Here is a 115343-nt window from a genome sequence, read left to right as displayed (position 1 = left end):
GTGCATGTTGCTGTTGGCGCCGCGATAGGCCTCTTCTTCGCGCCAGTCGCGATTGAAGAATTCGCGCATGGCGCCCTCTTCTTCGCTCCAGAAATACGTGTCGATGATGTCGATCGCATCATCCAGCAGCGCCTGGGCGCCGGGACGCTGCGCGACCACCGCCGAGCTGACCGCGAGTGCGACAAAGGCATGCAGATAGGCGTTCTTGCCGGTGTTGCCATCGCGATGTTCGGCGACCGCAAACCAGCCGCCGTGCAGCGCATCACGCAATGGTCCGCGCAAGGCTGCGATACCGTGATCGACCAGTTCGGCAAACCCCGGCAGGCCCTGAATATGGGCCATGGCGAAACTGTGGGTCATGCGCGCGGTGTTCATGGTTTCGGCTTGCGCGTGCGCCGGCAAACGGCCGCGCTCGTCGAGATTGCCGAAACCCTCGGGCAGTCTGGAAGCCTTGGCGAATGCCAGCAGGCGCAGACCTTCGTCGGCGAGCCATTGCTGGTGGGCAGGGGCATTCAGCCAACTGCTGAAGTCTGGGTGAAAGGTGTCCATGAGTGGCCCTTTTTTGTTGTTATGACTGCGGGCAGTCTAAACAACGGGCCGGGGTGGGCTTGTAACGAAGGGGGCGGGTTTTGTCACCAGCTCGTGACATTCACATATTACTTGTGGCGAGGGAGCTTGCTCCCGCTGTGGCGCGAAGCGGCACCAAAAGAGGCCTGCTGCGCAGTCCAGCGGGAGCAAGCTCCCTCGCCACAGGGGCGGTATCAGTCAGCACTGCGCGGCAACTGCAACGTCACCCGCAACCCGCCCTCACGCAAGTTCTGCAACGTCACCTCACCGCCATGGCTGTGAGCAATGTTGCGCGCAATGCCCAATCCGAGACCATAACCCTGCTGCTGCCCGGCCAAGCGAAAGTGCGGCTCGAACACCTGCTCCAGCCGCTGCTCCGGAACCCCCGGGCCTTCATCGTCGACGTGCAGGACAAACGCGCGCTCATCGTCGTCGATGTGCAGATGCGCGTTCTGCCCATACTTCAACGCGTTGTCGATCAGGTTGCCGATGCAGCGCTTCAACGCCAGAGGCTTACCCGGATACGCCGCCAGTGCCTTGCCTTGCTGGGTCACGCGGCCATTGCCGTTGGGCGCCAGGTACGGCTCCACCAGACAATCGAGCACATGATTGAGATCCACCGGCTCGATGTTCTCGTGGATGTCGGTGTCTTTCACGCATTGCAGCGCGCCCTTTACCAGCAACTCCAGCTCATCCAGATCGCGGCCGAACTTGGCTTGCAGCGTCTCGTCTTCGAGCAGTTCGACGCGCAAGCGCAGACGGGTGATCGGTGTGCGCAGGTCATGGGAAATCGCGCTGAACAACTGGCTGCGCTCGGTCAGGTAACGGCTGATGCGCTCGCGCATGGTGTTGAAAGCACGGCCCACTTCCACCACTTCACTGCCGCCGCCCTCGGCCACCGGCTCGACGTCGGCGCCCAGCGACAGATCCCGCGCCGCCCGCGCCAGACGCTTGAGCGGCCGGCTCTGCCAGTGCACCAACAGGCCGATGAACAGCAGCAAAAAGCCGCTGGTGAGGACGATGAACCACACCTGCTGTGCCGGCAGGCCTTGCTCTTCGAGACTGGTGTAGGGTTCGGGCAGCAACGAGGCGATGTACAGCCATTCGCCCGGCGCCATTTGAATCTGCGTGACCAGCACCGGCGGATTCACCGGTTCCAGCGTCAGTGCGTAATGCGCCCACGAGCGCGGCAGCTCATCGAGTTTCAGCCCGGCATTGAAGATCCGCAGATCCTCGGGGCTGACGAAGGTCACCGAGATATCGGTATCGTGGCCCAGCGACTGGCGCAACACTTCGTCCACCGCCTGAATCACCGCAGCCTTGCGCGGGGTGATCGGCAACACGTCCATACCCAGCGGTTTGTCGTTGAGCGTCACCACGAACCGGGTGCCGCCCATGCTGCGCAACTGGTCGAGCACCAGCGGTCGATACGCCACCGGCAGCGAACGGAAATAGCTGACGCTGGCGGTCATCGAATGGGCCAGGCTGCGGGCGCTGGTGACCAGGCCTTCGAGCTGGGTGGCGCGCAGTTGCGAGACCCAGATCACGCTCGACAACGTCTGCGCAAACAACACCGCCAACAAGGTCAGCAGCAGCATCCGCCCAAGCAGCGAACGCGGCACCGGGACTTTGCTGGCGAGCCGGCGCAGCGACTCAGTGAGCATTGCCGGCAACCACATTGGCTGCCAGTTGGTAGCCACTGCCGCGCACGGTGCGGATCAGTCGTGGCGGTTTTTCCGTGTCGCGCAGACGTTGGCGCAAGCGGCTGACGGCCATGTCGACAATCCGGTCGAGCGGCATCAGGTCGCGGCCACGGGTGGCGTTGCCGATGGTGTCGCGGTCGAGGATTTCCTGCGGATGATCGAGAAACAACTTCAGCAGCGCAAAGTCGGCACCGGAGAGAATCACTTCCTCACCGTCGGTGTGAAACAGCCGATGACTGACCATGTCCAGCCGCCACTCGTCGAAGGCCAGTACGTCGCTGCCGCTGCGCTCTTGACCGAACTGCGCGCGACGCAGCAGCGCCTTGATTCGGGCTTGCAGCTCGCGGGGGCTGAAAGGTTTGCCGAGGTAGTCGTCAGCGCCGAGCTCCAGCCCGATTACCCGGTCGGCTTCGTCGGAACTGGCGGTGAGCATGATGATCGGCACCTGCGCCTGACGCGGATGCTGGCGCACCCAGCGGCACAGGCTGAAACCGTCTTCATCGGGCAGCATCACATCGAGGATCACCAGATCGCTGGGCGCCTCGTTGAGGGCCTGGCGGAAACTGGCGCCATCGGCCGTGGCCCGCACCTGAAACCCGGCGCGGGTCAGGTAGGTTTCCAGCAACTCGCGTATTTCCTGGTCGTCATCGACCAACAATATCGACTTGTTGACTGAGCTCACTTCGAAGGCATCCTTGTTGTTGGAATTGGGGCGGATTATGCCTTAAGCATCGAACTTGCAAACACCACAGAACCACTGTGGGAGCGGGCTTGCTCGCGAAAGCGGTGTATCAGAGACATCTACGGTGACTGACACCCTGCTTTCGCGAGCAAGCCCGCTCCCACAATTGGATCGTGTTTCAGGCAGGGATTGCTTGCTCCAGTGCCACACCGGCACCCACCAACCCGGAATACGGCGCCGTCACCAGCCACACCGGAATGNCCCCCCCCCCCCCCCCCCCCCCCCCCCCCCCGCTCCCACAATTGGATCGTGTTTCAGGCAGGGATTGCTTGCTCCAGTGCCACACCGGCACCCACCAACCCGGAATACGGCGCCGTCACCAGCCACACCGGAATGCCCTTGAAATAATCGCTCATGCAGCCCTTGTCGGCAAAGCTGCGGGCGAAGCCGCTTTCGACGAAGAAATCGGCAAAGCGCGGAATCACCCCGCCAACGATGTACACGCCGCCACGCCCACCGGTGGTTAGCACGTTGTTGCCGGCCACGCGGCCGAGCCAGCAGCAGAACTGCTCCAGCACTTCCAGCGCGATCGGATCGCCAGCCAGGCCGGCTGCGGTGATCGCTTCTGGCGTATCAAGCGTTGGTTCATGTCCGTCCACCGCACAGATCGCCCGGTACACACGAGGCAAGCCGCCGCCGCTCAACGCAGTCTCGGCGCTGACGTGCCCAATCTCGTTGTGGATGTGCTGCCAGAGCTGGGTTTCACGCGGGCTGCTCAGCGGCAGATCAACGTGACCGCCCTCCCCCGGCAAGGCGGCAAACCGCCCTTCGCCGAGATCGAGCAAGGTGCCGACGCCCAGGCCAGTGCCCGGGCCGATCACCACCGCCGGGCGCAACGGCTCCGGCGTGCCTTCGCAGACCACGCGGAATTCGCCGGGTTGCAAGCGGGTCATGCCCAGCGCCATCGCCGAGAAGTCGTTGATCAGCAGCAGTTGCTCGACCTGCAAGGTTTTGCAGAACGCAGTGCGGCTCAGGCGCCAGTGGTTGTTGGTGAATTTGAATTCATCACCACTCACCGGCCCCGCCACCGACAGGCACACCGAACCGATCGAACCCGGCGCCAGACCGAGGCCGCTCAGGTACAGGCTGATCGCCTGTTCCGGGCTGGCGTGGTCGGCTGTCGCCAGCACCTGAACCGATTCCAGTTGCTGGTTTTTCCACAACGCGAACCGCGCGTTGGTGCCTCCGATATCACCGACCAAAGCCAGTTTCAATTAAGCGTCTCCAGGGCAGAAGTGAAGGCGCTGGCGCCCTGCTCCGCCGAGCTGAAGGCCAAACGCATGAAGCCAAACAGTTCGCGACCGCTGCCGATGTTGTTGCCCAACAGGCCTTTGGCAGGTTCACGCGCTGCAAATTCGGCGGCGTCGACCTTGAGTTCCAAAGTGCCTTTGACGCCATCGACGCGGATGATATCGCCCTCTTGCACCCGCGCCAAAGCACCACCGACATAAGCTTCGGGGCTGACGTGAATCGCCGCCGGGATTTTCCCCGACGCGCCGGACATGCGCCCGTCGGTCACCAGCGCGACTTTGAAGCCGCGATCCTGCAGCACGCCGAGGAACGGCGTCATCTTGTGCAGCTCGGGCATGCCATTGGAGCGCGGGCCCTGGAAGCGCATCACCGCGACAAAATCCTTCTCCAGCAAACCGGCCTTGAACGCATCGGCCAGATCCTGCTGATCCTGGAACACCATGGCCGGTGCTTCGACGATCTGGTTTTCCAGCGCCACGGCGGAGACTTTCATCACCCCGCGACCGAGGTTGCCTTCCATCACCCGCAGACCGCCCTCGGCGGAGAATGCACGGGCGACCGGGCGCAGGATGTTTTCGTCGAGGCTTTCGATCGGGCCTTCGCGCCACACCAGCTCACCGTTATCGAGGAACGGCTCTTTGGTGTAGCGGCTCAAGCCATGGCCGAGCACGGTGTTGACGTCTTCGTGCAGCAGGCCGGCTTCGAGCAGCTCACGGATCAGGAACGACATACCGCCAGCGGCCTGGAAGTGGTTGATGTCGGCCTTGCCGTTCGGGTAGACGTGGCTCAGGGTCGGCACGACTTCGGAGAGGTCGGCCATGTCCTGCCAGGTCAATTGAATACCCGCAGCCATGGCGATGGCCGGCATGTGCAGGGTGTGGTTGGTCGAGCCGCCGGTGGCGTGCAGCGCGACGATCGAGTTGACCAGCGCCTTCTCGTCGACGATTTCGCCGATCGGCATGAAGTTGCCGTTCTGCTTGGTCAGGCGCGTCACCTGATGCGCGGCTTCGCGGGTCAGGGCATCACGCAGCGGAGTGTTCGGGTTGACGAAAGACGCGCCCGGCAAGTGCAGGCCCATGACTTCCATCAGCAACTGGTTGGTGTTGGCGGTGCCGTAGAAGGTGCAGGTACCCGGGCTGTGGTAGGACTTCATCTCCGATTCCAGCAGCTCTTCGCGGGTCGCCTTGCCTTCGGCGTACTTCTGCCGCACGTCGGCTTTTTCCTTGTTGGAAATCCCCGAGACCATCGGCCCGCCCGGGACGAAAATCGTCGGCAGATGGCCGAAGCGCAGCGAACCCATCATCAGCCCCGGCACGATCTTGTCGCAGATGCCGAGCATCAGCGCGCCGTCGAACATGTTGTGCGAAAGCGCCACCGCCGTGGACATCGCGATCACTTCGCGGCTCGGCAGGCTCAGCTCCATGCCCGGCTCGCCCTGGGTCACGCCATCGCACATCGCCGGCGTACCACCGGCGAACTGGCCGACCGAGCCGATTTCGCGCAAGGCGTTTTTGATCTGCTGGGGAAAGACTTCGTACGGCTGGTGCGCCGAGAGCATGTCGTTATACGAAGAAACAATGGCGATGTTCGCCGAGTTCATCATCCGCAAGCTGTGCTTGTCTTCGCTGCCGCACCCGGCCACGCCATGGGCGAAGTTGGCGCATTGCAGCTTGCCGCGCATCGGCCCGTCGGTAGCGGCACCGCGAATCAGTGCAAGGTAAGCCTGACGCGTGGCGCGGCTGCGGGCGATAAGCCGTTCGGTGACCTCAAGAACGCGGGGATGCATGTGTAGAACTCCAGGCTAACGGATGTGGCGACCTGATTGTCTATGCTGATCAAACGCCGTTGTTGTTGGAATGACAGACGGCTTTTTTGACCATTCGGACCAGTTGATTCAGGTCACTCGTTGTAGATAAAACAAAATATTGCCACTAAAAAGGCTTGTTTTCTATTTTTATGCGAATAATCTTGTAATTCCAACAACAAAACGACGGCGGCGCTGTTCAATGACTCTTCGAATCGCAATCAATGGTTTTGGCCGCATCGGCCGTAATGTCCTGCGCGCACTGTATACCCAAGGCTATCGACAGGATTTGCAGATCGTAGCCATCAACGATCTGGGCGACAGCGCCATCAATGCCCATCTGCTCAAATACGACACCGTTCATGGCACATTCGACGCCGAAGTGGCTCACGACAACGAAAGCCTGACGGTCAATGGCGACCGTATTGCGGTCAGCGCCATTCGCAACCCGGCCGAGCTGCCATGGGCGGCGGAAAAGATCGACGTGGTGTTCGAATGCACCGGTCTGTTCACCGACCGTGCCAAAGCCGCCGCGCATCTTACTGCCGGCGCGCGCAAAGTCATCATCTCGGCCCCGGCCAAAGGCGCCGATGCCACCGTGGTGTACGGCGTGAACCACGACATTCTGCGCCAGTCGCACCAGATCATCTCCAACGCGTCGTGCACCACCAACTGCCTGGCGCCAGTGGCGCAGGTGTTGCACCGCGAGCTGGGGATCGAAAGCGGCCTGATGACCACGATTCATGCCTACACCAACGACCAGAACCTGACCGACGTCTACCACACCGACCCGTACCGCGCGCGTTCGGCCACGCAGAACATGATCCCGAGCAAGACCGGCGCCGCCGAAGCGGTAGGCCTGGTGCTGCCGGAACTGGCGGGCAAACTGACCGGCATGGCCGTGCGGGTGCCGGTGATCAATGTGTCGCTGGTGGACCTGACGGTGCAGCTGAAGAAGGAAGCCACGGCCGACGAGGTCAACGCGCTGATGAAGGCGGCCAGCCAGCACTCGAAAATTTTGGGTTACAACACGTTGCCGCTGGTTTCCAGCGACTTCAACCACAACCCGCTGTCGTCGATCTTCGATGCCAACCACACCAAAGTCAGCGGCAAACTGCTGAAGGTGCTGGCCTGGTACGACAACGAATGGGGCTTCTCCAACCGCATGCTGGATAACTGCCTGGCGCTCTGCAACGCGGAGTAATTCCTTCCTCCCATGTGGGAGCGGGCTTGCTCGCGAAGGCGTCGTGTCAGGCAATTGATGTATCGACTGACTCACCGCATTCGCGAGCAAGCCCGCTCCCACAGGTTTCTGATTTCAATCTGAAATCAACACTTGACCACTCGACTAGATGATAAGCATTATCATTCGCTCGAAATGGATCAGGTTCCCCCGTGAGTCAATCGCGCTTCAATCATGTCTTCCTCTCTCAGCGCACGTCCCTGCTGCGCACGATCGAGCGGATGGTCAACAACCACAGCACCGCCGAAGACCTGTTGCAGGAGACCTACCTGCGCGTCACGCGGGCGCTGAGCGAGCGCGCCATCGATCACCTTGAACCCTTCGTGTTCCAGACCGCGCGCAATCTGGCGCTGGATCATCTGCGTGCGCGCAAGATCCATTCGCGGACCATGGTCGATGACGTGCCACAGGACGTGGTGCACAGCGTCGCCGCCCCCGCCAGCAGCGCCGAAGACGCCGCCCACGCCGAACAATTGCTGGAGCGCCTGAACGTGAGCCTCAGTCAACTCAGCCCGCGTCAGCAGCAGATTTTCATCCTCAGTCGCCTGCACGGGCACAGCTATCAGGAAATCGCCGACGAACTGAATGTTTCCCTCAGCACCGTGCAGAAAGAACTCAAGCTGATCATGACCATTTGTATTGGCGTCGCCGAACGTCTGAATGGCGACTGAAGTCGTAGGGCTTTTCTGTAAGTGTCGGGATCGCCTGCACTGATCATTGGGCTTTGCTACCCTTGGCCGACTTTTACGCTTCATTTAAAAAACAGCCGTGCACAGACACTGCCGAGGAAACACCGTGACGGACACCCACCGCTCGCCTTCGCCCGCAACGGCGCAGGACGCCGCCCGTGCAATGGATCAGGCACTCGACTGGCTCATTGTGCTCGGCAGCCCGGACGAGGAACAGACCCGGCAGTTCCATGCCTGGCTGGCGGCCGCTCCGTTGAATGCCGAGGCGTTCGCCAAGGCGCAGGCAGTCTGGGACGGGCCGCAAGTCGCCCAGTGCGCGCAAAGCCTCGCGACCAAACCGGCGAAAGTCACCGTCCTCAAGCGGTTGCGTCCGCACTGGAAACCGTTGGCCACCGCTGCGGTGCTGATTCTGGGCCTGTTCAGTTTCAGCAATCTGCCGATGCGCATTCAGGCCGATCACCTGACCGTGGTCGGCGAACGTCAGCGCCTGCAACTGGAGGATGGCTCCAAGGTGCTGCTCAACACGAACTCGGCATTCTCCAGCACCATCAATGAGCGCCAGCGCGTGGCGCGGCTGTATCAGGGCGAAGCGTTTTTCGAGGTGGCCAGCAACCGTGGTCAACCGCTGGAAATCGATGCCGGCCCGGTGCAGGCCAGCGTGCGCGACACCGCGTTCGCCGTGCGCTATCTGGACGGCGTTGCGCAGGTCAATGTGCAGCGCGGCGATGTCGATCTGCGCGCCACGCACAACGACGCGCGGGTGCGCTTGTCCGCCGGGGAAAGCATCCGTATCGGGCCCAACGGTTTCGATCGCCCGGCCAAGCTCGATGCTGCGACTGATCTGGCCTGGGTCCAGGGCCGCCTGGTGTTCGAGAACTGCCCGTTGAATCAGGTGCTGGCCGAACTGCGCCGCTACTACCCGGGCTGGATCATCAACACCAACGAGCAGTTGGCCGACGTCAACGTCACCGGCAATTACCGCCTCGACCAGCCGCTGGACGTGGTGCGTTCCCTCGCCCACATCACCTCGGCGCGCCTGCAGGAATTCCCCGCGCTGGTGATCCTGAACTAAATGAGAATTATTTTTACTCGATAGCCAAAGCCCGTTCGTCTCGTTATAGCCAATGCAATTGATTCGCATCTTCGGAGGCGGATCAGCACCTATAAAGATTCGTGCGACACGGAGCGCTATCGATGTCCTCTCGCCTTACCCGCCAGACTGCTTCCCCTTCCCGCGTATTGTCGCTGCTGACGGCCGCCATCCTCATGGCCGGCACCGCACCGCTGATGGCTGCCACCGAACAACCGGCGCGCAACATGGGTGATTATTCGTTCTCCATCGGCCAGCAACCGCTGGTGTCGGCGCTCAATGCCTTCACCAGTGTGACCGGCTGGCAGGTCGGCTTGCCGGCAGAACTGGGTCAAGGCGTGTCGTCGCCGGGTGTGCGCGGTTCGCTGCCGCCGGAAAAAGCCCTGGAGCGCCTGTTGGTGGGGACCAACCTGAGCTTCCGCAAGCTGAGCAACAACAACGTGGTGCTGGAGAAGCGCAGCTCCAGCGGCGCACTCAATCTGGATCAGGTGACCATCAGCGCCACCCGCCAGGAACAGTCGGTCAATAGCGTTCCGGCCACCGTCACTGTGCAGACCCGCCAGGATCTGGATCGCAACAACGTCAACACCATCAAGGATCTCGTGCGTTACGAGCCGGGCGTGTCCGTCGGCGGCGCCGGCCAGCGTGGCGGTATCAGCGGCTACAACATTCGCGGCATCGACGGCGACCGCATCCTGACGCAGGTCGACGGCGTCGAAGTGCCGGACGGTTTCTTCAACGGCCCGTACGCCAAGACCCAGCGCAATTACGTCGACCCGGAAATCGTCAAACGCGTGGAAATCCTCCGTGGCCCGGCCTCGGTGCTGTACGGCAGCAACGCCATCGGCGGCGCCGTCAGCTACTACACCCTCGACCCGGACGACATCATCAAGCCCGGCAAAGATGTCGGCGCTCGCTTCAAAACCGGTTACAGCTCCGCCGATGAGAGCTGGCTGAAATCCGCCACGGTTGCCGGGCGTGCCGAGCAGTTCGACGGCTTGCTGCACTTCAGCCAGCGCGACGGTCACGAAACCGACTCCTACGGCAGCAACAACGGCACTGGCCTGGCGCGCACCGCTGCCAACCCGGAAGACGTCAAGGCCACCAACGTCCTGGCGAAGATCGGCTGGAACTACAACGACGATTCGCGTCTGGGCCTGACCTACGAGAAGTACAAGGACGATCGCGACACTGATCAGAAAAGTGCCTACGGCGGCCCGTACTTCAACGGTGCCCCGACCATCCCCAACAGCGTGCTGCCCGGCGGCATGTACCAGTGGCGCACCGGCAACGACACCATCACCCGCGAGCGTTTCGGCCTCGAGCACAGCTTCGCCCTCGACAGCCTGCTGGCCGACAACGTGAAGTGGAGCCTCAATCACCAGATCGCCAAAACCGATCAGAGCACCGAAGAGTTCTACTATCCGATGACCCGTAAAGTGCTGCGCACCCGCGACACGGTCTACGAGGAAAAACAGTGGGTATTCGATGCGCAACTGGACAAGGCCTTCGCCATCGGTGACACCGATCACGTGCTGACCTACGGCACCACAATCAAGCAGCAGAAAGTCACCGGCTCACGCAGCGGCGACGGCAAGTGCCTGGCAGTCGGCCGTGGCTGCACCGCCATCGGCGCCACCAGCGCGGCGGATGTGCTGAAAAAATCCAGCGACTTCCCGGATCCGACCATCAACACCTACAGCCTGTTCGCCCAGGATCAGATCAGTTGGAACAAGTGGACCTTCCTGCCGGGCCTGCGCTACGACCACACCCAGCTCAAGCCGCACATCACTCAGGAATTCCTCAACACCGTGGCCGCCGATGGCAACGGCACGGTCAGCGACGCGAACAAGAGCTGGCACAAAGTCTCGCCCAAATTCGGCCTGACCTATGCCCTGACCGATAACTACACCTGGTACGGCCAGTACGCCGAAGGTTTCCGCACACCGACCGCGAAAGCGTTGTACGGGCGCTTCGAAAACAGCACCACCGGCTACAACGTGGCGCCCAACCCGAACCTGGAACCGGAAAAAAGCAAAAGCTATGAAACCGGTCTGCGCGGCAACTTCGAACAAGGCTCGTTCGACGTGGCGGTGTTCTACAACAAGTACCGCGATTTCATCAACGAAGACGCGGTCACTCCCGGTTACGACGAGCTGACCTTCCAGTCGAGCAACATCAAGCACGCGACCATCAAGGGCGCCGAAGTCAAAGGTCGCCTGAACCTCGATGCGTTCGGCGCGCCGCAGGGCCTCTACACCCAAGGCTCGATCGCTTACGCCTACGGTCGCAACAACGACAACGGCGAGCCGCTCAACAGCGTCAATCCGCTGACCGGCGTATTCGGTCTGGGTTACGACCAGGACAACTACGGCGGCCTGCTGAGCTGGACCGTGGTGAAGAAAAAGGATCGCGTCGACGACAGCAACTTCAAGTCGCCGGATGGCGTCAGCAGCCAGTTCAAGACCCCGGGCTTCGGCATTCTCGATCTGGCCGGCTATTACAAAGTCACCGACGACGTCACCGTCAGCGGCGGCATCTACAACCTGACCGACAAGAAGTACTGGCTGTGGGATGACGTGCGCGGTTACGACAGCGTCGGCGAAGCTTCGGTGACACAACCGGCCAACCTCGATCGCCTGACCCAGCCGGGCCGCAACTTCGCGATCAATCTGGTCTGGGACATCTGAACCGCACGGCCCTGCGACGCGCATTGATCAGCGCGTCGCGGGGCTTTTTTTACGGTTTGGCAGCTGCCCGTTCGTCTCGTTATCAAGCGCCTCTTTTATCAAGGACACCCCCATGACCACTTCGGAAAAAGCCCTGCGTTCACAACGCCTGAACCAGATCACCCACGAGCCGCACAGCAAGCTCGACGCCTTGGTCAAGGCCCACGCGCCGTTCGAGACCCGCGCCAACTTCGCGCGTTTCGTAGTCGCGCAGTACCTGTTCCAGTCGGAACTGGTCGATCTCTATAACAATGCCGAACTGACTGCCATCGTCCCGGATCTGCCGGCCCGTTGCCGCGCCGAAGCCGCGAAGGCAGATTTGGCGGATCTGGAAACTGAAGTGCCGGCGCCTGTGGCTGGCGCGGTGAAAAACCCAAGCAAGGCCCGTGCACTGGGCTGGATCTTTGTCTCCGAAGGTTCGAAGCTCGGCGCAGCGTTCCTGATCAAACGCGCGGTGGCGCTGGAGCTGAGCGAAACTTTCGGCGCCCGCCACCTGGGTGAGCCGGAAGGCGGCCGTGCCGAAGGCTGGAAAAGCTTCGTGCGCACCCTCGATTCCCTGCCGTTCACCGCCGAAGAGGAAGCCGAAGTCGAGCAAGGCGCAATCGACGCGTTCAACCGCTTCACCGTGCTGCTGGAACAGGCTTACGCCACCGAAGCCGAACCGGCCTGATACACAGCAAATTCCCCTTGTAGGAGTGAGCCTGCTCGCGATGGCGGTGTATCAGTCGACATTAATGTTGAATGACCGGATGCCATCGCGAGCAGGCTCACTCCTACAGGGGAACGGTGTAAGCCTGTAAGATTCCCGTCCCGCTTCAAAAGCAACCGCTGAGCCCATGCCGCAACCCGCCACCTCAAAACTCGCCCGTCTGTTGTTCGGCCTGCTGGCCTATGTCAGCCTCGGCATTGGCCTGATCGCCATCGTCGTGCCCGGCCTGCCGACCACCGAGTTCATCCTGCTCGCCGCCTGGGCCGCGACTCGCAGCTCGCCGCGCCTGAGCGCCTGGCTGGAAAACCATCGGCTGTTCGGGCCGATCCTGAGCAACTGGCGCAACGGCAAGATCATCGCGCGCAAAGCCAAGGTCAGCGCCACGATCAGCATGCTGCTGTGCGCGACGTTGATGCTGGTAATGCTCGATCACGGCTGGCCGGTGTATCTGGCGATTGCCGGGATGAGTCTGGGCAATCTGTGGATCTGGTCGCGCCCGGAAACCATGCCCTCCTCCTGACTCACAGATCCCCCTGTGGCGAGGGAGCTTGCTCCCGCTGGAGTGCGAAGCGCTCCCCTGCATTTCTTCTGATTCACCGTGTTTACCGGGTTTGCGACGGCTTCGCCGCCGAGCGGGAGCAAGCTCCCTCGCCACAACAGCCTCATCACCTCTCCGTCATTCATCAGGCTGAAACTTCCCTGTAATTAATCGCCTTTTCAGCACATTCCCCTGCGCAAACGTTTAGCGCTGACCGTTCGTCGGCAAGCGGCTCATGCCCTCTCGCTGCGCGCCGATGAGCAATGCATGGCGCTGAATGGATTTGGCGAACCGGGTAGTTCATCCCGTGGCCACCTGCTCATTCATTCACGAGATCGCCCCATGTTCGACTCTCTCTCCATTCGCCTGAAAATCGTCCTGCTCTCCGGCCTGTGCCTGCTGGGGGTGGTTGCGCTGATCGTCGGCATGAACATTTACCAGACCAACCAGAACGACGAACTGGTCAGTAACTCCAGCAACCAGTTGCTCACTGCCAGTGTGCAGAACCTGTTGCAAGCCAAGGCGGCCGAACAAGCAGTGCGGGTGCAGAAGACCTTTGGCGAAAGCCTCACGGTGATCACCGCGCTGGCCGATCAGATCAAGGACATGCGCGCACTGGCCGCCAAGCGTTCGCTGGACGCCGGTGCCCTGCGTGAAGAGTTGAACCAGAGCCTGAAAACCGCATTCCAGCGTAACGACAAGGTGCTCGGCATCTGGCTCGCCTTCGAACCCAACGGCCTCGACGGCAAGGACAGCGAATTCGTCAACGATGCCGCGCGTCAGTCCAACGAAGCCGGGCGTTTTGCGAGCTACTGGAGCCGCGCTGCCGGCTCGGCGCTGAACACGATCATGGTCGAAGAAGACATGACCAAGACCACCCTCAGCGTCAGCGGCACGCCGTACAACAGCTGGTACACCTGCCCTCGTGACAACAAGCGTACTTGCCTGCTCGACCCGTATGCCGACACCGTGGGCGGCAAGGAAATGTTGATGACCACCATTTCCGTGCCGTTGATCGTCGACGGCAAGGCCATCGGCGTGGTCGGTGTCGACATCGCCCTCGATGCCCTGCAAGCGGCGGCGGTGGAGTCCCAACGCAACCTGTTCAACAACGCCGGGCACATGCTGATCGTCTCCGGCAGCGGCGTGCTCGCTGCCGACAGTTCCGATGCGACCAAGGTCGGTAAAAAGATCAGCGATACCCTCGGCGCCGACGGCAAGGACCTGCTGCAACTGGTCAGCAGCGGCACGCCGAAGATTCTTGAACAGGGCGAGCTGATTCGCGCGGTGTACCCGGTGGATCCGATTGGCAACTCGCGGGCCTGGGGCGTGGTCATCGACCTGCCGAAACAGGTGCTGCTGGCCGACTCGGTCAAGCTGCAAGCGGTACTCGACGATGCGCAGGAAACCGGCGTGATCACGGCGCTGGCGGTGGCTGTCGTCGCCGGGCTGATTGGCTTGTTGCTGATCTGGCTGACGGCTTCCGGCGTCACACGCCCGATCAACAGCGTCGCCGAGATGCTGAAAAACATCGCCAGCGGTGAAGGCGATCTGACCCAGCGCCTGAACTACAGCAAGAAGGATGAACTGGGCGAACTGGTGAACTGGTTCAACCGCTTCCTCGACAAGCTGCAACCGACCATCGCCCAGATCAAACAGAGCATCACTGAAGCGCGTGGCACTGCTGATCAGTCATCGGAAATCGCCCGCCAGACCAGCGAAGGCATGCAGGTGCAGTTCCGCGAGATCGATCAGGTCGCCACCGCCTCCAACGAAATGAGCGCCACCGCCCACGACGTCGCCAACAGCGCGTCGAACGCGGCCAACGCCGCCAAGGGTGCCGATCAGTCGGCCAGGGACGGCATGTCGATCATCGAGCGCAGCACCCGCGACATCAATCAACTGGCCGATGAAGTCAGCAAAGCGGTGACCGAAGTCGAAGCGCTGGCGGTCAACAGCGAGCAGATCGGTTCGGTGCTGGAAGTGATCCGCAGCATCGCAGAACAGACCAACCTGCTGGCGCTTAACGCCGCCATCGAAGCCGCCCGCGCCGGGGAAAGCGGTCGTGGTTTTGCGGTGGTGGCCGACGAGGTGCGCAACCTCGCCAAGCGCACTCAGGATTCGGTGGAAGAAATCCGCATCGTCATCGAGCGCATCCAGACCGGCACCCGTGGCGTGGTCGCGACCATGCATTCGAGCCAGACCCAGGCGCACAACAACGCCGGGCAGATCCGTCAGGCCGTGGACGCACTGGGCAAGATCAGCGATGCGGTGACGGTGATCAGCGACATGAACCTGCAGATCGCCAGCGCCGCCGAACAGCAGAGCGCTGTGGCCGAAGAGGTCAACCGCAACGTCTCGGCGATTCGCACCGTGACTGAAACCCTGACCGAGCAGGCCACCGAGTCGGCGGCGATCAGCAGCCAGCTCAATGCCCTGGCGAGCCAGCAGATGAAGCTGATGGATCAGTTCCGCGTCTGAAAATCACCACAGTCCCTTTGTGGGAGCGGGCTTGCTCGCGAAGGCGGTATGTCAGCGACATTTGAAGTGACTGACACTCCGCATTCGCGAGCAAGCCCGCTCCCACAGGGTTGAGTGTTCGGCGTTCGGTTTTTTCATCTGGCCCGAGATTTTTTTGCACTATCATCGCCCTCTCTCCCGGAGGGCCTTCGATGACTGATTTACTCACGTNCCCCCCCCCCCCCCCCCCCCGCTCCCACAGGGTTGAGTGTTCGGCGTTCGGTTTTTTCATCTGGCCCGAGATTTTTTTGCACTATCATCGCCCTCTCTCCCGGAGGGCCTTCGATGACTGATTTACTCACGTCCATTCAAGCCGCACTCGGCTTGCCCCACACGCCGATTCCGTTCACCGCCAGTGGCGCCCTGCCCTCGGCGTTCGCCGTCAGCGACCTGGCCTGCGCCAGCATCGGCGCTGCCGGTCAGGCCGTCAGCGAACTGCTCCGGCAACAGACCGGGCACTTGCCCGCCGTGGAAGTCGATCGACGTCTGGCCTCGTTCTGGTTCGCCACCTCGTTACGCCCGATCGGCTGGGAAGTCCCGCCGCTGTGGGATCCGGTCGCCGGCGACTACGCAACCAAGGACGGCTGGATCCGCCTGCACACCAACGCCCCACATCACCGTGCTGCGGCTGAAAGCGTGCTCGGTACCTGCGCCGACCGCGCTGCAATGGCGGCGAAAGTCGCGCAATGGCGCAGCGCCGATCTGGAGCAAGCGGTGGTCGAGGCCAAGGGCTGCGCCGCCGAAATGCGCAGTTGGGCGCAGTGGCAACAGCATCCGCAGGGCCAGGCGGTGAACGCCGAACCGCTGGTGCACTTCATCGATTCGCAGGATGAAAAGGCCAACGCGTGGCAAGGCTCCGTGGAGCAACCGCTGGCCGGGCTCAAGGTGCTCGACCTGACCCGCGTGCTCGCCGGCCCCACCGCCAGCCGTTTTCTCGCGGGTCTCGGCGCCAACGTGCTGCGCATCGATCCGTCGAGCTGGAACGAGCCGGGCGTGGTGCCGGAAGTCACCCTGGGCAAACGCTGCGCACGGCTGAATCTGCAGCAACCGGGCGATCGTGCAGTGTTCGAAAACCTGTTGAAGGACGCCGATATCCTCATACATGGCTACCGTGCCGATGCCCTGGAACACCTCGGTTTCGGCGCCGAACGCCGCCGACAACTGGCGCCGGGGCTGATCGACGTCAGTCTCAATGCCTACGGCTGGAGCGGCCCGTGGCGCAACCGGCGGGGTTTCGACAGCCTGGTGCAGATGAGCAGCGGCATCGCCGAGGCCGGACAGCGCTGGAAACAGGCTGACAAACCGACGCCGCTGCCGGTGCAGGGGCTGGATCACGCGACCGGGTATCTGATGGCGGCGAGTGCGATCACATTGCTCACTGAACGTTTGCGCAGCGGTCGCGGCGGTTCTGCACGCTTGTCACTGGCGCGCACCGCCAAACTGTTGATCGAACATGGGCCTGGGACGAGCGAAGCGTTGCGCGTCGAGGCTAAACAGGATCAGAACTCACGGGTGGAGCAGACACCGTGGGGGCCGGCGCACCGGTTGCTGGCACCGGTGACGATCAGCGGGACGCCGCTGCAGTGGGCGTTGCCGGCTTCTGAATTGGGTTCGCATCGCGCGCAGTGGTGATGATCATTCGGGCCCCTTCGCGAGCAAGCCCGCTCCCACAGGGGGAATGCATTTCAAATGTGGGAGCGGGCTTGCTCGCGAAGAGGCCCGCACTGACACCACCGATGCACAATCAATCCACCTACAGCGACAACACCCCACTGTACAAACCATACGCCGCCAGCCCCGCGCCGATCAGCACACAGGCAAAAATACCTTTCTCGACAGGGGTGAACAGCGGCTCGCCCTGCTCATGCTTGGCCTTGGCGAACAGGACCACCCCCGGCGCATACAGCAGCGCCGACAGCAGCAGGTATTTCACCCCGCCGGCATACAACAACCACACCGCATAACACAGAGCAATCCCGCCAATCAGCAGATCCTTGGTACGTTCGGCCGAGGCATGTTCGTAGGTTTCGCCACGTCCGCTGAGCAGCACCGCGTACGCCGCCGACCACAGGTACGGCACCAGAATCATCGACGAGGCGAGGTAGATCAGGCTGGTGTAGGTGCCGGCGGAAAACAGCGTGATCAGCAGAAAAATCTGGATCATCACGTTGGTCAGCCACAGCGCATTGACCGGCACATGGTTGGCGTTTTCCTTTTTCAGAAACGCCGGCATGGTTTTGTCCCGGGCCGTGGCGAAGAGGATTTCCGCGCACAGCAGCGCCCATGACAGCAATGCGCCAAGCAGCGACACCGCCAGACCGAGGCTGATCAACAATGCGCCCCACGGCCCGACGATGTGTTCCAGCACCGCCGCCAGCGACGGGTTCTGCAAAGTCGCGAGTTCGGGCTGGCTCATGATCCCCAGCGACAGCACGTTGACCAGCACCAGCAGCGCCAGCACACCGAGGAAGCCGATCACCGTGGCGCGCCCGACGTCGCTGCGTTTCTCCGCCCGCGCCGAATACACGCTGGCGCCCTCGATGCCGATGAACACGAACACCGTGACCAGCATCATGTTGCGCACCTGATCCATCACCCCGCCGAAGCTCGGGTTGCTGCGGCCCCAGATGTCGCGGGTGAAAATGTCGGCCTTGAACGCCACGGCGGCAATCACGATGAACATGATCAGCGGCACGATCTTGGCGACCGTGGTCACCTGATTGATGAACGCCGCCTCCTTGATCCCGCGCATCACCAGAAAATGCACGGCCCACAACAGCACCGACGCGCAGCCGATGGCGATTGGCGTGTTGCCCTGGCCGAACACCGGGAAGAAGTAACCGAGGGTGCTGAACAGCAACACGAAATAACCGACGTTGCCCAGCCACGCGCTGATCCAGTAGCCCCAGGCGGACGAGAAACCCATGTAGTCGCCAAACCCGGCCTTGGCGTAGGCATAGACCCCCGAGTCCAGCTCGGGCTTGCGGTTGGCCAGGGTCTGGAACACGAACGCCAGGGTTAGCATGCCGATGGCGGTGATCCCCCAGCCGATCAGGATTGCCCCGGCATCGGCGCGGGCCGCCATGTTCTGCGGCAGGGAAAAAATCCCCCCGCCAATCATCGAACCCACCACCAGGGCGATCAACGCACCCAGTCGCAGCTTTTGCGTCGGTTGCGACATTCCTGTCTCCCTTCATTCATTTGTAACAACTATTAACTAAACGCCTAATACCAGACGACGTTTATCAGGTAATACCGAGAAACACTCGTTTATATAGCGACTGACGCTAACGCCTAGCACGCTAAGACAGTTTTGTGCGCGAATCCTAATAAATCAATTCTGTACTGAAAACAGATGCTGAAAATTTGCCAAAAGCTGAAAAACAACTAGCGTGATAACTCTAAAGTAATAAGACCAATTCCCAACCACATCAGGCAAAAGCCTCTAGGACGGGCTTTTCAGGCGATAGCGTTATGCCTCCAGTTGTTTCATAAGTCATTCATTAACAATGGAATGTGGCCATGCACTGATCTATGTCAGCTGATTGAACAGACAACAGATCTACGCTGTGAACTCTTCTCTCCTGCAATGGAGTCATGCAATGTCTGAAGCTCCCGGAAAACTACGACTCGGTGCACTGGTTGCCTTGGTCGTCGGCTCAATGATCGGTGGCGGGATATTCTCTTTGCCACAAAACATGGCCGCCAGCGCCGACGTCGGCGCGGTATTGATTGGTTGGGCCATCACCGCTGTCGGCATGCTCACCCTCGCTTTTGTCTTTCAAACCCTCGCCAATCGCAAGCCTGACCTGGACGGCGGTGTCTACGCCTACGCCAAGGCCGGATTTGGCGACTACATGGGTTTCTCGTCCGCCTGGGGTTACTGGATCAGTGCCTGGCTGGGCAACGTTGGCTACTTTGTTCTGTTGTTCAGCACCCTCGGGTATTTCTTTCCGATTTTCGGCGAAGGCAACACGGTGGCCGCCGTCATCGGCGCCTCGGTGCTGCTATGGGCCGTGCACTTTCTGGTGCTGCGCGGGATCAAGGAAGCGGCGTTCATCAACCTCGTGACCACCGTTGCCAAGGTCGTGCCGCTGCTGCTGTTCGTGCTGATCGCGATCTTCGCCTTCAAACTGGACATCTTCACCGCTGACATCTGGGGCGTGAAAAACCCGGATCTGGGCAGCGTGATGAACCAGGTGCGCAACATGATGCTGGTTACCGTGTGGGTGTTCATCGGCATCGAGGGCGCGAGCATCTTCTCGGCGCGGGCGGAAAAACGCTCCGACGTCGGCAAGGCTACCGTCATCGGTTTCATCACCGTGCTGCTGTTCCTGGTGCTGGTCAACGTGCTGTCGCTGGGCATCATGACCCAGCCGGAACTGGCCAAACTGCAGAACCCGTCGATGGCCGCCGTGCTTGAGCACGTGGTCGGTCATTGGGGCGCGGTGCTGATCAGCGTCGGCCTGATCATCTCGCTGCTGGGCGCGCTGCTGTCGTGGGTGCTGCTGTGTGCGGAGATCATGTTCGCCGCCGCCAAAGACCACACCATGCCCGAGTTTCTGCGCAAGGAAAACGCCAACCACGTACCGGTCAACGCCCTGTGGCTGACCAACGCGATGGTCCAGCTGTTCCTGATCATCACCCTGTTCTCGGCCAGCACTTATCTGTCGCTGATCTACCTCGCCACCTCAATGATTCTGGTGCCGTACCTGTGGTCGGCGGCCTATGCCCTGCTGCTGGCGGTACGCGGCGAAAGCTACGAAGGCTTCGCGGCCGAACGACGCAAGGATCTGATTATCGGCGGCATCGCGCTGATCTACGCGGTGTGGCTGCTATATGCCGGCGGGGTCAAGTATCTGCTGCTCTCGGCCCTGCTCTACGCACCCGGCGCGATCCTGTTCGCCAAGGCCAAGCTGGAACTCAAACAACCGATTTTCACTAACGTCGAGAAGCTGATTTTCGCCGCAGTGGTCGTGGGTGCCCTGGTGGCTGCCTACGGTCTCTACGACGGCTTCCTGACCTTGTAACCCTTGATTTGTAATCTGGAGGATCACTGCAATGACCACGGAAAAAGTTAAGTACGGCGTCCACTCCGAAGCCGGCAAACTGCGCAAAGTCATGGTTTGCTCCCCAGGTCTGGCCCACCAGCGCCTGACCCCGAACAACTGCGATGAACTGCTGTTCGACGACGTGCTCTGGGTCGCCCAGGCCAAGCGCGACCACTTCGACTTCGTGACCAAGATGCGTGAACGCGGGATCGACGTGCTGGAAATGCACAACCTGCTGACCGACATCGTCGCCATCCCGGAAGCGCTGGACTGGATTCTCGAGCGCAAGGTCACCGCCGACTCGGTGGGCCTGGGCCTGATCAGCGAAGTGAAATCCTGGCTGAAGAGCCTTGAGCCGCGACACATCGCCGAATACCTGATTGGTGGCGTATCCGCCGACGATCTGCCGGACAGCTTCGGTGGCAAGACCATCCAGATGTTCCGCGACTTCCTCGGCCACTCCAGCTTCATCCTGCCGCCGCTGCCGAACACCCAGTTCACCCGCGACACCACCTGCTGGATCTATGGCGGCGTGACGCTGAACCCGATGTACTGGCCGGCGCGACGTCAGGAAACCCTGCTGACCACTGCCATCTACAAATTCCACCCGCAGTTCACGAACGCCGATTTCGAAATCTGGTACGGCGACCCGGACAAGGATCACGGCAGCTCGACCCTCGAGGGCGGCGACGTGATGCCGATCGGCAACGGCGTGGTGTTGATCGGCATGGGCGAACGCTCGTCGCGTCAGGCCATCGGCCAACTGGCGCTGAACCTGTTCAAGAACAAAGCGGTGGAAAAAGTCATCGTCGCCGGCCTGCCGAAGTCCCGCGCCGCGATGCACCTGGACACCGTGTTCAGTTTCTGCGATCGCGACCTGGTGACGATTTTTCCGGAAGTGGTCAACCAGATCGTCGCCTTCACCCTGCGCCCTGACGAAAGCAAACAGGGCGGCATCGACATTCGCCGCGAAGAAGGCAGCTTCCTCGACACCGTGGCCAAAGCCCTCAACCTGCCGAAGCTGCGCGTGGTGGAAACCGGCGGCAACAGCTTCGCCGCCGAACGCGAGCAATGGGACGACGGCAATAACGTGGTGGCCGTGGAACCGGGCGTGGTCATCGGCTACGACCGCAACACCTACACCAACACCCTGCTGCGCAAGGCCGGCGTGGAGGTCATCACCATCAGCGCCGGCGAACTCGGTCGCGGGCGTGGCGGCGGCCACTGTATGACCTGCCCGATCATCCGCGACCCGATCGATTACTAAACCTCTGAGCCTTGGCCGCGACTTACAAAGCGCGGCCAGGGGGATAACCGACACCGAAGGAGATCCATCATGGCTTTTAACATTCACAACCGTAACTTGCTCAGCCTGGAACACCACACCCCACGTGAGCTGCGTTACCTGCTCGACCTGTCCCGCGATCTGAAACGCGCGAAATACACCGGCACCGAACAGCAACACCTGAAGGGCAACAACATCGCCCTGATCTTCGAAAAAACCTCGACCCGCACCCGTTGCGCGTTCGAAGTGGCGGCCTACGACCAAGGCGCCAATGTCACCTACATCGACCCGAACTCGTCGCAGATCGGCCACAAGGAAAGCATGAAAGACACGGCCCGCGTGCTGGGTCGCATGTACGACGCCATCGAATACCGTGGTTTCAAACAGGAAATCGTCGAAGAGCTGGCGAAGTTCGCCGGGGTGCCGGTGTTCAACGGCCTGACCGACGAATATCACCCAACGCAAATGATCGCCGACGTGCTGACCATGCGTGAACACGCCGACAAGCCGATCCACGAAATCAGCTACGCCTACCTCGGCGACGCGCGCAACAACATGGGCAACTCGCTGCTGCTGGTCGGCGCCAAGCTCGGCATGGACGTGCGCATCTGCGCGCCGAAAGCCCTGTGGCCGCACGACGATCTGGTCGATCGCTGCAAGAAATACGCGGAAGAATCCGGCGCGCGCATCACCCTGACCGAAGACCCGAAAGCCGCAGTCAAAGGCGTCGATTTCATCCACACCGACGTCTGGGTGTCGATGGGCGAGCCGGTTGAAGCCTGGGCCGAACGTATCCAGCAACTGCTGCCGTACCAGGTCAACAAAGAGCTGATGAAAGCCACCGGCAACCCGCGCACCAAGTTCATGCACTGCCTGCCGGCGTTCCACAACAGCGATACCAAGGTCGGCAAACAAATTGCCGAACAGTATCCGCACCTGGCCAACGGCATCGAAGTCACCGACGACGTGTTCGAGTCGCCCGCCTGCATCGCCTTCGAGCAAGCGGAAAACCGCATGCACACGATCAAGGCGATCCTGGTCTCGACCCTGGCTGATCTGTAACCGGAATAGCTCCCACTGAAAGAACCGGCTCCAAATGTGGGAGCGGGCTTGCTCGCGAAAGCGGTGTGTCATTCAACAGCCATGTCGACTGATCCGCCGCCTTCGGGAGCAAGCTCCCTCCCACAGGGGATTTCGGTTCCGACAGGGAGACCGAGTCGTTTGCCATTTCTCTGCTGAAAAGGATTGCACCATGCGTATCGTCGTAGCTCTGGGCGGTAACGCCCTGCTCCGCCGTGGCGAACCGATGACCGCTGACAACCAGCGCGCCAACATCCGCATCGCCACCGAGCAAATCGCCAAGATCCATCCCGGCAACCAACTGGTCATCGCCCACGGCAATGGCCCGCAAGTCGGCCTGCTGTCGCTGCAAGCGGCGGCCTATACCTCCGTCACCCCTTACCCGCTGGACGTGCTCGGCGCCGAAACCGAAGGCATGATCGGCTACATCATCGAACAGGAACTGGGCAACCTGCTGGACTTCGAAGTGCCGTTCGCCACCCTGCTGACCCAGGTTGAAGTGGACGCCAAGGACCCGGCCTTCCAGAATCCGACCAAACCGATCGGCCCGGTCTACGACAAAGCCGAGGCAGAAAAACTCGCCGCCGAAAAAGGCTGGGCCATCGCTCCGGACGGCGACAAGTTCCGCCGCGTGGTGGCCAGTCCCCGGCCAAAACGCATCTTCGAGATCCGTCCGATCAAGTGGCTGCTGGACAAGGGCAGCATCGTGATTTGCGCGGGTGGCGGCGGCATTCCGACCATGTACGACGAGCACCGCAACCTCAAGGGCATCGAGGCGGTAATCGACAAGGATCTGTGCTCGTCGCTGCTCGCCGAGCAACTGGAAGCCGACTTGCTGGTGATCGCCACCGACGTCAACGCGGCGTTCGTCGACTATGGCAAGCCGTCGCAGAAAGCCATCGCCGAAGCGCACCCGGATGAACTCGAACGCCTCGGTTTCGCCGCTGGCTCCATGGGACCGAAGGTGCAGGCAGCCTGCGAATTCGCCCGCCATACTGGCAAGGTCGCGGTGATCGGTTCGCTCGCGGACATCGAAGCGATCGTCCAGGGCACTGCCGGCACACGCGTCAGCACGGCGAAGCCGGGCATCAGCTATCGATAATTAGAAACTCAAGGGCAGGCTCAGGGTCTGCCCTTCTCCCATGCCTTGAAAGGAGAAACCCATGGCCATATTCGAACCGGGTCATTTGCACATCGAGCGGCACGCGTTGACCAAGGACGATGTCGATTACGACCTGTGCCTCGACTACCAAGTGTTCACCGATCCCAAAGAAGGCAAAGGGATGCAGTTCACCCTGCACGGCAACATCCAGGGCAAGGACATGAAGGAAACCTTCTTCCTGCCCAAGGACCAGGCCTACAACTTCGCCAGCAACGTGACCAAGATTGCCGAAAAGTACGGCATTCCCAAAACTCACAGCAGCATCGGCTCACAGCACAAACATTACGACCTGATGTTCGAGGATGTGCGGGTGCAGCTGAATATGAAGTCCGGGGATCCGGTCAAACCGGAACACCTCGAATAACCCGAACCCAGCACATTCCTACTGTGGGAGCGGGCTTGCTCGCGAAGGCGCCAGGTCAGTCACCATTTATGCTGTCTGACCTGACGCCTTCGCGAGCAAGCCCGCTCCCACAAGGTATCCGTGTAGCGCTGACAATCGTTGCAGATTTCACCATTGCCCCGCCCCAAGGCATACTTGCCACCCTCCGCATTCCAGAACACTGAACCGCCCCCATGCGTATCCACGTCAGCTTCATCGACCGCGTCGGCATCACCCAGGAAGTCCTGGCTATCCTCGGTGGGCGCAATCTCAATCTGGATGCGGTGGAGATGATTCCGCCCAACGTCTACATCGATGCACCGACCTTGAGCCCGCAAGTGCTCGAAGAGCTCAAAGATGCGTTGTTCCGGGTGCGCGGCGTGGAGGCCGTGGTGGTGGTCGACATCCTCCCCGGCCAGCGGCGGCACTTGCAGCTTGATGCACTGCTCGCGGCGATGACCGATCCGGTACTGGCCCTCGATAGCGCCGGCAAGGTGCTGCTGGCCAACCCGGCACTGATCGCGCTGTACGGGCGTGAACCGGCGGGGGAAAGTGTCTCGGAACTGTTCAACGATCCCGGTCTGCTGGAAACCCTGCTCGAACAAGGCTTCCGCCTGCCGCTGCGCGAGATCACCGTCAATGGCCAGACCCTGCTGCTCGACGCCACACCGATCACCGACGCCGGCGCGCTGCTGACCCTGTATCAACCGAACCGCATCGGTGAACAACTCTCGGCGTTGCACCATGACCATGCCGAAGGTTTCGATGCATTGCTCGGCGAGTCTCCGGCGATCCGCACGCTGAAGGCCCGCGCGCAACGGGTCGCAGCCCTCGATGCGCCGCTGCTGATTCAAGGCGAAACCGGCACCGGCAAAGAACTGGTGGCCCGCGCCTGCCACGCGATCAGTGCGCGGCACAGTGCGCCGTTCCTCGCCCTTAACTGCGCGGCGCTGCCGGAAAACCTCGCCGAGAGCGAACTGTTCGGCTACGCCCCCGGTGCCTTCACCGGCGCGCAACGTGGCGGCAAACCGGGGCTGATGGAACTGGCCAACCAGGGCACGGTATTTCTCGACGAGATCGGCGAGATGTCGCCGTACTTGCAGGCCAAGTTATTGCGCTTTCTGAATGACGGCAGCTTCCGTCGGGTCGGCGGTGATCGCGAGGTGAAAGTCAACGTGCGGATCCTCAGCGCGACCCACCGCGACCTGGAAAAAATGGTCAGCGAAGGTCTGTTCCGCGAAGACCTGTTCTACCGCCTAAACGTGCTCAACGTCGAAGTGCCGCCGCTGCGTGAGCGTGGCCAGGACATTCTGCTGCTGGCGCGCTACTTCATGCAGCAGGCTTGTGCGCAGATCCAGCGTCCAGTCTGTCGCCTGGCACCGGGGACTTATCCAGCGCTGCTCGGCAACCGCTGGCCGGGCAACGTGCGCCAGTTGCAGAACGTGATCTTCCGCGCCGCGGCGATCTGCGAAAGCAGCCTGGTCGATATCGGTGATCTCGACATCGCCGGCACCTCGGTGGCGCGGCAGACCGACAGCGACGTCGACAGCCTCGAACAGGCCGTCGAGTCCTTCGAAAAATCGCTGCTGGAAAAACTCTACGTCAGCTACCCCTCGACCCGCCAACTGGCCAGCCGCCTGCAGACCTCGCACACGGCAATCGCCCATCGCCTGCGCAAGTACGGCATCCCCAATAAACCGTAAGCCGCACGCGGTCAAAAATGTGGGAGCGGGCTTGCTCGCGAATGCGGTGGGCCATTCAACAGTGATGTCGACTGACCTGACGCTTTCGCGAGCAAGCCCGCTCCCACAGGGGGTTCATGTGACGGATTCGAAATCCGTTCAAAACCGACCTCCATCTGTACTGAAAGCGCTACAGCGGAACGATATCGATACATCCGCCTCCGATCACCGCTGTGCAAGGCTTTGATCCGCTTCAGCTTTTCTCCCCGCCCCAAGCTGTAGCGATTTCGCTACAGAAGCCTCACACCCATCACAACCCGAAACACATAACTATTTGATTTATATAGACAAATACAATCTGGCCGCGTTCTTGCTAAGTAACCGCTCATAAAATCAGGGCTTTCCCGCCCAAGCCTTCCACCGCGTCCACCAGACGAGTCTGGCCCCCTTAGGAGTTTCCATGAGCGAGTTGCGTTTTACTGAAGATCACGAATGGCTGCGCACCGAAGCTGACGGCAGCGTTACTGTCGGCATCACCGCTTTCGCGCAGAACGCTTTGGGCGACGTGGTGTTCGTGCAACTGCCTGAGCTGCAGGCTTACGAAAAAGGCGCTGAAGCCGCCACCGTGGAATCGGTGAAAGCCGCCAGCGGCGTGTACATGCCGCTCGATGGTGAAGTTGTGGAAGTGAACCCGGCACTGGACGGCAGCCCGGAACTGGTCAACGAAGATCCGCTGGGCGAAGGCTGGTTCTTCCGCTTCCAGCCAAGTGACGCCGCCGCTGTCGGCAAACTGCTCGATCAAGACGCCTATGACCGCCTGATCAAAGCCCAAGCCGAAGCCTGAGGAGTAACGACATGACCCAAGTAAACCTCGGCACTGCCAACGAATTCATCGCCCGTCACATCGGTCCACGCGCCGGTGACGAGCAAGCCATGCTCAACAGCCTCGGCTTCGACTCGCTCGAAGCGCTGAGCGCCAGCGTCATCCCGGAAAGCATCAAGGGCACCAGCGTGCTCGGCCTGGACGACGGCCTGAGCGAAGCCGACGCACTGGCGATGATCAAATCCATCGCCGGCAAAAACCAACTGTTCAAGACCTACATCGGCCAGGGCTACTACAACTGCCACACGCCGTCGCCGATCCTGCGCAACCTGTTGGAAAACCCGGCCTGGTACACCGCTTACACCCCGTACCAGCCGGAAATTTCCCAGGGTCGTCTCGAAGCGCTGCTGAACTTCCAGACCCTGATCAGCGACCTCACCGGCCTGCCGATCGCCAACGCCTCCTTGCTCGACGAAGCCACCGCCGCTGCCGAAGCCATGACTTTCTGCAAACGCCTGAGCAAGAACAAGGGCAGCCACCAGTTCTTCGCCTCGATCCACAGCCACCCGCAAACCCTCGACGTGCTGCGCACCCGTGCCGAGCCGCTGGGCATCGACGTGGTGGTTGGCGATGAGCGTGAACTGAGCGACGTCACGCCGTTCTTCGGTGCGCTGCTGCAATACCCGGCGAGCAACGGTGATGTGTTCGACTACCGCGAACTGACCGAGCGCTTCCACGCCGCCAACGCGCTGGTGGCCGTGGCTGCCGATCTGCTGGCCCTGACTTTGCTGACCGCCCCGGGCGAGTTCGGCGCCGACGTCGCCATCGGTTCCGCACAACGCTTCGGCGTGCCGCTGGGCTTCGGTGGCCCGCACGCGGCTTACTTCTCCACCAAGGATGCGTTCAAGCGTGACATGCCGGGCCGTCTGGTCGGTGTTTCGGTTGACCGTTTCGGCAAGCCGGCCCTGCGTCTGGCGATGCAGACCCGCGAGCAACACATCCGCCGCGAGAAGGCCACGTCGAACATCTGCACCGCGCAGGTGCTGTTGGCCAACATCGCCAGCATGTACGCCGTGTATCACGGCCCGAAAGGCCTGACCCGGATCGCCAACCGCGTGCATCACCTGACCGCGATTCTGGCCAAGGGCCTGAGCGCACTGGGCCAGACCGTCGAGCAGACAAGCTTCTTCGACACCCTGACCATCGCCACCGGCGCACACACCGCCGCCCTGCACGACAAGGCGCATGCCGCGCAGATCAACCTGCGAGTCATCGACGCCGAGCGTCTGGGCCTGTCGGTGGACGAAACCACCACTCAGGCTGACATCGAAACCCTGTGGGGCCTGTTCGCCGACGGCAAGGCCCTGCCGGACTTCGCTGCGCTGGCCGCTTCGGTGCAAAGCACCATCCCGGCGGCGCTGGTCCGTCAGTCGCCGATTCTCAGCCACCCGGTGTTCAACCGTTATCACTCGGAAACCGAGCTGATGCGCTACCTGCGCAAACTGGCGGACAAGGACCTGGCACTGGATCGCACCATGATTCCGTTGGGCTCGTGCACCATGAAACTCAACGCCGCCAGCGAAATGATCCCGGTGACCTGGGCCGAATTCGGCGCCCTGCACCCGTTCGCCCCAGCCGCACAGAGTGCCGGTTATCAGCAACTGACCGACGAACTGGAAGCGATGCTCTGCGCCGCCACCGGTTACGACGCGATCTCGCTGCAACCGAACGCCGGTTCGCAGGGTGAATACGCAGGCCTGCTGGCGATTCGCGCGTACCACCAGAGCCGTGGCGACGAGCGCCGCGACATCTGCCTGATCCCGTCGTCGGCCCACGGCACCAACCCGGCCACCGCCAACATGGCCGGCATGCGCGTGGTGGTGACCGCGTGCGATGCGCGCGGCAACGTCGACATCGAAGACCTGCGCGCCAAAGCCATCGAGCACCGCGAACACCTCGCGGCGCTGATGATCACCTACCCGTCGACCCACGGCGTGTTCGAAGAAGGCATCCGCGAAATCTGCGGGATCATTCATGACAACGGCGGCCAGGTGTACATCGACGGCGCCAACATGAACGCGATGGTCGGCCTCTGCGCGCCAGGCAAGTTCGGCGGCGACGTGTCGCACCTGAACCTGCACAAAACCTTCTGCATTCCGCACGGCGGTGGCGGCCCGGGCGTCGGCCCGATTGGCGTCAAGTCGCACCTGACCCCGTTCCTGCCGGGTCACGGCCAGATGGCACGCAAGGAAGGTGCGGTCTGCGCAGCACCGTTCGGCAGCGCAAGCATTCTGCCGATCACCTGGATGTACATTCGCATGATGGGCGGCGCCGGTCTCAAGCGTGCTTCGCAACTGGCGATCCTCAATGCCAACTACATTTCCCGTCGCCTCGAAGAGCACTATCCAGTGCTGTACACCGGCAGCAACGGGCTGGTGGCGCACGAATGCATTCTCGATCTGCGTCCACTGAAAGACAGCAGCGGCATCAGCGTCGATGACGTCGCCAAGCGTCTGATCGACTTCGGTTTCCATGCCCCGACCATGTCGTTCCCGGTCGCCGGCACGCTGATGATCGAGCCGACCGAAAGCGAATCCAAGGAAGAACTGGACCGCTTCTGCGACGCCATGATCCGCATCCGCGAAGAAATCCGCGCGGTGGAAAACGGCACGCTGGACAAGGAAGACAACCCGCTGAAAAACGCCCCGCACACGGCTGCGGAGCTGGTCGGCGAGTGGACCCACCCGTACAGCCGCGAGCAGGCGGTGTATCCGGTGGCGTCGTTGATCGAAGGCAAATACTGGCCGCCGGTCGGTCGCGTCGACAACGTCTTCGGCGACCGCAACCTGGTCTGCGCCTGCCCGTCGATCGAAAGCTACGCTTAAGCGGATGAGGGGCAGGTCACCTGCCCCGATTTTCAGCAACACCATAGATCCCAATGTGGGAGCGGGCTTGCTCGCGAATGCGGTGTATCAATCGCCATCAATGTTGCCTGACACACCGCATTCGCGAGCAAGCCCGCTCCCACAGGGGATTTGTGTCCAGCCTCGAGCTTGCGCCAATTCCTATAACAAGAAACCGGAGAACAACTCATGTCGTTAAGCGTGTTCGACCTGTTCAAGATTGGCATCGGCCCTTCCAGCTCCCACACCGTCGGCCCGATGCGCGCCGCTGCGCGCTTCGCCGAAGGCCTGCGCCGCGATGACCTGTTGTCGACCACCAGCACCGTCAAAGTCGAGCTGTACGGCTCGCTCGGTGCTACCGGCAAGGGGCACGGCAGCGACAAAGCCGTGCTGCTCGGCCTGGAGGGCGAACACCCGGACACCGTCGACACCGAAACCGTCGCCGCACGCCTGCAGGATATTCGCGGCAATGGCAGGCTGAATCTGCTCGGAGAACACAGCATTGCGTTCAACGAGAAAGAACACCTGGCGATGATCCGCAAACCGTTGGCCTACCACCCCAACGGCATGATCTTTCGTGCCTTCGATGCGGCGTGCATTCAGATCCGCAGCCGCGAGTACTACTCGGTCGGTGGTGGTTTCGTCGTTGATGAAGATGCGGCCGGTGCCGACCGAATCGTCGAAGACGCGACACCGCTGACCTTCCCGTTCAAAAGTGCCAAGGACTTGCTCGGCCATTGCGCCACCTACGGTCTGTCGATCAGCCAGGTGATGCTGACCAATGAAAGCGCCTGGCGCCCGGAGGCGGAAACCCGCGCCGGTCTGCTGAAAATCTGGCAAGTGATGCAGGACTGCGTTGCCGCTGGCTGTCGCAACGAAGGCATTCTGCCGGGCGGGCTGAAGGTCAAACGCCGGGCGGCGGCATTGCATCGGCAACTGTGCAAGAACCCGGAATCAGCGCTGCGTGATCCGCTGTCGGTGCTGGACTGGGTCAACCTGTACGCCCTGGCGGTCAACGAAGAAAACGCCAACGGCGGCCGCGTGGTCACCGCGCCGACCAACGGCGCGGCGGGCATCATCCCGGCGGTGCTGCATTACTACATGCGCTTTATCCCGGGTGCGAACGATGACGGCGTGGTGCGTTTTCTGCTGACCGCCGCCGCGATCGGCATTCTGTACAAGGAAAACGCCTCGATCTCCGGCGCCGAAGTCGGCTGTCAGGGCGAGGTCGGCGTGGCCTGCTCGATGGCCGCTGGCGCGTTGTGTGAAGTGCTCGGCGGCAGCGTGCAGCAAGTCGAGAACGCGGCGGAAATCGGCATGGAACACAACCTCGGCCTGACCTGCGACCCGATTGGCGGGCTGGTGCAGGTGCCGTGCATCGAGCGCAACGCCATGGGCTCGGTGAAAGCGATCAACGCGGTGCGCATGGCCATGCGCGGCGACGGGCAACACTTCGTCTCCCTCGACAAGGTCATCCGCACCATGCGCCAGACCGGCGCCGACATGAAAAGCAAATACAAAGAGACCGCCCGCGGCGGTCTGGCAGTCAACATCATCGAATGCTGATTTATGTCCTCTCCTTTTGGTAGAGGATCGCATTTAGCCCCCTCTCCCTCCGGGTGAGGGCTGGGGTGAGGGGCCTTTGATCTTGATCTAAATCTAGCCCCATGCCCCCAAACTCAAACTTTCAAGGAGCCACGCATGTCCACCGAACAACTGTCGAAAACCCCGCTGCACGCTCTGCATATCGAACTCGGCGCCCGCATGGTGCCGTTCGCCGGCTACGACATGCCGGTGCAATACCCGCTGGGCGTGATGAAAGAACACCAGCACACCCGTGAGCAGGCCGGGCTGTTCGATGTCTCGCACATGGGCCAGATCCGCCTGACCGGCGCCAATGCCGCCAAGGCTCTGGAAACCCTGGTGCCAGTGGATATCATCGACCTGCCGGTGGGCATGCAGCGCTACGCAATGTTCACCAACGACAACGGCGGCATCCTCGACGACCTGATGGTCGCCAATCTCGGTAACGACGAGCTGTTCCTGGTGGTCAACGCCGCGTGCAAGGATCAGGATCTGGCGCATCTGCAAAAACACATTGGCGATCAGTGCACCATTACGGAGCTGTTCGAAGCGCGCGCGCTGCTGGCGTTGCAAGGTCCGGCAGCGGTTACGGTGCTGGCGCGCCTGGCCCCTGAAGTCGCAAAAATGACCTTCATGCAGTTCAATCGCGTGCAACTGCTGGGCGTGGATTGCTTCGTCAGCCGTTCGGGCTACACCGGTGAAGACGGTTTCGAAATCTCGGTGCCCGCCGCCGATGCAGAAAAACTCGCCCGCGCCCTGCTGGCCGAACCGGAAGTTCAGGCCATCGGCCTCGGCGCCCGCGACTCGCTGCGCCTGGAAGCCGGCCTGTGCCTGTACGGGCACGACATGAACACCGAGACCACGCCGATCGAAGCCAGCCTGTTGTGGGCAATCTCCAAGCCACGCCGTGCCGACGGCGCGCGGGCCGGTGGTTTCCCGGGGGCAGAGACAGTTTTTGCTCAGCAGCAGAATGGCGTCGCGCGCAAACGCGTCGGTCTGCTGCCACAGGAGCGTACGCCGGTGCGTGAAGGCGCAGAAATCGTCAACGACGCGGGCGAAATCATCGGCAGCGTGTGCAGCGGCGGCTTCGGTCCGACCCTGGGCGGGCCGTTGGCGATGGGTTACCTCGACAGCGCTTATGTCACCCTGGATACGCCAGTCTGGGCCATCGTTCGTGGGAAAAAGGTGCAAATGCTTGTAAGCAAAATGCCATTTGTTCCACAACGCTACTATCGCGGTTGATTGACTGTTTCTATAAGTAACGCGATTGCGTTATGCATGCACTAATGTGTAACGCAATCGCCACAAAAAAGTGCATTTTCTAACATTTGATTCGATTATGAACTTTACTTATAACGTTCGAAAACTTTTGAACAAGCTAATCGTCTAAGCCGCACTAGCAGACTGACTAACTGCCAGCAGGGACAGTAAAACCGGGGCCTTCGCGGGGCTTGTTTTTTCTCCCGTAGTTGGCGTAGAGTTTGTCCACTGTGTTTGCATGGGTCAGCTTGGAATCGTGACCTGGGCAGTAGCCTACAAGTTAGCTACATCCCGCTCGACGTCTTCTTACTCTCCTGCAACCAGCCCCAGTACTCTTTCATGAGAAAGAGGCTGTCATCAATTTATGCGTCAAAGGAAATAAGAAATGTCCCAACGTCAGAGCGGTACCGTCAAGTGGTTTAACGACGAGAAAGGTTTTGGTTTTATCACTCCAGAAAGCGGTCCGGATCTGTTCGTGCATTTCCGCGCTATTCAGGGCAACGGCTTCAAGAGCCTGAAAGAAGGCCAGAAAGTGACCTTCGTTGCTGTGCAAGGCCAGAAAGGCATGCAGGCTGATGAAGTACAAGCAGAAGGTTAATCTTCTGTAACGAAAAAGCCCCTGATATTGATATCAGGGGCTTTTTTGTGCGCGCGAATCCGTAAAATGGCATTTCATTTTGCGTCCAGAGGCTGCCATGTCGAAAAACCTGCTCACTCCCCAGGGCGACTTTCCTGCTGTTGGCCTCGGCCGGCGTCTGGCGGCGATGTTCTATGACTTCCTGTTGTGCACCGCCCTGCTGATCGTCACCGGGTTCGTCTACAAGTTGATCCAGGCAGCGATCATCGGTGAAGAACGCCTGCGCGTGCTGACCGACGCCGGAAAAATGGATGGCGATCCGCTGTATTCCACGGTGTTGCTGTTGGTGCTGTTTGCGTTCTTCGCCAAGTTCTGGACCCACGGCGGGCAGACACTGGGCATGCAGGTATGGGGCATCCGCGTACAGAACGCCGATGGCAGCGCGATCAGCCTGTGGCAGGCGCTACTGCGCTTCATGGTATCGATCGCTTCGTGGCTGTGCGCTGGGCTTGGATTCTTCTGGTCGCTGTACGACAAGCAGAAGCGCACCTGGCACGACATCTATTCCGATACCCGCGTGGTGCGGATTCCGAAGAAGACCAAATAATTTCCAGACGCCAGAAACCAGAAACCAATGTGGGAGCGGGCTTGCTCGCGAAGGCGTCGTGTCAGTCAATCTAAATGGTGACTGATACACCGCTTTCGCGAGCAAGCCCGCTCCCACAGGTTTTTTGTATGGCAGAAACAGCTTAGGCGTTACCCGCCAGCTTCATCCGCGCCGCCTGGGTGAAATCCAGCATGCGCTTCAACGGGCGGATCGCCTGCGGAATCAGCGCCGGATCGACAAAGATCTCGTTCGTCCCTTCCTTCAGGCTCTTGAGCGTGCGCTCAAGGGTGTTCATGGCCATCCACGGGCAATGTGCGCAACTGCGGCACGCCGCGCCGTTACCGGCGGTTGGCGCCTCGATGAAGACCTTGTCCGGGCACAGCTGCTGCATCTTGTAGAAGATGCCGCGGTCAGTGGCGACGATCAGAGTCTTGTTCGGCAGGCTTTGCGCGGCAGCGATCAACTGACTGGTGGAACCTACTGCATCCGCCAGTTCGATCACCGAGGTCGGCGACTCCGGATGCACCAGAATCGCGGCGTCCGGGTACAGCGCCTTCATGTCTTCGAGCTGCTTGGACTTGAACTCTTCGTGGACGATGCAGGCACCGTCCCACAGCAGCATGTCAGCGCCGGTCTTGCGCTGGATGTAAGTGCCCAGGTGCTTGTCCGGGCCCCAGATGATGGTCTCGCCGTTGTCCATCAGGCTTTCGACGATCTCCAGTGCGCAGCTCGACGTTACCACCCAGTCAGCCCGGGCTTTGACCGCGGCCGAGGTGTTGGCGTACACCACCACCGTGCGCTCCGGGTGCTGATCGCAGAACGCCGAGAACTCGTCCACCGGGCAACCGAGGTCCAGCGAGCAGGTCGCGTCCAGGGTCGGCATCAGCACGCGTTTTTCCGGGTTGAGGATCTTCGCGGTCTCGCCCATGAACTTTACGCCGGCGACCACCACGGTCTTGGCCGGGTGAGCGTTGCCGAAGCGCGCCATTTCGAGGGAGTCAGACACACAGCCGCCGGTTTCTTCGGCCAGGGCCTGAATCACCGGATCGCAATAGAAGTGGGCCACCAGCACCGCGTCCTGAGCCTTGAGCTCGGCGGCGATGGCGGAACGGTAGTAGGCCTCTTCCTCGGCAGTCAGCGGTTTGGGCTGTTTGGCATCGAGGTGGGCTTGAACCAGAAGGCGTTCGGAAATCTGCGTCATGTTCGCAAGACCTGCAGGCGCTTTCGCGCGAAAGTCGAGTATACACCCGGCTCCGGACCACTTGAGGGTACCGCCGGGAGAGTGAGTATTATCAGGCACGGACAGCGTTGAAGCTGCGCAAGGCTACAGAATATCCCGTTGATACAAAAGATGATTCTGACCTGTGTCAGCGCAGGCAACGATCAAGGGAGAGGTGCCTGAATCGCAGGCAAAAAAAAACCCGGAAATCCTCACTTTCGTGGGCCTTCCGGATTTTCTAAACCGCCAAATATGGTGGGTCGTGTGGGATTCGAACCTACGACCAATTGGTTAAAAGCCAACTGCTCTACCAACTGAGCTAACGACCCGCTGTGTGGTGGCGCGTATAATACTGATTTTTAAGGACTATTCAACACCTTTTTGAAAAAAATCAAAAATAAGGTGTTGGATCGCTTACACCGGCCGCTGCGAAGCCTTCTGCACGCAGGCGGCAGCTGTCGCATTTGCCGCACGCGCGGCCTTCATCGTCCGCCTGATAGCAGGAAACGGTCAGGCCGTAATCCACGCCCAGCTTCACGCCCGCCTGGACGATCTGCGCCTTGCTCAGGTTCTGCAGCGGTGCCTGGATGCGGAAACCGTTGCCTTCCACACCCGCCTTGGTCGCCAGGTTGGCCATGCGCTCGAACGACTCGATGAACTCCGGACGGCAATCCGGGTAACCGGAATAGTCCACCGCGTTGACCCCGATAAAGATGTCACGCGCGCCAAGCACTTCAGCCCAGCCCAGTGCCAGCGACAGGAACACCGTGTTGCGCGCCGGTACGTAGGTCACCGGGATGCCCTCGCCCAGCTCTTCCGGGACGTCGATGCTGGTGTCGGTCAGCGCCGAGCCGCCCATGCCATTCAGGTTCAGGCCGATCACTTTGTGCTCGACCACACCCAGATCGCGAGCGACGCGCGCGGCGGCATGCAGCTCTGCATGGGAGCGCTGGCCGTAATCGAAACTCATGGTGTAACAGGCGAAACCTTCGGCTCGGGCCATTGCCACGACCGTGGCCGAATCCAGACCGCCCGACAGTAAAATCACTGCACGCTGTTCGGTGGTGTTCAGTTGTTCAGTCATCTCAGCGCCCCGGCTCGTCATTCCAAAGATACTTGTGCAGCTGTAATTGCAGACGCACCGGCAGGTTGTCTGCCACCACCCAGTCCGCCAGATCCCTGGCATTGAGGTCATGATGACTTGGGGAAAACAGCACTTCACCCGCACGTTGATCGAGACCGTACTGGATCAGTTTGGAAACCGCCCAGTCATAGTCGTCCCGCGAACAGATGACAAACTTCACCTGATCGTTGGGCGTCAACAGTTCGATGTTTTCGTAGCGGTTGCGGTGCGCCTCTTTGGAGTCCGGTGTCTTCAAGTCGACCACGCGACTGACGCGCGAATCTACCGCCGAGATATCGAGTGCACCACTGGTTTCCAGTGACACTTCGTAACCGGCATCACACAATTGCTTGAGCAACGGGATGGCATTGGGCTGCGCCAGCGGTTCACCGCCGGTCACACAGACGTAGCGCGGGCGAAACCCGGCCACTTGTTCGAGGATATCGTCGAGGGTGCGGATCGTACCGCCGCTGAACGCATAGGCGCTGTCGCAGTATTGGCAACGCAATGGGCAACCGGTCAGGCGCACAAAAACCGTGGGCAGCCCGGCAGTCCGCGTTTCCCCCTGCAACGAGTAGAAAACTTCGGTAATTCTCAATGTGTCTTGCATAGTCGCCACGGGCGTAACAGCTAAACAGGCTGTCCGCCTCCGTCAGGCACTTCAGGCAACCCCGCCAACGCGTAGATCACCAGAAGCGTGTTTCAGAAAAAGGGCGTGAATTCTAACGAAAAAACCCGCGACAAGCGCGGGTTTCTTCCAAACGGGTCAAACACACTTACATGCGTTGCAGATCGCGTTGGGCCAACTGAGCAGCGGAGGTCCCCGGGTATTGGGAAACCACCTGTTGCAAAATGCCTTTGACCTTGTCGGTGTGACCGAGGCGGCGCTCTACATCAGCCAGCTTGTACAGCGAATCCGGCACTTTGGCGTGCTTGGGATAGAGCTGAGAAACTTTGGCAAAAGCCTGACCTGCACCTTGCAGATCGCCCTTGGCCAGGTTCACTTCGCCCAACCAGTACTGGGCATTGCCCGCGTATTGGCTGTTCGGGTATTTGCGCAGGAATGCCGAGAAAGCCTGGCTGGCCTTGTCGAAATCCTTGGCTTTGATCAGGTCGAAAGCGGCATCGTAATACAGCTTTTCCTTGGCCGGATCACCCGGTTCGCTACTTGCAGCAGGTGCCTGGGCGGCAGCAGCCCCGGCGCCAGCGGCAGCACCGGCAGCAGCACTTGCATCGCCACCGGCAGAAGAATTCTCAGGAGTCGCGGCAGGTGCAACACCGGATCCTATGCGCCGATCAAGATCCTGGTATCGCTCCAGGGATTCCTGTTTCATGCGCGCAACCTGATTCTGCAGTTCTTCGATCACACCTTGCTGGCGCGATATCTGATCCTGCATCTGTTGCAGTTGGTTGAACAGCATGCCCTGTGCCGAGGCAGGGGCCGAAGCCGCTCCCCCGGCATAGGCGCCGTTCGTACCGTAACCCGCAGGCGGATAACTGCTCCCGCTATTGTTATAACCGGAGTTGTCATCGACCACAGGAACCGCAGCCCACGCCGCAAGCGGCGCGAGGCTGAGAGCCAGAACAGTTACAGCACGACGGCACGTTCGCATATCGAATTACTTACGCAGTTCGACGCGACGGTTTTGAGCCCAGGACTGCTCGTCGTTGCCGGTAGCAACTGGACGCTCTTCGCCGTAGGAAACCAGTTCCAGCTGAGCTGGGGAAACACCTTGCAGTACCAGGTAGCGCTGAACGGCTTTCGCACGACGCTCGCCCAGTGCCATGTTGTACTCACGAGTACCACGTTCGTCGGTGTTGCCTTCCAGAACAACGCGAGCGCCGTTTGCTTTCAGGTCTTTGGCGTGAACGTCCAGAGCGCGCATGGCTTCTGGCTTCAGGTCCGAGCTGTCGTATTCGAAGTAGAAGGTGGTGATTGCGCGCAGAGCAGCTTCTTCGCTCAGGGAACCGTCAACGGCACCAGTGTTTGCGCCGTAACCAGCGTTTGGATCAACAGCGCCTTCACCGGCGTTGTCGCCGCCTTTGGACGAGCAACCTACAGCTACAGCCATGGCCAGAGCCAGCGCAGCAAATTTACCAAACTTCAGCATTTCCATCGTGAAACTCCTAATGAACCCCAGTGTGTTAAGTAAAACGTAAAGCGCCGCGTCAGTTCAGGTAAGGGGACCAGGACGGTTCTCTGACTTCGCCTTGTGCGGTAGGAAGCGGGAGCCTCACGCGTCCATTAATGGACACGAGCATCAAGACTCCCCGGCCCTGCTGGCGGGTGGCGTAGATTACCATGGTGCCGTTGGGCGCAACAGTAGGTGACTCGTCCAGAGTGCTATCAGTGAGGATCTTTACACTACCTCGCTGCAAATCCTGGGCCGCCACCTTGAAATTGGTGAAACCATCCTGGCGATGGATCATCACCAGAGTCTTTTCATCAGCCGAAAGCTTCGGGTTGGCGTTGTAGTTGCCAATGAACGTCACACGCTCGGCACCACCGCCGCTGGCGCTGGTTTTGTAGATCTGCGGCTTGCCGCCACGGTCCGAGGTGAAGTAGATGGTCGAACCATCCTTGCCCCAGTACGGTTCGGTGTTGATGCCAGGACCTGCCGTCACACGAGTGATCTGACGCGAACCCAGGTTCATCACATAGATGTCCGGGTTGCCGTCTTTCGACAGTACGAAAGCCAGGCGATTGCCATCCGGCGACCAGGCTGGCGCGCCGTTCAGGCCTTCGAAGTTGGTGATCTGCTCACGGCGACCGGTGTCGATGTTCTGCATGAAGATCCGTGGACGCTTCTGCTCGAACGACACGTAGGCGATGCGCTTGCCATCCGGTGCGAAACGCGGCGACAGGATCGGCTCGCGCGATTGCAGCAGAGTCACGGCACGGGCACCGTCGTAGTCCGAACGCTGCAGGGTGTAGCGAGTGTTCTTCTCGGAGAAACGCTCGGCTGTCACGTACAGCAGACGGGTCGAAAACGCACCTTTGATACCGGTGAGTTTTTCGAACGACTGGTCAGAGATGAAGTGCGCCATGTCGCGCAGTTGCTCGGTGGTACCGGAAACACTGCCGTCAGCCACTTTCTGCTCGGTGGCCACGTTGAACAGTGCCCACTGCACCTGCAGACGACCGCCTGCTGGAGCGATGCTGCCGACCATCATGTATTGAGCACCCACCGCCTTCCAGTCTCGGAAGATGATTTCGCTCGGCTGGCTTGGCTGGCTGATCATGTTTTGCTTTGGAATCGGCGAGTAGTAGCCCGAGTTCCGCAAATCGTTACCAATGATTTCAGCCATATCGTCCGGCAGCACCGCACCGCCCTGCATACCGAACGGTACGACGGCGATCGGGGTGGCCCGATCGCTGCCGCTGGTGACCAGAATGTTCTTTTCATCAGCCATCGCGATCCCTGCCATGCAGCAGATCACGACCAGCATTCCTCGAAGAAGGTTTCTCACAAGGCTAGATCCTCAGGTGTGAATGTCATCTTGAATGAACGATACGGAGCGAAATCGCTCGGCTTCATTCCCTGCATTTCTGTCAAACGTCCAATATTCTTCACTGCCGCGACTGCCGACGCATCGAACGGACCATCGCCACTGGACTTGGCCACGCTGACCGAAGTCACCGTACCGTCCGGCAACATGCCGATTTGCAGCACGACCGTCATGCCTTTGCGTGCCGAAGGCGGACGCGCCCAACCTTCCGCTGCCCGCGCACGAATCAGGTCATCGAAACTGCCCGCGACTTCGTCACCCTGTTCATCGGCCAAGGCCTGCTGACGCTGTGGCGTGTCGGAAAGCAAATCTGCCAGGGCCTGAGCCTTTTTCTCTTCAGCGGATTTACGTGCCGCTTCCTGCGATTTCTTCTTCGCAGCATCGGCAGCAGCTTTCTTCTTCGCTTCGTCGGCGACTTTCTTCTTCGCCTCTTCAGCTTCAGCTTTTTTCTTGGCGTCTTCGGCGGCTTTCTTCTTCGCGTCTTCGACGATCTTCTTCTTGGCTTCTTCAGCGGCCGCTTTCTTGGCCTCTTCTTCAGCCGCCTTCTTGGCTTCTTCTTCGGCTTTCTTCTTGGCTATATCAGCCAATTGTTTCTCTTCTGCCTTCTTGGCCTCGGCTTTCTTCGCATCGTCGGCTTTCTTGGCTTCATCAGCCTTTTTCGCCTCGTCCGCTTTCTTCGCCTGATCGGCCTTCTTGGCTTCCTCGGCCTTTTGAGCCGCTTCTTCTTTCTTTTGTTCCGCAGCCTTCACCGCTTCCTGCTCGACCTTTTTCTGTTCCATCTGCTCGACTTCGGTCTGGCGCGCGGCGGATTTCTTCGCCTCACCCGCAATCTTCTGATTGGTCTGGGTGGTTGCCTGACTTTTCGATTTCAGTTGGTACAGGGTCGCCTGGACAATCGGCTTGGCCGGCGGCAACTCGGGTGTAAAGGCGAAACTGACGAACAGCATGCCGAACACCAGCACGTGCAGGACAATCGCCAGAACACTAGGCCAGAAGTAGCTTTCCGAGGCGGACGGCTCTCGCTGTTGCTGCATCAGGGGGCCTCGGTAATCAAACCAACATTACCGACCCCGGCTTTCTGCAACCCGCCCATGGCACCCATCACGGCGCCGTAGTCGACCGACTTGTCGCCTCGGATAAAGACCTGGGTACGCTTGCCGCCTTCGGTGCCGGCGCGAATGATCTTGGTCACCGCGTCAGTCATCTGCGGCAGGGTCATTGCCCTGTCCTGCTGCTTTTCGGTATCGACTTCGCTGCCAAGGTTCCAGTAGTAGGTCTTGTCAGCCTTGATCGAAATGGTCAGCACCTGAGTGTTGTTGTCCTGCGGCAAGGCTTCGCTGGAAACCTTGGGCAGATCCACTTTCACGCCCTGATTGAGCATCGGCGCGGTCACCATGAAGATAACCAGCAGCACCAGCATCACGTCGATGTATGGCACCACGTTCATCTCGGCGACCGGCTTGCGCTTGTTTCGGGCTCGAGCGATTAAAGCCATCGGGAAATACCTGCTTATTCTTCGCTGGTGTGCACTTTGCGGTGCAGGATCGCCTGGAACTCATCGGCGAAGGTGTAGTAGCGGCTCAGCAAGGTTTCGCTGCGGGCAGAGAAACGGTTGTAAGCGATAACGGCCGGGATCGCGGCGAACAGGCCGATCGCGGTGGCGATCAGAGCTTCGGCAATACCCGGGGCCACGGTGGCCAGGGTCGCCTGCTGGGCGCTGGCCAGACCGCGGAAGGAGTTCATGATGCCCCACACGGTACCGAACAGACCGATGTACGGGCTGACCGAACCAACGGTGGCGAGGAACGGCAGGCTCTGCTCCAGCTTCTCTTCCTCACGGGAAATGGCAACGCGCATGGCACGGGCCACACCTTCCATCACCGCTTCCGGGTCAACACCTGGCTGCTGACGCAGACGGGAGAATTCCTTGAAACCGGCACGGAAGATCTGCTCTACGCCCGAATCCGGATCCGGGTTGCTGCCGGCCTGACGGTACAGCTTGGACAGATCGATACCCGACCAGAAGCGCTCTTCAAAGCTCTCCAGGGCGCGTCGACCGGCGCGCAGCAGATTGCTGCGCTGAAAGATCATGATCCATGAGGTCACCGATGCGGCCACCAGGGTCAACATTACCAACTGCACCACGATGCTGGCATTGCTGACCAGGCTCCACATGGAGGAATGGTCGACGACGTTAGCTTCCACGCTTTATCTCCTGCTTTGAGTGTGTACCCGTGCCGCCCGCGTCGGCAAAGGCCGCACGCAAGGATTCGGGCATGGCCCGGGGTTTCAAACTGTCGGTGCGCACGCAGGCCACCAGAAACTGCCCTTCACAGAGCAGCACATTATCCGTGGCCCGCCTGACCTGCTGTTTGAAGCGCAGGCTGGCACGGTTCAATTCGATTACATCAGCGCTTACCAGCAGTTCGTCGTCCAGTCGCGCCGGCGCGTGGTAACGCGCTTCGCTGGAATGCACGACAAACAACAGGTCCTCCCCGGCCAGTTCCGACTGGGCAAAGCCCAGCGTCCGGAGCCGCTCGGTTCGAGCCCGTTCCATAAACTTGAGGTAATTAACGTAATACACGATGCCGCCCGCATCGGTGTCCTCGTAATAAACGCGACAACGATGTGCGAACGGCTCAAGCCCGTTTTGCGCGCGCATACTCTAGTGCTTACTCCTCGGGTTGCCAATCCGGCCAGGCAACTGTTTTTTCAGTGTTTAAGGCTTTACCGCAAAAGTACCGTCCTGTGACAGTACAAACGCTGAATAAATCGCCAAAAAATGTGTATCAATCGTCCACGGCATCGAGAAACTCGTCTGCCACGGGCATCTCGCCCATTCGTGACGGAATGTTTAAACCGAAATGCAGGTACGCATGCCGCGTCACCACCCTGCCCCGTGGCGTACGCATGATGTAACCCTGTTGAATCAGGTACGGCTCCAGCACATCTTCGATGGTATGGCGCTCTTCACTGATCGCCGCCGCCAGACTGTCGATACCCACCGGGCCGCCATCGAACTTCTCGATCATGGTCAGCAGCAAGCGTCGATCCTGATGATCGAACCCGTGTTCGTCGACGTCCAGCAGGTTCAACGCCAGATCGGCCACCGACTTGGTGATATGGCCCTTGGCGCGGACTTCGGCAAAATCGCGCACCCGCCGCAGCAGGCGGTTGGCGATCCGCGGTGTACCGCGAGCGCGACGAGCGATTTCGAAAGAACCCTCCGGATCCAGCGGCAGACCGAGAATCGCCGCCGACCGACTGACAATCGTCGCCAGATCCGCCGTGCTGTAGAACTCAAGACGCTGGACGATACCGAAGCGGTCACGAAGCGGGTTGGTCAGCATGCCGGCACGGGTGGTGGCGCCAACGAGGGTGAACGGTGGCAGATCAAGCTTGATCGAGCGCGCCGCCGGCCCTTCGCCGATCATGATATCGAGCTGGAAATCTTCCATCGCCGGATACAGCACTTCTTCAACGATGGGCGACAGTCGATGGATTTCGTCGATGAACAACACGTCGTGTGGCTCAAGATTGGTCAGCAGTGCCGCCAGATCTCCCGGACGCTCAAGCACCGGGCCCGACGTGCTCTTGATCGACACGCCCATTTCCTGGGCAATGATGTTGGCCAGCGTGGTTTTACCCAGACCCGGCGGGCCGAAGATCAACGTGTGATCCAGCGATTCACTGCGACCCCGCGCCGCCTGGATGAACAGTTCCATCTGCTCGCGCACGGTCGGCTGGCCAATATAGTCGGCCAGACTGACCGGGCGAATGGCCCGATCCTGGACTTCTTCGCGCTCGCGCGGGCTGTGCGCGGCGGCGATCAGACGATCAGCTTCAATCACTTAAATCATTCCCTTCAGGGCGCGGCGGATCAGGTCTTCACTGCTCAAATTCTTGTCCTTGATGGCGGTAATCGCCTTGCTCGCTTCCTGCGGCTTGTAGCCCAGGGAAATCAGCGCGCTGACCGCATCGTTTTCAGCGGTGTTGACCGGCGCCGGGCCGTCCGGCTGATTCGGCACCAGGGCGAACATGGCCGGCGAGGTTTCCCAGGCCTTGAAGCGATCCTTCAATTCAACCAGCAGGCGCTCAGCGGTTTTCTTGCCGACCCCCGGGACCTTGGTCAGCGCCGAGGTGTCCTGGGATTGCACGCAGCGAATCAGTTCATCGACTTCCAGGCTCGACATCAAGGCCAAGGCCAGTTTCGGCCCGACACCATTGAGACGGATCAACTCGCGAAAAAAGTCTCGCTCACGCTTGCCGGCGAAACCATAGAGTAACTGCGCGTCTTCGCGTACGACCAAATGGGTGTGCAGCGTCAGCGGTTCACCGACCGACGGCAGACGATAAAGGGTGGTCATGGGCACTTCCAGCTCATACCCGAGGCCGTTTACATCCAGAATCAGGTGCGGCGGCTGTTTCTCAGCCAGGGTGCCGCGCAAGCGTCCAATCACGTTTCAGATCCTTGAGCGTTGGCCAGCCGTGGGCTGGCGACAGATGGAAGGCGGGAATCGGGCCGACGACCCAGGCGCGAAATCCGCATTCCGCAAAAATGATTGCTGATGCTATCAGAGACGCAGGCGCCCGCCACGACTGCGTGCGGTTCCCAGGCCATGCGGCAGCAGGCTGGAACGGGTGTGCGCGTGACAAATCGCGATGGCCAGGGCATCCGAGGCATCGATCTGCGGTTTGCTGGTCAGCTTGAGCATGTGCATGACCATCATCTGCACCTGTTCTTTATTGGCGGCGCCGGTGCCGACCACGGCTTGCTTGACCTGAGTGGCGGTGTACTCGGCAATCTCCAGACACTCTTCAGCGCCAGCCACAATGGCGGCGCCGCGAGCCTGCCCGAGCTTGAGAGCCGAATCGGCGTTTTTTGCCATGAACACTTTTTCGATGCCCATGGTCACCGGGCCATAGGTCTGAATGATTTCACGCACGCCGCGATAAACGATTTGCAGCCGCTCATGCAGCTCGCCGGCGCCGGTGCGGATGCAGCCCGACGCCACGTAGATGCAGCCGCCGCGGCCGGTATCGCGAACAATCCCGTAACCGGTGATGCGCGAGCCGGGGTCGATACCCAGAATTAAAGTCATAACGCCTGCGGAGTCGGTAAAAACAAGAAATTCATAACAGCGAATATCCAATGTGGGAGCGGGCTTGCTCGCGAAGGTGGTGTGTCATTCAGCATTGATGCTTGCTGATACGCCGCCTTCGCGAGCAAGCCCGCTCCCACATTGAAGCCTAGTCGCTCTTAACCGAGCTGAGCGGCCACGTCTTCCGGAATGTCCGCGTTGGAGTAGACGTTCTGCACGTCATCCAGATCCTCGAGCATGTCGATCAGCTTGAGCACCTTCTCCGCGCCTTCCAGATCCAGCTCGGCGCTGGTGGTCGGCTGCATGACGATTTCCGCGTCGTCGCCCTTGAAACCCGCTGCCTCCAGCGCGTTACGCACCGCATAGAAGCTGGTGAACGAGGTGAACACATCGATCGAGCCGTCTTCATGGCTGACCACATCGTCGGCATCGGCTTCCAGCGCCGCTTCGGTCAGGGCGTCTTCGTCAACGCCCGGGGCGAAGCTGATCTGCCCTTTGCGTTCGAACAGATAGGCGACCGAACCGTCGGTGCCGAGGTTGCCGCCGCACTTGCTGAATGCATGGCGTACGGCCGCTGCGGTACGGTTGCGATTGTCGGTCATGCACTCGACCATCACCGCCACGCCGCCCGGGCCGTACCCCTCATAGGTCAGCTCTTCAACGTTGTCCGCTTCGGTCGCACCGGCACCACGGGCCACGGCGCGGTCGATGATGTCACGGCTCATGTTCGCGCCGAGGGCCTTGTCCAGGGCCAGACGCAGACGCGGGTTGGAACCCGGATCACCGCCGCCCTGACGGGCCGCAACGGTCAGCTCACGGATCCACTTGGTGAAGATCTTGCCTCTCTTGGCATCCTGACGTTCTTTGCGGTGCTTGATGTTCGCCCACTTGGAATGACCTGCCATAACTCGCTCCGAATTCTCTTTGAAACGTTGCCCGCCCCGCTCACGCAGTGGCCAGCAAACAAAAAAATCTCGACCTGCTCTCTATAGAAAGAAAAAAGGCGCATCCGAAGATGCGCCTTCAGGCCCGTCTTACTCAGCCTTTGGCGTTTCGCGCAAACGAATGTGCAGCTCGCGCAGTGCCTTGGCATCCACCACACCCGGTGCTTGCGTCATGACGTCCGCAGCACTCTGGGTTTTCGGGAAAGCGATCACTTCACGGATCGACTGGGCGCCGGTCATCAGCATCACCAGACGATCCAGACCGAAGGCCAGACCACCGTGCGGCGGCGCACCATACTTCAGCGCGTCGAGCAGGAAGCCGAACTTCTCTTCCTGTTCCGCTTCATTGATACCCAGCAGGCGGAACACCGCTTGTTGCATTTCCTTGCGATGGATACGGATCGAACCGCCACCCAGCTCGGTGCCGTTGAGCACCATGTCGTAGGCGCGGGACAGAGCGCCGGCCGGATTGGCTTCCAGCTCTTCAGGGGAGCACTTCGGCGCGGTGAACGGGTGGTGCAGCGCCGAGAAGCTGCCGTCGTCGTTTTCTTCGAACATCGGGAAGTCGACGACCCACATTGGCGCCCACTTGCAGGTCAGCAGGTCGAGGTCGTGACCGAGCTTGATACGCAGCGCGCCCAGGGCTTCGCTGACGATCTTGGCCTTGTCGGCGCCGAAGAACACGATGTCGCCGTCAACTGCGCCGACGCGATCGAGGATCACGTTCAAGTTGGCTTCAGGGATGTTTTTCACGATCGGCGATTGCAGGCCTTCAACACCGGCAGCGCGCTCGTTGACCTTGATGTACGCCAGGCCCTTGGCACCGTAGATGCCGACGAACTTGGTGTAGTCGTCGATCTGCTTGCGCGGCATGCTCGCCCCGCCTGGAACGCGCAGCGCGGCGATACGGCATTTCGGATCGTTGGCTGGACCGCTGAACACCTTGAATTCGACTTCTTTGAGTTGATCGGCAACGTCGACCAGTTCCAGCGGGTTACGCAGGTCCGGCTTGTCGGAACCGTAACGACGCATGGCTTCTTCAAAGGTCATGTGCGGGAATTCGCCGAATTCCAGATCCAGCACTTCCTTGAACAGGTTGCGAATCATGCCTTCGGTCAGGCCCATGATGTCTTTTTCGTCGAGGAAGCTGGTCTCGATGTCGATCTGAGTGAACTCAGGCTGACGATCGGCACGCAGGTCTTCGTCGCGGAAGCACTTGGCGATCTGGTAGTAACGGTCGAAACCGGCAACCATCAGCAGTTGCTTGAACAGCTGAGGCGATTGCGGCAGGGCGAAGAACGAACCGGCGTGAGTACGGCTCGGCACCAGGTAGTCACGCGCGCCTTCCGGGGTCGCACGGGTCAGAATCGGCGTTTCTACGTCAAGGAAGCCGTTCTCGTCGAGGAAGCGACGGATGCTGGTGGTCATGCGCGAACGCAGACGCAGCTTCTCGGCCATTTCCGGACGACGCAGGTCCAGGAAGCGATAGCGCAGGCGGGTTTCTTCGCCGACGTCGGAGTATTCGTTGAGCGGGAACGGCGGGGTTTCCGATTCGTTCAGCACTTCCAGTTCGTAGCCCAGCACTTCGATCATGCCCGACGCCATGTTGGCGTTGGTCGCACCGGCTGGACGCAGACGCACCTTGCCGGTGATCTTCACCACGTATTCGCTGCGCACGCGGTCGGCGGCGGCGAAGCTCTCGGCGCGATCCGGATCGAACACCACCTGAGCCAGACCATCACGATCACGGATATCGAGGAAAATCACCCCGCCGTGGTCGCGACGACGGTGAACCCATCCGCAAAGGGTAATTTCCTGGCCTTCCAGGCTTTCGTTCAGTTGGCCGCAATAATGGCTGCGCATCATGGTAGTGGTTTCGCTTCTCGTAATTCGAAATTCGGTGGAGATCCCGTCGCACTCAAGCACTGCGAAATCTCACGCGTGTCGTTCGACCTGGGCCTGAACCCTAGTCAGATTTGTCGCCACCGGCCAGATTCTTCTTGGCTCCGGTCTTGAAATCGGTTTCGTACCAACCGCTGCCGCTGAGGCGAAAACCCGGCATGGACAGCTGTTTCTTGAGCTCTGGCGCCTGACAGGCAGGGCAGTCGACCAGCGGTGCCTCGCTGATCTTTTGAATGGCTTCCAACTGATGACCACAGGAAGCACATTGATAATCGTACATCGGCATGGGGGTGTCTCGGCGATCAGATTGCCACCGCGCGCAGGGCTTTGCGGCGAAAGAGCGGGATTATATCCATTAAATGCGGGCTGTGCAGCCGTAAGACTGCACAGCCCGCCACGTCATTTCAAGTATTGCCCGTTCAGGGCATGACGGCCGCCGGAGTATCGCGCAGGCCATTCATCACGCACACCACCCGTACCAGACCACTGAAGTTTTTCACCCCGCCGTGGCGCAGGTGCACCTGGCGGTCCACATGGGACAGCAGCGTACTGACCGAGCAGCCATTGTGCCCAGCCATGTCACCGAGAATGTTCCAGTAAACCTGCTCGAGCCTCAAGCAAGTGGCAAAGCCGTTCAAACGCACTGATCTGGCCAGCGGCCGGATCAGCTCGAAATCGAAATCGCTGACAAACGGATCGACCTTCATTTCCCGTTGCGAACCGACATGCTCGCATCGCCTGTCTCCACCTACCATATCGCTGACACTCCTTTGTCATCGCTGCTTTTATAAAGACAACATCCTGTGCCTTCATAAAAACGCAGACGCAAAGTCAGCGCCAGATGACTAGTTGCCCAGCAGCGTAGGATAAGCCGACATCTTCAGTAAGATTTGAAACAGTATGCGGACGTCCGCGCACCGGACTATCAGGCCTCGAGCAACGCGCGCAACATCCACGCGGTCTTCTCATGCACCTGCATGCGCTGGGTCAGCAAGTCGGCCGTCGGCTCGTCACTGACCTTGTCCAACAACGGGAAGATGCCGCGAGCGGTGCGAGTGACCGCTTCCTGGCCGTCGACCAACTGCTTGATCATGTCCTCGGCACTTGGCACCCCGACTTCTTCTTTAATAGAGGAGAGACGCGCGTAAGTCGCGTAGGCACCCGGCGCAGGAAAACCCAGAGCGCGGATACGCTCGGCGATCAGATCCACCGCCAGCGCCAGCTCGTTGTATTGCTCTTCGAACATCAAATGCAGGGTCCTGAACATGGGACCTGTGACGTTCCAGTGGAAGTTATGGGTTTTCAGATACAGCACGTAGGTGTCCGACAGCAGCCGCGACAGCCCCTCGACGATGGACTTGCGGTCTTCTTCACTGATACCGATATCGATTGCCATGTTTACCCCCTAAGGCGATTGAATTCATCCAACAGGTGCAGACCCACTCTAGCAAGGCAGCCGCCACCTCGCAGCTGGCAATCTTCACTCGCCATGCGACAAATCGACCGGGCACGTGCCGCTGGCCGGGGTAATTTGAGTAGCTGCAGGCTTTGCTGTTAAATAGGCAGTGTGTCGCTACGCCCCATTTTTCGGGGGTGTCGCGCATAGGCTGATGCCGGGCACGTGTCCAACGCCTCTTTATTGTTCCGAAGCGAACCGTGCGCCTTCAGCTCTTCCTTGTGAGCCGTCATAACGTGAGCCAATCAAAATGTTGAAAATCGTCCACCTGCTAATGGGCGCAGCGGCCTTGCTGCTGTCGTTCATACCTAGCTTGAAATCCGAAGCCGTTCCTTACCTGCAACAACCCGATGCACTTTACCTGGCCTTTTTCGGCCTGCTGAATCTGGTCATCGCTCCAGTGATTCCTTACTGGAACAAAGGCCCGCGCCAGCATCTGCAAAATCTGGTCAGCGCTCTTCTCGTGCTGACTGTCGTCCTGCAAACCCTGACCCTGATCGCACCGATGCCAGTCATCGCCGGTCAACCGGCGGTGTTGTTCAGCCTGGTGATCGCTCTGGTTGCCGTGGTCCTGCATCTGGCCATCAGCTTCTACAAGTCTTCACCGGCCGCCGCACCGACTACCTATGACATGAGCAACCGCGATACCGGTACCGTCAAGTGGTTCAACACCTCCAAAGGCTTCGGCTTTATCTCCCGGGATTCCGGCGATGATATTTTCGTGCACTTTCGTGCAATCCGTGGCGAAGGCCATCGCGTACTGGTCGAAGGCCAGCGCGTGGAGTTCTCGGTGATGAATCGGGACAAAGGCCTGCAAGCCGAGGACGTGATCGCCGCCCTGCCGCGTCGCTGATCCAAGGCAATAAAAAACCGCGAACAGCCAGGCTGCTCGCGGTTTTTTTACGCCTGCATAAAGGTGTTGGCATCAGTAATGCGGTGGTGGCGCCTCTTCCTCGAAAGAATCGAACTGCCCGACCATCTCCTCCTGACGCTTGAGCAAGGCCGCCATTTGCAACTGCAGGCGCTCGATCACCCGCTGCTGCGCCACCAGTTCGTCGTTCAACGCCTGAATGGTGTCATCCTGAAAAGCCAGACGGCTTTCCAGATCGGTGACGCGTTCTTCAAGGTTCATGGTTCAACCCTCCAGAAACGTGAAGTGTTCGGTCAGCACCAGACGCAGCCGCTCACGAATGCTCGCGACCTGCTCGGCGCTGTAGGGTTTGGCCGGGTGTTTGCCCCAGACCGGCGCCGGCCATGCCGCGTCGTCACGCTTGCGCACGATCACATGCATATGCAACTGGCTGACAACGTTGCCCAGCGTCGCGACGTTCAGCTTGTCGGCATCGAACAAGTCCTTGAGCAACTCGGCCAGCGCCGTGGTTTCCTGCCACAACTGCTGCTGGTCGGCGACATCCAACTGAAACAACTCGCTGATATCGTCGCGACGAGGCACCAGGATGAACCACGGGTAATTGGCATCGTTGGACAGCAGCAGCCGGCAGAGCGGGAAATCGCCGATGGTCAGGGTGTCCTGTTGAAGTCGTGAATCTAAAGCAAACACTGCGTGCACTCCCGGCTGATCTACACAATTCAGCTTAGCGGCCATCCAGACAGGCAAGACGCCAAGCGACAGGCAGGCAGCATACCTGCGAATGCGCCGCGCTTCACGATGCAGTGCAGGGTCAGGCCACCACAGCCCTGCCAAGAGACATTCAAGAAGGTTGTGCACCATCCCGGAGCGTAAGCCGGCCTCGAACACGAGCAAATTCCCGAAACAACCTGAACCACCCGACTGCAGAAGCACCGCAAGCTGTATGAATCCAGTACAGCCTGTAAATTTTTTGCACCAAAACCGCACAGTGCGTCTACGCTCAGTGCGTCGGGCATCCGCCAAATACTCACTGACGGGGTGAACCGGTAACGTTTTTGGTTGTCATGGCCCCACGCAAACCTGACAACACGATGCAAAGGTATGCGTCAAGCCCCTGATACAAAAGGGCTTGAACCCCCGTTTTTATGCGGTTTTTACAGCGAAAGGCGGGTGTGCAGAAAAATAAACGTGGCAACCCTGCACTTTGTGCACGCTTGTTGCATTGAGACACACATGGTCTATAAGCGCACCACGGGAAGTGGCAGCTTGAGACCAACCAAACACGGTGGCAGGGTTGCCCCAATGGAGATTCAAGTGTTTTGCCAGGGACTCTTTTTTACCGATGCAAAAAGGCCCAGAAACAGCGATAAAGTTGTCAGCCCGGCTGCATGGGTACTGTGAATTTGCGACATCGACCAAGCCATTTGCGACCTCGTCGTAAAGAACATGAAAGGTTGTATGTGCAAGTATCGCCAACAATGTCGGCGTGATATAAGTTTGCGCCGACACAAAAAGAAAGAGCCGCCCAGATAATAAAACAGGTGGGACGGCAGTACTCTTCTAAAACCAAAGGAGCAAATCACGATGCGCGTGATGAAGTGGAGCACAATCGCACTGGCAGTTGCAGCAGCAGCCAGTACTCAGTTGGCTACGGCCGCCCCGTTTGTTAGTGACCAGGCAGAAGCCAAAGGTTTCGTTGAAGATGCAAAACTCACCGAAACGTTGAAGAACTACTACTTCAACCGCGACAACAAGAACGGTGGCGCTGACCAGAAGGACTGGACCCAGGGTTTCCTGACCAATTTCAACTCCGGTTACACCCAAGGTACTGTCGGCGTAGGTATTGACGCTTTCGGCTACCTGGCTCTCAAACTGGACGGCGGTGACGGTACCTCCGGGTCGGGCAACATGAGCCGTAGCGATGTTGTCAATCCGAACAACGGCGCTCGCGACGTCAATGACAGCCAAGGCAAAGCCGGCGCTGCCATTAAATTCCGCATCTCCAAAACCGAACTGAAAGTCGGCGACCAGCAGCCAAGTACTGCTCCTGTGTTCGCAGTTGGCGGCTCCCGTATCATTCCGCAAACTGCCAGCGGCTTCCAGCTGCAGAGCAGCGAAGTCAAAGACCTTGACCTCGAAGCCGGTCACTTCTACTCGGCGACCAGCCAGGACAAAAACGCCCGTAACGGCGGCCTGTATGCGAACTACGCTGGCGTAGAAGCCAATTCGATCGACTATTTCGGCGGCAAATACGGCATCACCGACAACCTGAGCGCATCGCTCTACGGTGCCAAGCTGGAAGACGTCTGGAACCAGTACTACGCGAACGTGAACCTCACCACCCCATTCGGTGGCGACACTTCGCTGAACACTGACTTCAACATCTACCGCACCACCGATACCGGTGACAAGCTGGCAGGTGACATCAGCAACACTGCCTTCTCCCTGGCAACCGCGCTGTCGTTCCTGAAGGCACACACCTTCACCCTGGCCTTCCAGAAGGTTAACGGCGATACCCCGTTCGACTACGTCGGCGTGGGCAAGAACAACCGTGGCGGCGACTCGATCTTCCTCGCCAACTCCATCCAGTACTCTGACTTCAACGGTCCAGGCGAGAAATCCCTGCAAGCCCGTTACGACCTGAAAATGGCCGAGTACGGCGTACCTGGCCTGAGTTTCATGGTTCGTTACGTCAAAGGTTGGGATATCGACGGTACCGGTCTGGCTGCAAACAGCCAATACCGCACCAGCACTGGCGCACCGCTCTACGGTGAAGATGGCAAACACCACGAAACCAACTTCGAAGCCAAGTACGTTGTTCAGTCTGGCCCAGCGAAAGATCTGTCGTTCCGCATCCGTCAAGCCTGGCACACTGCCAACGCCGACCAGGGTGAAGGCGACGTTAAAGAGTTCCGCCTGATCACCGAATACCCACTGAACATCTTGTAATCGTCAGTGGTTAGTTTGGAAGCATAAAAAAAGGCCCATCTTCGGATGGGCCTTTTTATTGCCTGTCACTTGTAATAGATGCCTGACCAACAAGTCAGGCATTTAATTAGCAACCTATCATTGTGTTGCCGATTCCTGAACCACACGAATCACACGCTGTGGAAACGGAATATCAATACCGGCAGTCTTTAAACGATCACGCGACCGTTCGTTAAACATGAACATCACGTCCCAATAGTCTGCAGTTTTAACCCACACACGCAGGGAAACAGTGATCGAACTGTCACCCAACGTCGAAATGACCGCTTGTGGCGCAGGGTCCTGCAATACGCGCTCATCCTTGGCCAGATCCAGCAGCACCTGACGAGCCTTTTGCAGATCCGCTTCGTAATCCACACCCACGTCAAACACCACTTTGCGGGTTGGTTGACGGTTGGTGTTGGTGATGATGCCGTTCGACAGATTGCCGTTCGGGACGATGATGGTCTTGTTGTCACCGGTACGCAGCACGGTGTGGAAAATCTGGATGCTGTCGACAGTACCCGCCACACCTTGCGCTTCGATCCAGTCACCGATACGGAACGGACGGAACAACAGAATCAGCACGCCGCCGGCGAAATTCGCCAGGCTGCCCTGCAACGCCAGACCGATCGCCAGACCGGCCGCACCGATCGCGGCCACGAACGAGGTGGTTTCCACGCCGATCATCGAGGCGACGCTGACAATCAGCAGCACCTTGAGGATGATGTTCGCCAGGCTGCTGATGAAGCCTTGCAGCGCCAGGTCGGCATTGCGCAGGGCCAGCAGACCGCCGAGTTTTTGCGTGACCTTGTTGATCAGCCACCAGCCAATGGCCAGGGTAATCACCGCCAGCAGCACGCGGCTGCCGTATTCCATGATCATCGGAATCCACGCCTGGGACGCCTTGACCAGGTTGTCTACCTCAGCATTCAAATCCATCTTCCATCTCCTGATTTCCGGCTACCCGGGCTGTACACATATAAAAAGTGGGAGCGGGCTTGCTCGCGAAAGCGCTGTGTCATTCAACAATGAGTTGCCTGACACAGCGCTTTCGCGAGCAAGCCCGCTCCCACAGCCATCTGACCGGACTTAGTCGCGGAAGTTGTTGAACTGCAGTGGCATGCCGAATTCCTTGGCGCGCAGAGCCGCGATGGCTTCCTGCAGGTCATCGCGCTTCTTGCCGGTCACCCGCACCTGCTCGCCCTGAATGGCGGCCTGCACCTTGAGCTTGGCGTCCTTGATGTGCGCGACGATTTTCTTCGCCAACTCCTTGTCGATGCCTTCCTTGAGGATCGCGTCCTGCTTCATCAGCTTGCCCGAGGCGTAAGCGTCTTTTACTTCTAGGCACTGCACATCGATCTTGCGCTTGGTCAGGGCCAGCTTGAGGATCTCGATCATCGCTTCCAGCTGGAACCCGGCTTCAGCGGTCAGGTTGACGGTCAGGTCCTTTTCCTTGAACTCGAAGCTCCCTTTGCCTTTCAGGTCATAGCGACGATCAAGTTCCTTCACGGCGTTCTCGACCGCGTTGGTCAGCTCGTGTTTGTCCAGTTCGGATACCACGTCGAACGACGGCATGTAATCTCTCCAATAAAAAGGCGCGCTCGATCAGGAGGGAGCGCGCTTGGCTTGCGGTTAAAATCCGGCTCATTATAACGGGTCTTTTCCCACCGATACGGCGAGCCTTCCATGCCAGTACCTTACCGAGTGAAAAACTGATGTCCACCCCCTGGCACGTTCTTGGCGCCGGCAGCCTCGGCACCCTGTGGGCCACGCGCCTGGCGCGGGCCGGTCTGCCGGTGCGGCTGATCGTGCGGGATGCCGAGCGCTTGCGCAGCTATCAGGCGGCCGGTGGTCTGACGCTGGTCGAACACGGCGCAGCCACGACCTATGCCGTCCCTGCGCAAACGGCGGACGACCCGGAGCCGATCCGCCGCCTGCTGGTCGCCTGCAAAGCCTATGACGCCGAAAACGCCGTCGCCCGCCTCGCCCCGCGCCTGAGCGCAGATGCCGAGCTGATCCTGCTGCAAAACGGCCTCGGCAGTCAGGACGCGGTCGCAGCGGTGGTTCCGCAGGCACGCTGCATCAGCGCCTCCAGCACCGAAGGCGCGTTCCGCGACGGCGACTGGCGCGTGGTGTTTGCCGGCCACGGTTTCACCTGGCTGGGCGATGCCAGCCATCCGGTGGCGCCGATCTGGCTGGACGATCTTGATGCGGCGAAAATCCCCCACGAGTGGAGCACCGACATCCTCACCCGGCTGTGGCGCAAACTGGCGCTCAATTGCGCGATCAATCCGCTGACCGTGCTCCATGATTGCCGTAACGGCGGGCTGGAGCAGCATCAATGCGAAGTCGCCACGCTGTGCAGCGAGCTGGCCGAATTGCTGGAGCGTTGCGGTCAACCGGCCGCAGCGGTCAATCTGAAACAGGAAGTCGAACGGGTGATTCACGCCACGGCGGCCAATTACTCGTCGATGTATCAGGACGTGGCCAACCGCCGCCGCACCGAAATCAGCTACCTGCTGGGCCACGCCTGCAAAGTCGCCACCCGCCATCAACTGAACCTGCCGCACCTCACTCAGTTGCAGCAACGTCTGGTCGGCCATCTGCGCAGCCTTGGATTGCCCAGCGACTGAGCAGCGGCTACGCTGCCCACTTGTTCCTTTGCTGCGATAAACCTGATGCCATTGCGCCAGCGCCTTGAAAACCTGCCGGTCGGCCAGAAACTGCTGGCCGCCCTGCTGGTGTTGTTGACCACCGTCCTGCTGGTCGCCAACCTGACCTTTATCAGCGCCGCCTATTACATCTCTCAGGAAAGCATGGCGCCGCAAGCTTTGCAGACCATCGGCCGGCTGATCTCCAACCCGAGCCTGGTCGCACAAGCCCTCGAGTCGCCGCAGAGCGCCGAACGCCTGCTCAAGGAACTCGACAGCTATTCGCCACTGCGCGCCGCCGCGTTGTATGACGGTAAGGGTGACCGTCTCGCTCAGGTACAGCGTGGCGACAAGCTCAATCTGCCAGAACGCTATCGACACGTCGAAGCCTGGCAACTCACCGAGTTTCGCAGCAACCAGTTGATCACCCTGCCCCGCCCCGGCACCGCGCCCGGGCACTTGCTGCTGGTCGCCAGCAGTGAACTGCCGATGGCGTTCTACACCGGCACCCTGACTGCCAGTCTCGGCATCCTGATTTTCAGTGTGCTGCTGTGGCTGGTGATTGCGCGGCAGATCAAACGCCTGATCACTCGGCCGATCCATGAACTGGAAGAGCTCTCGCGTCAGGTCACCCGTGAAGAGAACTATGCCCTGCGCGCCTCACGCGGCAACCACGATGAAATCGGCAGCCTCGCCGAGGCGTTCAACACCATGCTCTCGCGCATCGAAGCCCGCGAGCAGCAACTCAAGCGCGCCCGCGATGACTCGCAGGCCGCCTACGATCAGGCCCAGGGCCTGGCCGAAGAAACCCGCCACACCAACCGAAAACTGGAGCTGGAAGTCCAGGTTCGGAGCAAGATCGAGAAGAAGCTCACCGGCTTCCAGAACTACCTCAACAGCATCATCGACTCCATGCCCTCGGCGCTGATCGCTCTCGACGAACAGCTCTACGTGACCCAGTGGAACCAGGAGGCCAGCGCCCTCTCCGGCACGCGCCTGGATGAAGCGCTGAACCAGCCGATCTTCCTCGCCTTCGAACCGCTCAAGCCGTTTCTGCCGCAACTCAAGCAGACCGTGGAAGAACACACCGTGGCGAAGATCGAGCGGGTGACCTGGTTCAAGGACGACGAGCCCAAGCACTACGCCCTGACCTTCTACCCACTGATGGGCGGTGCCGGGCGCGGTGTGGTGATCCGTATCGACGACATCACCCAGCGCCTGTCGCTGGAAGAAATGATGGTGCAGTCGGAAAAAATGCTTTCGGTCGGTGGTCTCGCCGCCGGCATGGCCCATGAGATCAACAACCCGCTGGGCGCGATCCTGCACAACGTGCAGAACATTCGCCGGCGGCTGTCGGCGGATCTGCCGAAGAACCTCGAAACCGCCGAACAGCTCGGCATCGAACTGGACACGGTCAACCGTTACCTGCAAAGCCGCGAAGTACCGAAATTGCTCGACGGCATCCAGCAGGCCGGCGCCCGCGCGGCAAAAATCGTCACGCACATGCTCAGTTTCAGCCGGCGCAGCACCCGGCAAATGGCCCCGTGCGATCTGCCCGCGCTGATCGATCAGGCTGTAGAAATTGCTGGCAACGACTTCGATCTGGCGATCGGTTTCGACTTCAAGGGCCAGGCAATCATCCGCCAGTTCGACCCGGCGCTCGGCCCGGTTCCGGGCACCGCCAACGAACTGGAACAAGTGTTGCTCAACCTGCTGAAAAACGCCGCGCAAGCCATTCACCAGCGCGAAGACGACAGCGAGCCGGGGCGGATCATCCTGCGCACCAAACTCAATCCGCCATGGGCCGAGATTCAGGTCGAGGACAACGGCATCGGCATGAGCGAAAACGTGCGCAAACGCACCTTCGAGCCGTTCTTCACCACCAAGGAAATCGGCCAGGGCACAGGGCTGGGGCTGTCGGTGTCGTACTTCATCATCACCAACAACCACAAAGGCCAGATGGAGGTGCAATCGGCGCCGGGCCAGGGCACCTGCTTCACCTTGCGCCTGCCACTGACCCAACCGGCGGCCATCGCCGCCGAAACCAATCAACTACCGAGGTAACCCATGGGCTTTCGCTTGTCGAAGATCTACACCCGCACCGGCGACACCGGCGAAACCGGCCTGGGCGATGGCCGCCGCGTCCCCAAGGATCACCCGCGGATCGAAGCGATTGGCGAAGTCGATACGCTGAACAGTCAGGTCGGCGTGCTGCTGGCCGGGCTGATCGCCGAGCGCGAGGCGTTCCCGGGGCTGAATGAGCTGATCGACGTGCTCGCGCCTTGCCAGCATCGTCTGTTTGACCTCGGCGGAGAGCTGGCGATGCCGGAATATCAGGCGCTGAACGCGGCGGAAATCGAACGTCTGGAAGCAGCGATTGATGTGTGGAACGAGGAATTGGGGCCGCTGGAGAATTTCATTCTGCCCGGTGGGTCGATGCTGATTGCCCAGGCCCATGTGTGCCGCAGTCTGGCGCGCAGTGCCGAGCGGCGTTGTCAGCATTTGAATGCAATTGAGCCATTGGCCGGGGTTGGTTTGGCGTATATCAATCGGCTGTCGGATCTGTTGTTCGTCGCCGCAAGGTTGATTGCGCGGCGGCAGGGGATTGCGGAGATTTTGTGGCAACCGGCGGCGAAACCTTCAGATATCTAGCGCCTGTAAGGACGCCTTCGCGAGCAAGCCCGCTCCCACAGTTGATTGCATTCATCCAATTGGAATGCAGTCAACTGTGGGAGCGGGCTTGCTCGCGAAGAGGCCAGCAGCCTCTACAGAGAATCGGGCCAGAATGCGCGAATCCCCNAAGCACGCTCCCACAGTTGATTGCATTCATCCAATTGGAATGCAGTCAACTGTGGGAGCGGGCTTGCTCGCGAAGAGGCCAGCAGCCTCTACAGAGAATCGGGCCAGAATGCGCGAATCCCCGCCACACCTTGAGCGCCGACACCCCAAGCCTTTTCACGTTCCGCCGGGCCAACCCCGCCGAGCAAGAACACCGGTTTGCTGAAGCCCTCGATCAACGTCGAAGCCTGCTCCCAGCCCAACGGCTGCGCATCCGGGTGAGTCAGCGTCGGCTGCACCGGCGACAGAGTGACGAAATCCACGCCCATCTGCTCGGCCAGTGCCAGTTCTTCGGCGTTGTGGCACGAAGCGGCCAACCAGCGCTCCGCCGGCAGCGCTCGCCCTGCTGCGGCGTATTTGCGCAGTTGCGCGGACGTGATGTGCCAACCGGCCGACGGGAAATCGCCGAGCCATTCGAACGGTCCCTTGATCATCAACTGCGCCTTGCCGGCACACAGACCGGCTGCATCCACCGCCAGATCGCGGTATTTGGGGTCATAGCCGTTCGGCGCGCGCAGCTGGATCAGTTTGATCCCGCCGGCAATCGCCTTCTGAATGCCGCGCAGCAAGGCCGGGGCTTCCAGATCGTCCGGCGTGATCAGGTATTCGCCGGGCAGACGCGCCGCGGCCACGATCGGCTGATTGGCCGCCGGGAACTCGTAGTTCAGCAGATCCTTGGCGGTCACCCAGGCCAGTGGCTGACCTTCGGCACCGTGCGGCTCACCGCTGAAGCTCGACACTTCCCAGACATCCAGCAGTACCTGCTTGTCCGGGTAATCGTGGCGCACCTTGATCAGTGGACGAGCGGCGCCAACGACAATGCCAAGCTCTTCCTGCAGCTCGCGAGCCAGGGCGCTTTCGACCGATTCGTCAGCCTCGACCTTGCCGCCGGGAAATTCCCACAAGCCGCCCTGATGCTGGGTGTCGGCACGACGGGCGATGAGGATTTTGCCGCTGTCGTCACGAATGACGGCAGCCGCGACATGTACGCGTTTCACGGATTCAACTCCTCCAGTCCAGCCTTTTGCCACGCCTTGAAGGCGGGCCATTGGTAGACGGTTTCAACATAGGCTTCATCAACCGTCGGCAACTGCACCTGGTAAGTCCGCAGGCGCACGGCAATCGGGGCGAAGAACGCGTCAGCCAGGCTCACCCGGCCAAACAGATACGGCCCAGGCTCCGTGGCGGCAGCACGGCATTCAGCCCACAGCGCGAGCATGCGTTCGATATCGACCTTCACCTCTGGCGGCACCGGGTTGAGCGGTGCGTCGTGGCTCAGGTTGAACGGCATGTGATTGCGCATGGCGAAAAAGCCACTGTGCATCTGCGCGCACGCAGAACGGGCCTGGGCACGGGCAAACAGGTCGATTGGCCAGAGCTGTTCGGATGGGAACTGCTCGGCCAGGTATTCGGCGATCGCCAAAGAGTCGGCGATGGTGCCACGAGAGGTTTGCAGCAATGGCACCTTGGCGGTCGGCGAATGCTTGAGCAGCTTCTCGCGGGTGTCGGGCTTGCCGAGCCTGATCAGTTCTTCGCTGTAGGGAGCGCCGGTCAGCTCCAGCGCCAGAGCGGCGCGCAGGGACCAGGAGGAAAGCAGTTTGTCGCCGATGATCAGGTGCAGGGACATGGTGTGGCGCCTTTTCGTCAGTGGAAAGCTTCAAGACTTGTGGTGACTGGGCCGACGCTTTCGCGGGCAAGCCCGCTCCCACAGTAGTTTCGGTCGTTCACAAAGGTTGTGTACACCGCAGAACCCTGTGGGAGCGGGCTTGCCCGCGAAGAGGCCGGCACATTCAACATTGATGTTGCCCGATACAACGCCATCGCGAGCAGGCTCGCTCCCACATGGGATCGTGTTGTCACCAATCCCCCTGTGGGAGCGGGCTTGCCCGCGAAGAGGCCGGCACATTCAACATTGATGTTGCCCGATACAACGCCATCGCGAGCAGGCTCGCTCCCACATTGGATCGTGTTGTCACAAATCCCCCTGTGGGAGCGAGCCTGCTCGCGAAAGAAGCGACCCGGTCTTGGATCAGGTGCGGTATTCGGCGTTGATCTTCACGTATTCATGCGACAGGTCGGTGGTCCAGATGGTTTCGCTGCAGTCACCGCGACCCAGTTCGATACGGATGGTGATCTCTTCCTGCTGCATCACCGCCGAACCCTGTGCCTCAGTGTAGGTCGCTGCGCGTGCGCCACGGCTGGCGATGCACACGTCGCCGAGGAACACGTCGATCTTGCTCACATCCAGATTCGGCACGCCGGCACGGCCGACAGCGGCCAGAATACGGCCCCAGTTCGGGTCGGAGGCGAACAGCGCGGTCTTGATCAGCGGCGAGTGGGCCACGGTGTAACCGACGTCGAGGCATTCCTGATGATTGCCGCCGCCGTTGACTTCAACGGTGACGAACTTGGTCGCGCCTTCGCCGTCACGCACGATGGCCTGGGCCACGTCCATGCACACTTCGAACACAGCCTGTTTCAGCTTGTTGAACAGCTCGCCTTCGGCGCGAGTGATTTCCGGCAGTGCAGCCTTGCCGGTGGCAATCAGCATGCAGCAGTCGTTGGTCGAAGTGTCGCCGTCGATGGTGATGCGGTTGAACGACTTGTTCGCACCGTCGAGCATCAGGTTGTGCAGTACGTCGCGGGAAACTTTGGCATCGGTGGCGATGTAGCCGAGCATGGTCGCCATGTTCGGGCGAATCATGCCTGCACCTTTGCTGATGCCGGTGACGGTAATGGTCACGCCATCATGCTCGAACTGGCGGCTGGCACCCTTGGGCAGGGTGTCGGTGGTCATGATGCCAGTGGCGGCAGCTTCCCAGTTGTTTTCCGACAGATCATCCAGTGCGGCCTGCAGCGCGCCTTCGATCTTCTCGACCGGCAGCGGCTCACCGATCACGCCGGTGGAGTACGGCAGGATCTGGCTGGCATCGACACCTGTCAGCTCGGCCAGTTTCGCCGTGGTGCGCTCGGCAGCCGCCAGGCCCGGCTCACCGGTACCGGCGTTGGCATTGCCGGTGTTGGTCAGCAGGTAACGCACGTCGTTGTGCACGCGTTTTTTCGCCAGGATCACCGGCGCGGCGCAAAAGGCGTTCAACGTGAACACACCGGCCACGGTCGAACCTTCGGCGCAGCGCATCACTACCACATCCTTGCGCCCCGGGCGCTTGATGCCGGCCGAGGCAATACCGAGTTCAAAACCGGCAACCGGGTGCAACGTTGGCAAAGGACCAAGACCAACAGCCATGAATGCGCTCCTTACTCAATGATGTCAGCACCGCTCACAGGGATGGCGGTGGTGTAAATGGCAAAACGCCGCGACGGCAGGAGCCGGTCGCGGCGCGGGTATTTCAGCGATTGAAACGGGGGTTACTGGATCTGCCCGTGGCAATGCTTGAATTTCTTGCCCGAACCGCAGTAGCACAGTTCGTTGCGACCCAGCTTCTGCTCGTTGCGCACCGGCGCGGTGGCGAGGGCGACATCGACCTCTTCACCCAATACTTCCGGCTGCTCCAGACCAGGGGCCTCGGCGTGTTCGAACTGCATGCGCGCGGCCAGTGCTTCGGCTTCCTCACGCAGGCGTTGCTCTTCGGCTTCCGGATCTTCGCGGCGCACCTGAACGTGCGACAGCACACGAATCGAGTCGCGCTTGATCGAATCCAGCAGCTCGGAGAACAGCGTGAACGACTCGCGCTTGTATTCCTGCTTCGGGTTCTTCTGGGCGTAGCCACGCAGGTGGATGCCGTGACGCAGGTGATCCATGGTCGACAGGTGGTCTTTCCACAGGTCGTCCAGCACGCGCAGAACGATTTGTTTCTCGAACGAGCGCAGTGCTTCGGCACCGGCCTGATCTTCTTTCTCGTTGTACGCCGCCATCAGCTCGACCATCAGCTTCTCGCGCAGGGTCTCTTCGTACAGGTGATCGTCTTCGTCGAGCCATTGCTGGATCGGCAGTTTCACCCCGAAGTCGCTGGCAATCGACGCTTCCAGACCGGCCACGTCCCACTGCTCTGGCAGCGATTGCGGCGGAATGTGCGCGCTGACGGTGGCGTTGAGCACGTCCTGACGGAAATCGGCGATGGTTTCACCGATGTTGTCGGCGGCCAGCAACGTGTTACGCATGTGATAGATCACTTTACGCTGTTCGTTGTTGACGTCGTCGAACTCGAGCAGTTGTTTACGGATGTCGAAGTTGCGACCTTCCACCTTGCGCTGCGCCTTCTCGATCGCGTTGGTCACCATGCGGTGCTCGATCGCTTCGCCCGGCTGCATGCCCAGGGCTTTCATGAAGTTCTTTACCCGGTCAGAGGCGAAGATGCGCATCAGGCTGTCTTCCAGCGACAGGTAGAAGCGGCTGGAACCGGCATCGCCCTGACGGCCGGCACGGCCACGCAGCTGGTTGTCGATACGACGGGATTCGTGACGCTCGGAGGCAATCACCTGCAGACCGCCGGACTCCAGCACTTGCTGGTGACGCTTCTGCCAGTCAGCCTTGATCTGGGCGATCTGCTCGGGGCTCGGGTTTTCCAGCGCCGCGACTTCCACTTCCCAGTTACCGCCCAACAGGATGTCGGTACCACGACCGGCCATGTTGGTGGCGATGGTCAGGGCGCCCGGACGACCGGCTTGCGCGATGATCTCGGCTTCTTTTTCGTGGAACTTGGCGTTCAGCACCTTGTGTTCGATGCCTTCCTTGTTGAGCAGGTTGGACACATGCTCGGAAGTTTCGATGGTCGCGGTGCCCACCAGGATCGGACGGCCCTGGGCCATACCTTCCTTGATGTCGTTGATGATCGCCGCGTATTTCTCTTCGGCGGTCAGGAACACCAGGTCGTTGAAATCTTTACGCGCCAACGGCTTGTTCGGCGGAATCACCATGACCTGCAGGCCATAGATCTGGTGGAATTCGAACGCTTCGGTGTCGGCGGTACCGGTCATGCCGGACAGCTTGGTGTACAGACGGAAGTAGTTCTGGAACGTGGTCGAAGCCAGAGTCTGGCTCTCGGCCTGAATGTTCAGACCTTCCTTGGCTTCGATGGCCTGGTGCAGGCCTTCGGACAGACGACGACCCGGCATGGTACGACCGGTGTGTTCGTCGACCAGTACGACCTGACCGTCCTGCACGATGTATTCGACGTTGCGGTGGAACAGCTTGTGCGCACGCAGACCCGAATAGACGTGGGTCAGCAGGCCCAGGTTATGCGCCGAGTACAGGCTCTCGCCTTCAGCCAGCAGGCCGACGCCGGTGAGCATTTCTTCGATGTACTGGTGACCGGCTTCGTTGAGTTCGACCTGACGGGTCTTCTCGTCGATGGTGTAGTGACCGGCCTTGGTGACCTGGCCTTCGACTTCTTCGACGTGCAGTTCCAGCTGCGGGATCAGTTTGTTGATCTCCATGTACAGCTTGGAACTGTCCTCGGCCTGACCGGAAATGATCAGCGGGGTACGGGCTTCGTCGATGAGGATGGAGTCGACTTCGTCGATCACGGCAAAATTGAGTTCGCGCTGGAATTTCTCTTCCATGCTGAACGCCATGTTGTCGCGCAGGTAGTCGAACCCGAATTCGTTGTTGGTACCGTAGGTGATGTCGGCAGCGTAGGCGGCGCGCTTCTCTTCTGGCGGCTGGAACGGCGTCACGACGCCGACGGTCAGGCCGAGGAATTCATACAGCGGGCGCATCCAGTTGGCGTCACGGCGGGCCAGGTAGTCGTTCACGGTTACAACGTGCACGCCCTTGCCGGACAGCGCGTTGAGGTAAACGCCCAGGGTCGCTACGAGGGTTTTACCCTCACCGGTACGCATTTCGGCAATCATGCCTTCATGCAGGGTCATGCCGCCGATCAACTGGACGTCGAAGTGGCGCATGCCCATGACGCGCTTGCCGGCTTCACGGGCGACCGCGAAGGCTTCAGGCAACAGCTTGTCGAGGGATTCCCCTTTGGCGATACGGGCCTTGAACTCATTGGTCTTGGCGCGCAATTGATCGTCCGAAAGGGCCACCATTTGCTCTTCGAAGGCATTGACGAGCTGCACCGTCTTGAGCATGCGTTTGACTTCACGCTCGTTCTTGCTTCCAAAAAGTTTCTTTAACAAAGGCGCAAACATATCGGCAGGATCTTCCACACTAAAGGGATGGAGGGCGGCCCCGTGAGTCGCCCGTGCAGCCCTCATGGCCGCATGCGAACGAGCATTCTACCCGGAAACGGTGGTGAGGAAAGTGGCGATATTCCACGATGCTGGCACTGCGCTTTGACGGGGCTCACTTAAAATAAGGGCGTTTTGCTCAACTTCAACCCATCAAGGCAAGAAGTTAGTTGTTGATTTAATGGGTAAAGCAGGGACAAAAGCAATGGGCGAGTGGTTCCGTTGCTTTCTGCTAACATGGCGCTTCTGTTACTTCAGGTGTTCGATCATGGCATTTCGCCCCCTTACAGCCAGAGCGCCCGCCGTTCTGCTACGCGAAGCCAAGCCGCTCAAAGCCATTCTTGGTCATGCCCAACGCCTCGCTCATCTGCAACGCCTGCTTGAAAGCCAGCTGCAACCTGCCGCCCGCGCACATTGTCATGTGGCCAAGTGGCGTGAAGGCGAACTGTCGCTGGTGGTCACCGACGGCCATTGGGCGACACGCCTGCGCTACCAGCAAAAACGCCTGCAACGGCAATTGCAGCTGTTCGAAGAGTTCGCCAACCTGACGCGAATCAAATTCAGCGTGCGACCACCGATCGTCCAGCCTGGGGCTGTCGGGCACACGATGGACCTGTCGAGCAATGCGGCGGCGACCATTCAGTCCACGGCCGACGGGATCAGCGATCCCGCTCTGCGTGCGGCACTTGAGCGCCTGGCGGCACACGCCAAAGACAAATCCTGATCTCAATCCAGAAAACTGCCACTTATCTAATGTGGGAGCGGGCTTGCTCGCGAAGGCGTCCTTTCAGGCAACATTATTGTTGACTGGCAGACCGCTTTCGCGAGCAAGCCCGCTCCCACAGTTTGGATCAACGCCGTTTGCTGCCACCGAGCAACGACCCCATCAAGCCGCGCACCAGTTGTTTACCCAGATTGTTGGCCGCCTGACGCATGGCTGACTTCAACGCCTGCCCCGCCGCCGTGCCCAGAAACTCTCCGGCACGATCAGCCAGGCTCGGCTTTTCGGCTGCCGGCTTACCCGCTGGCGCATCCGCCTCCGGCGCCAGATCCTTGCGGCCCATCAGGATTTCATATGCCGACTCACGATCAATCGGCTTGTCATATCGGCCCTTGAACGGCGACCCGGCGATCAGCATCGTGCGTTCGGTTTCGCTCAACGGCCCGATCCGCGACTGTGGCGGCGCCACCAGCACCCGCTGGACCATCTCCGGCGTGCCTTTTTCCTGCAGCGTCCCGACCAGTGCTTCACCGATACCCAGCTCGGTCAGCACCGACAAGGTGTCGAACGCCGGATTTGGCCGGAAACCATCGGCCACCGCCCGCAGGGATTTCTGTTCCTTGGCGGTGAACGCACGCAAGCCGTGCTGAATCCGCAGGCCAAGTTGTGCCAGCACGTTATCCGGCAAATCCCCCGGCGACTGGGTGACGAAATACACACCCACGCCTTTCGAGCGAATCAGCCGCACCACCTGCTCCAAACGCTCCTGCAACGCCTTGGGCGTATCGCCGAACAACAAATGCGCTTCATCGAAGAACAGCGCCAGCAGCGGTTTGTCGGCATCCCCGCGCTCCGGCAATTGCTCGAACAGCTCGGCCAGCAGCCACAGCAGGAACGTCGCGTAGACCTTCGGTGCCTCATGCACCAGACGGCTGGCATCGAGCAAATGAATCCGCCCACGACCATCGGCGGCCGGTTGCAGAATGTCTTCGAGTTGCAGCGCCGGTTCGCCGAACAACGCTTCAGCGCCCTGCTGCTCCAGGGTCGCCAGCCGGCGCAACAGTGCCTGGCTGGAACCGGTGGTCATCAGCGCGGCGTCTTCGCCGAGCAACTGCGGGTTGTCCTTGAGGTGATTGAGCAGCGCCTTGAGGTCTTTCAGATCCAGCAGCAACAGACCTTCGCGGTCGGCCACTTTAAAGGCTGCGTACAGCGCCGACTGCTGGCTGTCGGTCAGCTCCAGCAGGCTGCCGATGAGCAGCGGGCCCATTTCACTCAAAGTCGTGCGCAACGGATGACCGGATTCACCGTGAATGTCCCACAGCGTCACCGGATAAGCCTGCGGCTTGTGGTCGAGCCAGGGCATCCCGGCGATGCGCTCGGCGACCTTGCCCTGCGGATTGCCGGCGGCACCGAGGCCGCACAGGTCGCCCTTGATGTCGGCGGCGAACACCGCGACCCCGGCGTCACTGAATGCTTCGGCAAGGCGTTGCAAAGTCACGGTCTTGCCGGTGCCGGTCGCACCGGCGATCAGCCCGTGGCGGTTAGCCAGGCGCATGGCCTGAGCAATCGGTTGCCCCGCCAGATCGGCGCCGATAACGAGTTGCGATGTGTCAGGCATTTTGTCACCTATGGTTAATCTTTAATCCGTTGTGGCCGATAGCTAAGGGCGAGAACCTGACTGAAAAGTCGGTCGGACATTTCCCTAAGGAGAGTCGGAAATATCAGTTGTTTCACCCTTGCCCATTTTGCGCGTCTTTATAAAAGCACGCCCAGGACATTAAGACCTTAGCGGAACCCCAAGCCATGAACAAAAACCTGCGCTTCAGCCATAAAATTTTGCTTGCCGCCGCCCTCATCGTCATCGCCGCTTTCGCCTCGTTCACGCTGTACAACGACTGGCTGCAACGCAACGCGATCCGCGATGACCTGAACAACTATCTCAACGAGATGGGCGAAGTCACCGCCGACAACATCCAGACCTGGCTCAACGGGCGCATTCTGCTGGTCGAGAACGCCGCCCAGAACATCGCCATCAATCCGGACCCGGCCAACGTCGCCAGCCTGCTGGAACAGAAATCCCTGACCTCGACGTTCATGGCCACTTACCTGGGCGATGCCACCGGTCACTTCACCATCCGTCCGGACGTGAAGATGCCGGACGGTTTCGATCCTCGGGTGCGCCCTTGGTATAAAGGGGCCGAGAGCAGCAGCGCGTCGACCCTGACCGAACCGTACATCGACGCCGCCACCGGGCAGTTGATCATCTCCATCGCCACCGCCTCGAAAAAGGCCGGCCAGAGCGTTGGCGTGGTCGGCGGCGACCTGAGCCTGCAAACCCTGGTCGACACCCTCACCGCCCGGGACTTCTCCGGTATGGGCTACGCGTTCCTGGTCAGCGCCGACGGCAAGATCCTCGTGCACCCGGACAAGGCACTGGTGATGAAGTCGCTGAAAGAAGCCTATCCGCAAGACACCCCGCGCATCAGCAGCGACTTCAGTGAAATCACCGTCGATGGCAAGACGCGCATCGTCAGCTTCGCGCCGATCAAAGGCCTGCCGTCGGTGAACTGGTACATCGGCCTGTCGGTGGACAAGGACAAAGCCTTCTCGATGCTCAGTGAGTTCCGCACCTCGGCGGTGATTGCCACGGTGATTGCGGTGGTGATCATCATCGCGTTGCTGGGCATGCTGATTCGCCTGCTGATCCAGCCACTGCACGTCATGACCCGCGCCATGGAAGACATCGCCGACGGTGAGGGCGACCTGACCAAGCGCCTGACCATCGTCAATAACGACGAGTTTGGCGTGCTGGGTACTGCATTCAACCGTTTCGTCGAGCGTATTCACGGCTCGATCCGCGAAGTGTCGTCGGCCACCGGCCAGGTCAACGAGGTTGCGCTGCGCGTGGTCGCGGCGTCCAACTCGTCGATGTACAACTCCGACCAGCAAGCCTCGCGCACCAGCAGCGTCGCCGCCGCGATCAATCAACTGGGCGCCGCCGCCCAGGAAATCGCCCGCAACGCCGCGCAAGCCTCGAACCAGGCCAGTGACGCCCGCGGCCTCGCCGAAGACGGCCAGCAAGTGGTGGATCGCAGCATCAAGGCGATGAATCAACTGTCGAGCATGCTCAGCGCCTCCAGCAGCAACATCGAGTCGCTGAACAGCAAAACCGTGAACATCGGGCAGATCCTCGAAGTGATCACCAGCATCTCCCAGCAGACCAATCTGCTGGCGCTCAATGCCGCCATCGAAGCGGCGCGTGCCGGTGAGGCCGGACGCGGTTTTGCCGTGGTCGCCGACGAAGTGCGCAACCTGGCGCACCGCACTCAGGAATCGGCGCAGCAGGTGCAAACCATGATCGAGGAGCTGCAAGTCGGCGCCCGTGAATCGGTGAGCACCATGAGCGACAGCCAGCGCCACAGCCAGGACAGCGTGGAAATCGCCAACCTCGCCGGCGAACGCCTCAACAGCGTGACCCAGCGCATCGGCGAGATCGACGGGATGAACCAGTCGGTGGCAACAGCGACCGAGGAGCAGACCGCGGTGGTGGAATCCATCAACGTCGACATCACCGAGATCAATACGCTGAACCAGGAAGGCGTCGAGAACCTGCAGGCGACGTTGCGCGCCTGTTCGGATCTGGAACAGCAGGCTTCGCGCCTGAAACAGCTGGTCGGCAGTTTCCGCATCTAAAGCGCTGCTACTGGCCTCTTCGCGAGCAAGCCCGCTCCCACATGGGATCTGTGTCGTTTGCAGATCCCTGTGGGAGCGGGCTTGCTCGCGAAGGCATCCTGACAACCCCCACAACACCTCCCTGACACTCCCACCGCGCAGATCGCCGACGTCCCCCCCTGTGCTCCCACATTGGATCTGCGTCGTTCGCAGATCCCGTGGGCGCGGGCTTGCTCGCGAAGGCATCCTGACAAACACCACAACACCTCCCTGACACTCCCACCGCGCAGATCGCCGACATCCCCCCCTGTGCTCCCACATTGGATCTGAGTCGTTCGCAGATCCCGTGGGAGCGGGCTTGCTCGCGAAGGCGTCCTGTCAAACACCAAACACCTCCCTGACACTCCCACCGCGCAATCCCGACCGAACATCTATTCTGGATAAAGGTCAACCAAGGGAGTGCAACGCAGCGGAGGGTTGATCACTGTGCATATCGCCGACATCACCATGTTCTACGCCCCGGCCAGCGGCGGCGTACGCACCTATCTGGATGCCAAGCATCGCCGGTTGGGGGGCAAAACGGGCATTCGTCATAGCCTGCTGATTCCCGGCGCACATTTCGGTGAAAACGACGGTATCTACACCGTGCCCGCACCCGCCCTACCCTTCGGCAAAGGCTATCGCTTCCCGCTGCGCCTCGCGCCGTGGCGCAATGTCCTGCAGGGTTTGCAGCCGGATCTGATCGAAGTCGGCGACCCGTACCTCACCGCATGGGCGGCGCTGGATGCGCGACGGCAACTGGACGTGCCGGTGATCGGCTTTTATCACTCGGACCTGCCGCTACTGGTCGGCAATCGCATGGGCCATTGGGTCACGCCGAACGTCGAGGCGTACGTCACCAAGCTCTATGGCAACTTCGATCGAGTGCTGGCGCCCAGCCAGGTGATGGCCGACAAGCTCACTGGTCTGGGAGTGCGCAATGTATTCGTGCAGCCATTGGGCGTGGATCTGCAAACCTTTCACCCTGACGCCCGCGACAACGGCCTGCGCGCCGAACTGGGAATTGCCGAAGACACTCGTCTGCTGATCTTTGCCGGGCGCGGTTCCAAAGAGAAGAACCTGCCAGTGCTGCTCAAATGCATGCAGCGCCTCGGTCCACGCTATCACCTGCTGCTGGTTGGCTCGTCGATGCCGGCCGTGGTTCCGGACAATGTCAGCGTGATCGACGGGTTCTGTCCCGCCGCCACCGTGGCCCGGTTGATGGCCAGCGCCGATGCCCTGCTGCATGCCGGTGACCAGGAAACCTTTGGCCTGGTGATCCTTGAAGCCATGGCCTGCGGGATTCCGGTGGTCGCGGTGGCGGCCGGGGCGTTTGAAGAGATCGTCGCCGACGACTGCGGCTTGCTTTGTGCGCCGAACAACCCGCAAGCCATGGCCAATGCCGTGCGCGAGCTGTTCAGTCGCGGCTGCATGAAACTCGGCCAACAGGCGCGGCAACACGTTGAACGGCGTTATTCCTGGGACAGCGTGGTCGACAGCCTGCTCGGCCATTACCACGCGGTGCTCGGTCACTCTCTGCCCAAGGTGGCCAATGGCTGATTCCTTGAATGACCGCGCAGTGCTACTGGTGCTGCACGACGTGGCACCGTCAACGTGGGCGGATTATCGGCCATTTGTCGAGGCGGTCGACGCAATGGGCGGCGTGCCGATGACCTGGCTGGTCGTTCCGGATTTCCATGGCCACGACGCGCTTGAGGATCATCCCGCGTTTTGCCGAATGCTCGGCGAGCGGCTGGCCCGTGGCGATGAACTGGCCTTGCACGGCTATCACCATGACGACCGCGAGCCAGCGCCAGCCACACCCCGCGACTGGTTCATGCGCCGAATCTATACCCACGAAGGGGAGTTTTATCGCCTGTCCCGCGAAGCCGCCCTGGCGCGACTGCGCGACGGCATCGAACTGTTCCGGCGCAATGACTGGCCGTTGCACGGCTTCGTCGCCCCGGCCTGGTTGATGAGCGAGGGCACGCGCCAGGCCCTTCGCGAAACACCATTGAGCTACACCAGCGACCCGCAACATCTTTATCAATTACCGGATTTCACCGCCATCAACGCCCCGGGTCTGGTGTGGAGTGCGCGCAGCGCCTGGCGCCGGGGTCTGTCAAAACTCGTCAGCGAGCAACGCCAACAGCAGTGGCGCGACGCCGCGGTGATTCGTCTAGGCTTGCACCCGGTAGACATGCGCCACGCCTTCGCGCGTGATTACTGGCTGCAAACCCTTGAACGGCTGCTGGCAGAAGGACGCACGCCCATGAACAAAATCGACTGGTTCACCCGGCAACGCAGGCGAATGGAGCGCGCTGCATGAGTCGCGGCATTGTGTTGTTGATCGGCCTGCTCGCTGCTGTACTGATCCCGGTGTTGCTCGGCGGCGGCGAGATCGGTGCGCGCCTGCAAAATTTCCCCCTGCACTGGCTGCTGATCATGTTCGGCATGATTCTGCTCTGCTGGGGCATCAACACCCTGCGTCTGCGCCTGCTGCTGGGTGATCAGCGCGATCAGGTAACGCCGCTGAAAAGTCTCGGCGTGGTCATGGCCGCCGAGTTCGCCTACTGCGCCACTCCCGGCGGCAGTGGCGGACCGCTGACGATCATGGCGTTGCTGGCGCGCTGCGGCGTACGCCCGGCCCGTGGCAGCGCAGTGTTTGCCATGGATCAGTTGAGCGATCTGCTGTTCTTTCTCTGCGCCCTGAGCGGCATCCTGATTTACGCGTTGTTTCAGCATCTCAGTGACCGCCTGGAGTGGTTGCTGATGGTCAGCGCCGTGTCGCTGTTCGGTGGGCTGTTCAGTTGCGTGCTGCTGGCGCGCTACCACCGCCGCCTGATCCTTCTGAGCGGACGCCTGCTTGCCCACCTCAACGTGCAACCGGCCACGCGTCGGCGCTGGGCGCGCAAGCTGCTGCATTTTCTCGACGCGTTTATCGACACCCTCAAGTTGCCGTGGCAAACCCTGGTCAAGGTGTTCGCCCTGACCTGCATGCACTGGCTGCTACGCTACAGCGTGCTGTACTTGGCCTTGCGCGGACTGGGCGCGGATCTGCAGTGGGCCTGGAGTTTTCTGGTGCAGATGCTATCGCTGGGGGCTGGTCAAATGAGCCTGTTGCCCGGTGGTGCGGGCGCCGCAGAGCTGACCTCGGCGGCGCTGCTGGCGCCGATGGTCGGCAAATCCACTGCGGCGGCAGCGATTCTGATCTGGCGGGTGGTGACGTTCTATTTCTATCTGGTGGTGGGCGGCCCGGTGTTTCTATTGATGCTCGGGCGGCCGCTGCTCAAGAAGCTGTTGAAGATCAGGCAGGCTTCTCAGATTCGTCCGCCTGCTCCTTGAGCTGCTCCCACAGCTCGGCGGCGCCGGGAAACTCGGTGCCGTCTTCCGGGCTCAGGTCATCCGGGTCGTAGCGGCTCAAACAGCCCTCCCCCAGGGTGGCCGGCGCTTTCGAAGTGGCTTTGTCCAATGGGTCGCTCACGGGCAGTTCCTCAAGGGCTGAAACGAAAAAAGGGCCTGGGACGATTGAACGCCCAAGCCCTTCTTTATTCAAGCACGCGCAGGTTCGATCAGAACACCACGGTCTTGTTGCCGTGCACCAGCACACGGTCTTCGAGGTGATAACGCAGGCCACGGGCCAACACCATCTTCTCGACGTCACGGCCGAAACGCACCATGTCTTCGATACTGTCGCTGTGGCTGACACGCACCACGTCCTGCTCGATGATCGGGCCGGCGTCCAGCTCTTCGGTCACGTAGTGGCAAGTCGCGCCGATCAGCTTCACGCCGCGCAGCGACGCCTGATGGTACGGCTTGGCGCCGACGAACGACGGCAGGAAGCTGTGGTGAATGTTGATCACCTTGTGCGCGTATTCGCGGCACAGGGCCGGCGGCAGGATCTGCATGTAGCGCGCCAGCACCACCACTTCGGCATCGTGCTGTTTGACCAGACGCGAGACTTCGGCGAACGCCGGCTCCTTGTCCTGCGGATTGACCGGGACATGGTAATAAGGAATGCCGTGCCACTCGACCATGCTGCGCAGGTCATTGTGGTTGGAAATCACGCAGGAGATTTCGCAATCGAGCTCGTCGCTGTGCCAGCGGTGCAGCAAGTCGGCCAGGCAGTGGGATTCGCGGCTGGCCATCAGCACCACGCGCTTCTTCTGCTCGGTGTCGGTGATGCGCCAGTCCATCGAGAACTCTTCAGCGATCGGCGCAAACTTCTCGCGCAGCACTTCAATACCGAACGGCAGCGAATCGGCGCGGATCTCGTGACGCATGAAGAACCAGCCGTTCTGATTATCCGAGTGGTGGCTCGCTTCGGTGATCCAGCCGTTGTGGGATGCCAGAAAGTTACTGACTTTGGCAACGATGCCAACGCGGTCAGGGCAGGAAATCACCAACCGAAAGGTGCGCATGGGGGGAAAACTCCAGAACTTCGCAAAGGCGTCCATTCTAGCGACTGTGCGCGGAAACTGCAGTATTGATGACCACATGTCCGCAGGCAGGCCCGATTAGCGACGCCTGACGCCACGCGCGGCGAAACGATAGTCCTGCAGTGAAGCTGTTCGGCCAGATAATTGTGAATATTCGTGATGACTGCATCACATTATTTAAATGACCATTCAATTTACCGGTTATTCCTTGCAACTAATTCAAATAAAAAACCGGTTAAATGTTTACTTGATGAAACAGCCTGACTATTATTGCGGCACTGTCCCCTGCCATTCAACACATCTGCATAAGGTAGTTACCATGTCCTTGATCAACGAATATCGCGCCACCGAAGAAGCAATCAAAGAGCTGCAAGCGCGTTTGAAGAACCTGTCGCAAGACGACAAACTGCAAGCCGAGCTGGAATTCGAAGGCAAACTGCGCACCCTCATGGGCGAATACTCCAAGTCCCTGCGCGACATCATCGCCCTGCTGGATCCGGAATCGAAAACCAAAGGCACCCGTGGCGCCGCAGTAAAAACTACCGGCACCAAGCGCGCGCGCAAAGTTAAACAATACAAAAACCCGCATAACGGCGAAGTCATCGAAACCAAAGGTGGCAACCACAAGACTCTGAAAGAGTGGAAAGCCAAGTGGGGCGGTGACGTGGTTGAAGGCTGGGCTACCCTGCTGGGCTAAGCCGCAACGCCTGTCGCAGACTGATTCTGCGGCCCATGAAAAACGCCAGCATACGCTGGCGTTTTTTTATGCCCGGCATTTCATGGGCACACTATGTTCGATTTCAAAGATTCAAACGTTTGCGCAATGCCTGGACATAATTCTGCCACTCATTGAGCACTTGATTCTGTATCGGCGTAGCACTAAGCGCCCATTGCTGCGCGGCCTCGGCAAAAGATTGCAGGGTATTAGGCGCGCCCATTTGCGGCTCGGACAAACGCTGCTGACAGAATATTCTCCAGCGTTCTTGCTCCTCGAAATTCAACGTGTCGGGAAAGTTGCGTGCGCGATATCGAAAGAGTAATTCCGGCAGACGTTCATCATCGAACGGCCAGTGCTCTTGCGCTAATTGCGCCGGATCCGCCGTTCTCACTTGCTCGCATAGACGCCGATCGCGATCACCGATAAATCCATCGTACAACTGCTGTTCCGGATCTTCGCTGGGCGTGAAGTCTTCGCTGGCGTAAATCGCCGCGACTTTATCTTTCCAAACTTGTTGTGCGTCACTTAGCCGCAGTGCACGTGCCTGATACAGCGCCATGTCCAGGCCCAGACGCTGCTGATCGTCGGCACGCAACACCGACAACGGCGCCACCACCGGGCAGCGATTGATGTGAATCAGTTTCAGCGGCACCGGCAGTTCACCCTCGGCGAGGTCGTCGCGGCGGGTGTACAGGCGCCGGCGCAGGGTTTCGGCGTCCAGGTCCAGCAAGCCTTGCGGATCAAGGTGCAGGTCACAGACGATCAGCGCATTGCGATTACGCGGATGCCAGGCCAATGGCAGCACCACACCGACATAGTGCCGCGCCGCCGAGAAGCGTCCGGAGATATGCACCAGCGGTTGCAACAGGCGAATCTGATCCATGACCTTCTGTTTGCTGCGCAATTGAAACAGCCAGTCATACAACTTCGGCTGTTTCTCGCGGATCAACCGCGCCAGCGCAATGGTGGCGCGCACGTCCGAGAGCGCTTCGTGCGCATGCCCATGGTCGATGTGGTTGGCCGCTGTCAGGCGTTCGAGCTTGAGGGTGACCTTGCCTTCGTCGTCGGTCGGCCAGACCAGGCCATCCGGGCGCAACGCATACGCGGCGCGCACCACATCGATCAGGTCCCAGCGACTGTTGCCGCCCTGCCACTCGCGGGCATACGGGTCGAAGAAGTTGCGGTACAGGCTGTAGCGGGTCATCTCGTCGTCGAAACGCAAGGTGTTGTAACCCGCACCGCAAGTGCCGGGCGCCGCCAGTTGCGCGTGTACGCGGGTCATGAAGTCGGCTTCGCTCAAACCCTGTTCGGCGAGACAGCTCGGGGTGATACCGGTAATGGCGCACGCCGCCGGGTGCGGCAGGATGTCTTCGCTGGGCTGGCAGTAGAGGTTAACCGGTTCGTCGATTTCATTGAGGTCGTGGTCGGTGCGAATCCCGGCGACCTGCAGCGGACGGTCGTTGCGCGGATTGATGCCGGTGGTCTCGTAGTCGTACCAGAAGATTGAAGTCACGGGCGGTTCCTGAACTGAAGATCGGCAAAGTCTAGGCGTTGAACCGGGGTCGCGGCCAGCGCTGTGTCATTCAACCAGCGTGCGCCACACGCGGTGCAATACATAGTTATGTCGTTTTCCCCCAAGAGGCTGCTAGCATCGGACGGACTTCGCATCCCGATCCGGCCCCATCAGGTAGCCCATGCTCGAGAACACAGCACTGCCACGGAAAGCACCGCTGAACCCGCCACTCGATACCCGCTATCAAGTGGAAACCCCGGAGGGCATCGACCTGCCGTTGCGCCCGGCCGGTCTGATGGTGCGCAGCCTCGCTTTCGGCATCGACCTGGGCATTCGCGGGGCCATCCTCGGCGTGCTGTTTCTGCTGCTGGCGTTTCTCGGCCAGCTCGGCATGGGCCTGGGTTCGCTGCTGCTGTTTGCCGTCAGCTGGTGGTACATGGTGCTGTTCGAAGTGCTGCATCAGGGCTGCTCGCCGGGCAAGCAATGGATGGGCCTGCGGGTGATCCACGATGACGGCACACCGATCGGCTGGTCGGCCTCGCTGCTGCGCAACCTGCTGCGTTTTGTCGATCTGCTGCCGTTCGGTTATTTCCTCGGCGCCATCAGTTGCCTGCAACACCCGACCTTCAAGCGCCTGGGCGACATCGCAGCCGGCACGCTGGTGGTCTACAGCGAACGCGCCCTGCTCCGCCCGCAATTACCTGACGCCCAGCCACGCAGCTCGCCCGTGCCGCTCAACCTCGGCGAACAACGCGCCTTGCTCGCCTTCGCCGAACGTCAGGCTGAACTGTCGCCGGCGCGGGTCAATGAGCTGGCCGCGCTGCTCGCCCAACCGCTGCACATCTCGGCGCCCAAAGCGGTCAGCGAACTCAATGGCATCGCCCGCGGCTTGTTGGGTCCGGCATGAAGCAGAGTCTTTTCGAAGCTCGTCACAAGGCCGAATGGGAGCGCTTCACCCTGGCCCTCGAACGCCTCGAACATGGCAAGGACACTTCGCAGGCAGCCAGTTTCCCCAAGGATTATCGACGCCTCTGCCAGCATCTGGCGCTGGCACAGGCGCGTGGCTACAGCAGTTTTCTGATCGACTCGCTGCAACAACTGGTGTTGCGCGGCCACCAGCAGCTGTATCGGCACCGCAGTCGATTCGGCGCCAACCTCCTGGGTTTCATCCTCGCTGACTTTCCTCGACTGGTGCGTGCCGAATGGCCGTTTGTGCTGGCCGCTGGTCTGGTGTTTTTCGGCAGCCTGATCGGCTTTGCCTTGCTGGTGTATGCCTTTCCCGAACTGATCTACAACCTGATCCCCGCCGAACAGGTGCGCGACATGCAGAGCATGTACGACCCGGTGGCCGGGCACCTCGGGCGCTCGGCCGAACGGGCGGCCAGCGAAGACTGGGTGATGTTCGGCTATTACGTGATGCACAACATTGGCATCGCCTTTCAGACTTTCGCCAGCGGTTTGCTGATGGGCGTCGGTAGCGCGTTCTTCCTGTTCTATAACGGCTTGATCATCGGCGCGGTGGCCGGGCACCTGACCGAAATCGGTTTTGGCCAGACATTCTGGTCGTTCGTGATCGGCCACGGCGCCTTCGAGCTGAGCGCCATTGCCCTGGCGGGCGCGGCGGGGCTAAAGCTCGGCTGGGCAGTGATTGCACCGGGGCGGCTGACCCGTGGTGAAGCGCTGGTGCAGGCGGCGCGCAAAAGCGTGCTGCTGGTGTGCGGGGTCATGCTGTTCCTGCTGATCGCAGCGTTCATCGAAGCGTATTGGTCGTCGAAGACCGGGGTCACACCGCCGATCAAATATGCGGTCGGTGCCGCATTGTGGCTCGCAGTAGCGGCCTATCTGCTGTTCGCCGGAAGGACACGCCATGCGCCTGAGTGATGCCACCGTGGCGATCCGTCCGCGCAGCACCTGGGAAGCCATGGACCTGGGCGTGCTCATGAGCCAGCAGCATCGACGCCTGCTGATGACCAGTTGGGCCATCGTCACCCTGCCGCTGTTCGCGGTGCTGACGTTGTTGCTATGGGATTCGCCGTCGCTGGCGGTATTCATTTTCTGGTGGCTGAAACCGGCGTACGAACGCCTGCCGCTGTACATCCTGTCCAAAGCCCTGTTCGGCGAAACACCGACACTGAAACAGGCCCTGCGCGAATTTCCTCGACTGCTCAAACCACAATGGCTGGCCAGCCTGACCTGGCGCCGGCTGAGCCTGAGTCGCAGCTTCCTGCTGCCGGTGGTGCAACTCGAAGGCCTCGACGGCACCGCTCGCCAGCAACGCTTGCAAGTGTTGCTGCAACGCAATGCCGGCGCCGCGCAATGGCTGACGATCATCGGCATGCATCTGGAGACCGCACTGTGGATCGGCCTGATGGTGCTGTTCTATATGCTGCTGCCACAGCAGATCGAAACCGACTGGGACTGGCAATCGCTGATCCTCGACGCCGATCACCACTGGCGTTGGCTGGAGCACCTGACCAACGCCTTCTACGCGCTGGTGCTGGTGGTCTGGGAACCGATTTATGTCGCCTGCGGTTTCAGCCTGTATCTGAACCGGCGCACGGCACTGGAAGCGTGGGACATCGAGCTGGTATTCCGTCGTTTGCGCCAACGCCTGAACAGCAGCGCTCTGGGTTTGCTGTTGGCGGTCTGTCTTTTGCTGCCGGCGGTGCCACCCGTATGGGCTGCAGCCGATCCCGCCAGCGCACCGGAGGCACCCCGCCTGTTGCACCAACCGCTGACCAGTCAGGCTGCGCACGACAGCATCAAGGCGCTGCTCGAACAACCACCGTTCAAGAACAAGGAAAGCGTGACCCGCTATCGCTTTGGCGACGATCCGGCAGCCCCGGCCGAAGCCAAACCCGGCGAGGCGCCGCAATGGCTGAAAACCCTGCTCGGCTGGCTGGACAGTCAGCGCTTCAATGCGCTGGCCGGCCTGATTGAAGTGTTGTTGTGGGGAGCATTGATCGCCGCTGTGGGCTGGCTGATCTGGCGCTATCGCGAGTTCCTGCGCACCTTCGTCAGTCGCCGGGCGAAGTTGCGCGCCCGCTTCAGTCCACCTGCGCCGCAACAAGCATTTGGCCTGGACCTGAGCCCGCAAACCCTGCCTGACGACATCGCCGCCAGCGCCGAACAACTCTGGCAGACCCAGCCGCGCGCGGCGCTGGGCCTGCTCTATCGCGGCTTGCTCAGCCGTCTGCTGCACGATTTTGCCCTGACCTTGAAACCTGCCGACACCGAGCATCAGGTGCTGCTGCGGGTCGAGCAATTGCAGCGCCCTGAACTGCTGGCGTTCAGTCGCACCCTGACACAGCACTGGCAGAACATGGCCTATGGGCACCGCGTACCGGCGGCACATCTGCAACAGGAACTGTGTGACGGCTGGCGTGCCCTGTTCGGCTCGGGAGCGCGCGCTTGAACCGGCGCAACGCGTGGCTGCTCGGCGGGCTGATCGTCGCCCTGCTCGCGGCGTTGAGCGTTTATCTGTACCTCAAGGCCCGACCCTATCAGGAAGTGATCGATCACGGCCCCTCGCCCCAGGCGCAGGCCAATCCTTATCTGGCGGCAGAAATGTTTTTGCGCGAGCGCGGCCTCAACGTCAGCCACGCCGAAACGCTGGCGGTGCTGCCCGACATCGATCCGCGTCGGCACACCCTGCTGTTGTTCGGCGAACGTTCGCGCATGACCCCGCGGCAGGTCGATCAGGTGTTGAACTGGGCCCGCGCCGGTGGGCGCCTGGTGTTCGTGGCCGAAGCGCTGTGGGACAAGCAGGCCAGACAAAGCGATGATCTGTTGCTGGATCGGGTGCAGTTGCACCAGTCCCTGAGCAAGGACCTCAAGGCGCCGCCGGCGGAGCTGGCCGATGATCCGTACCCGAATCTGACCAAGCTCTACCTGGAAGATGAGGACGCTCCCGCCTACGCCGGTTTCGACACCGCGTTCCATCTGGACGATCCGAACAATCTCGCCCAGGCCTGGGCCAACAGCGCCAAGGCCACGCACATGATGCAACTGCCGTACGGCCTCGGCTCGATCACCGTGGTCACCGATGCCGAACTGTGGAAAACCCCGGCCATCAGCAAGCATGACAACGCCTGGCTGCTCTGGTACCTGAGCGCCGACACCGACGTCACGCTGATTTTCAACACGGCGCACGATGGTCTGCTGACCTTGCTCTGGCGTTACTTCCCGCAAGCCATCGTTGCCCTGCTGGCGCTGATCGGCCTCGGCCTGTGGCACGTTGCTGTGCGCCATGGGCCACTGCAGGCACCCGCCCCGAGTGGCCGCCGGCAGTTGCAGGAACACCTGCGCGCCAGTGCCGATTTCATCCTGCGCCACAACGGTCAGCACACGCTGTTGCAAGCACTGCAACAAGACGTGCTGCGCCGCGCCCGCCGCCGCTATCCCGGCTTCGACCAATTGAACGTGGCTGAGCAATGGCTGGTGCTGTCGCGCCTGACCCGACAGCCGACCCGCGCCATCAGTCAGGCCCTCAGCCCGGTGCCGAAACAGCGCATGAGCAGCGCCGATTTCAGTCGCCAGGTGGCCCACCTGCAAACCTTGAGGAACACGCTATGAGTGAACAGATCGAGCCCGGCAGCGCCAGCCACGCCGCCCAGCAACGCCAGCGTGCCAGCCAGTTGGCGCAAGCGCTGCGCGGCGAATTGCAGAAGGCCCTGATCGGCCAGAACAGCGTGATCGACGATGTGCTGACCGCGCTGATCGCCGGCGGTCACGTGCTGCTTGAGGGCGTTCCGGGGCTGGGCAAGACCTTGCTGGTGCGGGCGCTGGCGCGCTGCTTCGGCGGCGAGTTCGCGCGCATCCAGTTCACCCCGGACCTGATGCCCAGCGACGTCACCGGCCACGCGGTGTACGACCTGCACACCGAGCAGTTCAAGCTGCGCAAGGGGCCGCTGTTCACCAACCTGCTGCTGGCCGACGAGATCAACCGCGCACCGGCGAAAACCCAGGCGGCGTTGCTCGAAGCAATGCAGGAGCGCCAGGTCACCCTCGAAGGTCGGGCGCTGCCGATCGCCCAGCCGTTCATGGTGCTCGCCACCCAGAATCCGATCGAGCAGGAAGGCACTTATCCACTGCCGGAGGCCGAACTTGACCGCTTCATGCTCAAAGTGCGCATGGACTACCCGGAGGCCGAGCAAGAGCTGAACATGGTGCGTCAGGTCAGCCGCTCGACCCGCGCCGACATGCTTGATGTGCAGCCGCTGCGCACGGTCCTGCAAGCCAAGGACGTGCAGGCCCTGCAACGCATTGCCAGCGACCTGCCGATTGATGATCAGGTGCTCGATTACGCCGTGCGGCTAGCGCGCAGCACCCGCTCCTGGCCCGGCCTGACCCTCGGCGCCGGACCGCGTGCCTCGATTGCGCTGGTGCGTTGCGCTCGCGCCCGCGCGTTGCTGCGCGGCGGCGAGTTCGTGATCCCCGATGACATCAAGGGTTGCGCGCTCTCGGTGCTGCGCCATCGGGTGCGAGTGGCGCCGGAGCTGGACATCGAAGGTCTGCAGGTCGATCAGGTGCTGCAACAATTGCTCGACCAAGTGCCGGCGCCGCGCCTGTGAAACCGTCACGCCTGCTGCTGATCTGGCTCGCGATTCTGCTGGCCATCGGCACGCTGCTGGGCACGCTGCAAGCTCTCGACATCGACGTGCCCGCCACGCTGTTGTCGATCAACTGGGGCTTGCTCCTGGCTCTGCTGGTGCTGGCGCTCATCGATGCGCTGCGCCTGAACAACCTGCCCTCGCCGCGCATCCAGCGGCAGATGTCCGGCAGCCTGGCACTCGGCCGTTGGAGCGAGGTGCGGCTGCAGCTCAGCCATGACTTCATCGAGCCGGTCGCGGTGGAGCTTTTCGACCACGTGCCACAGGGCCTGAGCTTCGAAAACCTGCCGCTGGCGATTGAACTGCAACCCGGGCAATTCAGCGCGGTCGGCTATCGCCTGCGCCCGCTCAAGCGCGGGCACTTCAGCTTCGAGCATTGCGAAATCAACCTGCCCAGCCCGTTCGGTCTGTGGACAGGCAAACGCCTGCTCGCCGTGAGCGGCGAGATCCGCGTCTACCCGGACTTCGCAAAGCTCTACGGTGGGCAGTTGCTGGCGGTGGACAACTGGCTCAGCCAGCTCGGCGTGCGCCAGCGCCAGCGTCGCGGGCAGGGTCAGGAGTTTCATCAGTTGCGCGAATTTCGCGAAGGCGACAGCCTGCGCCAGATCGACTGGAAAGCCACCGCCCGTCAGCGCACGCCGATTGCCCGCGAGTATGAAGACGAGCGTGATCAACAGATCATGTTCATGCTCGATTGCGGGCGGCAAATGCGCAGCCAGGATGGCGAGCTGTCGCATTTCGACCATGCGCTGAATGCGTGTCTGCTGCTCAGTCATGTGGCGCTGCGCCAGGGCGATGCGGTGGGATTGAGTACATTTGCAGACGATCAACCGCGATATCTAGCTCCGGTAAAAGGCAGCGGGCAACTCAACGTCCTGCTCAACACGGTCTACGATCTGGCGAGTAGCCAACGTCCGGCGGACTATCAGGCAGCCATTCGGCAACTACTAACACGTCAGAAACGACGGGCACTGGTCATCCTTATGACCAACCTGCAGGATGAGGACCATGGCGAACTGACCAACGCAGTCCAACACCTGAGCCGCCAGCATCAAGTGTTAGTGGTCAGCCTGCGCGAAGAAACGCTCGACCAAATGCGCCAAGACTCGGTACAAACCCTTCCTGAAGCATTGGCCTATTGCGGCGCAGTGGATTACCTAAACGCTAGGGCCGAACTGAATGAGCGCCTGATGGCTCATGGCACACCTGTGCTGGATGTCCCTACCAGTAAGCTAAACACTGAACTAGTGTCAATTTACTTAAGCTGGAAGAAAGCTGGAGCCCTATAGACATTGTAGATTTCACGCCGGCGGGGTGTTTCAAATTGGCAAGCGGGTGTAGATTTCTTAATAAGAAATACCGCTGCTAAAAGGGCTTTTCCATTGATCGGTATCTCACTCCACTTATTTAAAGGAGTGCCAGTTCGCTCCTTGAAGCGGCCCATCCCGCGCTATCGGATTGCCCGCTAAATTTTCCCATGCAGCCATGCTCGAAGCCTCTCGAACGGAGTCGAAAAATGCCCACTAAATATTCATTATCTGATGTGTTGGAAAGGATTTATCAGAATCAGCTTGGGCTGGAGGCAGCCCTAATGGAGCTAACACTCCAGGTCGAAGAGAGGGGGTTTACCGAGATCGGAGAAAACGTCCGCTCTGCGCTTTTTGTCATTGGAGAAAATGCCGGCTATATCAAGCAGGGCTTGGCGAAACTCAGAGCAAAGGAAACGGACTAGGCCTCAAAAACTCAATGAATTTTGTCGACCGCTTTGGTGTTATCCACAGGGTGATTATCGAAGCGATTTGACGATTCAAAAACCTTCCAACACCCCACCTAAAATCCCCCCGTCTCATATCGAAATGAAACAGATTGATGCGTACGGGTACACATATCCGTCATCCGAATGAAGTCTTTCCCCAAACCTAGGAATTTAGGCTACACGACGTGGCGCCTTTGCCTACGAACACACCAGAATGCTCTGTCTTGTACGCATTGGTGAGGCTCCGTAACTTGATCTTGGCCGCTGAATCAGCGGTCGAAATTAATTGTCCGGGGCAATGTCGAGGCAGTAGCTTCAGTCAGGCTAGTAACATTTTAGCTGTTAGCAGGACGTCTCTAGGTGAGCCGAACAGCTCACCTCCCCCCGGCCGAATAACCTCTTCATAGCAGTTTCCGTTCTCGTTCACCCGAACTGGAAGCCAAGCAAAAAGGATATAAAGCCATGAACAGTGCAACATCAAATACTCCAGAATCTGACACGACTTCCAGCTGTCTCCCCCCTGATACAGAGAGGTTTCAGGAAGCCGCAGAACGCGCCCTCGACCACTACCTCAAACCAAAATCGCCCTCACGCAATTCCGTGGATCGCGGCATGCAGATGTTCGTTGTCGCCCCCGACCTCAACCCCGAAGCCATCGCCATCCAGACCTACGAAACCTTTTCGTCGGTGAGCATTCTGCTGCTGGATCTGGCGGACAGCCTGGAAGACAAACCACGGCATCTGGCGATGGCGATCTATCAGTTGAGCGAGATGGGTTTGTTGCTGGCGGAGAAGACACTGGACAGTGAGCGGGCGATTGCCTTGAAGGCTTGAAGATCAAAAGATCGCCGCCTGCGGCAGCTCCTGCAGGAAAATTGCATTTCCACTGTAGGAGCTGCCGCAGGCGGCGATCTTTGGTTTTGGCTGTATCAGGCAGACGCCGGCAGGGGCTGAAAACTGAAGTACTGCTTCAACGCTTGCACCAGTTGCGCATATTCCGGCGGCGGGCGTTGCAGGCTGAAGCCGGCGTCGTAGTGCATCGGGGTCGCGTCTTCATGGCACCACAGGCAGCACGCCGTCAGGTCGATGACCTGCTGGCAGCCATCGCCGAGCGGAATTTTGAGACGCAGACTGAAATCGACACCGGTCATCATCGGTAACTGGCTGATGAGCATCAGCCCGTCTTCGGACACATTGCCCAGAAAACCGATGGGTTTGTCGGTGACGCTGTTGAACACCCTGAGGAAGTACGGCAACTGGTGCCGTTCGATTCGTCGGTCGGTAAACATGCGAGGTACGCCACGCAAGGCTCCATCACAGAGCCGCACCTTTGCTTCGGAACACGCCTGTGTCACAGACACGCTCTCCCCGCTTCCGGTGGCATGGTCGCCAATACGCCATCGCCTCAACATCGACCAGTCGCAGGTGTTGCCCCATGTTTAGAGGCCAGACTCTAAACCGGATCACTGGACTATAGCTCAACCTGTACAGTCAGCCAGCGTTTGTATGACATCCGGCATCAGAAGCGTTGCGCACTCGGCACCGCCGCCGCACTGCGAGTCGGGTAATGTCCCAGGCTCTGCAGGGTTTCCAGGCGGGCGCGCGCGCGGAAGGCGTATTCGCTGTTGGGGTACGAGGCGATGATGAACTGGTAGGTCTGCGCCGCGTCGATGTACATTTTTTGCCGTTCCAGGCACTGGCCGCGCATCATCGACACTTCCGGCCACACATACGGACGGGCCCGGCTGGCGCGTTCGACCTTGGACAGTTCGAGCATCACCTGCTCGCAATTGCCCCGGTCGTAGGCGCTGTAGGCGTTGTTCAAATGATGGTTCATCGACCAACGGGTGCAGCCCGTGACGGCGAGGACGCTGAGGGCAAGGGCGGCAATGGGCAACAATCGCATGGGGAGGTTCTCCTGTCTTGAGCTCTGTATCGACCCCTGGTCGTAAATCTTCAGGCGCGTTTGTCCCAAAGTTGCCACGTTCAATAAAGAAAACAATAAGTAGTGCAAACGAACAATGACTACACCCCAAGAGCATAGTAGCCTCTGCTAGCGCTTGAACTCAGGAGTCTTTGCATGTCCGTCCGTCGTACCAAAATCGTCGCTACCCTTGGCCCGGCCAGTAACTCGCCGGAAGTTCTCGAACAGCTGATTCTGGCTGGTCTGGACGTCGCCCGTCTGAACTTCTCCCACGGCACCCCCGACGAGCACAAGGCTCGCGCGAAGCTGGTGCGTGACCTCGCCGCCAAGCACGGCCGTTTCGTCGCCCTGCTGGGTGACCTGCAAGGCCCGAAAATCCGTATCGCCAAATTCGCCAACAAGCGCATTGAGCTGAAGATCGGTGACAAGTTCACCTTTTCCACCAGCCATCCGCTGACCGAAGGCAACCAGCAAGTGGTCGGCATCGACTACCCGGATCTGGTGAAAGACTGCGGCGTAGGCGACGAGCTGCTGCTCGACGACGGCCGCGTAGTGATGCGCGTCGAAACCGCCACCGCTACCGAGCTGCACTGCGTCGTGACCATCGGCGGCCCGCTGTCCGACCACAAAGGCATCAACCGTCGCGGTGGCGGCCTGACCGCGCCGGCCCTGACTGAAAAAGACAAGGCCGACATCAAGCTCGCCGCCGAAATGGAAGTCGACTACCTCGCGGTGTCCTTCCCGCGTGACGCGGCCGACATGAACTACGCCCGCCAACTGCGCGACGAAGCCGGCGGCACCGCCTGGCTGGTGGCGAAGATCGAACGCGCCGAAGCCGTGGCCGATGACGAAACCCTCGACGGTCTGATCAAGGCTTCCGACGCAGTGATGGTTGCCCGTGGTGACCTCGGTGTGGAAATCGGCGACGCCGAGCTGGTGGGCATTCAGAAGAAGATCATTCTGCACGCACGCCGCCACAACAAAGCGGTGATCGTCGCGACCCAGATGATGGAGTCGATGATCCAGAACCCGATGCCGACCCGCGCCGAAGTGTCCGACGTGGCCAACGCCGTGCTCGACTACACCGACGCCGTGATGCTCTCGGCCGAATCCGCTGCCGGTCTGTACCCGCTGGAAGCCGTGCAGGCGATGGCGCGCATCTGCGTCGGCGCTGAAAAGCACCCGACCAGCAAGACGTCCAGCCACCGTATCGGCAAGGAATTCGAGCGCTGCGACGAAAGCATCGCCCTGGCGACCATGTACACCGCCAACCACTTCCCGGGCGTGAAAGCGATCATCGCTCTGACCGAGAGTGGCTACACCCCGCTGATCATGTCGCGTATCCGTTCTTCGGTGCCGATCTACGCGTTCACTCCGCACCGCGAAGCCCAGGCCCGCGCGGCGATGTTCCGTGGCGTGTACACCGTTCCGTTCGACCCGGCTTCGCTGGCCCCGAACGAAGTCAGCCAGAAAGCGATCGACGAGCTGGTCAAGCGCGGCGTTGTGGAAAAAGGCGACTGGGTCATCCTGACCAAGGGCGACAGCTACCACACCACCGGTGGCACCAACGGCATGAAGATCCTGCACGTGGGTGACCCGCAGGTCTGAATGACTGTTCGCTGAAAAACAAAAGCTCCGGCATGTGAGTGTCGGGGCTTTTCGTTTTCTGCTCCGCAAGGTGTTGCGCCTATTCAGGCCTCATCGCTGGCAAGCCCAGTCAGCGAAGCTTTCAATGCCGTTTGATAAACCCGGTCAACGCCGCCAGCGCCTCCGGCGAGCGCAACCGCTGGGTGAACAATGCGCCCTCCTCCTCGATCACCTGACGGATCAGCTCGCGATCCGGCGCCTTCATCAATTGCTTGCTGATGCGCACTGCATCTACTGGCAGTTCATCGAAACGCAACGCCATCTCCCGCGCCTTGTTCAGTGCCGCTTCGCCGCTGCCCAACGCCTCGCTGGCAATGCCCCACTGCGCCGCCTGTTCACCGGTAAAACCTTCGCCGAGCAGCAACAACTCCGCCGCTTTGGCTTGGCCAAGCAATCGCGGCAGGATCAGGCTGGAGCCGAACTCCGGACACAAACCGAGATTGACGAACGGCATGCGCAAGCGAGCATCGCGGGCGACGTAAACCAGATCGCAGTGCAGCAGCAACGTGGTGCCGATGCCCACCGCTGCGCCGGCCACAGCGGCGATCAACGGTTTGCGGCATTCGAGCAGGTTGAGCATGAAGTGGAACACCGGGCTGTCGAGGTCGCTCGGCGGTTGCTGGATGAAGTCGGCGATGTCGTTGCCGGCGGTGAAGCACTCGGCGCTGCCGGTGATCAGCACAGCATTGATCTCAGGATCGTTGTCGGCCTGCTTCAGGGCCTCGGCGAGGCGGCTGTACATCGCGCGGGTCAGGGCGTTTTTCTTGTCCGGACGGTTGAGCCGCAGGGTGAGCAAACCGCGTTCGCGTTCGAGCAGGATGGCTTCGGTCATCAGCGTTACTCAACATTTAAAAGGGCTGACAAAGTTCTTTTGGTGAGGCAAAACTTCTGTGGTGAGGGGATTTATCCCCGATTGAGTGCGCAGCACTCACAAAATCCCGGGGCCGCTGCGCAGCCCATCGGGGATAAATCCCCTCGCCACAGGAGTTCACCTTCACACGAGATTCAGCGCTTAACTGCGGGACAGAAACACATCCGCCAGCAGTTGATTGCGCGGCAGTCCGGCCAGGTACAGACGCTTGGCAAACGCATCGACGCTGGCAGTCGAGCCGCAGACTAAGGCCAGGGTTTGCCGGGAAACAAGGCGCAGTTGCGCCAAAGCGGCGGCTGAGTCGGCCGCCGTCCACAGCTCGACGCTGAGGTTTTCGCGCTGCGCAGCAAGCGCCGCCAGGGGTTTGGCCAGATAGTGCTCGCGCGCGTCATGGGCCAGGTGAATGACGCGGATGGCGCCCTGGTGATCCTGGCGCAAGGCTTCGCGCAGCACGCCGAACAACGGGCCCAGCCCGGTTCCGGCCGCCAGCAGCCACAGCGGGCGCGAGTGCCAGTCCGGGTCGTAATGCAACGCGCCGCCGCGCAGCTCGCCGAGGCGGATCGGGTCGCCGATCTGCAGGCGCCGCGCCGCATCGCTGAATTCGCCGGGCTGGCGGCAGTCGAGGTGGAACTCGAGAAAGCGGTCTTCCTGCGGCAGGCTCGCCAGCGAATACGGTCGGGCGATGTGGTTGATCCACAGCACCAGATGTTGCCCCGCGCTGTAGCGCAGCGGTCGCTGCGGGGTCAGGCGCAAACGCAGGACGTTATCGCTGAGCCAGTCCAGCGCCTCGACCACCGCCGGGCGCCCGTCGGTGACGGGGTCGAAGGTGTGTACCTGCAAATCTTCGATCACCTGACACTGACAAGCCAGCCGCCAGCCTTGCTGGCGCTGTTCGGCGCTCAAGGCATCCGGGCGACTGTCGGCGGGCAAGCCGCTCACGCACTGCACCAGACAGGCATGGCAACTGCCGGCGCGGCAGCTGTAAGGCACCGCGACGCCGTGCTGATTCAGCGCGTCGAGCAAATTGCTGCCCGCCGCCACCGACCATTGCCGATCACCGACGCGAAGTTCAGGCATCCACATTCTCCCATGCCGCTGCACAACGATTGCGCCCGTCGCGCTTGGCCCGGTACAGCGCCTGATCGGCACGCTGCAAGGCATCGTCGAGATCATCGCCCAGTTCCAGCAAGGTCATGCCTGCCGACAGACTCAGGCTGCGCACATTCAGGCCCACCAGTTCGACGTCGGTGAACGCGATGCGCAGACGTTCACAACAGGCCGTCAGGCGTTCGGCATCGCAGTCGGGCAGCAACACCACGAATTCCTCGCCACCGTAACGCGCCAGCACGTCGCCGTCACGCAGGCAGGCACCTGCCACGCCGGCGAACGCCTGCAACACCTGATCGCCCGCGGCATGGCCGTGCAGGTCGTTGATGCGCTTGAAGTGGTCGAGGTCGATCAGCGCCAGACCATGCACCACGCCCGGTTCCATCTCCGCCAGCTCCCGTGAGGCCAGGCGCAGAAAATGCCGGCGATTGAACAGTCCGGTCAGTTCATCGGTGGCCACCAGATCTTCGAGTTGGCGCATCATCCCGCGCAGGGTGTCCTGATGCGCCTGCAAGGCAAACCGGCGCTGGCGCATGCGCTGCCGTGAAACCTGGACGAAGCGTGCGTAAATCACCAGCCACGCCAGCACCATCGCCAGAATGCACACCTGCAACGCCGCCAGCGCCGGATCCGGCAGACGGAAGTGGTAGCCGTCCCAGAGGGTGATCGCACAGAAACTGAAGAACACCAGCAGCGCGCAACGAATGAACGCGCGCCGGGTTAAATGAAACAGGCCGAACAGCAGGATCAGCACGTAGAACACCAGAAACGCGCCACGTGCTTCATCCAGATGAGCGATCAGCCAAGTCTGCCAGCCGAGCCCGAGCAGCACTTGCGCTTCGGTCAGGCTGGGGTCGGCAAAGCGCTGGTTGCGCCCGGACCAGAACAGCGTAAACAACGTGGCCTGGCAGATCACCACCAGCGCGCTGCCGATGGCCACGCTGTTCAATGATTGCGGGTAATGCCCGGTGAAAAACGCCAGCCACAGCAGCAGCAAAGCCAATCCATAGGTGGCTGCGGCGAGGGCAAAGCGCTTGAGCAAAAGACGTTGAATGGCGTTATGGGTCAATCGTTGACTCACCGTGCGATAGGAGGCTGACCGAGTGTCCTACTCTACAGACCGGATGCCACTTTAGAGGGGCGGTCGATAAATGACCACCGATTTTCGGCGCCAAAAATTGACGTCAAATGCATGACCCATCAATGCCCCATGAAGACCTGTGGTGAGGGGATTTATCCCCGATGGGGCGCGAAGCGGCGCCCTGCAATCCTTCAGACAAACCGGGTGCACGGGCTTTACGGCTGCTGCGCAGCCGATCGGGGATAAATCCCCTCGCCACAATGTTTATCCGACCAAAAGCCAATGTGTGCCCACCACCGAGGCGCGGTATACTGCCGCGCCTTTTTAGCGTCGCGCCAGCAGCCCCGGCGTGCCTTGAAAGGTGCTTGCGACCGACCGATGCACCCAAGCCGCAGGCACCTTATTGAATGTTCCCGTCTTTTAGAGGAGCGCGACTCATGACCGTGATCAAGCAAGACGACCTGATTCAGAGCGTTGCCGACGCCCTGCAGTTCATTTCCTATTACCACCCCGTGGATTTCATCCAGGCGATGCACGAAGCCTACCTGCGCGAAGAATCGCCAGCGGCCCGTGACTCGATCGCGCAGATCCTGATCAACTCGCGCATGTGCGCCACCGGCCACCGGCCGATCTGCCAGGACACCGGCATTGTCACCGTGTTCGTGCGGGTGGGCATGGACGTGCGCTGGGATGGCGCGACCATGAGCCTGGACGACATGATCAACGAAGGCGTGCGCCGCGCCTACAACCTGCCGGAAAACGTCCTGCGTGCCTCGATCCTCGCCGACCCGGCAGGCGCTCGCAAAAACACCAAGGACAACACCCCGGCAGTCATCCACTACTCCATCGTCCCGGGCAACACCGTGGAAGTGGACGTGGCGGCCAAGGGCGGCGGTTCCGAGAACAAGTCGAAAATGGCCATGCTCAATCCGTCCGACTCGATCGTTGACTGGGTGCTCAAGACCGTTCCGACCATGGGCGCCGGCTGGTGCCCACCGGGCATGCTGGGCATCGGTATCGGCGGTACCGCCGAGAAAGCCGCAGTGATGGCCAAGGAAGTGTTGATGGAATCCATCGACATTCACGAACTGAAAGCCCGTGGCCCGCAGAACCGTATCGAAGAGATCCGTCTGGAGCTGTTCGAGAAGGTCAACCAGCTGGGCATCGGCGCCCAGGGTCTCGGTGGCCTGACCACCGTGCTCGACGTGAAGATCATGGACTACCCGACCCACGCCGCTTCGCTGCCGGTGTGCATGATCCCGAACTGCGCCGCCACCCGTCACGCGCACTTCGTGCTCGACGGTTCTGGCCCGGCCTCGCTGGAAGCGCCATCGCTGGATGCCTACCCGGAAATCGTCTGGGAAGCCGGCCCGTCGGCCCGTCGCGTCAACCTCGACACCCTGACCCCGGAAGAAGTGCAGAGCTGGAAGCCGGGCGAAACCGTCCTGCTCAACGGCAAGATGCTCACCGGTCGCGACGCGGCGCACAAGCGCATGGTCGAGATGCTGAACAAGGGTGAAACCCTGCCGGTGGATCTGAAAGGCCGCTTCATCTACTACGTCGGCCCGGTTGATCCGGTCGGTGACGAAGTGGTTGGCCCGGCTGGCCCGACCACCGCGACGCGGATGGACAAGTTCACCCGTCAGATCCTTGAGCAGACCGGCCTGCTGGGCATGATCGGCAAGTCCGAACGTGGCCCGACCGCGATCGAAGCGATCAAGGACAACAAGGCCGTGTACCTGATGGCCGTGGGCGGCGCCGCTTATCTGGTGGCCCAGGCCATCAAGAAGTCCAAGGTGCTGGCCTTCGCCGAGCTGGGCATGGAAGCGATCTACGAGTTCGAGGTCAAGGACATGCCGGTCACCGTCGCGGTGGACAGCAACGGTGAGTCGGTACACATCACCGGCCCGGCGATCTGGCAACAGAAGATCGCCGAAAGCCTGGCGGTAGAAGTGCAGTAAGCGTTTCGCAGCTGGAAAAAAAGGCCGGCCCGTCAATCGACGGGCCGGCCTTTTTTATGCCTGGGAGAACGACACATACCTTGGGCTTGAGCGCACCTGTCAGATCTGACAGGTGTGCGCTGCCGTGATCGTTGTTAGCGTCAATCCATCTGCGTCTTCGCCTGTGCAATGTATGTGACTCATGGCTGATCAAGACCTCAGTATCACCCCGCCCTCCATCGCCAAGAGTTCGACGATTGCCACTTTCAGCAAGCGTTTGGTTTGTTCGAGTGATAGCGTCGAAAGCCTGACACAGGCCACGCAAGCCGTCATTGGCGAGCTGGCTTATACACGCACCATGCTGCTTTCACACTCACACCGGTTCACGGCGGTCTGATCAGGTAACGCGTCAGACGAGAAGGACGGGCAGGCCCATGCTATCGTGCCCGCCCGTCCCTTTATCCATTAGCCCAGCATGCTGCCGACTTCCCGTACCCTGCGTTTGTCGTTGTACACCCTGCTGATCATTGCCGGTGCGGCCATCGCCGCGACCCTTGCCATCCGCCACGCCGAACGCCAGGCGATGGAGGAAGACGCGACCCGTGCCAGCCAGCAATTGGCGCTGTATGCCAACTCGTTGCACACCCTGATCGACCGCTATCGCGCCCTGCCCGCCGTGCTGGCGCTGGACCCGCAATTGCGCAGCGCGCTGGCCGGGCCGGTGGGCGCGGAACAACAGAACGCGCTGAATCTGAAGCTGGAGCAGATCAACGGCGCGGCGCAGTCCTCGACCCTCGAGCTACTTGATCACAGCGGCCTCGCGGTGGCCGCCAGCAACTGGCGCCTGCCGAGCAGTTACGTCGGCCACAACTACGGTTTTCGTCCGTACTTCAGCCAGACCCGCACTCAGGGCAGCGGGCGCTTTTATGCGGTGGGCGTGACCAGCGGCATCCCTGGCTATTTTCTGTCCAGCGCGGTGCTCGGCGACAACGCCGAGTTCCTTGGCGCGATGGTAGTCAAACTGGAGTTCCCCGAGCTTGAGCGCGAATGGAGCCAGGGCAGCGACACGCTGCTGGTCAGCGATGCACGCGGGATCATCTTCATCGCCAACCAGCCCGGCTGGCGCTATCGCTCGTTGCGGCCGCTGGACAGCCGCGACATGGACGAGATCAAGCGCACGCGCCAGTACGACAAACAATCGCTGATCCCGCTGACGCATTTGTCGCTGCGTCACTTCGACGACAACAGCGACCTGCGCCGGGTCGAAGGCCCGGACGGAACGGCGGACTATTTGTGGGAGTCACTGCCGCTGGCCGCCGAAGGCTGGACCCTGCACCTGCTGCGCCGCCCGCAAGTAGCCTTCGAAGACTTGCGCAACGCCGGGCTGGCCGCTGCGGGTGTGTGGCTGGCGTTGGTGTTTTTGCTGCTGTTCCTCAATCAGCGCTGGCGCCTGTCGAAAGTCCGTCAGCGCAACCGCGAAGAACTCGAACAACTGGTCGAAGAACGCACCCGCGATCTGCGTACCGCGCAGGACGGTCTGGTGCAATCGGCCAAGCTCGCGGCGCTGGGGCAGATGTCCGCCGCACTGGCCCACGAAATCAATCAACCGCTGACCGCGCAACGGATGCAATTGGCAACGCTGCGCCTGCTGCTCGAACATGGCCGCGTCGATGACGCGTACAAGGCGCTCAAACCGGTGGACGACATGCTCACGCGCATGGCATCGCTCACCGGTCACCTGAAAACCTTCGCCCGCAAAAGCCCCAGCGGCCTGCGCGAACGGCTGGACCTGGCGACCGTGGTCGATCAGTCGCTGCAACTGCTCGATGCGCGCCTACGCGACGAACAGGTCAGTCTGGTGCTGCACCTGACGCGTCCGGCCTGGGTGCGTGGTGATGCAATACGCCTCGAACAGGTGCTGATCAATCTGCTGCGCAATGCCCTCGATGCAATGCAGGGCAAACCGTGCAAGCGCCTGGAAATTCGCCTGGAAGTGGACGAACAACTGTGGCGCCTGAGCGTGATCGACAATGGCGGCGGAATTGCCGAACAACACTTGAATCAGGTGTTCGACCCGTTCTTCACCACCAAACCGGTGGGTGACGGACTCGGCCTCGGGCTGGCGGTATCCTTTGCCATCGTGCATGAATCCGGCGGGCGCCTGAGCGTGGAAAATGGCGAGGCGGGCGCGGTGTTCAGCCTGACCCTGCCGATCGATCTGGAGGCACACATCTGATGCTCAACTCGGTGATGGTGGTCGATGACGAAAGCAGCATTCGCAGCGCTGTGGAGCAATGGCTGAGCCTGTCGGGGTTCGAGGTGCAGCTGTTCAGCCGCGCCGAGGATTGCCTGGCTGCACTGCCCGCGCACTTCCCCGGGGTGATCCTCAGCGATGTGCGCATGCCCGGGCTCAGTGGTTTGCAGTTGTTGGCCGAAGTGCAGCGCCGTGACAGCGATTTGCCGGTGATACTGCTGACCGGTCACGGCGATGTACCGATGGCGGTCGAAGCCATGCGTGACGGCGCCTACGACTTTCTGGAAAAACCGTTCAGCCCGGACACCCTGCTCGGCAGCCTGCGCCGGGCACTCGACAAGCGGCGACTGGTATTGGAAAACCGCGCCCTGCACGAGCAGGCCGACCACCGCGCCAGACTCGATGCGACGCTGCTCGGCGTGTCCCGTGGCATGCAGACCTTGCGTCGGCAAGTGCTGGATCTGGCGGCGCTGCCGGTCAACGTGTTGATCCGCGGCGAAACCGGCAGCGGCAAGGAACTGATCGCCCGCTGCCTGCATGATTTCGGCCCGCGCGCGGACAAGCCCTTTGTGGCGCTGAACTGCGCGGCGATTCCCGAGCAGTTGTTCGAAGCCGAGCTGTTCGGCCATGAAAGTGGCGCGTTCACCGGCGCGTCCGGCAAGCGCATCGGCAAGCTGGAATACGCCGACGGCGGCACGCTGTTTCTCGATGAAATCGAAAGCATGCCGCTGGCTCAGCAAGTGAAATTGCTGCGGGTGTTGCAGGAACAGAAGCTGGAGCGGCTGGGATCGAACCAGAGCATTCGCGTCGATCTGCGGATCGTCGCCGCGACCAAGCCTGATCTGCTGGATGAGGCCCGGGCCGGACGTTTTCGCGAAGACCTGGCGTATCGCCTGAACGTCGCCGAGCTGCGCCTGCCGCCGCTGCGCGATCGCCGCGAAGACATTCCGCTGCTGTTCGAATCGTTCGCCTTCAGCGCCGCCCAGCGTCTGGGCCGCACTTTCCCGCCGTTGAGCGGAGCGCAATTGAGTCACCTGCTCAGCCACGACTGGCCGGGCAACGTGCGGGAACTGGCGAACGTCGCCGAGCGCCAGGTGCTGGGCCTGGATGAGCCGGTGCAGGGCATCGATCCGGGCCAGTCCCTCGCGGCGCAGCAAGAAGCCTTTGAGGCGCAGTGCCTGCGCGCGGCGCTGACCCGGCACAAGGGCGATGTGAAAGCGGTGCTGGAGGAGTTGCAGCTACCGCGCCGGACCTTCAATGAAAAGCTGCAGCGGCATGGGTTGAGTCGGGAGATGTTTGTTCCGGGCAGCTGAGTTTTGCAGTGTCTGATCAGGCCTCTTCGCGAGCAAGCCCGCTCCCACAGGGTTTTGTGCTGAACACAGAATGTGTGAACACCACCGACCACTGTGGGAGCGGGCTTGCCCGCGAAGAGGCCCGCAAAGGCAACATTTATCCATCAGCCTGAATGAGCAATTTTCCGCTCACCACAATCCAGCCATAAGCGGATTTCCGCTCATTCAGTCTTTCCGCCCCCTCTAAACCGGCCCTCCCCCCGTTGGCACAGCTCCTGCTATAGCCCCAGCAGGCTGCGTTCCAACGCGCTCCACAAAAACAATTAAACGAAGGATCCTTCAATGGATAACTCCAACGCCCTGCCCCTTGGGTCGGCTGCCGCGCCCGTCAAAGAAAGAACCACCGCCAGCCGGATCAAATCGATCTTCAGCGGCTCGGTCGGCAACATGGTCGAGTGGTACGACTGGTACGTCTACGCCGCTTTCTCGCTGTACTTCGCCAAGACTTTCTTCCCCGCCGGTTCCACCACCGCGCAACTGATGAACACCGCCGCGATCTTCGCCGTGGGTTTCCTGATGCGCCCGATTGGTGGCTGGCTGATGGGCCTCTACGCCGACAAGGTCGGTCGCAAGAAAGCCTTGATGGCCTCGGTCTACCTGATGTGCTTCGGCTCCTTGCTGATCGCCCTCAGCCCCAACTATGAAACCATCGGCATCGGCGCGCCGATCCTGTTGGTCTTCGCCCGCTTGCTGCAAGGTCTGTCGGTCGGCGGCGAGTACGGCACCTCGGCCACCTACCTGTCGGAGATGGCGACCAGGGAGCGTCGCGGCTTCTTCTCCAGCTTCCAGTACGTGACCCTGATCTCCGGCCAGCTGATCGCGCTGGGCGTGCTGATCGTGCTGCAGAACATGCTGACCACCGAACAGCTGTACGCGTGGGGCTGGCGTATTCCGTTCGCCATCGGCGCACTGTGCGCGATCGTTGCCTTGTACCTGCGTCGCGGCATGGAAGAAACCGAATCGTTCACCAAGAAAGAGAAGTCCAAGGAAAGCGCGATGCGCACCTTGATGCGCCACCCGAAAGAACTGCTGACCGTGGTCGGCCTGACCATGGGCGGTACGCTGGCGTTCTACACCTACACCACCTACATGCAGAAATACCTGGTGAATACCGTCGGCATGAGCATCTCCGACTCGACCACCATTTCTGCCGCCACGCTGTTCCTGTTCATGTGCCTGCAACCGATCATCGGTGGTTTGTCCGATAAAATCGGTCGTCGTCCGATCCTGATCGCTTTCGGCGTACTCGGGACGATCTTCACCGTGCCGATCCTGATGACCCTGCACACCATCCAGACCTGGTGGGGCGCGTTCTTCCTGATCATGGCGGCACTGATCATCGTCAGCGGCTACACCTCGATCAACGCCGTGGTGAAAGCCGAACTGTTCCCGACCGAAATCCGCGCGCTGGGCGTCGGCCTGCCGTACGCCTTGACCGTGTCGATCTTCGGCGGTACCGCCGAATACATCGCACTGTGGTTCAAGAGCATCGGCATGGAAACCGGTTACTACTGGTACGTGACCGCGTGCATCGCGGTGTCGCTGCTGGTGTACATCACCATGAAAGACACGCAGAAACACTCGCGGATCGTGACTGACTGAGGAATGAGACAGTTCAGCCATTGTGATGGTGGCTGTTATGGCCTCATCGCGAGCAGGCTCACTCCTACATTGATTGGTGTACGCCGCCCTTTGTAGGAGTGAGCCTGCTCGCGATTGGGGCGACTCGGTATCAGCTCAACTCGGCAACCGGCGGCTTGCCATAACGCTTCTGCGCATACGACGCGCCGACAATCATCACCAGCAGAATCCCCGCCAGCACCGCCGACGAGCCGATGGTGCCGAAGTCCAGACCGCCCTTTTCATGGGGCTTGGTCATCAAATCGCCCAAGGTCGCACCGAACGGCCGGGTCAGCACGAACGCCACCCAGAACAACAGCACCGACGAAATCTTCGTGAAGTATTTGAGAGCCACGACCACGGCAATGGTCGAGCCGATCAGCAGCGCGCCACCGGCAAAACCCAGGCCCGAATCATCGGCCAGGTAGTCACCGAGCGCCGTGCCCAGGGTGTTGGAAAACAGAATCGCCATCCAGTAGAACATCTCGCCGCGGAAAGTCTGCACCTTGCTGACGTTCAGCGAATCGCCGCTCAGGCGCCAGGCCGTGAAGATCGCCAGCAGAATCGCAATCAGGATCATCGACCCGGTGGCGTAGCCCAGTTCAAGGGTGCGGTCCATGAAGTCGGACATGGTGGTGCCGGCGGTGCTGGTCGACAGAATCACGATCCAGTACAGCAGCGGCTTGTAGGTCTTGGCCATCAGTTGGCTGATCAGGGTCAGCACGAATACGCTGATCAGGATCAGCGAGCTGAGGGCGTACCCGACGTTGAGGGTCATCGACAGCAAGTCCCCCGCGGTTTCCCCCAGGGTCGTCGCGCAGATTTTCATGACCCAGAACGCCAGGGTGATTTGAGGCAGTTTGTTCATCGCAAGCAAAGCTCCAGTGTGGGACGGCCGGTTCTTGGTTTTCTGGCCGTGGGCAGACTGGCGTCGCACCGGTGAAAAACCGGTCGGCAACAGATGAAAAATCCGTCATATCGCGAAAATCAGCGATTAATCCCCCATTAATGCTGCCCCGGCATCCTGCCACTACCTGATCGATGACCCGCGCGGCGTTCGCTCCCGACAGTGGAAGCCCATTCAATGCGCCGCCCTTAATATCAAGTTAATCGATTGTTTTTAGCATTTATTTGCGCTTTTTTATCAATTTAGTTGGCGTAGCATTAAACCCATGCAAGACACACCCGCCAACGAATCTGGAGTCACTCACATGAAAACCAAACTGATCCTCGCCCTGACCCTGTCCGTACTGGCCGCCAACACCTTCGCTGCCGATGGCTCGGACAAAACCAAATCGGCCGACTTCATCTCCGGCGGCACCGCTGCCATCGAAAACAGCCACTCGGGCACTTACGCCGCTGACGGTTTCGATAAAACCAACATCGGCAAAACCGTGGCCGCCGATGGTTTCGACAAGACCGGTACTGCTGCAGCCATCAGCTGATTATCAGCAGCGCTTCCACAGCCCGGCTCCGGCCGGGCTTAGTCATTTCTGAAATCCACACAATTCCCCTGTAGGAGCTGCCACAGGCTGCGATCTTTTGATCTTGATCTTGATCTTGAAAAACAGAATCAAAAGATCGCAGCCTGCGGCAGCTCCTACAGAGGAATCAGCGTCTGGCTGGAAATATGCGGGGCGTCCTTGCACTATGGCTGCAACCAAACGCAGCCTCAGGAACTCATTCACCATGTCCGACGACATCCACTTCTACGAACCCGCCCACGGCCACGGCCTGCCCCACGATCCGTTCAACGCCATCGTCGGCCCGCGTCCCATCGGCTGGATTTCTTCGCAGGATGCCGACGGCCAGCTGAATCTTGCGCCTTACAGTTTCTTCAACGCGTTCAACTACATTCCGCCGATCATTGGTTTTTCCAGCATCGGGCGCAAAGACAGCCTGAACAACATCGAGCAGACCGGCGAGTTCGCCTGGAACCTCGCCACTCGCCCGTTGGCCGAGCAGATGAACCAGAGCTGCGCGATGGTCGCGCCTGAGGTCAACGAGTTTGAATTGGCCGGGCTGACGCCGGTGGCGTCGAAGGTGATTGCGGTACCACGGGTAGCCGAAAGCCCGGTGTCCTTCGAGTGCAAGGTCACGCAGATCATTCAGTTGCAGCGCGCCGATGGCGAAACCGTGCCGAGCTGGCTGATTCTCGGCGAAGTGGTCGCCGTGCATATCGCCAAGTGGCTGTTGAAGGACGGGATCTACGACACCGCCGCGGCAGAACCGATTCTGCGCGGCGGCGGGCCGGCGGATTATTTCCAGTTGGGGCCTGAAGCCCTGTTCAAGATGTGGCGCCCGGGGGCGGGCAAGTAAGCGCAGTTACCAGATCAGCTCGGCGTCATCAGTGACGCCCTTGAGGCGGTCCAGCTCATTGATGGCAGCCTCATCGGCAGCGATGGCGCCGGGGAACACCTGATCACCCAGCAGTTTGTGGAAGCGTGGCGCACCGCCATCGACCAGGGCCTTGACCGCGATTGCCGCGTGGTAACCCTTGTTGCCGCCCAACTCGACGGGGACGACTGCGGAGACTGCTTCGAAGTGTTCAAACTCTTTACGTGCCATGGCACACATCCTGGCTCAGATGAATAAGCCGGACATTAAACCCTCAACCGGCGAGTTTGTGTATCGGTGCCGGGCATTGTCCGAGCGCCTGCGCCGCCGACACTTCTTTGAAGGTGTGGAAATCCAGGCTGTTGACCACCAGATCCTGAACCAATTCGGCAAAGATCTGCATCGACGGGCTGTTGAAATACGCGGTCATTGCCTGTTGATGGCTCCAGAAACCGGAGACCAGCCACAGGTCCGGATCGCATTGCGAATGCTGCAGGGCGAAGTTCAGGCAACCGGGGGCGTTGCGTGACGGTTCGATCAAGGCACTGAGGCGTACACCCAGTTCGGCGGAGCGTCCGGCGCGCGCTCGAACGAAGGCCATATGACTGACGGGAATCTGCTTGGACATGTTCAACCCTCCCAGGGAGTCGCGTGGCAGCCGGGGGACGGGCTGCGACAGGATCAAAGGTTAAGGGCCGGGCGCAAGGTGCCGTTAGTCGATTCCTGCCGCTGCGTTGCACAATCCTGCGAGACTGCACACAAAGCTCGTAACAACCTGCAAAACAGCGTCACACCACTGTCATACGGCGTTTCAAGCAAGTTTTCCGCCCTGCATCCTGCTATGACTGGGCACGCCGGCAATGCAATGCAGAATCAGGCAAGCATTTGACAGGATGTGTCTACCGCTGGCGCTTGCACAAACATATGCTCTGCCCCATTCCAGATTCCTTGCCGAGGATGCCGTGCATGACGTCATTCGATCGTTTCCAGTCTCCGCCCGATGCCGACATGGAAAAACAGCGTGCAGAACTCGCGGCGATCATCCGCCGCAATACCACCGACGACGGCAGTTATCAGACCGCCATCGGCTCGCTGTTCATGTCGCGCCATACCCAGTCCCATGACTTCGCCCCGGTACTTGCGCAACCGGCGCTATGCATCATGGCCCAGGGCCGCAAAGAGGTGCGCCTGGCGGATGAGTTCTTCAATTACGACCCGCTGAATTACCTGGTGGTCTCGGTCTCGATGCCGCTCAGCGGGCGGGTAGTGAATGTCTCGCCGGAGGATCCGATTCTCGCCGTGCGCCTGGACATCGACCCGGCGGAAATCACCGCACTGATCGCCGACGCGGGGCCGATGGGCGTGCCGACCCGACCGACCGGGCGCGGCCTGTATGTGGAAAAGATCGACAGCGCGATGCTCGACGCGGTGTTGCGTCTGGCGCGACTGCTGGATGCGCCGAAAGACATCGCCATGCTCGCGCCACTGATTCGCCGGGAGATTCTCTATCGCCTGCTGCGCAGTCCGCAGGGCCATCGCTTGTATGAAATCGCGATTGCCAACAGCCAGAGCCACCGCATCAGCCAGGCGATCAAATGGCTCAACGGCAACTTCGAACAGCCGCTGCGCATCGATGATCTGGCGAAAGAAGTGAACCTCAGCGTCTCGACCCTGCATCACCGTTTCAAGGCGATGACGGCGATGAGTCCGTTGCAGTACCAGAAGCAGCTACGCCTGCAAGAGGCGCGGCGCCTGATGCTGGCCGAAGGGCTGGAAGCGTCGGCGGCGGGCTATCGCGTGGGCTATGAAAGCCCGTCGCAGTTCAGCCGCGAGTACAGCCGCTTGTTTGGTGCACCGCCGTTAAGGGATCTGGCGCGGTTGCGGCAGTCGGTCTGATCCGGCATCTGCGGTGAGGCTTATGGCCCTATCGCGAGCAGGCTCACTCCTACAGTTGGAATGCGTTCACCTGTAGGAGTGAGCCTGCTCGCGATGGCATCGGCAAGATCACCATCAAATCCTGATCAAGCCCCCAACACCCGACACGCCTCGCTCGGCAACGTCACCGACACCGGATGCCCGATCCCCAAACCGATCCCCTGACACGGCGTACTCAACGCGGTGAACGTCACCCCGGAACACTCCACCGTGGTCTCGATGGTCGCGCCGATATCGCGCACGAACGTCACCTTGCCGAGCAAGCGATTGCCCGCCGTGGCTTGTGGCGCGGACAGTTGCAGATCCTCCGGACGAATCAGCATCTTCACCTTCTGCCCCGCTTCGATGCTGCTGCAGATCGGCACTTGCAGCGCATCACCGCCCGGCAAACTGACCTTGCCGTCACCCAGCGCCGTGGCCGGAAAAATGTTGCCCGAACCGATGAAGTCGGCAACGAACTCGTTGGCCGGGTGCCGGTAGATTTCGATCGGCGTGCCCACCTGCTGCACCTTGTGCTCGCCCAGCACCACGACGATGTCGGCCATGGTCATGGCTTCGCGCTGATCGTGGGTGACCATGATCGTGGTGATGTTCAAGCGCTGTTGCAACTGGCGGATTTCCACCTGCATCGACTCGCGGAGCTTGGCGTCCAGCGCCGACAGCGGTTCGTCGAGCAGGAGGATTTTCGGCCGCGAGGCGATGGCCCGGGCAATCGCCACCCGCTGCCGTTGCCCGCCGGAGAGTTTCGCCACCGGCCGGTCGATCATCGCCTGCAACTGGATCAACTCCAGCAATTCCACCACCCGCGCCAGTTGCTCGGCCTTGCTCACGCCGCGCAGTTTCAGCGGGTAGGCGATGTTCTCGCCGACAGTCATGTGCGGGAACAGCGCCAGCGACTGGAACACCATGCCGAAGTTGCGCAGGTGCGCCGGGGTGTGGCCGATGTTCTCGCCATCCAGGCGAATCTCGCCGCCGGTGAGAGTTTCCAGCCCGGCGATCATCCGCAGCAAGGTGGTTTTGCCGCAGCCCGAGGGGCCGAGAAAACACACCAGTTTGCCTTCCGGCAAATGCAGATTGACCTCCTGTACCGCGCAAGCCGAGCCGTAGAATTTCTCGACGTTTTCCAGAATCAGACCAGTCATGTTGCACCTCAAATCAAAAGGAAACGCCGCCCTCGCCCACCAGCTTCTCCAGCGCCCAGATCAGGACGAAGTCGATCAGCACGATCAGCACGGCAAACGAGAACACGGTAGGGTCGAGCGATGACACGGTGCGGCTGTACATCCAGATCGGCACGGTCATGACGTCGATGGTGTAGAGGAAATAGGTCACGGTGAATTCGTTGAACGAGACGATGAACGCCAGCAGCATCCCCGCCAGAATCCCCGACTTCATCAGCGGCACCACCACGTCGACAATCGCCCGCAGCGGTGAGGCGCCGAGCATCCGCGCCGCCTCTTCGACTTCACTGCCGATGGAGAGCATGGCGGCGGTGCAGTTTTTCACCACGAACGGCAGCGCCAGAATCACGTGGGCAATCACTAGCCGCGAAGTGGTCAGGTGGAACGGCAGGCTGTCGAACACCAGCAGCAAGGCCAGGCCCAACACCACCATCGGGAACACCAGCGGCAGCGACATCAGTTGCAGCGCCACGGCTTTGCCACGGAACTCGCAGCGGGTCAGCGCATAGGCGGCGGGCACCGCGATCAGCGTGGCAAAAACCATGGTCAGGCACGACACCAGCAGGCTGGTGGCCATCGCCTGGCCGAGGCTCAGCACGTCGCTGGCGTCCGGCGAGACGAAGGTGTGCCAGGCCGCCTTGTACCACTGCAGGCTGTAGCTGCTCGGCGGGAAGTCGAGGTTCGACGCACCGCTGAACGACATGACGATCATGGTCAGGATCGGCAACACCGCCAGCAGCAAAATGAACCCGGAGAGGATCCCGGCGAACTTGCCGGTGTCGCCAGGCAGCAGCGCCATGCGCTTGTTGATCAGGGTACTCATTGCGAAGCCTCCAGCAGACGCCGACGACGGCCGGTGATGTATTCAGACAGGGTCATGATCGCCAGCGTGGTGACGATCAGCACCACCCCGGCAGCGGACGCGGCAGGCCAGTTCATCAGCGGCGCGATCTGGTCATGCACCATCACCGCGAGCATCGGCACACGGCGGCCACCGAGCAGCAACGGCACGACAAAACTGCTGGCGTTGTAGGCGAACACCAGCGTCGCCCCGGTGATGATCCCCGGCAGACTCATCGGCAACACCACCTGACGGAACACCTGAAAACGACTGGCGCCCAGTGTCGCCGCCGCCTCTTCGTAGGTACGCGCAACACCACGCATGGCGCTGGCAATCGGCAGCACGGCCAAAGGAAACGCGGTCTGCACCAGCCCCATCAGCACGCCGTTCTGGTTGTACAGCAGCATGATCGGACGCTTGATCAGGCCCAGGCCCATCAGCGTCTGGTTGAGCATCCCGCCCGGGCCGAGAATCACCAGCCAGCCGTAGCTTTGCAGCAGCAGGTTGACCAGCAGCGGCAGCAACACTGCGGCAAGGAAGATCCGCCGCACGAACGGCGAGGTCAGCCGTGACATGGTGTACGCCACCGGGATCGCCAGCAGCACCGCGATCACTGCACTGATCAGCGCCAGACGCAGGGTCAGCAGCAGGGATTTGAGGTAATAAGGTTCGAGCAATTGCGCGTAGCTGGCGAGGCTGAACCCGCTCCATTCCGCGCCTTTAGTGCCGACGCTCATGCGCAGCACCAGCAGGCTGGCGGCGATCAGCACACCGAGAAACAGCATCGACGGCGTGAGGAAAAACCACGCCCGGGCGGTCGGCGAAATACCGCGCGCCGGGCGCACGTCAGCGGCGCCAACCGGTTGGGTCAGGGATTGATGTTCCATAGCAATGATCTCGTCAATGGAAAGCTAATCTCGCAAATACCTCAATCTCCTGTGGGAGCGGGCTTGCTCGCGAAAGCGGTGGTTCAGTCAGCAACAATGTCGACTGACAGATTGCATTCGCGAGCAAGCCCGCTCCCACATTTGATTTGTGGCACTCTCAGGGCCTGTGCTCGGCTCTCGGTCAGGAAGAAAAAATTTCCGTATAGCGACGAATCCATTGGTCATGCACGGTCGCCAGGAAGGCGTTGTCGTGCATGATCGCCTTCTCGGCAATCTGCTCCGGCGTGAGGATGTACGGGCTCTTGCGCGCTTCCGCGGAGATGATCGCCTTGGCGTTGACCGGGCCGTTGAAGATGTCTTCGGCCATCTTGCCCTGCACCAGCGGGTCGAGAGAGTGGTCGATGAAGGCGTAGGCCAGGTCGGTGTCGCCCGGACGGTTCTTCGGCATCACCGAGAGCATCAGGTCAGTGTAGAAACCTTCCTTCATGCCGAACGTGGCACCGAGACCGTAGTTCGGATCGCGGATCTGCTTGGGGAAGAATGCCGGGGCGTACAAGCCGCCCATGTCCAGGGAACCGGTGCGGAACAGCTCGGCGATCTGGTTCGGGTTTTCGCCGAGGGTCACCACGCGATCCTTCAGCTCGGCGAGTTTCTTGAAGCCCGGTTCGATGTTGTGTTCGTCACCGCCGGCGAGTTTCGCGGCGATGATGATCAGGTCCATGGCCTCGGTCCAGTTCGGCGGCGGTAGGAAAATGTTCGGCGCCAGATCGGCGTCCCACAGCGCGGCGTAACTGTCCGGTGCCTGTTTGAGGGTGCGGGTGCTGTAGACCAGACTGTTGCACCACAGCAAGTAACCGATACCGTGCCCGTTGGCGCCGGTGCGGTATTTTTCCGGTACGTCGATCAGGTTGGGAATGCGGTTGAGGTCGGGTTTTTCAAGCAATCCGGCGGCGGCCAGACCTTCGGCGCCGACCCCGGCCAGGGTGATGATGTCGTACTGCGGACGATCACCACCGGCCTTGAGTTTGGCGACCATTTCCGAGGTGCTGCCGGTGCGGTCGGCAATGACCTTGGCGCCGGTCTTGGCCTCGAAGGTGGCGGCAATGTTGCGCAGTGCGGCGAGGCCGGTGTCATCCGACCAGGTCAGCAAACGCAGAGTCTTGCCGGCGAACCGCGTGTCGCTGGCGCTGGCGCTGGCCCGGATGAAGGGCATGCTCAGGGCCGCCGCCGCTACCGAGGCGACGCCGACGGTTTTAATGAATTGACGCCTGTTCAGATCATGCTCGCCCATGAAGGACTCCCTTTGTTCTTTTAAGTATGAGGTTGGTCGCAACCGTTGCATCCGCGCGGCCGGATCCGCTGCAGGCCTTGTATTAAAAGGCCTGCAGCGCTGCCGACGGGTTCATCCTGAGGTCGTGCAATACACCTGACTATCGATAAAAACTCATCGAAGCCATGACACCGACGCATGCCTCGTTGCGAGGCATGCACTCACCGTTTTCGGGCGTTCAGAGCGCCCGGATCACGTGTTTGATTTCTTGAAACGCAGCCAGACCCCACGGCCCCAATTCACGACCGATGCTGCTCTGCTTGTAACCGCCCCACGCCGTCTGCGGGAAGATCACTTGCGGCGCGTTGAGCCACACCAGCCCCGCCTGCAGGGCGTTGGCGACCCGGTCGGCAGTCTCGGCGTTACGCGTCACCACACTGGCGACCAGCCCGAACTGGCTGTCGTTGGCCAAGGCAATCGCCTCGGCTTCGCTGCTGAAACTGCGCACACAGAGCACCGGGCCGAAAATCTCTTCGCACCACAGCGCACTGTCGAGGGGCACATCGGTGAACACCGTTGGCTGCAAAAAATAACCGCGCGGCAGATCCGCCGGACGATTGCCGCCGCACACCAGCTTCGCGCCAGCGCTCAGGCCACGGTCGATGTGACCGAGCACGCGCTGGTATTGCGCCTGATTGACCAGTGCGCCCATCTCGACGTCCGGATCGAATGGATCGGCCACGCGAATCGCTTGCGCGCGTTTTTGCAGACGCTCAAGGAATTCCTCCGCCAGCTCATCAGCGACCAGCACCCGACTGGTGGCCGAGCACATCTGCCCGGCGTTGAAAAAACCGCCACCGCAGGCCAGTTCCACCGCCAGTTCCAGATCGGCGTCTTCGAGCACCAGCAACGAAGATTTGCCACCCAGTTCCAGGCTGACGCCCTTCACCGTTTCGGCGGCGCGCTGCATCACCTGCACGCCCACAGCGTTGCTGCCGGTAAAGGAAACTTTGGCGATGCGCGGATCCGCCGACAGCGGCGCACCGACCGCCAGACCGGTGCCGCAAACCAGGTTGAACACACCGTCGGGCAAGCCGGACTCGGCAATGATCGCCGCCAGTTCCAGCTCCGGCAGCGGCGTGACTTCCGACGGTTTGAGCACCACGCAGCAGCCGGCGGCCAAGGCCGGGGCGAGCTTCCACGCGGTGGTGACCATCGGGAAATTCCACGGTACGATCAGCCCGACCACACCGCACGGCTCACGGCGCAGACGTGCGCTGAAATCGTCGCTGGGCAGCGCCACGTTACTGTCGAGTTGTGCATCGAGGCCTTCGGCCAATTCGGCGTAATACTCGAAAGTGGCGATCACATCATCGACGTCGATCGCCGCTTCGAATTGCGGTTTGCCGTTGTTGCTCGACTGCAGCTTCATTAGATGATCGCGACCGTTGCGCACGCCGTTGGCGATGTTGCGCAGAATCGCGCCACGCTCGGCCCCAGTGGTTTTCGACCAGCGCTTGAACGCTTCAGTGGCGGCGCTGACGGCCAGATCAACCGCGCGTTCATCGCCGCCATTGACCGTGGTCAGCAGCGCTTCGGTGGCCGGGTTGATCACCCGCAGATGCTCACGCCCGGCCGACCATTGACCGTTGATATACAGACCATCGAGTGTGGTTGGGAAATTGATCATCGGGCCACCGCCTGCATCCATTGGCTCTGGTCGATCTCGATCAGGGTCGGGCCCTGACGATCGGTGGCGGCACGCAGCGCGCCGCGCAATTGTTCAACCGAACTGATCGCTTCGGCGGCGCAGCCAAGGGCCTTGGCCACACCAATGAAATCCGGAGTGTAGATGTCGACGCCGACCGGTTCGATGGCGCGGTTGACCATGTACTTCTTGATCTCTTCGTAGCCCTGGTTATTCCACAGCAGGACGATTACCGGCGTGTGCGCTTCAACCGCGCTGGCCAGTTCCGGCAGGGTGAACTGCAAGCCGCCGTCGCCGATCAGGCACACCACTGGCGGACGAGCGCCGTCCTCAATGCCGCCACCGAGCCACGCGCCAATCGCCGCCGGCAAGGCGTAACCGAGGGTGCCGTAGCCGGTGGACGAGTTGAACCAGCGTCGTGGACGCTCCGGGTTGAACGTGAGGTTGCCGGTGTACACCGGTTGCGTGGAGTCGCCGACGAATACTGCGTCCGGCAATTCGTGCAGCACGGTTTCGAGGAAGCGCGTCTGAGCCAGGGTTGGCACGTCCCAGGTCGCGGCCAGCTCATCGCGCAGACGCGCGGCCCGCACCTGGCCCCAATCGTTGCGCCGCTCGGCCAGCGCCTGCTGCGACAGTGCGCCGAGCAGCGCTTGCGCGGCGTTGCGCGAGTCGGCGACCAACGCCACGTGCGGCGGATAGTTGCGCACGGTCTGATCGGCGTCGATGTCGATGCGCAGCAACTTGCCGGGGATTTCAAAGCCGCCGGCGAAGGTCACGTCGTAATCGGTTTCGGCCAGTTCGGTACCGATCGCCAGCACCACGTCGGCATCGGCCACCAGTGCGCGAGTGGCGACCAGGCTTTGCGTCGAGCCGATCAGCAGCGGATGGCTGGAGGGCAACATGCCTTTGGCGTTGATGGTCAGCGCCACCGGGGCGTCGAGCAGCTCGGCCAGCTCAGTCAGTTCGGCGGCGGCATCGATGGCACCGCCACCGGCGAGAATCAGCGGACGCCGAGCGCCGGCCAGCAACTCAGCCATGCGCCGTACTGCAGCCGGTGCAGCCCCGGCGCGGTCGATGTGCACCGGAACGCTGGCGAGCAGCTCATCAGCCTCCTCTACCAAAACATCCAGCGGAATCTCGATGTGCACCGGACGCGGACGCCCGGCCTGAAACAGTGCGAAAGCACGGGCCAGCACGCCGGGCAATTCCGCCGCCGACATCAGGGTGTGGGAGAACGCAGCGACGCCACCGACCAGCGCGCTCTGGTTCGGCAACTCATGGAGTTTGCCGCGACCGCCACCCAACTGGCTGCGGGTCTGCACGCTGGAGATCACCAGCATCGGGATCGAGTCGGCGTAGGCCTGGCCCATCGCGGTGGTGATGTTGGTCATGCCCGGGCCGGTGATGATGAAGCACACACCCGGTTTGCCGCTGGTGCGCGCATAGCCGTCAGCCATGAATCCGGCGCCCTGCTCGTGCCGTGGAGTGACGTGGTTGATGCTCGAACGGGCCAGCCCGCGATACAGTTCCACGGTGTGCACCCCGGGGATGCCGAACACCTGCTCGACCCCGTAATCCTCGAGTAACTTGACCAGTACTTCGCCACACGTCGCCATGTCGATTGCCCTTCTTGTTCGTTTGAGACACAAGGCCTTTGTGTAGGAGTGAGCCTGCTCGCGATGGCGTCTTCACATTCAACATTACGGTGACTGACACACCGCTATCGCGAGCAGGCTCACTCCTACAAAGGGCCCCTTGAATGGGCTCATTGAACGGGCGGCAGGTAGCGGCAACAATCGATTAAAAGTCATACTAGCCATGTCCTCACGTCATACCTTGGATCCACATGAAACGACTGCCTCCCCTGCCCGCCCTGCACACGTTTCTGATTACTGCGCAGTGCTGCAACTTCACCCGGGCGGCCGAGCAGTTGCACATCACTCAGGGCGCGGTGAGCCGGCAGATTGCCGGGCTGGAAGCTCATCTGGGGTATGAGTTGTTCATCCGTCTGGCCCGAGGCCTGGAGCTGACCGCCGAAGGACGTGAATGGCTGCCACGGGTGGAAAAGATCTTCGGCCTGATCAGCGAGGCCACCGAGCAGATCGGTCGCAAGCGGCAAACCCTGCAACTCAAGGCGCCCAGCTGCGTGATGCGCTGGCTGGTGCCGCGCCTGCTGCAATGGCAAAAGGAACGCCCGGACGTGCCGGTCAAACTGACCACTTCACTGGCCCATGGCGTCGACTTTCAGCGCGAGCAATTCGATGCGGCGGTGATCTACGGCACGCCGCCGGACAATTTCTCGACCGCGCTGCATCTGTTCGATGAGCAACTGACACCGGTCTGCTCGCCAGCATTATTGAAAGGCCCACCGGCGCTGAGCGAACCGGCCGACCTGCAACAGCATCTGCTGCTGCACCCGACTCGCGACACCCAGGACTGGACGGTGTGGCTGACCGCCGCCGAATTGCAGTTGAACAACGTCAACATGGGGCAGCATTTCGAGACGCTGGATCAGGCGATGTCGATGGCGTCGCATGGGACGGGTGTGGCGATTGGCGACTGGTCGCTGATCGGCGATGACCTGCGCGCCGGACGGCTGGTGATGCCGTTTGAGCTGAAGGTGAAAACGGGGCTGGGCTACTACGTGGTGATGCCACAAGGCGGCGAGGCGTCGCCGCAATTGGAGGAATTGATGATCTGGCTGGTGGAGCAGGCGCATACCCGCTGAAGTACACAGATCCCCCTGTGGGAGCGGGCTTGCTCGCGAAAGCGGAGTGTCAGCGACATTTTAAGTGACTGACACACTGCATTCGCGAGCAAGCCCGCTCCCACATTTTGTCTGCGTCGTTGCTTAATACCCGACCGTAAACCGCTGACGCGAATGCTTAGGCGTTTCCACTTCGTCAATCAGCGCAATCGCGTAATCGGCGAAGGTGATCCAGCTGCGACCTTCAGCACTGAACAGCAAATGATCCTTGCCAACGCGGAAGGTACCGGTGCGCTCACCTTCGACGAACTCTGCCGATGGCGAGAGGAAAGTCCAGTCCAGATCCTTCTCCTGACGCAAGGCATCAAGAAACGCCGCGCCAGCGCTGGCCTCGGCTTTGTACTCGGCCGGGAAACCGGCGCTGTCGATCACTCGGGTGTCGTCCGGCAGCAACAGCGAACCGGCACCGCCAACCACCAGCAGACGCTTCACACCCGCCTGCTTCACCGGGCCGACCAAGGCACTGGCCGGTACCGTGGCGAAGTGCGCGGCGCTGATCACCACGTCGTGACCGGCCACTGCCGCTTGCAGCGCCGCCGAATCCAGCACATCGACATTCTTGCTGACCACACCGGCACGCGAGCCGATCTTCGAGGTGTCGCGGGCGATGGCAGTGACGCTATGCCCGCGACGCAAGGCTTCTTCCAGCAGTTGGCTACCGGCACGGCCGGTGGCACCAATGATTGCGATCTTGCTCATGACATTCTCCAGTTGGCTTGAGAGTGCTGCGTTTTCAGAATCGGGTTACCACTTCATCTCGCCCTTGGCGACTTTGGCACTCAGTTCCAGCGAACTTTCTTCGCCGAGTTTCGGGTAGCGCTTGTGCATGGCCTTGATCAGTGCGGCGGAATCCTTGGCCTTGGCGGTTTCTTCATCGAAAGCCTTAATGTAGTCGGCGGTGAATTTCACGCTGACCAGCGAGCGGCTGCTCTCGCCCAGGTAGTGACCCGGCACCACGGTTTTCGGCTTCAGGGTTTCGATCGAGTGCAGGGTTTGCAGCCAGTCGGCGTGGGATTGCGCGGTCTGGGTATCAGCCATCCACACATGAATGTTCTCGGCGACCACGACGCCACCGACCACAGCCTTGAGCGACGGAATCCACACGAAGCTGCGATCCGGTTGTTTGCCTTCAAGACCGACCACCTGCAATTTCTGTCCTTCGAGCATCAGGCTGTCGCCCTTGAGCACGCCCGGCACGATGGTTTTGGCCGGTACGTCGGCGCCCATTTTCGGGCCCCAGAAGGCGAGTTTGCCGGCGACGGTTTTGTTGATGTGATCCACGGTCGGCTGCGAGGCCAGCACTTCGGCGTCGGGGAAAGCCTGGGTCAGGGTGTCGAGGCCGAAGTAGTAATCCGGGTCACCGTGGCTGATGTAAATGGTGGTCAGGTGCTTGCCGCTGGCGCGGATCTTTTCCACCACCTGCTCGGCCTGGGCCTTGCCGAATTGTGCATCGACCAGAATCGCGTCTTTCTCGCCGCTGACCAGCACCGAAGTCACCGGGAAAATCGCGTGGGTGCCCGGGTTGTAAACGTCCAGAGTCAGGTTGGCGGCAGCGGCGTGGGCCGCGAAACCGAGGGTGGCGGTGGCCAGCAAAACGCGCTTGAGGGTAGTGAAGCCGATCATCTGTTGCTCCGTGATCCGAATGCCGTGTTTGGCGATGGGACAGAGCTTAGTTGCCTGACTCGGTACAAAAAATGCGATGCTTGGACATAGTTTGTTTCTGAAAGCGGGCAAATCATGGATCGTCTTCAAGCAATGCGCGTGTTTGTCACAGTGGTGGATCTGGGCAGCCAGTCGGCGGCGGCCGATCATCTGGACCTGTCACGGCCAGTGGTGTCGCGTTATCTGGCGGAGCTGGAAGACTGGGTCGGCGCGCGCCTGATGCACCGCACCACGCGCAAATTGAGCCTGACCGCCGCCGGCAGTGAAATCCTGCCGCGCTGCCGGCAGATGCTCGAACTCTCGACCGACATGCAGGCCGCCGTCAGCGAACCCGACGAGGCACCGCGCGGGCTGCTGCGCATCAGTGTCAGTACCTCGTTCGGTCAGGCGCAACTGGCCGATGCGATGGCGGCGTACGTCAAACGTTACCCCGGGGTCAGCATCGACCTGCAGATGCTCGACCGCACGGTGAATCTGGTGGATGAACGCATCGATCTGGCGATCCGCACCAGCAATGACCTCGATCCGAACCTGATCGCCCGGCGCCTGACCGTGTGCCGCTCGGTGGTCTGCGCCGCACCGGCTTATTTGCGCGACAACCCGCCACCGCAACGGGTCGAGGACCTGAGCCGACACAACTGCCTGACCCACTCCTACTTCGGCAAGAGCCTGTGGCATTTCGAGGAGGACGGCGAGCCCGTGTCGGTGCCGGTGCAGGGCAACATCAGCGCCAACGAGGCCAGCACTCTATTGCGCGCCACCCTGGCCGGCGCGGGGGTGGCGATGCTGCCGACCTATCAGGCCGGGGTGCATGTGCATGCCGGTGAACTGGTGCGCCTGCTGCCGGATGCCGAGCCGCGGCAGATGAACATCTACGCGGTGTACGCCTCACGCAAGCATATGCCGGCGGCGTTGCGCAGCATGCTGGATTTTCTCGTCGAACGATTCCCGGAAAATCCCGAATGGGATATGGGCCTGTAAATCCGATGCCCCTGTGGGAGCGGGCTTGCTCGCGAAGGCGGTGTATCAGTCTGGATTGTCATCGACTGACACCACGCCTTCGCGAGCAAGCCCGCTCCCACAGGGGGATGTCACATAGGCCGAATCCGTGGCTGGCAACTCTATGCCGCTGACCTATGCTGAAAGTAATACCGCAGGGTATACGTTCAGAGGTCTACGCCATGAACATCAGAACAAGAAGGTACTTCGCGATTTTCATCACCTGCGCTGCCACGCTGGCGCTGTACGGCACCGCGGCCTGGCGGGTCGAGCAACTGCGACAACTGCCGCGCGAATACGCCAGCTGCAATTTCGAGCGCTGTATTCCGCACAATGCGACGCTTAATGCGCTGCGCTGAATGATCTGAGCTGGCCTGCAATCCTGTGGGAGGGGGCTTGCTCCCGAAAGCGGCGTATCAGTGTGCATCAATGCTGAATGGCACACCGCATTCGGGAGCAAGCCCCCTCCCACAGGATATCGCCAGGTTTACAGGATCACTGATCGGCCTTCAGCCGGTCACGAAACGCCTTTGGCGAAATGCCCACCCTGCGCCGGAACAGGCGCGTGAAGTTGGTCGGATCGGAAAACCCCAACAACTCCGACATCTCGTAAATGGTCATGCTGGTGTAGGTCAGCAAACGTTTGGCTTCCAGTAACTGGCGTTCGTGCATGATCTGCAGCGCTGGCTGCCCTGCCAGTTCGCGGCAGGTGCCGTTGAGGTGTGATACCGAAATCCCCAGACGATGGGCGAGGTCTTCGACCTTCACATGCTGGCGGTACGTCTCCTCCACCAATTGAATGAACCCGTTGAGGTATTCGCGCTGGCGTTGCGGCCGCTGGCTGGCGTTATGGCGCACGAGCGCCTGACGGCTGACCCAGACCATGATCACACTGACCAGCGAATGCATGAGCATTTCCCGCGCGGGTTGATGGCCGTTGTACTCGGCCTGCAACGCTGAAAACAGACTGTTCAGGTACTCCGCGTCCTTGCCCGCCGGGTAGTGCTCGGCCTGGGCCAGTGCGTGCACCGAGTTGCCCAGTTGCGCCTGCAGGTGATTGATCAGCGGATTGGCGAGGGTGACGACAAATCCTTCGACGTCCTCGGAAAAGCGAAAGCCATGCACCGACAACGGTGGCAGGACTTGAATCGCGGGTTGGTTGAGTTGCGTGCGTTGACCTTCGATTTCAAGCTCTGCCTGACCTTTGAAGACGAAGAGCAACTGGCACAAATCGGCGTGGCGGTGGGGTTTGATTTCCCATTGATGTTCGCGGCTGCGTTTGGAAATGGTTTCACAGTGCAGCAAGTCAGGGGTCGGCCAGTCCAGGCTTTCACCGTAGAGCTTGAACACCGGAATCGAAGGCAGGTCAGGCTTGTTCATCACTTCAATCCAGGCCTCGAAGTTGCGGGCGATAATCGCACCGATTGGCAGAATGTACAGGTATCGGCTCAGTTTTCACCTTCAATTGACAGACCCGCAAGGGAAAAATGCAAGCACTCGATCCATAAAAATCATTCACCGCCTTCTGTCGCGTGAAGCTTGCGAGTCATAAAAACAATGAAAACGCTGAAAACCCAAGTCGCCATCATTGGCGCCGGTCCGTCCGGATTGCTCCTCGGTCAGTTGCTGCACAACGCCGGCATCGACACCCTGATTCTCGAACGCCAGACACCCGACTATGTCCTCGGACGAATTCGCGCCGGCGTGCTTGAACAAGGCATGGTAGAGCTGTTGCGCCAGGCCGGCGTAGGCGCGCGCATGGATGCCGAAGGGCTGGTGCACGCCGGCTTCGATCTGGCACTGGATGGGCGTCTGGCCCACATCGATCTGCAGGGTTTGACCGGCGGCAAAACCGTCATGGTTTACGGTCAGACCGAAGTCACGCGCGACCTGATGGCCGCTCGTCGGGAGGCTGGCGCACTGTCGTTTTATGAAGTGAGCCATGTCGTTCCTCACGGCATGAAAAGCGACGAGGCCTTTGTCACCTTCGAAAAGGATGGCGAAACCTGGCGCGTCGATTGCGATTACATCGCCGGTTGCGACGGCTTTCATGGCGTGGCCCGGCAGTCAATTCCCGAGGACTGCCTGAAGATCTTCGAACGGGTCTATCCGTTCGGCTGGCTGGGGATTCTCGCCGACACCCCGCCGGTGCACGAAGAGCTGGTCTATGCCCGCCATGAACGTGGCTTCGCCCTGTGTAGCATGCGTTCGGCCACCCGCACCCGTTATTACCTGCAAGTGCCGGCCGAGGAAAACGTCGCCGACTGGTCCGACGAGCGCTTTTGGGCTGAGCTGAAAACCCGTCTGCCCGCCGCGCTTGCCGAGAAACTGGTGACTGGCCCGTCGATTGAAAAAAGCATCGCGCCGCTGCGCAGTTTTGTCGTCGAGCCGATGCAGTACGGGCGGATGTTTCTGCTCGGCGATGCCGCGCACATTGTACCGCCCACCGGCGCCAAGGGCCTGAACCTGGCCGCCAGCGATGTCAGTACGCTGTTCAACATTCTGCTGAAGGTTTATCGCGAAGGGCGCACCGATCTGCTGGAGAAATACTCGGAAATCTGCCTGCGCCGGGTATGGAAAGCCGAACGTTTCTCCTGGTGGATGACCTCGATGCTGCACCGCTTCGACGAGCATGATGATTTCAGCCAGCGCATAAGCGCCTCGGAACTGGACTACTTTGTCAGTTCAGAAGCCGGTCGAAAAACCATTGCAGAAAATTACGTCGGACTTCCGTACGAGGCTATCGAATAGCCTGCTATCGACTTACACTGGCGAGCAT

The 115343-nt window shown here is 60.7% G+C and carries 105 protein-coding genes, 1 tRNA gene and 2 pseudogenes (1 of these 108 running past the window's edge); 54 read left to right on the top strand and 54 right to left on the bottom strand.

Annotated elements, in window-relative coordinates; genetic code table 11:
• The 5 genes from VLA07_RS06780 to edd all read right to left on the bottom strand — a co-directional run.
• On the bottom strand, positions 1 to 549 hold the beginning of the coding sequence (locus VLA07_RS06780; RefSeq protein WP_333988676.1) for a D-mannose isomerase. It extends 711 nt beyond the left edge of the window; only the first 549 of its 1260 coding nucleotides appear in the window; it begins with the start codon at positions 547 to 549; the stop codon falls past the left edge of the window.
• Positions 550 to 761: 212 nt separating this feature from the next.
• A complete protein-coding gene (locus VLA07_RS06775) occupies positions 762 to 2231 on the bottom strand; it encodes an ATP-binding protein (protein ID WP_333988675.1) in 1470 nt (489 codons plus the stop codon).
• Positions 2221 to 2952, bottom strand: a complete 732-nt coding sequence (locus VLA07_RS06770) for a response regulator (protein ID WP_007917879.1) — start codon at positions 2950 to 2952, stop codon at positions 2221 to 2223. Before VLA07_RS06770 ends, VLA07_RS06775 begins: the two co-directional genes overlap by 11 nt.
• A gap of 314 nt (positions 2953 to 3266) precedes the next feature.
• Positions 3267 to 4226 (bottom strand): glucokinase, encoded by a 960-nt coding sequence (locus tag VLA07_RS06765; RefSeq protein WP_247269615.1) that lies wholly within the window; start codon positions 4224 to 4226, stop codon positions 3267 to 3269.
• Positions 4223 to 6049: a phosphogluconate dehydratase gene (edd, locus tag VLA07_RS06760; protein WP_047599558.1), complete on the bottom strand. Its 1827-nt coding sequence runs from the start codon at positions 6047 to 6049 to the stop codon at positions 4223 to 4225. Before edd ends, VLA07_RS06765 begins: the two co-directional genes overlap by 4 nt.
• 220 nt (positions 6050 to 6269) lie before the next feature.
• On the opposite strand from edd, the gene gap reads away from it, so the two are divergent.
• From gap to VLA07_RS06720, 9 genes and pseudogenes are all read left to right on the top strand, one after another.
• Positions 6270 to 7271 (top strand): type I glyceraldehyde-3-phosphate dehydrogenase, encoded by a 1002-nt coding sequence (gene gap / locus VLA07_RS06755; protein WP_333988672.1) that lies wholly within the window; start codon positions 6270 to 6272, stop codon positions 7269 to 7271.
• Between the two features lie 191 nt (positions 7272 to 7462).
• Positions 7463 to 7981 (top strand): RNA polymerase sigma factor, encoded by a 519-nt coding sequence (locus VLA07_RS06750; RefSeq protein ID WP_047599555.1) that lies wholly within the window; start codon positions 7463 to 7465, stop codon positions 7979 to 7981.
• A 124-nt stretch (positions 7982 to 8105) separates the two neighbouring features.
• On the top strand, positions 8106 to 9071 hold the full coding sequence (locus VLA07_RS06745; RefSeq protein WP_330206656.1) for a FecR family protein: 966 nt from the start codon (positions 8106 to 8108) through the stop codon (positions 9069 to 9071).
• 122 nt (positions 9072 to 9193) lie between these two features.
• Positions 9194 to 11779, top strand: coding sequence for a TonB-dependent receptor (locus VLA07_RS06740; RefSeq protein WP_333988668.1), 2586 nt, complete (start codon positions 9194 to 9196; stop codon positions 11777 to 11779).
• 112 nt (positions 11780 to 11891) lie between these two features.
• A complete protein-coding gene (locus VLA07_RS06735) occupies positions 11892 to 12488 on the top strand; it encodes a biliverdin-producing heme oxygenase (protein WP_103367431.1) in 597 nt (198 codons plus the stop codon).
• Positions 12489 to 12654: 166 nt separating this feature from the next.
• Positions 12655 to 13047, top strand: coding sequence for a YbaN family protein (locus VLA07_RS06730; protein ID WP_139054334.1), 393 nt, complete (start codon positions 12655 to 12657; stop codon positions 13045 to 13047).
• A gap of 285 nt (positions 13048 to 13332) precedes the next feature.
• A pseudogene (locus VLA07_RS27160) lies at positions 13333 to 14688 on the top strand (PDC sensor domain-containing protein); the annotation flags it as partial.
• A 102-nt stretch (positions 14689 to 14790) separates the two neighbouring features.
• Positions 14791 to 15546, top strand: coding sequence for a methyl-accepting chemotaxis protein (locus tag VLA07_RS27155; RefSeq protein WP_371260381.1), 756 nt, complete (start codon positions 14791 to 14793; stop codon positions 15544 to 15546).
• Between the two features lie 324 nt (positions 15547 to 15870).
• Positions 15871 to 17217 (top strand): CoA transferase, encoded by a 1347-nt coding sequence (locus tag VLA07_RS06720; RefSeq protein ID WP_333988664.1) that lies wholly within the window; start codon positions 15871 to 15873, stop codon positions 17215 to 17217.
• Between the two features lie 121 nt (positions 17218 to 17338).
• Here VLA07_RS06720 and arcD (VLA07_RS06715) read toward each other — a convergent pair whose 3' ends face one another.
• Positions 17339 to 18766: an arginine-ornithine antiporter gene (gene arcD / locus VLA07_RS06715; protein WP_027612550.1), complete on the bottom strand. Its 1428-nt coding sequence runs from the start codon at positions 18764 to 18766 to the stop codon at positions 17339 to 17341.
• A gap of 421 nt (positions 18767 to 19187) precedes the next feature.
• Between arcD (VLA07_RS06715) and arcD (VLA07_RS06710) the strand changes: the two genes are divergently transcribed.
• The 12 genes from arcD (VLA07_RS06710) (at position 19188) to VLA07_RS06655 (ending at position 33981) form a co-directional block, all read left to right on the top strand.
• Positions 19188 to 20615: an arginine-ornithine antiporter gene (gene arcD, locus VLA07_RS06710; protein ID WP_097085936.1), complete on the top strand. Its 1428-nt coding sequence runs from the start codon at positions 19188 to 19190 to the stop codon at positions 20613 to 20615.
• Between the two features lie 31 nt (positions 20616 to 20646).
• Positions 20647 to 21903, top strand: coding sequence for an arginine deiminase (arcA, locus tag VLA07_RS06705; protein ID WP_150368611.1), 1257 nt, complete (start codon positions 20647 to 20649; stop codon positions 21901 to 21903).
• Positions 21904 to 21972: 69 nt separating this feature from the next.
• Positions 21973 to 22983, top strand: a complete 1011-nt coding sequence (locus VLA07_RS06700) for an ornithine carbamoyltransferase (protein ID WP_003227481.1) — start codon at positions 21973 to 21975, stop codon at positions 22981 to 22983.
• Positions 22984 to 23173: 190 nt separating this feature from the next.
• Positions 23174 to 24103: a carbamate kinase gene (gene arcC / locus VLA07_RS06695; protein WP_027612546.1), complete on the top strand. Its 930-nt coding sequence runs from the start codon at positions 23174 to 23176 to the stop codon at positions 24101 to 24103.
• Positions 24104 to 24164: 61 nt separating this feature from the next.
• A complete protein-coding gene (locus VLA07_RS06690; protein ID WP_027612545.1) occupies positions 24165 to 24527 on the top strand; it encodes a DUF5064 family protein in 363 nt (120 codons plus the stop codon).
• A 212-nt stretch (positions 24528 to 24739) separates the two neighbouring features.
• Entirely contained in the window at positions 24740 to 26248 is a 1509-nt protein-coding gene (locus tag VLA07_RS06685; RefSeq protein WP_027612544.1) for a sigma-54-dependent transcriptional regulator, read from the top strand.
• A 439-nt stretch (positions 26249 to 26687) separates the two neighbouring features.
• The gene (gene gcvH, locus VLA07_RS06680; RefSeq protein ID WP_027612543.1) at positions 26688 to 27071 is read left to right on the top strand and encodes a glycine cleavage system protein GcvH; all 384 of its coding nucleotides are present in this window, start codon (positions 26688 to 26690) and stop codon (positions 27069 to 27071) included.
• A gap of 11 nt (positions 27072 to 27082) precedes the next feature.
• Complete coding sequence (gene gcvP / locus VLA07_RS06675) at positions 27083 to 29935, top strand: aminomethyl-transferring glycine dehydrogenase (RefSeq protein ID WP_442969535.1); 2853 nt, start codon at positions 27083 to 27085, stop codon at positions 29933 to 29935.
• A 207-nt stretch (positions 29936 to 30142) separates the two neighbouring features.
• Positions 30143 to 31519 carry an L-serine ammonia-lyase gene (locus tag VLA07_RS06670; RefSeq protein ID WP_333988662.1) on the top strand — a complete coding sequence of 459 codons (1377 nt, stop codon included), beginning with the start codon at positions 30143 to 30145 and terminating at the stop codon, positions 31517 to 31519.
• 135 nt (positions 31520 to 31654) lie between these two features.
• The gene (gcvT, locus tag VLA07_RS06665) at positions 31655 to 32779 is read left to right on the top strand and encodes a glycine cleavage system aminomethyltransferase GcvT (RefSeq protein WP_096795084.1); all 1125 of its coding nucleotides are present in this window, start codon (positions 31655 to 31657) and stop codon (positions 32777 to 32779) included.
• A 403-nt stretch (positions 32780 to 33182) separates the two neighbouring features.
• Positions 33183 to 33395 carry a cold-shock protein gene (locus tag VLA07_RS06660; protein ID WP_007934683.1) on the top strand — a complete coding sequence of 71 codons (213 nt, stop codon included), beginning with the start codon at positions 33183 to 33185 and terminating at the stop codon, positions 33393 to 33395.
• 97 nt (positions 33396 to 33492) lie between these two features.
• Positions 33493 to 33981, top strand: coding sequence for an RDD family protein (locus tag VLA07_RS06655; RefSeq protein ID WP_115989038.1), 489 nt, complete (start codon positions 33493 to 33495; stop codon positions 33979 to 33981).
• Between the two features lie 142 nt (positions 33982 to 34123).
• Here the strand turns inward: VLA07_RS06655 and nadA are convergent, their stop codons facing one another.
• The 19 genes from nadA to VLA07_RS06560 form a co-directional block, all read right to left on the bottom strand.
• Entirely contained in the window at positions 34124 to 35182 is a 1059-nt protein-coding gene (nadA, locus tag VLA07_RS06650; RefSeq protein ID WP_003227499.1) for a quinolinate synthase NadA, read from the bottom strand.
• Positions 35183 to 35453: 271 nt separating this feature from the next.
• Positions 35454 to 35529 (bottom strand) — tRNA-Lys (locus VLA07_RS06645).
• 62 nt (positions 35530 to 35591) lie between these two features.
• Complete coding sequence (queC, locus tag VLA07_RS06640) at positions 35592 to 36284, bottom strand: 7-cyano-7-deazaguanine synthase QueC (RefSeq protein ID WP_247269721.1); 693 nt, start codon at positions 36282 to 36284, stop codon at positions 35592 to 35594.
• 1 nt (position 36285) lies between these two features.
• On the bottom strand, positions 36286 to 36933 hold the full coding sequence (queE, locus tag VLA07_RS06635) for a 7-carboxy-7-deazaguanine synthase QueE (RefSeq protein WP_027612537.1): 648 nt from the start codon (positions 36931 to 36933) through the stop codon (positions 36286 to 36288).
• A gap of 166 nt (positions 36934 to 37099) precedes the next feature.
• Positions 37100 to 37936, bottom strand: coding sequence for a tol-pal system protein YbgF (gene ybgF / locus VLA07_RS06630; protein WP_047296035.1), 837 nt, complete (start codon positions 37934 to 37936; stop codon positions 37100 to 37102).
• 6 nt (positions 37937 to 37942) lie between these two features.
• On the bottom strand, positions 37943 to 38440 hold the full coding sequence (gene pal / locus VLA07_RS06625) for a peptidoglycan-associated lipoprotein Pal (protein ID WP_003178634.1): 498 nt from the start codon (positions 38438 to 38440) through the stop codon (positions 37943 to 37945).
• A gap of 52 nt (positions 38441 to 38492) precedes the next feature.
• Complete coding sequence (tolB, locus tag VLA07_RS06620; RefSeq protein WP_164747834.1) at positions 38493 to 39773, bottom strand: Tol-Pal system beta propeller repeat protein TolB; 1281 nt, start codon at positions 39771 to 39773, stop codon at positions 38493 to 38495.
• 17 nt (positions 39774 to 39790) lie between these two features.
• A complete protein-coding gene (gene tolA, locus VLA07_RS06615; RefSeq protein WP_097085954.1) occupies positions 39791 to 40867 on the bottom strand; it encodes a cell envelope integrity protein TolA in 1077 nt (358 codons plus the stop codon).
• Positions 40867 to 41319: a protein TolR gene (gene tolR, locus VLA07_RS06610; RefSeq protein WP_161794900.1), complete on the bottom strand. Its 453-nt coding sequence runs from the start codon at positions 41317 to 41319 to the stop codon at positions 40867 to 40869. The genes tolA and tolR overlap by 1 nt, the downstream gene beginning before the upstream one ends.
• Before the next feature lie 23 nt (positions 41320 to 41342).
• Positions 41343 to 42038, bottom strand: coding sequence for a protein TolQ (tolQ, locus tag VLA07_RS06605; RefSeq protein ID WP_007912733.1), 696 nt, complete (start codon positions 42036 to 42038; stop codon positions 41343 to 41345).
• A complete protein-coding gene (gene ybgC, locus VLA07_RS06600; protein ID WP_027612533.1) occupies positions 42028 to 42495 on the bottom strand; it encodes a tol-pal system-associated acyl-CoA thioesterase in 468 nt (155 codons plus the stop codon). The genes tolQ and ybgC overlap by 11 nt, the downstream gene beginning before the upstream one ends.
• Before the next feature lie 127 nt (positions 42496 to 42622).
• A complete protein-coding gene (gene ruvB, locus VLA07_RS06595) occupies positions 42623 to 43684 on the bottom strand; it encodes a Holliday junction branch migration DNA helicase RuvB (protein WP_007962024.1) in 1062 nt (353 codons plus the stop codon).
• Positions 43685 to 44293 (bottom strand): Holliday junction branch migration protein RuvA, encoded by a 609-nt coding sequence (gene ruvA / locus VLA07_RS06590; RefSeq protein WP_003227522.1) that lies wholly within the window; start codon positions 44291 to 44293, stop codon positions 43685 to 43687.
• A 114-nt stretch (positions 44294 to 44407) separates the two neighbouring features.
• Positions 44408 to 44935 carry a crossover junction endodeoxyribonuclease RuvC gene (ruvC, locus tag VLA07_RS06585; protein WP_007962095.1) on the bottom strand — a complete coding sequence of 176 codons (528 nt, stop codon included), beginning with the start codon at positions 44933 to 44935 and terminating at the stop codon, positions 44408 to 44410.
• A gap of 158 nt (positions 44936 to 45093) precedes the next feature.
• On the bottom strand, positions 45094 to 45840 hold the full coding sequence (locus VLA07_RS06580) for a YebC/PmpR family DNA-binding transcriptional regulator (protein ID WP_003227527.1): 747 nt from the start codon (positions 45838 to 45840) through the stop codon (positions 45094 to 45096).
• Between the two features lie 129 nt (positions 45841 to 45969).
• On the bottom strand, positions 45970 to 47745 hold the full coding sequence (aspS, locus tag VLA07_RS06575) for an aspartate--tRNA ligase (protein WP_003227530.1): 1776 nt from the start codon (positions 47743 to 47745) through the stop codon (positions 45970 to 45972).
• Between the two features lie 100 nt (positions 47746 to 47845).
• Positions 47846 to 48067: an FmdB family zinc ribbon protein gene (locus tag VLA07_RS06570; RefSeq protein ID WP_003227532.1), complete on the bottom strand. Its 222-nt coding sequence runs from the start codon at positions 48065 to 48067 to the stop codon at positions 47846 to 47848.
• A gap of 133 nt (positions 48068 to 48200) precedes the next feature.
• A complete protein-coding gene (locus VLA07_RS06565; RefSeq protein WP_247269719.1) occupies positions 48201 to 48536 on the bottom strand; it encodes a ribbon-helix-helix domain-containing protein in 336 nt (111 codons plus the stop codon).
• Positions 48537 to 48706: 170 nt separating this feature from the next.
• Positions 48707 to 49177, bottom strand: coding sequence for a Dps family protein (locus VLA07_RS06560; RefSeq protein WP_007912745.1), 471 nt, complete (start codon positions 49175 to 49177; stop codon positions 48707 to 48709).
• A 310-nt stretch (positions 49178 to 49487) separates the two neighbouring features.
• Here VLA07_RS06560 and VLA07_RS06555 point away from each other — a divergent pair, with 310 nt between their 5' ends.
• Positions 49488 to 50090 (top strand): cold-shock protein, encoded by a 603-nt coding sequence (locus VLA07_RS06555; protein WP_027612531.1) that lies wholly within the window; start codon positions 49488 to 49490, stop codon positions 50088 to 50090.
• A gap of 72 nt (positions 50091 to 50162) precedes the next feature.
• Here the strand turns inward: VLA07_RS06555 and VLA07_RS06550 are convergent, their stop codons facing one another.
• Both VLA07_RS06550 and VLA07_RS06545 read right to left on the bottom strand, forming a co-directional pair.
• Complete coding sequence (locus VLA07_RS06550) at positions 50163 to 50369, bottom strand: SlyX family protein (RefSeq protein WP_007962092.1); 207 nt, start codon at positions 50367 to 50369, stop codon at positions 50163 to 50165.
• Between the two features lie 3 nt (positions 50370 to 50372).
• The gene (locus VLA07_RS06545; RefSeq protein ID WP_027612530.1) at positions 50373 to 50798 is read right to left on the bottom strand and encodes an HIT family protein; all 426 of its coding nucleotides are present in this window, start codon (positions 50796 to 50798) and stop codon (positions 50373 to 50375) included.
• Between the two features lie 894 nt (positions 50799 to 51692).
• Between VLA07_RS06545 and VLA07_RS06540 the strand changes: the two genes are divergently transcribed.
• Positions 51693 to 53057: an OprD family porin gene (locus VLA07_RS06540; protein ID WP_247269718.1), complete on the top strand. Its 1365-nt coding sequence runs from the start codon at positions 51693 to 51695 to the stop codon at positions 53055 to 53057.
• 117 nt (positions 53058 to 53174) lie between these two features.
• On the opposite strand, the gene VLA07_RS06535 is transcribed toward VLA07_RS06540, so the two are convergent.
• A complete protein-coding gene (locus VLA07_RS06535; protein ID WP_333988632.1) occupies positions 53175 to 54017 on the bottom strand; it encodes a mechanosensitive ion channel family protein in 843 nt (280 codons plus the stop codon).
• A 150-nt stretch (positions 54018 to 54167) separates the two neighbouring features.
• Positions 54168 to 54653, bottom strand: a complete 486-nt coding sequence (locus tag VLA07_RS06530; protein WP_003227548.1) for a YajQ family cyclic di-GMP-binding protein — start codon at positions 54651 to 54653, stop codon at positions 54168 to 54170.
• Between the two features lie 140 nt (positions 54654 to 54793).
• Between VLA07_RS06530 and VLA07_RS06525 the strand changes: the two genes are divergently transcribed.
• The 3 genes from VLA07_RS06525 to VLA07_RS06515 are packed head-to-tail and all read left to right on the top strand — an operon-like array spanning position 54794 to position 58381.
• Complete coding sequence (locus tag VLA07_RS06525; RefSeq protein WP_330207695.1) at positions 54794 to 55711, top strand: putative 2-dehydropantoate 2-reductase; 918 nt, start codon at positions 54794 to 54796, stop codon at positions 55709 to 55711.
• 45 nt (positions 55712 to 55756) lie between these two features.
• Positions 55757 to 57793 (top strand): sensor histidine kinase, encoded by a 2037-nt coding sequence (locus VLA07_RS06520; RefSeq protein WP_095137029.1) that lies wholly within the window; start codon positions 55757 to 55759, stop codon positions 57791 to 57793.
• A gap of 3 nt (positions 57794 to 57796) precedes the next feature.
• Positions 57797 to 58381, top strand: a complete 585-nt coding sequence (locus VLA07_RS06515) for a cob(I)yrinic acid a,c-diamide adenosyltransferase (RefSeq protein ID WP_333988631.1) — start codon at positions 57797 to 57799, stop codon at positions 58379 to 58381.
• 236 nt (positions 58382 to 58617) lie between these two features.
• Here VLA07_RS06515 and VLA07_RS06510 read toward each other — a convergent pair whose 3' ends face one another.
• From VLA07_RS06510 to secA, 4 genes are all read right to left on the bottom strand, one after another.
• Positions 58618 to 59565 (bottom strand): Nudix family hydrolase, encoded by a 948-nt coding sequence (locus VLA07_RS06510; protein WP_333988630.1) that lies wholly within the window; start codon positions 59563 to 59565, stop codon positions 58618 to 58620.
• Entirely contained in the window at positions 59562 to 60194 is a 633-nt protein-coding gene (locus tag VLA07_RS06505; protein WP_333988629.1) for a glutathione S-transferase family protein, read from the bottom strand. Before VLA07_RS06505 ends, VLA07_RS06510 begins: the two co-directional genes overlap by 4 nt.
• Positions 60195 to 60596: 402 nt before the next feature.
• Positions 60597 to 61814, bottom strand: a complete 1218-nt coding sequence (gene argJ / locus VLA07_RS06500) for a bifunctional glutamate N-acetyltransferase/amino-acid acetyltransferase ArgJ (protein ID WP_103367418.1) — start codon at positions 61812 to 61814, stop codon at positions 60597 to 60599.
• Positions 61815 to 61936: 122 nt separating this feature from the next.
• Positions 61937 to 64672 (bottom strand): preprotein translocase subunit SecA, encoded by a 2736-nt coding sequence (gene secA / locus VLA07_RS06495; RefSeq protein ID WP_027612522.1) that lies wholly within the window; start codon positions 64670 to 64672, stop codon positions 61937 to 61939.
• Between the two features lie 307 nt (positions 64673 to 64979).
• On the opposite strand from secA, the gene VLA07_RS06490 reads away from it, so the two are divergent.
• On the top strand, positions 64980 to 65435 hold the full coding sequence (locus VLA07_RS06490) for a DUF721 domain-containing protein (RefSeq protein WP_096795098.1): 456 nt from the start codon (positions 64980 to 64982) through the stop codon (positions 65433 to 65435).
• A 127-nt stretch (positions 65436 to 65562) separates the two neighbouring features.
• On the opposite strand, the gene VLA07_RS06485 is transcribed toward VLA07_RS06490, so the two are convergent.
• A complete protein-coding gene (locus tag VLA07_RS06485) occupies positions 65563 to 67050 on the bottom strand; it encodes a helicase HerA-like domain-containing protein (protein WP_333988628.1) in 1488 nt (495 codons plus the stop codon).
• A gap of 185 nt (positions 67051 to 67235) precedes the next feature.
• On the opposite strand from VLA07_RS06485, the pseudogene VLA07_RS27150 reads away from it, so the two are divergent.
• The 5 genes and pseudogenes from VLA07_RS27150 to VLA07_RS06465 all read left to right on the top strand — a co-directional run.
• A pseudogene (locus tag VLA07_RS27150) lies at positions 67236 to 68267 on the top strand (HAMP domain-containing protein); the annotation flags it as partial.
• A gap of 93 nt (positions 68268 to 68360) precedes the next feature.
• The gene (locus VLA07_RS27145) at positions 68361 to 69125 is read left to right on the top strand and encodes a methyl-accepting chemotaxis protein (protein WP_371043227.1); all 765 of its coding nucleotides are present in this window, start codon (positions 68361 to 68363) and stop codon (positions 69123 to 69125) included.
• 465 nt (positions 69126 to 69590) lie between these two features.
• The gene (locus tag VLA07_RS06475) at positions 69591 to 70703 is read left to right on the top strand and encodes a glycosyltransferase family 4 protein (protein ID WP_333989074.1); all 1113 of its coding nucleotides are present in this window, start codon (positions 69591 to 69593) and stop codon (positions 70701 to 70703) included.
• On the top strand, positions 70696 to 71472 hold the full coding sequence (locus tag VLA07_RS06470; RefSeq protein ID WP_333988627.1) for a polysaccharide deacetylase family protein: 777 nt from the start codon (positions 70696 to 70698) through the stop codon (positions 71470 to 71472). The genes VLA07_RS06475 and VLA07_RS06470 overlap by 8 nt, the downstream gene beginning before the upstream one ends.
• Positions 71469 to 72488 carry a lysylphosphatidylglycerol synthase transmembrane domain-containing protein gene (locus VLA07_RS06465; RefSeq protein WP_333988626.1) on the top strand — a complete coding sequence of 340 codons (1020 nt, stop codon included), beginning with the start codon at positions 71469 to 71471 and terminating at the stop codon, positions 72486 to 72488. Before VLA07_RS06470 ends, VLA07_RS06465 begins: the two co-directional genes overlap by 4 nt.
• Here the strand turns inward: VLA07_RS06465 and VLA07_RS06460 are convergent.
• Both VLA07_RS06460 and purU read right to left on the bottom strand, forming a co-directional pair.
• Positions 72451 to 72627, bottom strand: coding sequence for a hypothetical protein (locus VLA07_RS06460; protein WP_333988625.1), 177 nt, complete (start codon positions 72625 to 72627; stop codon positions 72451 to 72453). The two genes, VLA07_RS06465 and VLA07_RS06460, sit on opposite strands and share 38 nt — an antisense overlap.
• An 88-nt stretch (positions 72628 to 72715) precedes the next feature.
• Positions 72716 to 73564 (bottom strand): formyltetrahydrofolate deformylase, encoded by an 849-nt coding sequence (gene purU, locus VLA07_RS06455; protein WP_003227580.1) that lies wholly within the window; start codon positions 73562 to 73564, stop codon positions 72716 to 72718.
• 337 nt (positions 73565 to 73901) lie between these two features.
• Between purU and mvaT the strand changes: the two genes are divergently transcribed.
• A complete protein-coding gene (gene mvaT, locus VLA07_RS06450) occupies positions 73902 to 74279 on the top strand; it encodes a histone-like nucleoid-structuring protein MvaT (protein WP_003227581.1) in 378 nt (125 codons plus the stop codon).
• 103 nt (positions 74280 to 74382) lie between these two features.
• Here the strand turns inward: mvaT and sbcB are convergent, their stop codons facing one another.
• Positions 74383 to 75813 (bottom strand): exodeoxyribonuclease I, encoded by a 1431-nt coding sequence (sbcB, locus tag VLA07_RS06445; RefSeq protein ID WP_139054318.1) that lies wholly within the window; start codon positions 75811 to 75813, stop codon positions 74383 to 74385.
• A gap of 181 nt (positions 75814 to 75994) precedes the next feature.
• Here sbcB and VLA07_RS06440 point away from each other — a divergent pair, with 181 nt between their 5' ends.
• From VLA07_RS06440 to VLA07_RS06405, 8 genes are all read left to right on the top strand, one after another.
• Complete coding sequence (locus VLA07_RS06440) at positions 75995 to 76720, top strand: RDD family protein (RefSeq protein WP_247267984.1); 726 nt, start codon at positions 75995 to 75997, stop codon at positions 76718 to 76720.
• A complete protein-coding gene (locus tag VLA07_RS06435; RefSeq protein WP_247267985.1) occupies positions 76717 to 77694 on the top strand; it encodes a stage II sporulation protein M in 978 nt (325 codons plus the stop codon). Before VLA07_RS06440 ends, VLA07_RS06435 begins: the two co-directional genes overlap by 4 nt.
• Complete coding sequence (locus VLA07_RS06430; RefSeq protein ID WP_247267986.1) at positions 77681 to 79228, top strand: DUF4129 domain-containing protein; 1548 nt, start codon at positions 77681 to 77683, stop codon at positions 79226 to 79228. The genes VLA07_RS06435 and VLA07_RS06430 overlap by 14 nt, the downstream gene beginning before the upstream one ends.
• Entirely contained in the window at positions 79225 to 80388 is a 1164-nt protein-coding gene (locus VLA07_RS06425; RefSeq protein WP_333988624.1) for a DUF4350 domain-containing protein, read from the top strand. The genes VLA07_RS06430 and VLA07_RS06425 overlap by 4 nt, the downstream gene beginning before the upstream one ends.
• Entirely contained in the window at positions 80385 to 81386 is a 1002-nt protein-coding gene (locus tag VLA07_RS06420; protein ID WP_007965902.1) for an AAA family ATPase, read from the top strand. The genes VLA07_RS06425 and VLA07_RS06420 overlap by 4 nt, the downstream gene beginning before the upstream one ends.
• Positions 81383 to 82714, top strand: coding sequence for a DUF58 domain-containing protein (locus tag VLA07_RS06415; RefSeq protein WP_333988623.1), 1332 nt, complete (start codon positions 81383 to 81385; stop codon positions 82712 to 82714). Before VLA07_RS06420 ends, VLA07_RS06415 begins: the two co-directional genes overlap by 4 nt.
• A 227-nt stretch (positions 82715 to 82941) precedes the next feature.
• Complete coding sequence (locus VLA07_RS06410; protein ID WP_007965898.1) at positions 82942 to 83157, top strand: hypothetical protein; 216 nt, start codon at positions 82942 to 82944, stop codon at positions 83155 to 83157.
• A 486-nt stretch (positions 83158 to 83643) separates the two neighbouring features.
• Complete coding sequence (locus tag VLA07_RS06405) at positions 83644 to 84015, top strand: DUF6124 family protein (RefSeq protein ID WP_247267989.1); 372 nt, start codon at positions 83644 to 83646, stop codon at positions 84013 to 84015.
• 95 nt (positions 84016 to 84110) lie between these two features.
• Here the strand turns inward: VLA07_RS06405 and VLA07_RS06400 are convergent, their stop codons facing one another.
• The gene (locus tag VLA07_RS06400; protein ID WP_027612508.1) at positions 84111 to 84470 is read right to left on the bottom strand and encodes a PilZ domain-containing protein; all 360 of its coding nucleotides are present in this window, start codon (positions 84468 to 84470) and stop codon (positions 84111 to 84113) included.
• 230 nt (positions 84471 to 84700) lie between these two features.
• Positions 84701 to 85087 (bottom strand): tetratricopeptide repeat protein, encoded by a 387-nt coding sequence (locus tag VLA07_RS06395; RefSeq protein WP_007965893.1) that lies wholly within the window; start codon positions 85085 to 85087, stop codon positions 84701 to 84703.
• A gap of 174 nt (positions 85088 to 85261) precedes the next feature.
• Here VLA07_RS06395 and pyk point away from each other — a divergent pair, with 174 nt between their 5' ends.
• On the top strand, positions 85262 to 86713 hold the full coding sequence (gene pyk, locus VLA07_RS06390) for a pyruvate kinase (RefSeq protein ID WP_003227610.1): 1452 nt from the start codon (positions 85262 to 85264) through the stop codon (positions 86711 to 86713).
• Between the two features lie 121 nt (positions 86714 to 86834).
• Here the strand turns inward: pyk and VLA07_RS06385 are convergent, their stop codons facing one another.
• From VLA07_RS06385 to VLA07_RS06375, 3 genes are all read right to left on the bottom strand, one after another.
• On the bottom strand, positions 86835 to 87584 hold the full coding sequence (locus VLA07_RS06385) for an enoyl-CoA hydratase-related protein (RefSeq protein ID WP_333988622.1): 750 nt from the start codon (positions 87582 to 87584) through the stop codon (positions 86835 to 86837).
• A 180-nt stretch (positions 87585 to 87764) separates the two neighbouring features.
• Entirely contained in the window at positions 87765 to 88700 is a 936-nt protein-coding gene (locus tag VLA07_RS06380) for an iron-sulfur-binding ferredoxin reductase (RefSeq protein WP_333988621.1), read from the bottom strand.
• Positions 88693 to 89799: a GGDEF domain-containing protein gene (locus VLA07_RS06375; RefSeq protein WP_027612505.1), complete on the bottom strand. Its 1107-nt coding sequence runs from the start codon at positions 89797 to 89799 to the stop codon at positions 88693 to 88695. Before VLA07_RS06375 ends, VLA07_RS06380 begins: the two co-directional genes overlap by 8 nt.
• A 449-nt stretch (positions 89800 to 90248) precedes the next feature.
• Between VLA07_RS06375 and VLA07_RS06370 the strand changes: the two genes are divergently transcribed.
• The 5 genes from VLA07_RS06370 (at position 90249) to VLA07_RS06350 (ending at position 96959) form a co-directional block, all read left to right on the top strand.
• Positions 90249 to 91772, top strand: coding sequence for a fumarate hydratase (locus VLA07_RS06370; RefSeq protein ID WP_027612504.1), 1524 nt, complete (start codon positions 90249 to 90251; stop codon positions 91770 to 91772).
• A gap of 181 nt (positions 91773 to 91953) precedes the next feature.
• Positions 91954 to 92148, top strand: coding sequence for a hypothetical protein (locus VLA07_RS06365; protein WP_103367404.1), 195 nt, complete (start codon positions 91954 to 91956; stop codon positions 92146 to 92148).
• Between the two features lie 78 nt (positions 92149 to 92226).
• Positions 92227 to 93987: an ATP-binding protein gene (locus VLA07_RS06360; RefSeq protein WP_333988620.1), complete on the top strand. Its 1761-nt coding sequence runs from the start codon at positions 92227 to 92229 to the stop codon at positions 93985 to 93987.
• The gene (locus VLA07_RS06355) at positions 93987 to 95318 is read left to right on the top strand and encodes a sigma-54-dependent transcriptional regulator (protein WP_247267994.1); all 1332 of its coding nucleotides are present in this window, start codon (positions 93987 to 93989) and stop codon (positions 95316 to 95318) included. The genes VLA07_RS06360 and VLA07_RS06355 overlap by 1 nt, the downstream gene beginning before the upstream one ends.
• 321 nt (positions 95319 to 95639) lie before the next feature.
• The gene (locus VLA07_RS06350) at positions 95640 to 96959 is read left to right on the top strand and encodes an MFS transporter (protein WP_247267995.1); all 1320 of its coding nucleotides are present in this window, start codon (positions 95640 to 95642) and stop codon (positions 96957 to 96959) included.
• A 130-nt stretch (positions 96960 to 97089) separates the two neighbouring features.
• On the opposite strand, the gene VLA07_RS06345 is transcribed toward VLA07_RS06350, so the two are convergent.
• Positions 97090 to 97845, bottom strand: a complete 756-nt coding sequence (locus VLA07_RS06345; protein ID WP_247267996.1) for a COG4705 family protein — start codon at positions 97843 to 97845, stop codon at positions 97090 to 97092.
• 343 nt (positions 97846 to 98188) lie between these two features.
• Here VLA07_RS06345 and VLA07_RS06340 point away from each other — a divergent pair, with 343 nt between their 5' ends.
• Together VLA07_RS06340 and VLA07_RS06335 are read left to right on the top strand one after the other, a co-directional pair.
• Positions 98189 to 98422 (top strand): hypothetical protein, encoded by a 234-nt coding sequence (locus VLA07_RS06340; protein ID WP_247267997.1) that lies wholly within the window; start codon positions 98189 to 98191, stop codon positions 98420 to 98422.
• A 244-nt stretch (positions 98423 to 98666) separates the two neighbouring features.
• Positions 98667 to 99296, top strand: coding sequence for a flavin reductase family protein (locus VLA07_RS06335; RefSeq protein ID WP_333988619.1), 630 nt, complete (start codon positions 98667 to 98669; stop codon positions 99294 to 99296).
• Positions 99297 to 99302: 6 nt separating this feature from the next.
• Here the strand turns inward: VLA07_RS06335 and VLA07_RS06330 are convergent, their stop codons facing one another.
• Both VLA07_RS06330 and VLA07_RS06325 read right to left on the bottom strand, forming a co-directional pair.
• Positions 99303 to 99545, bottom strand: coding sequence for a hypothetical protein (locus tag VLA07_RS06330; RefSeq protein WP_007965872.1), 243 nt, complete (start codon positions 99543 to 99545; stop codon positions 99303 to 99305).
• 43 nt (positions 99546 to 99588) lie between these two features.
• Positions 99589 to 99942, bottom strand: a complete 354-nt coding sequence (locus tag VLA07_RS06325; RefSeq protein WP_095136993.1) for an antibiotic biosynthesis monooxygenase family protein — start codon at positions 99940 to 99942, stop codon at positions 99589 to 99591.
• Between the two features lie 338 nt (positions 99943 to 100280).
• On the opposite strand from VLA07_RS06325, the gene VLA07_RS06320 reads away from it, so the two are divergent.
• A complete protein-coding gene (locus VLA07_RS06320) occupies positions 100281 to 101210 on the top strand; it encodes an AraC family transcriptional regulator (protein WP_027612494.1) in 930 nt (309 codons plus the stop codon).
• Between the two features lie 125 nt (positions 101211 to 101335).
• Here the strand turns inward: VLA07_RS06320 and VLA07_RS06315 are convergent, their stop codons facing one another.
• From VLA07_RS06315 to VLA07_RS06290, 6 genes are all read right to left on the bottom strand, one after another.
• Positions 101336 to 102391 (bottom strand): ABC transporter ATP-binding protein, encoded by a 1056-nt coding sequence (locus tag VLA07_RS06315; RefSeq protein WP_330207723.1) that lies wholly within the window; start codon positions 102389 to 102391, stop codon positions 101336 to 101338.
• A 13-nt stretch (positions 102392 to 102404) separates the two neighbouring features.
• Positions 102405 to 103253 carry an ABC transporter permease gene (locus VLA07_RS06310; protein ID WP_095668437.1) on the bottom strand — a complete coding sequence of 283 codons (849 nt, stop codon included), beginning with the start codon at positions 103251 to 103253 and terminating at the stop codon, positions 102405 to 102407.
• Positions 103250 to 104158 (bottom strand): ABC transporter permease, encoded by a 909-nt coding sequence (locus tag VLA07_RS06305; RefSeq protein ID WP_025111659.1) that lies wholly within the window; start codon positions 104156 to 104158, stop codon positions 103250 to 103252. Before VLA07_RS06305 ends, VLA07_RS06310 begins: the two co-directional genes overlap by 4 nt.
• A gap of 181 nt (positions 104159 to 104339) precedes the next feature.
• Positions 104340 to 105449, bottom strand: a complete 1110-nt coding sequence (locus VLA07_RS06300; RefSeq protein ID WP_223007768.1) for an ABC transporter substrate-binding protein — start codon at positions 105447 to 105449, stop codon at positions 104340 to 104342.
• A 217-nt stretch (positions 105450 to 105666) separates the two neighbouring features.
• Positions 105667 to 107118 (bottom strand): aldehyde dehydrogenase family protein, encoded by a 1452-nt coding sequence (locus tag VLA07_RS06295; RefSeq protein WP_333988618.1) that lies wholly within the window; start codon positions 107116 to 107118, stop codon positions 105667 to 105669.
• Positions 107115 to 108752, bottom strand: a complete 1638-nt coding sequence (locus VLA07_RS06290; RefSeq protein WP_333988617.1) for a 5-guanidino-2-oxopentanoate decarboxylase — start codon at positions 108750 to 108752, stop codon at positions 107115 to 107117. The genes VLA07_RS06295 and VLA07_RS06290 overlap by 4 nt, the downstream gene beginning before the upstream one ends.
• A gap of 230 nt (positions 108753 to 108982) precedes the next feature.
• On the opposite strand from VLA07_RS06290, the gene VLA07_RS06285 reads away from it, so the two are divergent.
• Positions 108983 to 109864 (top strand): LysR substrate-binding domain-containing protein, encoded by an 882-nt coding sequence (locus tag VLA07_RS06285; RefSeq protein ID WP_333988616.1) that lies wholly within the window; start codon positions 108983 to 108985, stop codon positions 109862 to 109864.
• Between the two features lie 123 nt (positions 109865 to 109987).
• Here VLA07_RS06285 and VLA07_RS06280 read toward each other — a convergent pair whose 3' ends face one another.
• Positions 109988 to 110602, bottom strand: coding sequence for an NAD(P)-dependent oxidoreductase (locus tag VLA07_RS06280; RefSeq protein WP_333988615.1), 615 nt, complete (start codon positions 110600 to 110602; stop codon positions 109988 to 109990).
• Between the two features lie 45 nt (positions 110603 to 110647).
• Positions 110648 to 111526 (bottom strand): MBL fold metallo-hydrolase, encoded by an 879-nt coding sequence (locus VLA07_RS06275; RefSeq protein ID WP_333988614.1) that lies wholly within the window; start codon positions 111524 to 111526, stop codon positions 110648 to 110650.
• 114 nt (positions 111527 to 111640) lie between these two features.
• On the opposite strand from VLA07_RS06275, the gene VLA07_RS06270 reads away from it, so the two are divergent.
• Together VLA07_RS06270 and VLA07_RS06265 are read left to right on the top strand one after the other, a co-directional pair.
• Positions 111641 to 112546, top strand: a complete 906-nt coding sequence (locus VLA07_RS06270; RefSeq protein ID WP_218274154.1) for a LysR family transcriptional regulator — start codon at positions 111641 to 111643, stop codon at positions 112544 to 112546.
• Between the two features lie 200 nt (positions 112547 to 112746).
• Entirely contained in the window at positions 112747 to 112923 is a 177-nt protein-coding gene (locus VLA07_RS06265; RefSeq protein WP_007964044.1) for a hypothetical protein, read from the top strand.
• A gap of 136 nt (positions 112924 to 113059) precedes the next feature.
• Here the strand turns inward: VLA07_RS06265 and VLA07_RS06260 are convergent, their stop codons facing one another.
• The gene (locus tag VLA07_RS06260) at positions 113060 to 113944 is read right to left on the bottom strand and encodes a helix-turn-helix domain-containing protein (RefSeq protein WP_223007763.1); all 885 of its coding nucleotides are present in this window, start codon (positions 113942 to 113944) and stop codon (positions 113060 to 113062) included.
• A 177-nt stretch (positions 113945 to 114121) separates the two neighbouring features.
• Here VLA07_RS06260 and pobA point away from each other — a divergent pair, with 177 nt between their 5' ends.
• Complete coding sequence (gene pobA / locus VLA07_RS06255; RefSeq protein ID WP_223007762.1) at positions 114122 to 115315, top strand: 4-hydroxybenzoate 3-monooxygenase; 1194 nt, start codon at positions 114122 to 114124, stop codon at positions 115313 to 115315.
• Positions 115316 to 115343 lie beyond the last annotated feature (28 nt).

Origin of the sequence: Pseudomonas sp. S3(2024) (assembly GCF_036861315.1) — a bacterium.
In the GTDB taxonomy this organism is placed as follows: domain Bacteria; phylum Pseudomonadota; class Gammaproteobacteria; order Pseudomonadales; family Pseudomonadaceae; genus Aquipseudomonas; species Aquipseudomonas putida_A.
The sequence above is the reverse complement of the archived record's forward strand: the minus strand, read 5'-3'. Positions and strand labels throughout refer to the sequence as shown.

Bases quoted from the DNA above. Each gene is read 5' to 3' on its own strand.
- VLA07_RS06730 (WP_139054334.1), top strand. From the start codon at position 12,655: ATGCCGCAACCCGCCACCTCAAAACTCGCCCGTCTGTTGTTCGGCCTG.
- VLA07_RS06295 (WP_333988618.1), bottom strand. From the start codon at position 107,118: ATGATCAATTTCCCAACCACACTCGATGGTCTGTATATCAACGGTCAA.
- VLA07_RS06330 (WP_007965872.1), bottom strand. From the start codon at position 99,545: ATGGCACGTAAAGAGTTTGAACACTTCGAAGCAGTCTCCGCAGTCGTC.
- VLA07_RS06385 (WP_333988622.1), bottom strand. From the start codon at position 87,584: ATGACCGAAGCCATCCTGCTCGAACGCGAACGCGGTTTGCTCACCCTG.
- VLA07_RS06720 (WP_333988664.1), top strand. From the start codon at position 15,871: ATGACTGATTTACTCACGTCCATTCAAGCCGCACTCGGCTTGCCCCAC.
- argJ (WP_103367418.1), bottom strand. From the start codon at position 61,814: ATGGCTGTTGGTCTTGGTCCTTTGCCAACGTTGCACCCGGTTGCCGGT.
- VLA07_RS06560 (WP_007912745.1), bottom strand. From the start codon at position 49,177: ATGGCAATCGATATCGGTATCAGTGAAGAAGACCGCAAGTCCATCGTC.
- VLA07_RS06270 (WP_218274154.1), top strand. From the start codon at position 111,641: ATGGATCGTCTTCAAGCAATGCGCGTGTTTGTCACAGTGGTGGATCTG.
- VLA07_RS06655 (WP_115989038.1), top strand. From the start codon at position 33,493: ATGTCGAAAAACCTGCTCACTCCCCAGGGCGACTTTCCTGCTGTTGGC.
- VLA07_RS06670 (WP_333988662.1), top strand. From the start codon at position 30,143: ATGTCGTTAAGCGTGTTCGACCTGTTCAAGATTGGCATCGGCCCTTCC.
- edd (WP_047599558.1), bottom strand. From the start codon at position 6,049: ATGCATCCCCGCGTTCTTGAGGTCACCGAACGGCTTATCGCCCGCAGC.
- VLA07_RS06395 (WP_007965893.1), bottom strand. From the start codon at position 85,087: ATGCGATTGTTGCCCATTGCCGCCCTTGCCCTCAGCGTCCTCGCCGTC.
- pobA (WP_223007762.1), top strand. From the start codon at position 114,122: ATGAAAACGCTGAAAACCCAAGTCGCCATCATTGGCGCCGGTCCGTCC.
- VLA07_RS06505 (WP_333988629.1), bottom strand. From the start codon at position 60,194: ATGTCCCTGCACCTGATCATCGGCGACAAACTGCTTTCCTCCTGGTCC.
- VLA07_RS06285 (WP_333988616.1), top strand. From the start codon at position 108,983: ATGAAACGACTGCCTCCCCTGCCCGCCCTGCACACGTTTCTGATTACT.
- VLA07_RS06405 (WP_247267989.1), top strand. From the start codon at position 83,644: ATGAACAGTGCAACATCAAATACTCCAGAATCTGACACGACTTCCAGC.
- VLA07_RS06740 (WP_333988668.1), top strand. From the start codon at position 9,194: ATGTCCTCTCGCCTTACCCGCCAGACTGCTTCCCCTTCCCGCGTATTG.
- VLA07_RS06490 (WP_096795098.1), top strand. From the start codon at position 64,980: ATGGCATTTCGCCCCCTTACAGCCAGAGCGCCCGCCGTTCTGCTACGC.
- VLA07_RS06465 (WP_333988626.1), top strand. From the start codon at position 71,469: ATGAGTCGCGGCATTGTGTTGTTGATCGGCCTGCTCGCTGCTGTACTG.
- purU (WP_003227580.1), bottom strand. From the start codon at position 73,564: ATGCGCACCTTTCGGTTGGTGATTTCCTGCCCTGACCGCGTTGGCATC.
- VLA07_RS06555 (WP_027612531.1), top strand. From the start codon at position 49,488: ATGTTGAAAATCGTCCACCTGCTAATGGGCGCAGCGGCCTTGCTGCTG.
- VLA07_RS06345 (WP_247267996.1), bottom strand. From the start codon at position 97,845: ATGAACAAACTGCCTCAAATCACCCTGGCGTTCTGGGTCATGAAAATC.
- nadA (WP_003227499.1), bottom strand. From the start codon at position 35,182: ATGACGCAGATTTCCGAACGCCTTCTGGTTCAAGCCCACCTCGATGCC.
- gap (WP_333988672.1), top strand. From the start codon at position 6,270: ATGACTCTTCGAATCGCAATCAATGGTTTTGGCCGCATCGGCCGTAAT.
- VLA07_RS06310 (WP_095668437.1), bottom strand. From the start codon at position 103,253: ATGAGTACCCTGATCAACAAGCGCATGGCGCTGCTGCCTGGCGACACC.
- VLA07_RS06420 (WP_007965902.1), top strand. From the start codon at position 80,385: ATGAGTGAACAGATCGAGCCCGGCAGCGCCAGCCACGCCGCCCAGCAA.
- VLA07_RS06530 (WP_003227548.1), bottom strand. From the start codon at position 54,653: ATGCCGTCGTTCGACGTGGTATCCGAACTGGACAAACACGAGCTGACC.
- VLA07_RS06535 (WP_333988632.1), bottom strand. From the start codon at position 54,017: ATGGATTTGAATGCTGAGGTAGACAACCTGGTCAAGGCGTCCCAGGCG.
- aspS (WP_003227530.1), bottom strand. From the start codon at position 47,745: ATGATGCGCAGCCATTATTGCGGCCAACTGAACGAAAGCCTGGAAGGC.
- queE (WP_027612537.1), bottom strand. From the start codon at position 36,933: ATGCAAGACACATTGAGAATTACCGAAGTTTTCTACTCGTTGCAGGGG.
- tolB (WP_164747834.1), bottom strand. From the start codon at position 39,773: ATGCTGGTCGTGATCTGCTGCATGGCAGGGATCGCGATGGCTGATGAA.
- VLA07_RS06325 (WP_095136993.1), bottom strand. From the start codon at position 99,942: ATGTCCAAGCAGATTCCCGTCAGTCATATGGCCTTCGTTCGAGCGCGC.
- VLA07_RS06370 (WP_027612504.1), top strand. From the start codon at position 90,249: ATGACCGTGATCAAGCAAGACGACCTGATTCAGAGCGTTGCCGACGCC.
- VLA07_RS27155 (WP_371260381.1), top strand. From the start codon at position 14,791: ATGCAGGTGCAGTTCCGCGAGATCGATCAGGTCGCCACCGCCTCCAAC.
- secA (WP_027612522.1), bottom strand. From the start codon at position 64,672: ATGTTTGCGCCTTTGTTAAAGAAACTTTTTGGAAGCAAGAACGAGCGT.
- VLA07_RS06300 (WP_223007768.1), bottom strand. From the start codon at position 105,449: ATGGGCGAGCATGATCTGAACAGGCGTCAATTCATTAAAACCGTCGGC.
- VLA07_RS06440 (WP_247267984.1), top strand. From the start codon at position 75,995: ATGCTCGAGAACACAGCACTGCCACGGAAAGCACCGCTGAACCCGCCA.
- arcD (WP_097085936.1), top strand. From the start codon at position 19,188: ATGTCTGAAGCTCCCGGAAAACTACGACTCGGTGCACTGGTTGCCTTG.
- arcD (WP_027612550.1), bottom strand. From the start codon at position 18,766: ATGTCGCAACCGACGCAAAAGCTGCGACTGGGTGCGTTGATCGCCCTG.
- VLA07_RS06685 (WP_027612544.1), top strand. From the start codon at position 24,740: ATGCGTATCCACGTCAGCTTCATCGACCGCGTCGGCATCACCCAGGAA.
- VLA07_RS06485 (WP_333988628.1), bottom strand. From the start codon at position 67,050: ATGCCTGACACATCGCAACTCGTTATCGGCGCCGATCTGGCGGGGCAA.
- queC (WP_247269721.1), bottom strand. From the start codon at position 36,284: ATGACTGAACAACTGAACACCACCGAACAGCGTGCAGTGATTTTACTG.
- VLA07_RS06540 (WP_247269718.1), top strand. From the start codon at position 51,693: ATGCGCGTGATGAAGTGGAGCACAATCGCACTGGCAGTTGCAGCAGCA.
- VLA07_RS06350 (WP_247267995.1), top strand. From the start codon at position 95,640: ATGGATAACTCCAACGCCCTGCCCCTTGGGTCGGCTGCCGCGCCCGTC.
- VLA07_RS06355 (WP_247267994.1), top strand. From the start codon at position 93,987: ATGCTCAACTCGGTGATGGTGGTCGATGACGAAAGCAGCATTCGCAGC.
- tolA (WP_097085954.1), bottom strand. From the start codon at position 40,867: ATGCAGCAACAGCGAGAGCCGTCCGCCTCGGAAAGCTACTTCTGGCCT.
- VLA07_RS06735 (WP_103367431.1), top strand. From the start codon at position 11,892: ATGACCACTTCGGAAAAAGCCCTGCGTTCACAACGCCTGAACCAGATC.
- arcC (WP_027612546.1), top strand. From the start codon at position 23,174: ATGCGTATCGTCGTAGCTCTGGGCGGTAACGCCCTGCTCCGCCGTGGC.
- VLA07_RS06775 (WP_333988675.1), bottom strand. From the start codon at position 2,231: ATGCTCACTGAGTCGCTGCGCCGGCTCGCCAGCAAAGTCCCGGTGCCG.
- VLA07_RS06365 (WP_103367404.1), top strand. From the start codon at position 91,954: ATGGCTGATCAAGACCTCAGTATCACCCCGCCCTCCATCGCCAAGAGT.
- gcvP (WP_442969535.1), top strand. From the start codon at position 27,083: ATGACCCAAGTAAACCTCGGCACTGCCAACGAATTCATCGCCCGTCAC.
- pyk (WP_003227610.1), top strand. From the start codon at position 85,262: ATGTCCGTCCGTCGTACCAAAATCGTCGCTACCCTTGGCCCGGCCAGT.
- VLA07_RS06305 (WP_025111659.1), bottom strand. From the start codon at position 104,158: ATGGAACATCAATCCCTGACCCAACCGGTTGGCGCCGCTGACGTGCGC.
- VLA07_RS06260 (WP_223007763.1), bottom strand. From the start codon at position 113,944: ATGAACAAGCCTGACCTGCCTTCGATTCCGGTGTTCAAGCTCTACGGT.
- VLA07_RS06280 (WP_333988615.1), bottom strand. From the start codon at position 110,602: ATGAGCAAGATCGCAATCATTGGTGCCACCGGCCGTGCCGGTAGCCAA.
- ruvC (WP_007962095.1), bottom strand. From the start codon at position 44,935: ATGACTTTAATTCTGGGTATCGACCCCGGCTCGCGCATCACCGGTTAC.
- VLA07_RS06315 (WP_330207723.1), bottom strand. From the start codon at position 102,391: ATGACTGGTCTGATTCTGGAAAACGTCGAGAAATTCTACGGCTCGGCT.
- VLA07_RS06360 (WP_333988620.1), top strand. From the start codon at position 92,227: ATGCTGCCGACTTCCCGTACCCTGCGTTTGTCGTTGTACACCCTGCTG.
- VLA07_RS06520 (WP_095137029.1), top strand. From the start codon at position 55,757: ATGCCATTGCGCCAGCGCCTTGAAAACCTGCCGGTCGGCCAGAAACTG.
- VLA07_RS06700 (WP_003227481.1), top strand. From the start codon at position 21,973: ATGGCTTTTAACATTCACAACCGTAACTTGCTCAGCCTGGAACACCAC.
- VLA07_RS06435 (WP_247267985.1), top strand. From the start codon at position 76,717: ATGAAGCAGAGTCTTTTCGAAGCTCGTCACAAGGCCGAATGGGAGCGC.
- VLA07_RS06380 (WP_333988621.1), bottom strand. From the start codon at position 88,700: ATGCCTGAACTTCGCGTCGGTGATCGGCAATGGTCGGTGGCGGCGGGC.
- arcA (WP_150368611.1), top strand. From the start codon at position 20,647: ATGACCACGGAAAAAGTTAAGTACGGCGTCCACTCCGAAGCCGGCAAA.
- VLA07_RS06515 (WP_333988631.1), top strand. From the start codon at position 57,797: ATGGGCTTTCGCTTGTCGAAGATCTACACCCGCACCGGCGACACCGGC.
- gcvH (WP_027612543.1), top strand. From the start codon at position 26,688: ATGAGCGAGTTGCGTTTTACTGAAGATCACGAATGGCTGCGCACCGAA.
- VLA07_RS06660 (WP_007934683.1), top strand. From the start codon at position 33,183: ATGTCCCAACGTCAGAGCGGTACCGTCAAGTGGTTTAACGACGAGAAA.
- pal (WP_003178634.1), bottom strand. From the start codon at position 38,440: ATGGAAATGCTGAAGTTTGGTAAATTTGCTGCGCTGGCTCTGGCCATG.
- VLA07_RS06580 (WP_003227527.1), bottom strand. From the start codon at position 45,840: ATGGCAGGTCATTCCAAGTGGGCGAACATCAAGCACCGCAAAGAACGT.
- VLA07_RS06470 (WP_333988627.1), top strand. From the start codon at position 70,696: ATGGCTGATTCCTTGAATGACCGCGCAGTGCTACTGGTGCTGCACGAC.
- ybgC (WP_027612533.1), bottom strand. From the start codon at position 42,495: ATGCGCGCGCAAAACGGGCTTGAGCCGTTCGCACATCGTTGTCGCGTT.
- VLA07_RS06430 (WP_247267986.1), top strand. From the start codon at position 77,681: ATGCGCCTGAGTGATGCCACCGTGGCGATCCGTCCGCGCAGCACCTGG.
- VLA07_RS06320 (WP_027612494.1), top strand. From the start codon at position 100,281: ATGACGTCATTCGATCGTTTCCAGTCTCCGCCCGATGCCGACATGGAA.
- VLA07_RS06525 (WP_330207695.1), top strand. From the start codon at position 54,794: ATGTCCACCCCCTGGCACGTTCTTGGCGCCGGCAGCCTCGGCACCCTG.
- VLA07_RS06290 (WP_333988617.1), bottom strand. From the start codon at position 108,752: ATGGCGACGTGTGGCGAAGTACTGGTCAAGTTACTCGAGGATTACGGG.
- VLA07_RS06265 (WP_007964044.1), top strand. From the start codon at position 112,747: ATGAACATCAGAACAAGAAGGTACTTCGCGATTTTCATCACCTGCGCT.
- VLA07_RS06275 (WP_333988614.1), bottom strand. From the start codon at position 111,526: ATGATCGGCTTCACTACCCTCAAGCGCGTTTTGCTGGCCACCGCCACC.
- VLA07_RS06400 (WP_027612508.1), bottom strand. From the start codon at position 84,470: ATGTTTACCGACCGACGAATCGAACGGCACCAGTTGCCGTACTTCCTC.
- VLA07_RS06570 (WP_003227532.1), bottom strand. From the start codon at position 48,067: ATGCCGATGTACGATTATCAATGTGCTTCCTGTGGTCATCAGTTGGAA.
- VLA07_RS06690 (WP_027612545.1), top strand. From the start codon at position 24,165: ATGGCCATATTCGAACCGGGTCATTTGCACATCGAGCGGCACGCGTTG.
- VLA07_RS06335 (WP_333988619.1), top strand. From the start codon at position 98,667: ATGTCCGACGACATCCACTTCTACGAACCCGCCCACGGCCACGGCCTG.
- mvaT (WP_003227581.1), top strand. From the start codon at position 73,902: ATGTCCTTGATCAACGAATATCGCGCCACCGAAGAAGCAATCAAAGAG.
- VLA07_RS27145 (WP_371043227.1), top strand. From the start codon at position 68,361: ATGTACAACTCCGACCAGCAAGCCTCGCGCACCAGCAGCGTCGCCGCC.
- ybgF (WP_047296035.1), bottom strand. From the start codon at position 37,936: ATGCGAACGTGCCGTCGTGCTGTAACTGTTCTGGCTCTCAGCCTCGCG.
- VLA07_RS06340 (WP_247267997.1), top strand. From the start codon at position 98,189: ATGAAAACCAAACTGATCCTCGCCCTGACCCTGTCCGTACTGGCCGCC.
- gcvT (WP_096795084.1), top strand. From the start codon at position 31,655: ATGTCCACCGAACAACTGTCGAAAACCCCGCTGCACGCTCTGCATATC.
- VLA07_RS06550 (WP_007962092.1), bottom strand. From the start codon at position 50,369: ATGAACCTTGAAGAACGCGTCACCGATCTGGAAAGCCGTCTGGCTTTT.
- VLA07_RS06565 (WP_247269719.1), bottom strand. From the start codon at position 48,536: ATGGTAGGTGGAGACAGGCGATGCGAGCATGTCGGTTCGCAACGGGAA.
- VLA07_RS06410 (WP_007965898.1), top strand. From the start codon at position 82,942: ATGCCCACTAAATATTCATTATCTGATGTGTTGGAAAGGATTTATCAG.